The organism is Cupriavidus sp. AU9028, assembly GCF_019795295.1.
Taxonomy (GTDB): Bacteria; Pseudomonadota; Gammaproteobacteria; order Burkholderiales; family Burkholderiaceae; genus Cupriavidus.
Genome location: NZ_JAIMCG010000014.1, coordinates 1 through 113,642, shown reverse-complemented (window position 1 = coordinate 113,642; position 113,642 = coordinate 1). Strand labels below are relative to the sequence as shown.

Annotated in this window: 106 protein-coding genes and 1 rRNA gene (1 of these 107 running past the window's edge); 34 read left to right on the top strand and 73 right to left on the bottom strand. The window is 67.2% G+C overall.

Going from position 1 to position 113,642, the window contains the following annotated elements:
* Positions 1–24, top strand: partial view of a flagellar hook-length control protein FliK gene (locus K6V06_RS15890; RefSeq protein ID WP_222244944.1) — the final stretch only. The gene continues 1,494 nt to the left of window position 1, outside the view; 24 of the gene's 1,518 nt are visible here — the last part of the coding sequence; the start codon falls outside the window, past its left edge; it ends in the stop codon at positions 22–24.
* Positions 25–282: 258 nt separating this feature from the next.
* Positions 283–2,139 (top strand): PhoX family phosphatase, encoded by a 1,857-nt coding sequence (locus K6V06_RS15885; RefSeq protein WP_222244942.1) that lies wholly within the window; start codon positions 283–285, stop codon positions 2,137–2,139.
* Positions 2,140–2,265: 126 nt separating this feature from the next.
* Here K6V06_RS15885 and K6V06_RS15880 read toward each other — a convergent pair whose 3' ends face one another.
* The 3 genes from K6V06_RS15880 to K6V06_RS15870 form a co-directional block, all read right to left on the bottom strand.
* Positions 2,266–3,075, bottom strand: coding sequence for an exodeoxyribonuclease III (locus K6V06_RS15880; RefSeq protein ID WP_222244940.1), 810 nt, complete (start codon positions 3,073–3,075; stop codon positions 2,266–2,268).
* 84 nt (positions 3,076–3,159) lie between these two features.
* Positions 3,160–3,993 (bottom strand): class I SAM-dependent methyltransferase, encoded by an 834-nt coding sequence (locus tag K6V06_RS15875; protein WP_222244938.1) that lies wholly within the window; start codon positions 3,991–3,993, stop codon positions 3,160–3,162.
* Positions 3,994–4,022: 29 nt separating this feature from the next.
* Positions 4,023–5,423 carry an APC family permease gene (locus tag K6V06_RS15870; RefSeq protein ID WP_222244936.1) on the bottom strand — a complete coding sequence of 467 codons (1,401 nt, stop codon included), beginning with the start codon at positions 5,421–5,423 and terminating at the stop codon, positions 4,023–4,025.
* Between the two features lie 294 nt (positions 5,424–5,717).
* On the opposite strand from K6V06_RS15870, the gene K6V06_RS15865 reads away from it, so the two are divergent.
* Positions 5,718–6,503, top strand: coding sequence for a hypothetical protein (locus K6V06_RS15865; RefSeq protein WP_222244934.1), 786 nt, complete (start codon positions 5,718–5,720; stop codon positions 6,501–6,503).
* A gap of 8 nt (positions 6,504–6,511) precedes the next feature.
* On the opposite strand, the gene K6V06_RS15860 is transcribed toward K6V06_RS15865, so the two are convergent.
* The 6 genes from K6V06_RS15860 to K6V06_RS15835 all read right to left on the bottom strand — a co-directional run bounded on the left by K6V06_RS15860 (position 6,512) and on the right by K6V06_RS15835 (position 14,068).
* Positions 6,512–7,477: a nitronate monooxygenase family protein gene (locus tag K6V06_RS15860; RefSeq protein ID WP_222244933.1), complete on the bottom strand. Its 966-nt coding sequence runs from the start codon at positions 7,475–7,477 to the stop codon at positions 6,512–6,514.
* Positions 7,474–8,517, bottom strand: a complete 1,044-nt coding sequence (locus K6V06_RS15855; protein ID WP_222244932.1) for a nitronate monooxygenase family protein — start codon at positions 8,515–8,517, stop codon at positions 7,474–7,476. Before K6V06_RS15855 ends, K6V06_RS15860 begins: the two co-directional genes overlap by 4 nt.
* Positions 8,514–9,674, bottom strand: a complete 1,161-nt coding sequence (locus K6V06_RS15850; RefSeq protein WP_222244931.1) for a CaiB/BaiF CoA-transferase family protein — start codon at positions 9,672–9,674, stop codon at positions 8,514–8,516. The genes K6V06_RS15855 and K6V06_RS15850 overlap by 4 nt, the downstream gene beginning before the upstream one ends.
* Entirely contained in the window at positions 9,671–11,866 is a 2,196-nt protein-coding gene (locus tag K6V06_RS15845) for an acetate--CoA ligase family protein (RefSeq protein ID WP_222244930.1), read from the bottom strand. Before K6V06_RS15845 ends, K6V06_RS15850 begins: the two co-directional genes overlap by 4 nt.
* Positions 11,867–11,966: 100 nt before the next feature.
* Positions 11,967–13,115, bottom strand: coding sequence for an acyl-CoA dehydrogenase family protein (locus K6V06_RS15840; protein ID WP_222244929.1), 1,149 nt, complete (start codon positions 13,113–13,115; stop codon positions 11,967–11,969).
* Between the two features lie 119 nt (positions 13,116–13,234).
* Positions 13,235–14,068 (bottom strand): IclR family transcriptional regulator, encoded by an 834-nt coding sequence (locus K6V06_RS15835; protein ID WP_222244928.1) that lies wholly within the window; start codon positions 14,066–14,068, stop codon positions 13,235–13,237.
* A 283-nt stretch (positions 14,069–14,351) separates the two neighbouring features.
* Here K6V06_RS15835 and K6V06_RS15830 point away from each other — a divergent pair, with 283 nt between their 5' ends.
* The 5 genes from K6V06_RS15830 to K6V06_RS15810 all read left to right on the top strand — a co-directional run bounded on the left by K6V06_RS15830 (position 14,352) and on the right by K6V06_RS15810 (position 18,656).
* Positions 14,352–15,344, top strand: a complete 993-nt coding sequence (locus K6V06_RS15830; protein ID WP_222244927.1) for a tripartite tricarboxylate transporter substrate binding protein — start codon at positions 14,352–14,354, stop codon at positions 15,342–15,344.
* A gap of 4 nt (positions 15,345–15,348) precedes the next feature.
* The gene (locus tag K6V06_RS15825; protein ID WP_222244925.1) at positions 15,349–15,777 is read left to right on the top strand and encodes a Zn-ribbon domain-containing OB-fold protein; all 429 of its coding nucleotides are present in this window, start codon (positions 15,349–15,351) and stop codon (positions 15,775–15,777) included.
* Positions 15,774–16,928: a thiolase family protein gene (locus K6V06_RS15820; RefSeq protein ID WP_222244923.1), complete on the top strand. Its 1,155-nt coding sequence runs from the start codon at positions 15,774–15,776 to the stop codon at positions 16,926–16,928. The genes K6V06_RS15825 and K6V06_RS15820 overlap by 4 nt, the downstream gene beginning before the upstream one ends.
* Before the next feature lie 30 nt (positions 16,929–16,958).
* A complete protein-coding gene (locus tag K6V06_RS15815) occupies positions 16,959–17,765 on the top strand; it encodes an enoyl-CoA hydratase/isomerase family protein (protein WP_222244921.1) in 807 nt (268 codons plus the stop codon).
* 75 nt (positions 17,766–17,840) lie between these two features.
* Positions 17,841–18,656, top strand: a complete 816-nt coding sequence (locus K6V06_RS15810; protein ID WP_222244920.1) for an SDR family NAD(P)-dependent oxidoreductase — start codon at positions 17,841–17,843, stop codon at positions 18,654–18,656.
* 45 nt (positions 18,657–18,701) lie between these two features.
* On the opposite strand, the gene K6V06_RS15805 is transcribed toward K6V06_RS15810, so the two are convergent.
* A complete protein-coding gene (locus K6V06_RS15805; protein ID WP_222244919.1) occupies positions 18,702–19,463 on the bottom strand; it encodes an IclR family transcriptional regulator C-terminal domain-containing protein in 762 nt (253 codons plus the stop codon).
* Positions 19,464–19,600: 137 nt separating this feature from the next.
* Here K6V06_RS15805 and K6V06_RS15800 point away from each other — a divergent pair, with 137 nt between their 5' ends.
* The 6 genes from K6V06_RS15800 to K6V06_RS15775 all read left to right on the top strand — a co-directional run bounded on the left by K6V06_RS15800 (position 19,601) and on the right by K6V06_RS15775 (position 24,017).
* Positions 19,601–20,074, top strand: coding sequence for a MaoC family dehydratase (locus K6V06_RS15800; RefSeq protein ID WP_222244918.1), 474 nt, complete (start codon positions 19,601–19,603; stop codon positions 20,072–20,074).
* Between the two features lie 11 nt (positions 20,075–20,085).
* Positions 20,086–20,538, top strand: a complete 453-nt coding sequence (locus K6V06_RS15795; protein WP_222244917.1) for a MaoC family dehydratase — start codon at positions 20,086–20,088, stop codon at positions 20,536–20,538.
* A gap of 64 nt (positions 20,539–20,602) precedes the next feature.
* The gene (locus tag K6V06_RS15790) at positions 20,603–21,577 is read left to right on the top strand and encodes a tripartite tricarboxylate transporter substrate binding protein (RefSeq protein WP_222244916.1); all 975 of its coding nucleotides are present in this window, start codon (positions 20,603–20,605) and stop codon (positions 21,575–21,577) included.
* Between the two features lie 3 nt (positions 21,578–21,580).
* Entirely contained in the window at positions 21,581–22,843 is a 1,263-nt protein-coding gene (locus K6V06_RS15785; protein WP_222244915.1) for a CaiB/BaiF CoA-transferase family protein, read from the top strand.
* A 205-nt stretch (positions 22,844–23,048) separates the two neighbouring features.
* Positions 23,049–23,747, top strand: a complete 699-nt coding sequence (locus K6V06_RS15780) for a hydrolase (protein ID WP_222244914.1) — start codon at positions 23,049–23,051, stop codon at positions 23,745–23,747.
* Entirely contained in the window at positions 23,748–24,017 is a 270-nt protein-coding gene (locus K6V06_RS15775; protein ID WP_222244913.1) for a hypothetical protein, read from the top strand.
* 44 nt (positions 24,018–24,061) lie between these two features.
* Here the strand turns inward: K6V06_RS15775 and K6V06_RS15770 are convergent, their stop codons facing one another.
* The 12 genes from K6V06_RS15770 to flgB all read right to left on the bottom strand — a co-directional run bounded on the left by K6V06_RS15770 (position 24,062) and on the right by flgB (position 35,495).
* Positions 24,062–24,487: an NUDIX domain-containing protein gene (locus K6V06_RS15770; protein ID WP_255581880.1), complete on the bottom strand. Its 426-nt coding sequence runs from the start codon at positions 24,485–24,487 to the stop codon at positions 24,062–24,064.
* A 238-nt stretch (positions 24,488–24,725) separates the two neighbouring features.
* The gene (gene flgL / locus K6V06_RS15765) at positions 24,726–25,955 is read right to left on the bottom strand and encodes a flagellar hook-associated protein FlgL (protein ID WP_222244912.1); all 1,230 of its coding nucleotides are present in this window, start codon (positions 25,953–25,955) and stop codon (positions 24,726–24,728) included.
* 33 nt (positions 25,956–25,988) lie between these two features.
* Positions 25,989–27,881, bottom strand: coding sequence for a flagellar hook-associated protein FlgK (flgK, locus tag K6V06_RS15760; protein WP_222244910.1), 1,893 nt, complete (start codon positions 27,879–27,881; stop codon positions 25,989–25,991).
* Positions 27,882–28,009: 128 nt separating this feature from the next.
* Positions 28,010–29,056, bottom strand: coding sequence for a flagellar assembly peptidoglycan hydrolase FlgJ (gene flgJ / locus K6V06_RS15755; RefSeq protein WP_222244908.1), 1,047 nt, complete (start codon positions 29,054–29,056; stop codon positions 28,010–28,012).
* A gap of 19 nt (positions 29,057–29,075) precedes the next feature.
* Complete coding sequence (locus K6V06_RS15750; protein WP_255581879.1) at positions 29,076–30,251, bottom strand: flagellar basal body P-ring protein FlgI; 1,176 nt, start codon at positions 30,249–30,251, stop codon at positions 29,076–29,078.
* Between the two features lie 6 nt (positions 30,252–30,257).
* The gene (flgH, locus tag K6V06_RS15745; RefSeq protein WP_222244906.1) at positions 30,258–30,956 is read right to left on the bottom strand and encodes a flagellar basal body L-ring protein FlgH; all 699 of its coding nucleotides are present in this window, start codon (positions 30,954–30,956) and stop codon (positions 30,258–30,260) included.
* A 2-nt stretch (positions 30,957–30,958) separates the two neighbouring features.
* The gene (flgG, locus tag K6V06_RS15740; protein ID WP_222244904.1) at positions 30,959–31,744 is read right to left on the bottom strand and encodes a flagellar basal-body rod protein FlgG; all 786 of its coding nucleotides are present in this window, start codon (positions 31,742–31,744) and stop codon (positions 30,959–30,961) included.
* 96 nt (positions 31,745–31,840) lie between these two features.
* Positions 31,841–32,581 carry a flagellar basal-body rod protein FlgF gene (gene flgF / locus K6V06_RS15735; RefSeq protein ID WP_222244902.1) on the bottom strand — a complete coding sequence of 247 codons (741 nt, stop codon included), beginning with the start codon at positions 32,579–32,581 and terminating at the stop codon, positions 31,841–31,843.
* Between the two features lie 56 nt (positions 32,582–32,637).
* Complete coding sequence (gene flgE, locus K6V06_RS15730) at positions 32,638–33,882, bottom strand: flagellar hook protein FlgE (RefSeq protein WP_222244900.1); 1,245 nt, start codon at positions 33,880–33,882, stop codon at positions 32,638–32,640.
* Between the two features lie 84 nt (positions 33,883–33,966).
* Positions 33,967–34,632, bottom strand: a complete 666-nt coding sequence (locus tag K6V06_RS15725; RefSeq protein ID WP_222244898.1) for a flagellar hook assembly protein FlgD — start codon at positions 34,630–34,632, stop codon at positions 33,967–33,969.
* A gap of 40 nt (positions 34,633–34,672) precedes the next feature.
* Positions 34,673–35,080, bottom strand: coding sequence for a flagellar basal body rod protein FlgC (gene flgC / locus K6V06_RS15720; protein WP_222244896.1), 408 nt, complete (start codon positions 35,078–35,080; stop codon positions 34,673–34,675).
* Between the two features lie 7 nt (positions 35,081–35,087).
* Complete coding sequence (flgB, locus tag K6V06_RS15715; RefSeq protein ID WP_222244895.1) at positions 35,088–35,495, bottom strand: flagellar basal body rod protein FlgB; 408 nt, start codon at positions 35,493–35,495, stop codon at positions 35,088–35,090.
* A gap of 305 nt (positions 35,496–35,800) precedes the next feature.
* Between flgB and flgA the strand changes: the two genes are divergently transcribed.
* From flgA to K6V06_RS15700, 3 genes are all read left to right on the top strand, one after another.
* Positions 35,801–36,589, top strand: a complete 789-nt coding sequence (gene flgA / locus K6V06_RS15710) for a flagellar basal body P-ring formation chaperone FlgA (RefSeq protein ID WP_222244894.1) — start codon at positions 35,801–35,803, stop codon at positions 36,587–36,589.
* Between the two features lie 100 nt (positions 36,590–36,689).
* Complete coding sequence (gene flgM, locus K6V06_RS15705) at positions 36,690–37,007, top strand: flagellar biosynthesis anti-sigma factor FlgM (RefSeq protein WP_222244893.1); 318 nt, start codon at positions 36,690–36,692, stop codon at positions 37,005–37,007.
* A gap of 65 nt (positions 37,008–37,072) precedes the next feature.
* Positions 37,073–37,528, top strand: coding sequence for a flagella synthesis protein FlgN (locus tag K6V06_RS15700; RefSeq protein ID WP_222244892.1), 456 nt, complete (start codon positions 37,073–37,075; stop codon positions 37,526–37,528).
* Here the strand turns inward: K6V06_RS15700 and K6V06_RS15695 are convergent, their stop codons facing one another.
* The 8 genes from K6V06_RS15695 to flhB all read right to left on the bottom strand — a co-directional run bounded on the left by K6V06_RS15695 (position 37,529) and on the right by flhB (position 48,147).
* On the bottom strand, positions 37,529–38,569 hold the full coding sequence (locus K6V06_RS15695) for a lysylphosphatidylglycerol synthase domain-containing protein (protein WP_222244891.1): 1,041 nt from the start codon (positions 38,567–38,569) through the stop codon (positions 37,529–37,531).
* 1 nt (position 38,570) lies between these two features.
* Positions 38,571–39,824: a cardiolipin synthase ClsB gene (gene clsB / locus K6V06_RS15690; RefSeq protein ID WP_222244890.1), complete on the bottom strand. Its 1,254-nt coding sequence runs from the start codon at positions 39,822–39,824 to the stop codon at positions 38,571–38,573.
* A gap of 292 nt (positions 39,825–40,116) precedes the next feature.
* On the bottom strand, positions 40,117–40,599 hold the full coding sequence (locus tag K6V06_RS15685) for a flagellar protein FlhE (protein ID WP_370637481.1): 483 nt from the start codon (positions 40,597–40,599) through the stop codon (positions 40,117–40,119).
* On the bottom strand, positions 40,599–41,315 hold the full coding sequence (locus K6V06_RS15680) for an RNA polymerase sigma factor FliA (RefSeq protein WP_222244889.1): 717 nt from the start codon (positions 41,313–41,315) through the stop codon (positions 40,599–40,601). The genes K6V06_RS15685 and K6V06_RS15680 overlap by 1 nt, the downstream gene beginning before the upstream one ends.
* Positions 41,316–41,328: 13 nt before the next feature.
* Positions 41,329–42,144 (bottom strand): AAA family ATPase, encoded by an 816-nt coding sequence (locus tag K6V06_RS15675; protein ID WP_222244888.1) that lies wholly within the window; start codon positions 42,142–42,144, stop codon positions 41,329–41,331.
* A 9-nt stretch (positions 42,145–42,153) separates the two neighbouring features.
* Positions 42,154–44,895, bottom strand: a complete 2,742-nt coding sequence (flhF, locus tag K6V06_RS15670) for a flagellar biosynthesis protein FlhF (protein WP_222244886.1) — start codon at positions 44,893–44,895, stop codon at positions 42,154–42,156.
* Between the two features lie 22 nt (positions 44,896–44,917).
* Positions 44,918–47,008, bottom strand: coding sequence for a flagellar biosynthesis protein FlhA (gene flhA / locus K6V06_RS15665; protein ID WP_222244883.1), 2,091 nt, complete (start codon positions 47,006–47,008; stop codon positions 44,918–44,920).
* Positions 47,005–48,147 (bottom strand): flagellar biosynthesis protein FlhB, encoded by a 1,143-nt coding sequence (gene flhB, locus K6V06_RS15660; RefSeq protein WP_222244881.1) that lies wholly within the window; start codon positions 48,145–48,147, stop codon positions 47,005–47,007. The genes flhA and flhB overlap by 4 nt, the downstream gene beginning before the upstream one ends.
* A gap of 438 nt (positions 48,148–48,585) precedes the next feature.
* Between flhB and K6V06_RS15655 the strand changes: the two genes are divergently transcribed.
* Both K6V06_RS15655 and K6V06_RS15650 read left to right on the top strand, forming a co-directional pair.
* Positions 48,586–50,667 (top strand): F-box protein, encoded by a 2,082-nt coding sequence (locus K6V06_RS15655; protein ID WP_222244880.1) that lies wholly within the window; start codon positions 48,586–48,588, stop codon positions 50,665–50,667.
* Positions 50,668–50,842: 175 nt separating this feature from the next.
* Positions 50,843–52,117, top strand: coding sequence for a ferritin-like protein (locus K6V06_RS15650; protein ID WP_222244879.1), 1,275 nt, complete (start codon positions 50,843–50,845; stop codon positions 52,115–52,117).
* Positions 52,118–52,127: 10 nt separating this feature from the next.
* Here K6V06_RS15650 and K6V06_RS15645 read toward each other — a convergent pair whose 3' ends face one another.
* Complete coding sequence (locus K6V06_RS15645) at positions 52,128–54,143, bottom strand: S9 family peptidase (protein ID WP_222244878.1); 2,016 nt, start codon at positions 54,141–54,143, stop codon at positions 52,128–52,130.
* A gap of 349 nt (positions 54,144–54,492) precedes the next feature.
* On the opposite strand from K6V06_RS15645, the gene K6V06_RS15640 reads away from it, so the two are divergent.
* Together K6V06_RS15640 and K6V06_RS15635 are read left to right on the top strand one after the other, a co-directional pair.
* Positions 54,493–54,681, top strand: a complete 189-nt coding sequence (locus K6V06_RS15640; protein ID WP_222244877.1) for a hypothetical protein — start codon at positions 54,493–54,495, stop codon at positions 54,679–54,681.
* 335 nt (positions 54,682–55,016) lie between these two features.
* On the top strand, positions 55,017–57,053 hold the full coding sequence (locus K6V06_RS15635) for a hypothetical protein (protein ID WP_222244876.1): 2,037 nt from the start codon (positions 55,017–55,019) through the stop codon (positions 57,051–57,053).
* Between the two features lie 71 nt (positions 57,054–57,124).
* Here the strand turns inward: K6V06_RS15635 and cheZ are convergent, their stop codons facing one another.
* From cheZ to K6V06_RS15550, 17 genes are all read right to left on the bottom strand, one after another.
* On the bottom strand, positions 57,125–57,763 hold the full coding sequence (gene cheZ, locus K6V06_RS15630) for a protein phosphatase CheZ (protein WP_222244875.1): 639 nt from the start codon (positions 57,761–57,763) through the stop codon (positions 57,125–57,127).
* Positions 57,764–57,774: 11 nt separating this feature from the next.
* Complete coding sequence (cheY, locus tag K6V06_RS15625) at positions 57,775–58,170, bottom strand: chemotaxis response regulator CheY (protein WP_222244874.1); 396 nt, start codon at positions 58,168–58,170, stop codon at positions 57,775–57,777.
* A gap of 94 nt (positions 58,171–58,264) precedes the next feature.
* Positions 58,265–59,341 carry a chemotaxis response regulator protein-glutamate methylesterase gene (locus tag K6V06_RS15620; RefSeq protein WP_222244873.1) on the bottom strand — a complete coding sequence of 359 codons (1,077 nt, stop codon included), beginning with the start codon at positions 59,339–59,341 and terminating at the stop codon, positions 58,265–58,267.
* Between the two features lie 25 nt (positions 59,342–59,366).
* A complete protein-coding gene (gene cheD, locus K6V06_RS15615; protein WP_222244871.1) occupies positions 59,367–60,017 on the bottom strand; it encodes a chemoreceptor glutamine deamidase CheD in 651 nt (216 codons plus the stop codon).
* A complete protein-coding gene (locus tag K6V06_RS15610) occupies positions 60,017–60,895 on the bottom strand; it encodes a CheR family methyltransferase (RefSeq protein ID WP_222244869.1) in 879 nt (292 codons plus the stop codon). Before K6V06_RS15610 ends, cheD begins: the two co-directional genes overlap by 1 nt.
* A 58-nt stretch (positions 60,896–60,953) precedes the next feature.
* On the bottom strand, positions 60,954–61,448 hold the full coding sequence (locus tag K6V06_RS15605; RefSeq protein ID WP_222244867.1) for a chemotaxis protein CheW: 495 nt from the start codon (positions 61,446–61,448) through the stop codon (positions 60,954–60,956).
* A gap of 51 nt (positions 61,449–61,499) precedes the next feature.
* Complete coding sequence (gene cheA / locus K6V06_RS15600; RefSeq protein WP_222244865.1) at positions 61,500–63,545, bottom strand: chemotaxis protein CheA; 2,046 nt, start codon at positions 63,543–63,545, stop codon at positions 61,500–61,502.
* Between the two features lie 122 nt (positions 63,546–63,667).
* Complete coding sequence (motB, locus tag K6V06_RS15595; RefSeq protein WP_255581878.1) at positions 63,668–64,675, bottom strand: flagellar motor protein MotB; 1,008 nt, start codon at positions 64,673–64,675, stop codon at positions 63,668–63,670.
* A 43-nt stretch (positions 64,676–64,718) separates the two neighbouring features.
* Positions 64,719–65,582 carry a flagellar motor stator protein MotA gene (gene motA / locus K6V06_RS15590; RefSeq protein WP_222244861.1) on the bottom strand — a complete coding sequence of 288 codons (864 nt, stop codon included), beginning with the start codon at positions 65,580–65,582 and terminating at the stop codon, positions 64,719–64,721.
* A gap of 112 nt (positions 65,583–65,694) precedes the next feature.
* Positions 65,695–66,297, bottom strand: coding sequence for a flagellar transcriptional regulator FlhC (flhC, locus tag K6V06_RS15585; protein ID WP_222244859.1), 603 nt, complete (start codon positions 66,295–66,297; stop codon positions 65,695–65,697).
* Entirely contained in the window at positions 66,294–66,611 is a 318-nt protein-coding gene (flhD, locus tag K6V06_RS15580) for a flagellar transcriptional regulator FlhD (protein ID WP_222244857.1), read from the bottom strand. Before flhD ends, flhC begins: the two co-directional genes overlap by 4 nt.
* Before the next feature lie 377 nt (positions 66,612–66,988).
* On the bottom strand, positions 66,989–67,765 hold the full coding sequence (locus K6V06_RS15575) for a DUF4088 family protein (RefSeq protein WP_222244972.1): 777 nt from the start codon (positions 67,763–67,765) through the stop codon (positions 66,989–66,991).
* Between the two features lie 79 nt (positions 67,766–67,844).
* Positions 67,845–69,698, bottom strand: coding sequence for a methyl-accepting chemotaxis protein (locus K6V06_RS15570; RefSeq protein WP_222244856.1), 1,854 nt, complete (start codon positions 69,696–69,698; stop codon positions 67,845–67,847).
* A 197-nt stretch (positions 69,699–69,895) separates the two neighbouring features.
* Entirely contained in the window at positions 69,896–71,551 is a 1,656-nt protein-coding gene (locus K6V06_RS15565) for a PAS domain-containing methyl-accepting chemotaxis protein (RefSeq protein ID WP_222244855.1), read from the bottom strand.
* Positions 71,552–71,597: 46 nt separating this feature from the next.
* On the bottom strand, positions 71,598–72,080 hold the full coding sequence (locus K6V06_RS15560) for a chemotaxis protein CheW (protein ID WP_222244854.1): 483 nt from the start codon (positions 72,078–72,080) through the stop codon (positions 71,598–71,600).
* 169 nt (positions 72,081–72,249) lie between these two features.
* Positions 72,250–72,645 carry a response regulator gene (locus K6V06_RS15555; protein ID WP_222244853.1) on the bottom strand — a complete coding sequence of 132 codons (396 nt, stop codon included), beginning with the start codon at positions 72,643–72,645 and terminating at the stop codon, positions 72,250–72,252.
* Positions 72,646–72,807: 162 nt separating this feature from the next.
* A complete protein-coding gene (locus K6V06_RS15550) occupies positions 72,808–74,796 on the bottom strand; it encodes a bifunctional diguanylate cyclase/phosphodiesterase (RefSeq protein WP_222244852.1) in 1,989 nt (662 codons plus the stop codon).
* A 796-nt stretch (positions 74,797–75,592) separates the two neighbouring features.
* On the opposite strand from K6V06_RS15550, the gene K6V06_RS15545 reads away from it, so the two are divergent.
* Positions 75,593–75,898: an H-NS family nucleoid-associated regulatory protein gene (locus K6V06_RS15545; protein WP_222244851.1), complete on the top strand. Its 306-nt coding sequence runs from the start codon at positions 75,593–75,595 to the stop codon at positions 75,896–75,898.
* 46 nt (positions 75,899–75,944) lie between these two features.
* Here K6V06_RS15545 and galE read toward each other — a convergent pair whose 3' ends face one another.
* Positions 75,945–76,964 carry a UDP-glucose 4-epimerase GalE gene (gene galE, locus K6V06_RS15540; RefSeq protein WP_222244971.1) on the bottom strand — a complete coding sequence of 340 codons (1,020 nt, stop codon included), beginning with the start codon at positions 76,962–76,964 and terminating at the stop codon, positions 75,945–75,947.
* 54 nt (positions 76,965–77,018) lie between these two features.
* Positions 77,019–78,071, bottom strand: coding sequence for a tyrosine-type recombinase/integrase (locus K6V06_RS15535; RefSeq protein ID WP_222244850.1), 1,053 nt, complete (start codon positions 78,069–78,071; stop codon positions 77,019–77,021).
* A 281-nt stretch (positions 78,072–78,352) separates the two neighbouring features.
* Between K6V06_RS15535 and K6V06_RS15530 the strand changes: the two genes are divergently transcribed.
* Positions 78,353–79,342 carry a nitronate monooxygenase family protein gene (locus K6V06_RS15530; RefSeq protein WP_222244848.1) on the top strand — a complete coding sequence of 330 codons (990 nt, stop codon included), beginning with the start codon at positions 78,353–78,355 and terminating at the stop codon, positions 79,340–79,342.
* A 143-nt stretch (positions 79,343–79,485) separates the two neighbouring features.
* Here the strand turns inward: K6V06_RS15530 and K6V06_RS15525 are convergent, their stop codons facing one another.
* The 7 genes from K6V06_RS15525 to K6V06_RS15495 form a co-directional block, all read right to left on the bottom strand.
* Positions 79,486–80,010, bottom strand: coding sequence for a PadR family transcriptional regulator (locus K6V06_RS15525; RefSeq protein WP_222244846.1), 525 nt, complete (start codon positions 80,008–80,010; stop codon positions 79,486–79,488).
* Between the two features lie 115 nt (positions 80,011–80,125).
* Entirely contained in the window at positions 80,126–81,130 is a 1,005-nt protein-coding gene (locus K6V06_RS15520) for a tripartite tricarboxylate transporter substrate binding protein (protein ID WP_222244844.1), read from the bottom strand.
* Between the two features lie 75 nt (positions 81,131–81,205).
* Positions 81,206–81,937, bottom strand: a complete 732-nt coding sequence (locus K6V06_RS15515; protein ID WP_222244842.1) for an SDR family NAD(P)-dependent oxidoreductase — start codon at positions 81,935–81,937, stop codon at positions 81,206–81,208.
* 242 nt (positions 81,938–82,179) lie between these two features.
* Complete coding sequence (gene pcaF / locus K6V06_RS15510; protein ID WP_222244841.1) at positions 82,180–83,382, bottom strand: 3-oxoadipyl-CoA thiolase; 1,203 nt, start codon at positions 83,380–83,382, stop codon at positions 82,180–82,182.
* A 43-nt stretch (positions 83,383–83,425) separates the two neighbouring features.
* Positions 83,426–84,073, bottom strand: a complete 648-nt coding sequence (locus tag K6V06_RS15505) for a 3-oxoacid CoA-transferase subunit B (protein WP_222244840.1) — start codon at positions 84,071–84,073, stop codon at positions 83,426–83,428.
* Between the two features lie 19 nt (positions 84,074–84,092).
* Entirely contained in the window at positions 84,093–84,782 is a 690-nt protein-coding gene (locus tag K6V06_RS15500; protein ID WP_222244839.1) for a 3-oxoacid CoA-transferase subunit A, read from the bottom strand.
* 437 nt (positions 84,783–85,219) lie between these two features.
* Positions 85,220–85,426 (bottom strand): dodecin, encoded by a 207-nt coding sequence (locus K6V06_RS15495; protein WP_222244838.1) that lies wholly within the window; start codon positions 85,424–85,426, stop codon positions 85,220–85,222.
* A gap of 279 nt (positions 85,427–85,705) precedes the next feature.
* On the opposite strand from K6V06_RS15495, the gene K6V06_RS15490 reads away from it, so the two are divergent.
* The gene (locus K6V06_RS15490) at positions 85,706–86,251 is read left to right on the top strand and encodes a phospholipase D family protein (protein WP_255581877.1); all 546 of its coding nucleotides are present in this window, start codon (positions 85,706–85,708) and stop codon (positions 86,249–86,251) included.
* A 45-nt stretch (positions 86,252–86,296) separates the two neighbouring features.
* Here K6V06_RS15490 and K6V06_RS15485 read toward each other — a convergent pair whose 3' ends face one another.
* Positions 86,297–86,689: a hypothetical protein gene (locus K6V06_RS15485; protein WP_222244836.1), complete on the bottom strand. Its 393-nt coding sequence runs from the start codon at positions 86,687–86,689 to the stop codon at positions 86,297–86,299.
* 367 nt (positions 86,690–87,056) lie between these two features.
* The gene (locus K6V06_RS15480; RefSeq protein ID WP_222244835.1) at positions 87,057–87,350 is read right to left on the bottom strand and encodes a hypothetical protein; all 294 of its coding nucleotides are present in this window, start codon (positions 87,348–87,350) and stop codon (positions 87,057–87,059) included.
* Between the two features lie 350 nt (positions 87,351–87,700).
* On the opposite strand from K6V06_RS15480, the gene K6V06_RS15475 reads away from it, so the two are divergent.
* Complete coding sequence (locus K6V06_RS15475) at positions 87,701–87,916, top strand: hypothetical protein (protein WP_222244833.1); 216 nt, start codon at positions 87,701–87,703, stop codon at positions 87,914–87,916.
* A 102-nt stretch (positions 87,917–88,018) separates the two neighbouring features.
* Here K6V06_RS15475 and K6V06_RS15470 read toward each other — a convergent pair whose 3' ends face one another.
* On the bottom strand, positions 88,019–88,393 hold the full coding sequence (locus K6V06_RS15470; RefSeq protein ID WP_222244831.1) for a hypothetical protein: 375 nt from the start codon (positions 88,391–88,393) through the stop codon (positions 88,019–88,021).
* Between the two features lie 599 nt (positions 88,394–88,992).
* Between K6V06_RS15470 and ligD the strand changes: the two genes are divergently transcribed.
* The 4 genes from ligD (at position 88,993) to K6V06_RS15450 (ending at position 95,906) form a co-directional block, all read left to right on the top strand.
* Positions 88,993–91,854 carry a DNA ligase D gene (ligD, locus tag K6V06_RS15465; RefSeq protein WP_222244829.1) on the top strand — a complete coding sequence of 954 codons (2,862 nt, stop codon included), beginning with the start codon at positions 88,993–88,995 and terminating at the stop codon, positions 91,852–91,854.
* Between the two features lie 42 nt (positions 91,855–91,896).
* Positions 91,897–92,316 (top strand): hypothetical protein, encoded by a 420-nt coding sequence (locus K6V06_RS15460; RefSeq protein WP_222244827.1) that lies wholly within the window; start codon positions 91,897–91,899, stop codon positions 92,314–92,316.
* A gap of 166 nt (positions 92,317–92,482) precedes the next feature.
* Positions 92,483–94,660 carry a response regulator gene (locus K6V06_RS15455; RefSeq protein WP_222244825.1) on the top strand — a complete coding sequence of 726 codons (2,178 nt, stop codon included), beginning with the start codon at positions 92,483–92,485 and terminating at the stop codon, positions 94,658–94,660.
* Between the two features lie 121 nt (positions 94,661–94,781).
* Complete coding sequence (locus K6V06_RS15450; protein WP_222244823.1) at positions 94,782–95,906, top strand: Ku protein; 1,125 nt, start codon at positions 94,782–94,784, stop codon at positions 95,904–95,906.
* Between the two features lie 52 nt (positions 95,907–95,958).
* Here the strand turns inward: K6V06_RS15450 and K6V06_RS15445 are convergent, their stop codons facing one another.
* From K6V06_RS15445 to K6V06_RS15425, 5 genes are all read right to left on the bottom strand, one after another.
* A complete protein-coding gene (locus K6V06_RS15445) occupies positions 95,959–96,414 on the bottom strand; it encodes a PRC-barrel domain-containing protein (protein WP_222244821.1) in 456 nt (151 codons plus the stop codon).
* A gap of 76 nt (positions 96,415–96,490) precedes the next feature.
* A complete protein-coding gene (locus K6V06_RS15440; RefSeq protein ID WP_222244819.1) occupies positions 96,491–97,066 on the bottom strand; it encodes a hypothetical protein in 576 nt (191 codons plus the stop codon).
* A gap of 92 nt (positions 97,067–97,158) precedes the next feature.
* Positions 97,159–97,566: a hypothetical protein gene (locus K6V06_RS15435; RefSeq protein ID WP_222244978.1), complete on the bottom strand. Its 408-nt coding sequence runs from the start codon at positions 97,564–97,566 to the stop codon at positions 97,159–97,161.
* 230 nt (positions 97,567–97,796) lie between these two features.
* Positions 97,797–98,645 carry a sensor histidine kinase KdpD gene (locus K6V06_RS15430; RefSeq protein ID WP_255581876.1) on the bottom strand — a complete coding sequence of 283 codons (849 nt, stop codon included), beginning with the start codon at positions 98,643–98,645 and terminating at the stop codon, positions 97,797–97,799.
* A 281-nt stretch (positions 98,646–98,926) separates the two neighbouring features.
* Positions 98,927–100,336, bottom strand: coding sequence for a sigma-54 dependent transcriptional regulator (locus tag K6V06_RS15425; protein WP_222244817.1), 1,410 nt, complete (start codon positions 100,334–100,336; stop codon positions 98,927–98,929).
* A 476-nt stretch (positions 100,337–100,812) separates the two neighbouring features.
* Between K6V06_RS15425 and K6V06_RS15420 the strand changes: the two genes are divergently transcribed.
* Entirely contained in the window at positions 100,813–101,820 is a 1,008-nt protein-coding gene (locus K6V06_RS15420; protein ID WP_222244815.1) for a sigma-54-dependent Fis family transcriptional regulator, read from the top strand.
* Positions 101,821–101,869: 49 nt separating this feature from the next.
* Here the strand turns inward: K6V06_RS15420 and K6V06_RS15415 are convergent, their stop codons facing one another.
* The 3 genes from K6V06_RS15415 to K6V06_RS15405 all read right to left on the bottom strand — a co-directional run bounded on the left by K6V06_RS15415 (position 101,870) and on the right by K6V06_RS15405 (position 105,769).
* Entirely contained in the window at positions 101,870–102,760 is an 891-nt protein-coding gene (locus K6V06_RS15415) for an endonuclease/exonuclease/phosphatase family protein (RefSeq protein WP_222244813.1), read from the bottom strand.
* Entirely contained in the window at positions 102,757–105,117 is a 2,361-nt protein-coding gene (locus K6V06_RS15410) for a VTT domain-containing protein (RefSeq protein WP_222244810.1), read from the bottom strand. Before K6V06_RS15410 ends, K6V06_RS15415 begins: the two co-directional genes overlap by 4 nt.
* Before the next feature lie 199 nt (positions 105,118–105,316).
* On the bottom strand, positions 105,317–105,769 hold the full coding sequence (locus K6V06_RS15405) for a MarR family winged helix-turn-helix transcriptional regulator (RefSeq protein ID WP_222244808.1): 453 nt from the start codon (positions 105,767–105,769) through the stop codon (positions 105,317–105,319).
* A 212-nt stretch (positions 105,770–105,981) separates the two neighbouring features.
* On the opposite strand from K6V06_RS15405, the gene K6V06_RS15400 reads away from it, so the two are divergent.
* The 4 genes from K6V06_RS15400 to K6V06_RS15385 all read left to right on the top strand — a co-directional run bounded on the left by K6V06_RS15400 (position 105,982) and on the right by K6V06_RS15385 (position 109,644).
* Entirely contained in the window at positions 105,982–106,551 is a 570-nt protein-coding gene (locus K6V06_RS15400; RefSeq protein ID WP_222244806.1) for a YggT family protein, read from the top strand.
* 142 nt (positions 106,552–106,693) lie between these two features.
* Positions 106,694–106,954: a hypothetical protein gene (locus K6V06_RS15395; protein WP_222244804.1), complete on the top strand. Its 261-nt coding sequence runs from the start codon at positions 106,694–106,696 to the stop codon at positions 106,952–106,954.
* Positions 106,955–107,207: 253 nt separating this feature from the next.
* Positions 107,208–108,689: an MFS transporter gene (locus tag K6V06_RS15390; protein WP_222244968.1), complete on the top strand. Its 1,482-nt coding sequence runs from the start codon at positions 107,208–107,210 to the stop codon at positions 108,687–108,689.
* 127 nt (positions 108,690–108,816) lie between these two features.
* Entirely contained in the window at positions 108,817–109,644 is an 828-nt protein-coding gene (locus K6V06_RS15385; RefSeq protein WP_222244802.1) for an IclR family transcriptional regulator, read from the top strand.
* Here K6V06_RS15385 and K6V06_RS15380 read toward each other — a convergent pair.
* From K6V06_RS15380 to rrf, 5 genes are all read right to left on the bottom strand, one after another.
* Positions 109,616–110,494 (bottom strand): phytanoyl-CoA dioxygenase family protein, encoded by an 879-nt coding sequence (locus tag K6V06_RS15380; RefSeq protein ID WP_222244800.1) that lies wholly within the window; start codon positions 110,492–110,494, stop codon positions 109,616–109,618. The genes K6V06_RS15385 and K6V06_RS15380 overlap by 29 nt on opposite strands.
* A gap of 220 nt (positions 110,495–110,714) precedes the next feature.
* Positions 110,715–111,032: a hypothetical protein gene (locus K6V06_RS15375; RefSeq protein WP_222244798.1), complete on the bottom strand. Its 318-nt coding sequence runs from the start codon at positions 111,030–111,032 to the stop codon at positions 110,715–110,717.
* 307 nt (positions 111,033–111,339) lie between these two features.
* A complete protein-coding gene (locus K6V06_RS15370) occupies positions 111,340–112,806 on the bottom strand; it encodes a DegQ family serine endoprotease (RefSeq protein WP_222244796.1) in 1,467 nt (488 codons plus the stop codon).
* 75 nt (positions 112,807–112,881) lie between these two features.
* Positions 112,882–113,244, bottom strand: coding sequence for a GIY-YIG nuclease family protein (locus K6V06_RS15365; RefSeq protein WP_222244794.1), 363 nt, complete (start codon positions 113,242–113,244; stop codon positions 112,882–112,884).
* A 130-nt stretch (positions 113,245–113,374) separates the two neighbouring features.
* Positions 113,375–113,488: ribosomal RNA gene (gene rrf / locus K6V06_RS15360) — 5S ribosomal RNA — on the bottom strand.
* Positions 113,489–113,642 lie beyond the last annotated feature (154 nt).

Below are 113,642 nucleotides of genomic sequence, written 5' to 3'. Positions count from 1 at the left end.
GGTGAAGTGGATACGTTTGCTTGATTGAAGGGGTTGGGAGCGGGTCGATGCGCCCGCTTGCCCTCTCCCCCGGCCCCTCTCCCGCCTTGCGGGAGAGGGGAGCAAACCGTCAGCACCCGATACTCTTCCGGTGTTCTCCCTCTCCCGGACATGAACAAGTCATTGTTTCATCATCCGGTCATGAAGCACCCCTAGCATTCGCTTCGCCGTCAATCTGCATTGCCGCCTTGGTCGATGCGAACCGATGCGGCAACCAAGAAGCCAACTAGGGAGTCCCCACTCATGTCTTATCTCACCGATAAGGCGCGCGCAAAGCGCCGCGCCGCCGAAGGCTATGTCACCGTTCCGGGCAAGATGCTCGAGGATATCGTCGCTGCCAATCCGGAGCGCCGCAAGGTGCTCCGCGGCGGTCTGAGCCTGTCGCTGCTTTCGGTTTTCGGTTCCACCAGCCTGCTGGCAGCGTGCGGCGGCGATGACGACAACACGCCGGCACCGGCGCCCGCACCGGCTCCGGGCCCGGTCGAGCCGGCTCCGCTGGACTACAGCATCCGCTTCACCCCGGTTGGCGACAAGATCACCGCCGACACCGTGACCGTGCCGGAGAACTACACCGTTCAGGTGCTGTTCTCCGCCGGCGACCCCGTCGAGATCGGTTCCGTCGGCTACACCGGCACCCCGCTGAGCTCGGCGGAAACCGAGCGTCTGGCTGGCGGCCAGCACGACGGCATGCATTTCTTCGAGATCCCCGGCGTCGATCCCCTCAAGGGCGGCCTGCTGGCGATCAACCACGAGAACCTGGACAGCGACATCCTGTTCGGGCGCGGCGTGGACTACGACGAAGCCACTGCCACCGCCGAGCAGAAGCGCCTGGCGCTGTCGCACGTCGGCGTGTCGATCATCGAAGTGCAGTTCGTTGACGGCAAGTGGGAAGTCAAGCGCGATTCGCGCTACAACAAGCGCTACACCGGCAACTCGCTGTATCGCGTCAGCGGCCCGGCCGCCAGTGTGGTCGGCACCTCGGTGGTCGGCACGCTGAACAACTGCTCGAGCGGCCATACGCCGTGGGGCACGTACCTGACCTGCGAAGAAACCACCGACAACTATCTGGACACCACCAAGCCCGACGAGGGCTATGGCTGGGTGGTCGAGATCGATCCGCTGAACGAACTGGGCGCGCCGACCAAGCGCACCGCGATGGGCCGCTTCTCGCACGAGAACACCGCCTTCATGACCGACGCCAACAACCGCGTGGCGTTCTACATGGGCGATGACGGCACCCCGGGCTGCATCTACAAGTTCGTGCCGAACAAGGCGTTCGATCCGGCCAATCGCGCCGCCAACCTCGGCCTGCTGGACGACGGCGTGCTGTACGTGGCCAAGTTCAACGGCGACGGCACCGGCCAGTGGATCGAACTGACGCAGGGCAAGAACAACCTGACGGTCGGCGCCAGCGACCCGGGCAACTGGACGCAGTCGGCCGTGAGCCCGGCCCCGACGACCTTCGACTTCAACTCGCAGGCCGACGTTCTGCTGAACACGCACCGCGCGGCTCGCGTCGCTGGCGGCACGCTGATGGACCGTCCGGAGTGGATCACCGTGGGCCTGGACAAGGCGGTGTTCTGCACGCTGACCAACAACGGCGGCCGTCGTCAGACCGATGCGGCCAACCCGCGCGCCACCAACCCGCACGGCCACATCATTCGCTGGACGGAAGACGGCAATTCGCCGCTGGCCACGTCGTTCAAGTGGGAGATCTTCCTGCTGGCCGGCGACCCGTCGCTGGCTGCCGACAACCTGAAGGGCAACATCGTCGGCGACACCTTCTCCAGCCCGGACGGCATCCGTGTCGATCCGAAGGGCCGTCTGTGGGTGCAGACCGATGCCGGCACGGGCGCCAGCACGACCGACATCTTCGGTGCCAACTCGATGCACTACGTCGATCAGGAAACCCGCGAATGCAAGCGCTTCCTGGTGGGTCCGCAGGGTTGCGAGATCACCGGCATTGCCTACACGCCGGACCTGACCACCTTCTTCATCAACATCCAGCACCCGACCAACCAGTGGCCGAGCGCTGACCTGCCGGCTCGCTCGTCGACCATCGTGGTTCGCCACAAGGACGGTCTGCCGATCGGCGCCTGATCGATCGCGCGTGATCGATCCGGGCAGGGACCGCGGCAAACGGTCCCTGCCGACCACGGGCAAGAGAAACGGCCCGCCAGTCGAAAGACCGGCGGGCCGTTTTTCATTGGACGACGCTTGCGGCAATCAGCTCTTGCGCTTGCGCCCGCCCGGCTTCGTCTCCAGCTCGATCCAGGTCGGCGCATGGTCGCTCGCATGCGGCTCGCCGCGGACCCATTTGTCCACGCCCGCATCGCGCAAACCCGGCGCCAGCGACGGGCTGAGCAGCAGATGGTCGATCCGCAGCCCGGAGTCGGTCTGCCAGTGCTGGCGGAAGTAGTCCCAGAAGGTATAGATGCGCTCGTCCGGATAGCGCGTGCGCAGCGCATCGGTCCAGCCCTGCGCCAGCAGCCTTGCATAGCATTCGCGGCTTTCCGGCTGCAGCAGCGCATCCTTGCGCCACGAGCGCGGGTTGTAGATGTCCTCGTCGGTCGGCACCACGTTGTAGTCGCCGGCCAGCACCACGGGATGGCCGCTGTCGAGCAAGCCCTGAGCATGGCGCAGCAAGCGCTCGAACCATGCCAGCTTGTAGTCGAACTTCGGCCCGGGCTGCGGATTGCCGTTGGGCAGGTAGAAGCAGCCGATCAGCACCCCTTCCACCGCCGCCTCGATATAGCGGCTCTGGCGATCGTTCGGGTCACCGGGCAGGCCGCGCCGGCTTTCCACCGGCTGCGCTCCCCGGGCCAGGATCGCGACCCCGTTCCATGACTTCTCGCCCTGCCAGATCGCGTCGTACCCGGCCGCGCGGATCGCCTCGATCGGGAAGGCGTCGTCGGTCGTCTTCAGTTCCTGCAGGCACGCGACATCCGGCGCCTCGCGCTCCAGCCATTGCAGCAGCGCCGGCAGGCGCGCACGGATCCCGTTGATATTGAAGGTCGCGATTCTGAGCTTCGGCATGCCGTCTCCCTTCACCCGGTTTTGCTCAGTATCGGTGCAGGGGCGTCCCTTGCGCCATCGGTCGTGCGCCGACAGCGCCCACCGTCATTGACCGACCAGCGTTCCGCTCCAGTACGAACCGTCCGTCAGCTTGCCCTGCATGGCCTTGCCGTTGACCTCGCCGGTAAAGCGCTTGTCACCCACCTGGAAGGCGATTCGAGTGCCTTCCAGCCGCCCTTCGCGGATCGGCACCGCGCCGTTGCCGTCGCGCAGCGTGCCCTCGACCTTCTGGAAGGTCTGCGTCAACACCAGCTCCTTGCCATCGACGCGCCAGGTGCCGCCCACCTTGGCGGGGACGATCCACTTGTAGGCGACGCAATGGCCGGAGCATCCCTGCGAGACCTGGGCGGTCTCGTCCGGCTCCCATTCCCCCATGTCGAAGCTGTTCGACACCACGCGGGTGCCCGGCTTCATCTCCAGGATCGTCGGGCGCAGGCGGACATTCAGGCTGGGCAGCAGGAACAGCGTGACCACGGTCGCGTCCGAGAAGTCCGACTGGAAGATGTCGGCCTGCTCGAAGGTGGCGCGCTTCGAGACGCCCTCCGCCTTGGCGGCCTGGCGGGAAATTGCCACCATGTCCGGGTTGTACTCGATGCCCCGGGCAGTCGCGCCGCGCTTGGCCGCCGTGATGACGGTGCGGCCATCGCCCGAACCGAGGTCCACCAGCCGGTCCTGCGGCGTGAGCTTGGCCATGTCGAGCATGCGGTCGACCAGCGCCTGCGAAGTGGGCACCCAGACCACATCCTTGCCTGCCTGCCCCACCGAGGGCTTGTAGGTGGAGGTCGGGGCGGTGCCGGTCTGGGCGGTGGCGACCGGGTTCCATGCGACCGTGCAAGCCAGCATCAGCGTAACGGCAACGGCCCTGTGCTTGGTTGACATCGATACTCTCCTGTCGATTGGTGGGGACATCAGATCGGGTCGGCATCAGCGGCGCGGCGAGCGGGCTGGCGCTCCAGCGCGCGCTCCGGTTCCTGTCCGGGCTGCTCGCCCTTGCGGCGGAACAGCAGGATCGGCGCGCCCGCCACCAGCACCGCGATGCCGATCAGCGCGGCGGTGCCGGTGTACATCACGCTGGCATACAGCATGTACAGGCAGGTCAGGCAGAAGACGATCGGCGTGATGGGGTAAAGCGGCACCCGATACGGCAGCACGCGATGCGGCTCGCGCCAGCGCAGCACGAACAGCGACAGGCCGACCAGCAGCAGGAAGCCCCAGAACACGGGCGCGGTGTAGTCGACCATCGCCTTGAAGCCGTCCCGTGTCACCGCACCCAGCGCGATCAGCGCCAGCGCGATCAGCCCCTGCGCGATCTGGCCGTTGGCGGGCGTCTTGCCGCGGCCATTCCAGATGCCCACCCAGCGCATCACCGTCATGTCGCGTGCCATCGCGTAGAAGACGCGCGAGCCGGTGAAGATGGTCGCATTCAGCGTGGAGATGGCCGCCACCACGATGGCGATCGTCACCACCTTCTCGCCCGTCGGTCCGGCCACCGCGCGCATCATGTCGGCCGCCACCGCGCTCGACCCGCGCAGCCCGTCCAGACCGAGGATCGACAGCAGCGCCAGATTGGCGAGCGTGTACAGCGCCACCAGGATCAGCGTGCCCAGTGCCAGCACACGGGCGATGTTGCGCGGCGCGTCCTTCAGCTCGCCGGTCAGATAGGCCGCCTCGTTCCAGCCGCCATAGGTCAGCAGCACGAAGATCATCGCCATGCCCAGTGCCGCCCCTTGCGACGCGCCCGCCCCGGCGGCGGCCGGCGCCTGCGCGGCGCCGGGCGTGCCGAACAGCCCGAACAGGATGATGGCCGCGATCGCCGCGACTTCGATGAACGTCACCACCACCTGCAGGTTCTTGCCCTCCACCGTACCGACCACATTGACGGCGGTCAGCGCGGCCACCGACAGGGCCGCGTAGATGGCGGCGCCATAGGGTCCCAGCGGAAAGAGCTGGGCAAGGTAGTCGCCCAGCATGAAGGCAACGGCGGCGATGGCGCCGGTCTGGATCACGGTGCAGCGCGCCCAGCCGAACAGCATCGCTACCGGCTTGCCATAGGCACGCGAAAGGAAGTGATATTCGCCGCCCGTATCGGGATGGGCAGAGGAGAGCTCGGCATAGCAGAGCGCACCGACCAGCGTCACCAGCCCACCGGCCAGCCAGACCAGGATGAACATCGCCTCCGAGGAGACATTGGCGGCGACGATGGAGGGCGTGCGAAAAATCCCGACGCCGATGACGAGGCCGACCATGATGACCACCGCGTCGAATACCGACAGGATGCCCTGCGGCCTGCTTTCTTTGTGTTGGTCCATCCACCCTCCGCTGAGGTCTCGCTACAGGCCGAGATCGACACTCGAAAAGTGCGACGGCCTGAGCTGTCTACAATAGGAAACAACCGAAAGCATCGCCAGAGCAACATGCGCCGGATTCGTCCCCGGGGCGACGGATAGCATGTGGAGCGCGGCGTTACTGCGGAGTTCCTGCTGCTTTCCCGGCCGCGGCCTGGCGGGAAGGCCGGAAGTATCTTTTGCACCTCTGCGGTGCGCGACGACAAGGGTGACTGCCGCCGCCCGCGAGGACTCTCCCACTTTCAAGGACATGCACGAATGCAACAACCGATCGCCCCTTCCTGGAATCCGACCCCCGCCGGCGAGCGCCTCGCCACCGCCTGGAACACCGGCGAGCGGCTGACGGCGTTGCCTGAGCAGGAGCGTCCAGCGTCACTGGAGCAGGGCTACGCCGCGCAAGCGGTGATGGTCGAGCGAATCGGGGAAGGCCATTGCGGCTGGAAGATCGCCGGGGCCTCGCCGCGCGGGCTGCGCGGCGAACTGCCGGCGGCACCCGTGACGGGATGCCTGATTCCGTCCCGGGTCATTCCGTCGGGCAGCAGCCTGCAATTGCCGGTCGGCACCGCCATGACGCTGGAGGCGGAAATCGCCTTCCGTTTCGTGCGCGAGATTTCGCCGGCCGACGAAGCGCTGGACATCGGGACGATGATCGCCGGGGCGCATGTGGCCATGGAGGTGGTGTACAGCCGCTTCCATGACCGCAAGGCGGTCGGACAAGCCAGCTTCGTCGCCGACAACGTCGGCTTCCATGCGCTGGTGCTCGGCGACATCGTGCCGTTTGCGCAAGGGATGCTGTACGACGAGGACGCGGGTATCTGGCGCGACGGCGAGCGCGTCGCGCAGTCGCTGTCCGGCGACGACCGCACGCAACCGTTCCTGTCGCTATCGTTCCTGTGGAAGCAACTGGCCTTGCAGCGGCAGACGATTCCGGAGGGCGCGGTGGTGACCACCGGAACCTTGTGCGTGCCGGTGGATACCGCGCGCACGGGCGTCTATGAGGCCAGAGTGGGGACGGCCGCGGTCTCGCTGACGCTGGCGGGCTAAGGCCGGCATCAATGCCGGCTCGCCCTCGCCTGCCGATACTGCGCGGTCAAGCGCTCGACAATGAGCGCTGCGGGTTCGATCTGCGTGACGCCCGATACGGAATGCCCGGCGCTCCACAGGTCCTGCCAGCGCCGGATCACCACGCCGTCGGCACCGCCGCCAAACCGCTCGCGCGCCTGCTGCACGGTGACCGACTCGTCGAGCGCGTCCGGGTCGAGCCCGGTCTGCCGGATCGACGGGACGAGGAAGTTGGCCGGCAGGCCGGTAAAGGCGCGCGTGGTGCGAATGTCGTCCAGCGTGCTCGCGCGCAGCATGGCCTTGTAGCCGTCGCTTGCCAGGCTCTCGCGCGCGCCAATGAAGCGCGTCCCCATGCCGACGAGGTCGCAGCCGAGCACCCGCGCCGCCGCGACGCCAGCCCCGTCGCTGATGCCACCGGACAGCATGATGGGACCGTCGAAGAACGCCCGGACTGCCCGCACGAAGGCGAAGGGATTGGCCCAGCCGGTGTGGCCGCCGGCGCCAGCGGTCAGCAGCACCAGACCGTCGGCCCCCGCATCGAGGGCTCGGCGCGCATGGTGAAGGGTGGCGACATCGGCGAGGACGCGGCACCCTGCCGCGTGCAGCACGGGAATGGCAGCGGCGGGCGAGCCGACGCTGGTGATCGCCACCTGCGGCTGGTAGCTGGCGATCAGCGCAAACTCGTCGCGCAGCTTCGCCGGGTCCCGCCGCATGATCAGGTTGGGGCAGAACGGCCCATGTACGGGCTCCCCCCGCTCGGCGGCCTCCCGCGCCTCGCGGCGCAGGCGATCGAGCCAGCCGTCCAGCTCCCCCAGCGAGGCGCAGTTCGCCGTGGGAAAGGCCCCGACGATGCCGGCCCGGCAAGCGGCGGACACCAGCTCGATGCCGGACACTCGCAACATCGGCGCGGCGACCACGGGCAAGGCCAGCCGATCGAGAAAGGGCAGTGCGGTCATGGTCGGCCTCCCAACGGTGTGCGACGGACATGGTCGAGCCCATCGAGCGCGGCGCTCGCCTGCGCCAGCAGCGTGGCGACGATATCGGCCAGCGGTTCGATCCGGTCGGCGAAGGCGATGGCCGGACCGAGCGACGCCATGCCGCGCTGCCAGTCCCCTTCGCCATAGCAGCGATCCCGCGTGATGCGACTGTCCAGCAGATCGCCGAAGGCGGCGTAGTCGCGCGCGCCTGCCCGTTCACGGGCAGCTACCAGCTCGGCGGTCGCGTTGCGCAGCACGCACAGGGTATTGCCCAGCGTGCGCAGCACCGCGACCGTCGCGTGCTCGTCGCAACCGACCAGGTGCCGCTTGTAGGCGTCGTGCGCTTCGATCTCCTCGCACACCAGCAAGCGGCTGCCGCAGACGGCGCCGTCCACCCCCATCGCCAGCAGCGCGGCAAGCTGGCGCCCATGCCCGATGCCGCCGCCAACGGCGACCGGCACGCGCAGCCGGTCCAGCGCCAGCGCGCCCAGCAGCATGGTGGGCAGTTCGTTGGCGCCGGGATGGCCCCCTTCCTCCATGCCGACCAGCGCCACCGCGTCGGCGCCGTCGCGTTCGGCCGCCAGCGCATGACGCAGGCTCGATGCCTTGTGGATGACGACACCGCCCGCCTCGTGGATACGCGCGATCAGTTCGCCGGGGCCTTGCCCTGCCGTTTCGAAGTGCCGCACGCCATGGGCCAGTGCCTGTTCCAGCGCGGTGACCACCCCGTCGTTTCCGCCGGGACGGGAGGCCAGCGTCAGATTGACGCCGAACGGGCGACCTCCGGTCAGCACCCTGCATTGGACCAGCGCCTCGCCGAACGCGTCCGGACTGTCGAACGAGCGCGGCGTCAGGAACCCCATGCAGCCCGCGTTGACCAGCGCCGCAACGTAACGCGGCCTGGACAGCCACATCAGGCCGCCGCCCAGCAGCGGATGCGCGATGCCGAACAGGCGCGTGAGCCGGGTGGCGAACGGCGCAGGCGGCTGCGCGGCAGCCGAGCCAGTGCTGGCCGTCATCGCTGCCGCGCGCTATCCAGGACCGGCGGCAGGCCGAGGCTGTCGGGCGCGACCCCGTGCATCGGCACCGGAAAGCGCGCCAGTGGCAGCGTGGCATCCGGGCTGGCACCGTCGAACTTGTTCCTGTCGCGGAACTGCGGCAGCGCAGCCACCTCGTTCGGTGCGACCACGGGAGCGGCGGGAACGTCCGCGTCGGCCAGCCGCGCGAACGCGGCGTCGCAGTCCAGTGTCGATAGCGCCTGCCCAAGGGCCGCATTGATGGCCCCCGCATCGCGCTTGCGCAATGCCAGTGCGCGCCATGGCTCGCCGTCGTACGGCGCCATCGGCAGCACCTCGCACAGCCGCACCCAGAAGTGGTCCTCCAGCGCGGCCACCGACAGATAGCGGCCGTCGCGGCAGCGGAAGGCGCCATAGGCCGGCTTGACCTGCGCCATCGCCCGCTGCGACGCCAGCGTATCGGCCCCCGCGCCCTTCCATGCGCCGAAGCGCGCATTCATCCAGTGCAGCGTGCAGTCGGCCAGCGCCACATCGAGATACTGGCCGCGGCCGGTGTGCGCGCGCTGGACCAGCGCCGCCAGCGTGGCAGACAGCGCATACATCGCGCCGCACAGATCCGCGACGGGAAGACCGAAGGTCTGCGCCGGCTCGTCGTCCGCCCCCGCGGCACCGGATACCGCCAGCGTGCCGCATGCGGCCAGGTAGTTGATGTCATGACCGGGCAACTGCGCCCACGGGCCGTGCTGGCCGTAGCCGCTCAGCGACACGTAGATCAGCCGTGGAAACCGGCCGCAGAGCGTGGCCGCGTCCATGCCCAGGCGCGCCATGACGCCCGGCCGATACGACTCGACCAGGATATCGGCCTGCGCCACCCGCGCGAGAATCTGTTCGCGTTGCCCGTCGTCCTTCAGGTCGGCGAGCAGGCTGTGCTTGCCACGGTTGACCGCGGCGAACACGCCGGGACCCATGCGCCGAACATTGTCCCCATGCGGGGGCCGTTCTATCTTGAGCACGTGCGCACCCAGCTCGGCCAGGTTCTGCGTGAAGAACGGTCCCGGCAGCAGCTCGCTGAAGTCGAGCACGCTGACGCCATGCAGCGGGGCATGCGCGGCATGGGGGGCGTTGTGGGCGGCGACCGTTGCGGTGGTGTCGTCGCTCATGCGCCGGCTCCCGTCGCCGTGCCATCCGGCCGCCGCTCGACGATCACCGCGTCCAGCGGCATCGCGCCACGGCTCTGGCCGCCGGCCACCGTATCGACCCAGACCGGGTTCAGATCCATCTCCTCGATCCAGCCGGCATTGTCGGCAACGAAGCGCGACACCTGCATCAGCAGCGCCTCCAGCCCGGACAGGTCCGCCGGCGGGCGGCCGCGGGCACCGGCGAGCAAGGGAAACGCGCGGATCTCGCGGACCAGCGCCGCGGCCTCCCCTGCCTGCAATGGCAGCATCCGCCGCGACACGTCGCGCAGGATCTCGACATGGATGCCGCCAAGCCCGAAGGTCATGACGTGGCCGAAGACCGGGTCGCGCGTCACGCCCACCATCAGCTCGATGCCGCCGGCTGGCGCCATCTTCTCGATCAGCACGCCGTCGATGCGGGCATCCGGACAATGCGCTCTCGCCGCGGCGCCGATGCTCTCGAACGCCTCGTGCACCGCGGCCGCATCGGCAAGGCCAATGCGCACGCCACCGATGTCGGACTTGTGCAGGATGTCCGCGCTGGCGATCTTGGCGACCACCGGATAGCCGAACCCGGTGGCAATGCGGACCGCCTCCTCCGCGGAGCGCGCCACCTCGAACGGCAGCAGTGCGATGCCATGCTGCCGCAGCCGGTGCTTGGCCTCGGCCTCGGTCAGGGCCCGCCGCGTCACGGCCGCCGTATCGCCGCTGCCAGCGATCTGGCGCGGTTCGGACGGCACCGTCGGCAGGCGCGGCGCCGGCGCCCCGGACGGGGCCCGCCCTTGCCGTGCGCGCCATCGGCCGTACTCCACCCAGCGCCTCACCGCGGTAATCGCCTTGTTCACCGTGCGCGGCGGCGCAAAGCCATGCTCGACCAGTACCCGATAGCCATCGCCGAGCCGGTCGCTCATCCAGATCGGCAGGATCGGCGTGGCGGTACGCGCCTGTGCATTGACGATGTTCTGCGCCATCCGCGTGGTGGTCTCGCCGTAGTCAAGCGTAATGGGCAGCACCACCAGGCCGACATTGGGATCGGCCGCGACGGCGCCGAGCGTCTTTTCCACTACCGTCGCGTCGCTCAGCACCACCGCTGTCGTATCGACCGGGTTGCCGATGGCGGCGTAGTCCGGCAGGCTTGCACGCAGCGTCTCCGTGGTCGCCGTGGCGAAACTCGCCAGCGTCAGCCCCTCCGCGCCGACTGCATCGGCGGTCAGTGCCGAGGTGCCGCCCGACGAGCAATAGACCGCCAGCGCGTCGCGGCCCTGCGGCAACGCCCGCGCCAGCAGCCAGGCCGTATCGACCAGTTCGTCGATGTCGTGGACTTCGATGACGCCAAGCTGGCGAAATACCGCGCTGTTGACTTCGGCCGAACCGGTCAGCGACGCGGTGTGCGATTGCGCCGCCCGCCGTCCATACTCCGAGCGGCCCACCTTCAGTGCCACCACCGGCTTGCCGTTCGCCGCCGCGCGCTGCACGGCCGCGACGAAGCGCGCGCCGTCCTTGATTCCTTCAAGCAGCGTGGCGATGACCTTGATATCCGGCGCATCGGCCATGTAGCCAATGAAGTCGGCCACCTGCAGGTCCACCTCGTTGCCGGTGGACGCCCACAGCCCGATGCCGATGCCGCGCTCCATCGCCTGCATCACGTTGCGCCCCAGCCCGCCGCCCTGCGTCGCCAGGCCGATCGGCCCCTGGACCAGGTCATGCGGGAACGACGGCGAGAAGGTCAGGCCAAGCTGCGCATTGACGTTGGTCAGGCCCGGGCAGTTGGGGCCGTACAGCCGCATGCCGGTACGCGCCGCGATGGCCTGCATCTGCTGCTGGGCCCGCTCGCCGTCAGGACCGGTCTCGCCAAAGCCGGAGCTGAGCACGATGGCAAAGCGCACGCCGCGCGCGCCGCATTGTTCCAGGACCTCGAGCACACCCGCGGCGGGCACCACCACCACGGCGACATCGGGCGTCGCGGGCAACGCCGCCACGCTGGGCCAGCAGCGGCGCCCCGCGAGCTCGGTCTTGCCGGGGTTGACGAGCCAGATGTCGCCGTCAAAGCGCGAATGCGCCAGCAGATTGGTCATGGTCCGCTCGCCGATGCTGGTCGCGCGGTCGGATGCGCCCACCAGGGCGATGGAGCGGGGGTGGATGAGACGGGAAAGGTCGGTCGTGCCGGCGGTCATGGCATGCGCTCCGGAAGACGGCCCGGATATCGGTACCGGGCAAGGGTTGGGCGGCGCGCGCAAGAAGGCGCGTACAGGGGATGCGCGGCTGCGGTGGCGCTCAGGCGATGGCAGAGATGCCGAGGATTTCCCGGCCGACGATCAGCGTCTGCACTTCGGTGGTGCCCTCGGGGATGGTGCCGCCGCGCGTGTCGCGGAAGATCCGCTCGATCGGATAGTCGGTCGCGTAGCCCAGCCCGCCATGCACCTGCAATGCCATGTCGGCGACTTCATGCGCGGCTTCGGTCGCGTAGAGCTTGGCAATCGACGCGGCGGTGCGCGCGTCGTGATCGGCATCCAGCGCCGCGGCCGCACGCATGCCGAGCGCACGTGCGGCCTCCACGCGGATCGTCATGTCGACGATGTGCTTCTGCACCAGCTGGAAGCTGCCGATGGGCCGGCCGAACTGGGTGCGGGTGCGCGCATAGTCGATCGACAGGTCCAGCGCGGCCTGCGCCGCGCCGACGGCGCCCATGGCGATATTGACGCGGGCGGCGTCCAGTCCCTTGAGCATTCGCTTGAGGGCGCTGCCTTCCGGGCCCAGCAGGTTTTCGCGCGGAATGCGCACGTTGTCGAAGCCCAGCTCCGCCGTGCCGGTACTGCGCAGCACCATGGTCTCCACGCGCCGTACCTCGTAGGGGGACACCTCGCGCTCGACGATGAAGGTCGACAGTTGCCCGTCGCAATCGGGGCTGAAGGTGCGCGCGACCACGATGGCGAAGTCGGCAAAGGCGCCGTTGGTGATCCACAGCTTGCGGCCATTGAGCACATAGCTGTCGCCGTCGCGATCGGCGCGGGTCTGGATCTGCGCGATGTTCGAGCCCGTGCCGGGCTCCGAGATCGCCGTGCAGCAGCGGCGCTCCGAGCGCAGCAGCGGCGCCAGGTACCTCTCCTTCTGTTCGGGCGTGCCCTCGCTGGCCAGTTTGAGGATGCTGCCGTTGGTGATGTTCAGCATGGTGCGAAGCGACAGCCAGGTATAGCCGGCCTCCTCCATCAGCATCGCCCACGTCATGTGGTCCAGCCCCATGCCGCCGTCCTCTTCCGGCAGGCGGCCGCCGATATAGCCGAACTGCGCCAGCGCGGGCAGGATCTCGAAAGGGAAGGTATGCGCGCGGTCATGTTGGGCGACCAGCGGTGCGACCTCGCCTTTCATGAAGCGGCGGACGCTGTCGCGCAGCATGGCCTGCTCGTCGTTCAGCACGAAATGCATGGGTGTCTCCTGTCGGCGTGATGCCGTTCTTGTGGTTGGCCACGTGCCGGCGCACGCCGCCCCTTGCCCTGGTATTCGTTCGACTTCCTGTCCGACGCTGGCCCGGCCCGGCGGGGCAACTACACCGTCGATACCCGCCGCGCCCTCGTCGCTGTCCCCCGACGCGGTGCGCGCCCGCCCGTGGACGGCGATGCCGGCTCCAGCGCTTCGCCCACCTCGTTGCGAAACACGATCGCCCGTACTTCCTGCAACGCCTGCAGTACCGACTGGCGATTCGCACGCAGCCGGTCCACCGGCCCGGCCACCGACAGTGCCAGCGGCTCCCCGCCGATGTAACCGGCCACCGCGAATGCGCCCAGCCCGTCGCCGCCTTCGTTCTCCACCCAGATCCAGCCGTCGCGTCTCGCGCGCTCGACCTGCGCCTCGAGCTTGCCCAGATCGGTGATCGTCCCCGGCGCGATGGCCTTCAGCGGCTTGAGCCGCAGCTGCCGCGCCGCTTCCTCGGGCGAGCCCAGCGCCAGGATCGCCTTGCCCAGCGCGGACACGTGCAACGCCAGCTTGTCGCCAACGTTCTGCATGTAGCGCAGCGGATGACGGCCCTCGGTGAAAGCCAGCACCCGTACCACGCCCCCCTCAACGCGGCCAAACAGCCCGGTCTCGCCAGTCTTGTCGCGCAGCAGCTCGCACGCCTCGCTGCCGATCGCGAACAGCGGGTCGCTGGACGAGATATCCCTTGCAATTGCCAGCAGCCGCGCGGTCGGATAGAAGCGCCGGCTGCGCGCCGTTCGCACCAGGTAGCCCAGTTCGTGCAGGGTATGCAGCAAGTCGGAGCAGCTGGTTTCCGGCAGGTCCATCAGTCTGGCCAGGTCCGAGTTCGACAGCTCGCGGCGCTCGCGGGCGAACACTTCGAGCAGCCCCATGGTGCGTGCGGCGGCGGGTACGAGCGAAGGCATACGTTCTCCGAAATTTCGTAAATGTCCACGGATTATAGCGATCGCCTGCGTCGCACCCTTGCGTCCGATCTCGCCTCCAGAGCCACCATAGTGCATTCCTTTGCGCATTTCCTCCTCGGGTAAACGCTCGCCCCCCAAAAGGATCGTTTCTGTGGCTATCTCCGAAATATCGTCCTATATTGCGACCTGTCGTAGCTTGAAGAAGACGTGGGACCGCGCCGATGCCCGGCATGCGCGTGCATCGGATCCGCACCGGAAGGCAAAAAACAACGAGGAGACACGCATGGACATCCTGAGACGGGCGCTGTTGCGCGGCCTGGCGGCGGCCGGCGCGCTGGGCATGGCGTCGTTGGCGCCAGCGGCCATCGCATCCACGTGGCCGAGCAAGCCGATCACGTTCGTCGTCCCGTTCACGCCGGGCGGCATCACCGACAACGTCTCGCGCATGCTCGCGAAGAAGCTGAGCGAGCAACTCGGACAGAGCGTGGTGGTCGAGAATCGGCCCGGCGCGGGCGGCTCCATCGGGGTCGAATCGGCTTCGCGCCAGCCGCCGGACGGCTACACCATGATCTACGGCACGCAGGGTACGCACGCGGCCAACCTGGCGCTGTACAAGAACCTGCGCTACGACCCCGTGACGGACTTCGTGCCCGTCCACGCGCTCTCGGCCACGCCGCTGATCCTGGTCGTCAACCCCGCGCGTCCGTTCCAGTCGGTGGCGGAGTTGGTGGCGTATGCCAAGGCCAATCCGGGCAAGGTCAATTTCGGCTCGGCCGGTCCGGGCACGGGCACCCATCTGACCGCCGAGCTGTTCCAGAAGGCAGCCGGCATCAAGATGACCCACGTGCCCTACAAGGGCAGCAACCCGGCCCTCAACGACCTGGTCGCGGGCAATGTGGACGTGATGTTCGACTACCCGATGGTGGTGATGCCGATGATCGAGAGCGGCAAGCTGCGGCCGCTCGCGGTCACGGCGAAAGCGCGGCTGTCGATTGCCCCGCAGGTCGCCACCGTCGCGGAGCTCGGCTATCCGGGCGCCGAGTCGACGGCATGGAGCGCCGTGTTCCTGCCCGCGAAGACCCCGCCGGAGATCGCGCGCAAGCTCGGCGACGAGATCGCACGGGCGATTGCCTCGCCGGAGATGCGCGCGATCACCGAGAAATTCGGCAGCACGCCACTGAAGGACGTGCGTGACGAACGGCTCGGTTCGATGGTGAAGTCGGAAATGATCCGCTGGCGCGAGGTCGTGCGCCAGTCCGGTGCGACCCTGGAGTAGCGCCATGTCGATACCAGCCTCGCTCCAACCCCTGCGACCTACGCTGTACCGGCTCGCCGCCGATGGTCGCTCGCTCGACTTCTTCTATGCGCGCTGCCCGGACTGCAGCCGCCTGACCTTTCCCGCCAACGCCCCCGGCTGCCGCCACTGCGGCACGCCGTTGTCGGAGGCCGTTCGCATCGGCATGCGCGGCGGCGGCACGCTGCTCGAATTCGTGACGCTGCACGTGCCGCTGGCACCCGGCATGGCGGCACCGGCCATCGTCGGGGACATCCGCATCGCCGGCGACCTGGTCGAGGAAGGCGTGCTCGGCGTCGATGCGGAAGCCGGATTGCAGCCGGGCATGACGCTGCGGGCGATCGCCCGTCCTTGCCCCGATGGCGCGCACTTCGACTGCGTGTTCGTGCCCGAGAACCAGGAGACGCCGCAATGACAGCATGGATCGACGGCAACGGCGGCGTATATGTCGCCGGCATCGGGCTGCACCCCTATCAATTCCCCAGCGACACCCCTTACACCCATCTCGGCCTCACGGCGGTGCGCGCCGCGCTGGCCGATGCCGGGCTGCGCTTTGCCGACCTGGACAGCGCCTACGTTGGCACTACCTCCATCGGCATGGCGGCCGGACGCGTGATGCTGCGCCACCTCGGCTCCACCGGGCTGGCGGTAACCCAGGTGGAAAACGCCTCCGCATCCGGCTCGTTCGCCTTCCGGCAGGCCTGCCAGGAGATCGCCGTAGGCCAGAGCGACATCGTGCTCGCCGTGGGCGTCGACAAGCACGGCGACGGCCGTCGCGCGGCGAACAAGGACGGGCTCGAGCGCCTGTCCGACACCGCCACCATTCCGGCGGTCAAGTTCGCCATGATGGCGCGCCGCTATCTGCGCGAGCGTGGCGCCGGCATCGACGCGATGGCCGGCGTCGCCGTCAAGAACCACGGCAACGCCGCACGCAACCCGTTCGCGCAGTTCCGCAAGCCTCGCACGCTGCAGCAGGTGCTTGCCTCGCCGAAAGTCGTGGGCGACCTGACGGTGCAGCAATGCTGCCCGCGCGGCGACGGTGCCGCCGCGGTGGTGCTGGTTTCGGGACGGGCAATGGCCCGACTTGGCCTCACCGCGGACCGCTGCATCCGCGTGCTGTCCTCGGTCGCCGGCAGCGAGCGCGAGGAAACGGAATACGGCAGCGGCGCGATCGAGCTGGTACGCCGCAGTGCCACCGCTGCCTGCGAAGCGGCGGGCGTCGGACCGCGCGACCTGGACCTGCTGGAGCTGCACGACGCGTTCTCGGTGGAAGAACTGCTGTACAGCGAGGCCATTGGCGTCTGCGAGCCTGGCGACGGTGCCGGATACCTGCTGCGCGGCGAATCGGCCATCGGCGGGCGCTGCGCCATCAATGCATCGGGCGGACTGATCGGCATGGGTCACCCGCTCGGCCCGACCGGCATCGGACAGATCGCCGAACTGACGCGCCAGCTGCGCGGCGAGGCCGGCGACCGCCAGCATTCGCGCGCGCGACTCGGCATGGCGCACATGATAGGCCTCGGCTCCGTCGCCATCGCCCACGTGCTCGCCGCGCCCCCGCGCTGAGACGCCCCCGTCCAACGACAAGGACTATTCATGACCGAACACCATCCGCCGCTGGAAACCTTGCGCTACGAAGTGCAGCAGAACGTCGCGGTCATCACGCTGAACCGGCCCGACCGCATGAACACGCTGGGCGGCAGCATGAAGCCGGACCTGGCGCGCGCCTTCCTCGACTATGCGCGGGCAGACGCGCGCGTGGGCGCGGTACTGCTGACCGGCGCCGGCGACCGCGCCTTCTGTGCCGGGGCCGATATCAAGGAACGCGCCGGCAACACGGTGGCCGGCACAGAGTACTTCTTCGCCCAGCGCGCCACGCACGACCTGTTCCGCGATATCGAGGAATTCGAGAAGCCGGTGCTCGCCGCGATCAACGGCGTGGCGCTTGGCGGCGGCCTGGAGCTGGCGCTGTGCTGCGACATCCGGATCGCGGCGAGCACCGCCCGCTTTGGCCTGCCGGAGGTCAAGCTCGGCGTCATCCCCGCGGCGGGCGGCACGCAGCGGCTGCCGCGGCTGATCGGCGCGGCACGGGCGAAGGAACTCGTGCTGACCTCCGACCTGGTCGATGCGCAGACGGCATTGCAATACGGCATCGTCACGCGCGTGCTGGCTCCGGACGCGCTGATGCCCGCCGCGCTGGCGATGGCGCAACGCATTGCCGAACAGCCGCCGCTGGCGGTGCGCTTTGCCAAGCGCGCGATCAATCGCGGCCTCGAAGGCGACATCGACTCCGGGCTCGAGTTCGAGCGCTACGCCGCCGCCATGATCATCGACAGCGAGGACCGCAAGGAGGGCATGCGGGCCTTCGTCGAAAAGCGCAAGCCGGTCTTCACCGGGCGCTGAGGCCGGTCGCCTCCGACGACCGTCGCCTCGCCAGCGCGGGGCACTCCTGCCATCACACAACACACAAGGGACACCATGAATCTGGGACTCGAAGGCAAGGTGGCGCTCGTCACCGGCGGCGGCCAGGGCGTAGGCCGGCAGATCTGCATCGAACTGGCGGCCGAAGGCGCGCTGGTGGTGGTCAACGACCTGTTTGCGGAACGCGCCCAGGCGGTTGCCGCGGACATCGAGCAGGCCGGCGGGCGGGCGCTGCCCGTGCCGGCTGACATCACGCGCCCCGAGCAGATCGACGCCATGGTTGCGCAGGCGCGCGAGCAGTTCGGCAAGCCGGTCACGGTGCTGGTCAACAACGCCGGCATCGTGCCGGAGCGCCGCGAGAAGGGCGGCCGCACCCCGCTGTTCCTCGACATGCCGGTCGCGGACTGGGCCAAGGTGGTGGACCTGAATGTCTACGGCACCATGCACTGCTGCCGCGCGGTGCTGCCCGGCATGATCGACGCCGGCGGCGGCCGCATCGTCAATATCATCTCGGAAGCCGGACGGGTGGGCGAGGCCCATCTCGCCGTCTACTCCGGCGCGAAGGCGGCGATCGCCGCGTTCGGCAAAGCCATCGCGCGCGAGCACGGGCGGCACCGGATTACCGTCAACTCGGTCGCCCTGGGCGCCGTATCGCACGCGGGCATCAAGGACGGGCCGCTGCGCGTGGACGCGACCATCGAGAACGACGAGCGCTTGCCGAAGATGCTGCCGCTCTACCCGATCGCCAAGGGCGCCGGACGGCTGTCGCGGCCAGAGGACATTTCCGGGGTGGTCGCGTTCCTGGCTTCCGAGCGGGCGCTGTTTGTCACCGGGCAAACGCTGGGCGCGTCAGGCGGCTTCGTGATGTTGTAGAAGCGCGGCTTGCCGCAGGGATCCGGAGCGGCAATGCTGCCGCTCCTATGACTGCGCTCGCAAATGGGAGGCGGTCTGCCGCAGCTCCGGCAGAAACTCGCGTACCGCCGCCGCCTCGTCGAACAAGCCGGCCGGCAAGCTCACGTTGATTGCCGCCACGACGTCCCCGTCCTGATTGCGCACGGCAACCGCCAGCCCTGCGATCGATTCATCGTACTCGCCGTCGACCCACGAATAGCCCTGCTTGCGCACCAGGTGGATCGCGTCGCGCAGCTGTCCCGGATCCACGATGGTGGCGGGCGTGCGCTGCTTCAACATCGCGCTCGACAGATATCGTTCCAGCGCCTCGTCCTCCTGTCCCGCCAGCAACACCCTCCCCATCGATACCGCGTGCGCCGGCAGCCGGCTGCCCAGCGTCGGGCTCATCGCCAGGATGCGCCTGGTGTGCTGGCGCTGCACGTAAACGATGTCCTCTTCGTCCAGCACCGAGATCGCGCACGACTGGCCAATGCGGGCGCCGAGATCCTCCAGCGCGAACTGTGCGTGCCGCCAGTAAGGCAGCGCGTACAGATAGGCGAGGCCCAGGCGCAGCACCTTCGGGGTCAGCCAGTAGTACTTGCCGTCGGTGCCGACGAAGGATAGCTCGATCAACGTCAGCAGAAACCGCCGCACCACCGAGCGGGGCAGTTCCGACGCGTCGGCGATGTCGCCAATGGTCTGGCGGGCGGCGCCCTGCCCCATCGCCTCGATGATCTTCAGCCCGCGCGCGAAGGTGCGCACGAACGACTCGCTTTCGGGTGTCGCCATGGCATGCGTTGGCCCCCGCCTGTCCTTGACAGGGGACCAGATCTTTTCCAGAATGATTCACACAGCGGTTACTCGTAGCCGCCTAGCGGACATTCTAGACCGAATGTCCAGTCCTTGCAACAGCAATCGACACCACCATGGCCCAAAGCACATTCGAAACGGACTTCTGGAAGGACGCGGCATCGCGCAAGATCTGGGACGACATCGTCCCCGGCGAGGCCCGCAAGACAATCTCCTATACGCTGACGCTGGAAGACATCCACAAGCTGTGCCGGGTCCTCGGCGATGAGCACCCGCTCTACTTCGACGAGGACTACGCCCGCCAGTCGCCCTACAAGGGCCTGATCGCGCCGCCCGCCATTCATATCCTGCTGATGTTCGCCTGCACGCCGACGGATGACTGGATGCGCAGCCCCGGCACCGTCAACGCCGGACAGTCGTGGAGCTACAACATTCCCGCACGCCCCGGCGACGTGATCCGGCTCGATGCACGCGCACTGGACAAGTTCATCCGCAAGGACCGCCTGTTCGTCGTGCACGACAACGTTTTCTACAACCAGAACAATGAAGTGATCTGCTCCGGCCGCGGCTGGACGATCCGGCCGATGTGAGGAGACCCGCCATGACGCAAGCATTCGACACCCTGTCGGTCGGCCAGGCCATCGACGGCACACCGTTCTCCCCCACCCGCGAGAGCATCCGCGCGTTCTGCGAAGCCTCGCTGGATTTCAACCCGTTGCACCTCGATGACGAGTACATGCAGGGCAGCTTCGGCAAGACGTCCTTCGGCGGGATCATCATGCACGGCATGAACAACTTCGGCGTCATCACGAAGATGATGACCGACTGGCTCTATCCCATCGGCGGCGTACAGCGGCGACTGGAAACCCGCTGGAAGGCCCCCGTCAAACCCGGCGACACCATCTATCCGCGCGCCGTCATCACCGCGCTGCGGGTCACCGAGAAGAGCCGCTGGATCACCCTCGACGTCGAAGTGCGCAACCAGCGCGACGAGACGGTCGCGGTCGGCGAAGCAATGGCCGAGTTTCCGGATTTCATTGCGGGGCTGAGATAACGCAGTCTTCAGTCTTCGCAGCAAACGAACGGCAGATTCGCAGAACACCGACAGGAGACACAACATGACTGCATGGTTGCGCGCGGCAGGCGTCGCGCTCGGAATCCTCGCGGCACTGGCTTCCCCCACGGCCGCTGCCCAATCGTATCCGGATCATCCGGTGCGGATGGTGGTGCCATTCCCGGCCGGCGGCACCACGGACATCCTGGCCCGGCTGCTCGCCACCGAGCTGTCGAAGACCTGGGGACAACCGGTCGTCGTCGAGAACAGGCCCGGGGCGAGCGGCACCGTCTTCTCCGAGCAGCTCGCCCGCAGTCCCGCGGACGGCTATACCCTGATGCTGACCGCGACGCACCATGTCATCAATCCCGCGCTGTACAAGACCCTGCGCTACGACACCCGCAAGGACTTCACGCCCATCGCCGAGGTGGCCTCGGTGCCCAATGTACTGGTCGTCAACCCTGCCTTTCCCGCCACCAACGTCGCGCAGTTGATCGACCATGCCAGATCCAACCCGGGCAAGGTCAGCTTCGGTTCGTCGGGGACGGGCGGCGCCAACCATCTGTCCGGCGAACTGTTCAAGTCCATGGCCGGCGTCGACATGCTGCACGTTCCCTACAAAGGCGCCGCGCCCGCGCTCAATGACCTGCTGGGCGGGCAGATCCCCGTCATGTTCGACTCCGTGCCCGGTGTGCTGCAACATATCAAGGCCGGCAAGTTGCGCGCCCTGGCGGTGACGTCATCGGTGCGCTCGCCCGCCCTGCCCAACGTGCCCACCATGGACGAAGCGGGCGTCAAGGGTTTCGAGGCGACCTCCTGGTTTGGCCTGTACGCGCCGGGCAACATGGCACCGGCCTTGACCGCCCGGATTTCGACCGATGTACTGGCCGCGCTGCGTTCCCCGACCATCAAGGAACAGTTCGCCCTGCAGGGAGCCGAGCCGGGCAGCAAGACCCAACCCGAGTTCGCCCGCTTCGTCGACAGCGAGCTGGACAAATGGGCGAAGGTCATTCGGGCCGCGCAGGTCACCATCAACTGAACCATGGCGAACGACCAACTTGCCGCCGCCCCGTCGGGCGGCGAAGGCGGGGCGCTTTCCCACCTGCGCGTGCTCGACCTCTCCCGCGTGCTGGCGGGACCGTGGTGCACGCAGAATCTGGCCGACCTGGGCGCCGAGGTCATCAAGGTGGAACGGCCGCGCGTGGGCGATGACACGCGCGGTTGGGGTCCGCCCTGGATAGATCCATCCGCCCAGGCTCCCGGCCCCGACTCCACCTACTATGCCGCCGCCAATCGGGGCAAGAAATCGATCACCGTCGACATCGCCTGTGCCAGGGGGCAGCAGCTGGTGCGCGAGCTCGCCGCCGTCAGCGACGTCGTCATCGAGAATTACAAGGTGGGAGACCTCAAGCGGTATGGGCTCGACTACGAAAGCCTGCGCGCGGTGAATCCGGGGCTGGTCTATTGCTCCATCACCGGCTACGGCCAGGACGGCCCCGACGCGCACAAGCCCGGGTACGACTTCGTCTTCCAGGCGATCGGGGGCTTGATGAGCATCACCGGCGAGCGCGACGACCTGCCGGGCGGTGGCCCGCAGAAGAGCGGCATCGCCATTGCCGACGTCATCACCGGCATGTATGCCACCGTCGCCATTCTCGCCGCGCTCAATCATCGGCAGGTGTCGGGCGCCGGTCAGTACATCGACATGGCACTGCTGGACTGCCTTGTCGCGCTCGGCGGCAATCAGGTCACCGGCTTCTTCGCCAGCGGCAAGATCCCCCACCGCTATGGGAACGCACATGCCAGTCTGGTGCCGTACCAGGTCTTTGCGGTCGCCGATGGCGAGATCGTCGTGGCGGTGGGCAACGACACCCAGTGGCTGCGCTATTGCGAGGCGATCGATCGCCCCGATCTCGCCGCCGACGAGCGCTGGCGCAAGGTCAAGGATCGCATCACCGGCCGCGATCAACTTGTTCCCATGCTCGCCGGGACGATGCTGCAGCGCCCCGCCGCAGAGTGGATCCGCCGGCTGGAGCAGTACGGCGTGCCCTGCGGGCGCATCAACAACTATGCCCAGGTCTTCGAGGAACCGCAGGTCAAGCACCGGCAACTCCGGGTCGACATGCCGCTGCCCGGCGGCGGCTCGGTGGGCACCATCGCCAGCCCCCTGCGATTGCAGGGGACGCCGGTTCAGTACCGGCTGCCGCCACCGGTACTCGGCAGCCATACCGAGGAGGTGCTTGCGCGCGTCCTCGGGTACAAGGCTCAGGACGTGGCGGCATTGCGCGCACAGGGAGTGATCTGATCCGGCGTGGGTCCAGCACAGGACCCGACACCGGCGTGCTCTCCATCGATTCAATTATTTTGAATGACTATGACAGCGATAGCGTCACTTTCGCTCGCCACAGGTCGCTATAGTTCTGTCCATGGCAGCGCTGCACCACAAACGAAACGGTGCAGCGCGGCCGAAGAACCTCAAATCAATTGAATCAACAAACCGGAGAAACACCATGTCGAACGCCAAACTCGAAGTCCTGACCCCGCGCAACAGCCAGCTGATCATCATCGACCATCAACCCCAGATGGCCTTCGGCGTCCAGTCGATGGACCGCCAGACCATGAAGAACAACGTGGTGGCGCTGGCCAAGGCAGCCAGGGTCTTCGACGTGCCGACCACCATCACCACCGTGGAAAGCGACTCGTTCTCCGGCTACACCTATCCCGAACTGCTCGACGTCTTCCCCGGCAAGGAAACGCTGGAGCGCACCTCGATGAATTCGTGGGACGACCAGAAGGTGCGCGACGCACTGGCCGCCAACGGCCGCAAGAAGATCGTCGTCGCCGGTCTGTGGACCGAGGTCTGCAACACGACCTTCGCGCTGAGCGCGATGCTGGAAGGCGACTACGAGATCTACATGGTGGCGGACGCGTCCGGCGGCACCACCCGGGAAGCGCACGACTATGCGATGCAGCGCATGATCCAGGCCGGCGTCGTGCCGGTGACCTGGCAGCAGGTGATGCTGGAATGGCAGCGCGACTGGAAGAACCGCGAGACCTATGACGCGGTCACTGGTCTGGCAAAGGAGCACTCGGGCGCCTATGGCATTGGCATCGACTACGCCTACACGATGGTGCACAAGGCCGCGCAGCGCACGCAGACCGCGCATCCGTCGATCGCCCCGGTCCACGCACCGGTGGTGGAACGCTGATTGGCGCCGATGCCGATCGCCCGGAAGAGCGATCGGCATCCCCGCGATTCGATCGCCATGCTGACCAGAACCAACGCGATGACAACGAACCGGACAGGCGCACGCAAGTGGGAAATGGCGGCGTTTGCTTTCATGACGGGCTTTACGGCCCACGCCCACACCTCCTTGTCGCTCGGCGTGCTGGCCGGCACGCTGCGCGCCTGCGCGCTGCTGACGGAGACGACCCTGGGTGGGCGAGAGCTGTTGCAGGCTCGGCCGGTCACACACTGACCGGTGCGCGCAGCAGGAGGCCGCCTGCCGCTGCCCACCCCGATCTAGATCTCGCCCTCGCCAGCCACACCCTCTGCCCAGTCGAGCATCGGCCAGAACCGCTGCAGCAACAGCTGGCGCGCCTGCGAGAGCGCCACCCACCGAAACTCGTGATGCTCCGGTCTTCCCAGCTGTGCATTGACGGGCAGCACGACCTCGCCAATGCGTGACAAGGCGAGATAGACGCGAACCACCTTCCCCTTGCCATACGGCTCGGTTTCGCGGAACTCCTCGCCCCAAGGCAGTTCCAGGTCCATCAACCCGGTCTCCTCGGTAGTCTCCCGCAACGCCGTCTGCAACAGGTTTTCGTCCTGCTCGGGCATGCCCTTGGGCAAGTCCCAATTCCTGTAAGCCCGCAGGATGAGGCAGCGCCAGCCATCATCGAAGGGGCGCATGACAAGGAAACCGCCGGAACGCCGCGTGGCCGTCATGCCGGTAGCCTCACGAACCGGCGTCGGAGCCAGTCAATCGCTTGCTCGTCAATTCGCTGCGGCGTTCGACGAGATCCACAGAGGTTTCGACGGTAGAGAGCATGGAGATTTCCTTTTCGGGAAATTATCCGCCCCCTGGCCCGTTTTTCAAGGAAAGTTCCCCGTTCGGGCAATTTCATGCAAGGCAAGGCAAGTGATGTACCCGCTGAAATTGCCCCGATAAGAAAATTCCCTGCGCTTACCTCAGGAACTTGAACAGGTTCATCCCCTGGATCTGGATGAACGACTGCTGCGCGGCCTGCAGCGCGGTCGAGCGCTGGTAATACTCGGTGATCGCCGCGGCGTAGTCCAGGCTCTGCAGGTTGGTCAGCGTGCCTTCGTAATTCAGGTCGCGGTTCTCGCCGATGGTGTCGAGCGCGTCCAGCTCGTTCATGCGCGCGCCAACCGAGGCGCGTACGGTCAGCACGTTGTCAAGCGAATTGGACATCTGGCGCGTTGCCGTCGCCAGCGCGTTGTCCAGCGCGGCCTGGTCGGCGTCGTTCAGCACGGGCGAACGCAGCGCATCGATGGCGCTCTGGATATTGGCGAAGACGTCGGTCCCCATTTCGCGGGCCGGAGCGATACGCATGGTGTCGCCGTCGGCCGGCGTTCCCGTCAGCGTCACGGAAATGCCGCCCACCGTGATCGATTCGCCGCTGACGTAGGGGGTTGGCGTGCCGACGGCCGCAGGCGGCACGACGGTGTTGTCCATCACGCTGTAGGTGGTCTCGCCGGTCACGCCGTCGATGGCGAAGGTGACATCGAAGTTGTGGCCGTACAGCGGATCGCTCGGGTTGGTGACCGACAGCGCGCTATAACGGACGTTGCCCTCGTTGGCGGCGCCGGCCTTCAACACGTAGTTGGCCGAGCCGGTGACGCTGAGGAACACGTCGCGGCCGTGGTCGCCGATGGCCATCTGCCGTGCAACGTCGACCTGCAGCAGCTGCGAATTGGTGTCGCCAACGTACTCGACGCCACCATTCGAGCTGATGAACGGGGGCGTGCCCGACTTGGTACCGGCGAACAGGTATTCGCCATTGCCATCGTCGGCATTGGCCAGGCCCAGCAACTGCTTGTAGTTGCTTTCCAGCTCGGTGGCGACCGCGGCCCGATCCTCGGGGCTCATGGTGCCGTTGCCGCCGTTGACCAGCTTGGTCTGGATGTTCTGGATGGTGGTGATGATGCTTTGCAGCGTCTTTTCTTCCAGCGCCAGGTTGTTGTTGGCCTGGGTTCGCGACGCGGCATATTGGCCGTTGACACCGCGAGCCTGGGAGACACTCAGCGCGCGAGTGGCCGCGACCGGGTCGTCAGAAGGCGTCAGCACGCGGCGGCCGGTGCCGAGCTGCTGCTGGGTATGCAGCAGCGAGGATTGCTGGCCATTCATTGCGGCCAGGCCGAGCTGGTAGAACGTCGAAGTTGCGACACGCATGATGTTTTCCTGATGTCCCTAGCCAGCCGGCCGTCAGCGGATGTTGATGATGGAATCGAACAGCGAATTGGCGACGGAGATCACCTGGGCGCTGGCCTGGTACATCTGCTGGTAGCGCAGCAGATTGACCGTCTCTTCGTCCATGTTGACGCCGGACACGGACTGCTGTGCCGTACGGGCCTGCGTGGTGATGCTGTTCTGCGAAGTCGAGGCGATGTCGATCGACTTGGTCTTGCTGCCGATGTCGTTGACCAGCAGGGCAAAGGCATCGTTGAAGCTGGAGACGCCATTGATGGTCTTTGCCGTCTGCAGCTTCGCCAGGGCGAGGGCGTTGCCGTTGTCGGTGGTGCCGCCGGCGTTCGACTCGATGGTAAAGCTGTCGCCCGCGCGCGGCGTGCCGCCGAAGGTCACGGTGACGCCGTTGAATTCGAACGAGGTGCCGTCCGTCCCGACCACCGGGCCGGCATCGGGCATCACCGGATTGCCGGCGGCGTCGATGAAGGTGTAGCTGGTGCCATCGTAGGTGGCGGTAATGCTCGACGCCGGCAGCGAGAACCCGTGCTCGACACTGGCCTTGACGGTACCGGTGCCCAGGTTCCCGGCGCCGGTCTCCACACGGATCGGTGCCGCAGCCGCGACCTTGGCAGGATCGGAAATCAGCAGCTGCATCCCGGCCGCGGCATTGCGCGTCGGCTGGATCTGGAAGGAGTCGCCAGCGGCCATGCCCGCGCCCGCAGTCACGCTGATGCCATCGGCCTCGAAAGTGGGACCGGTGCCGCTGGCTACCACCTCGTTGTCCGACATCCGCACCAGGCTGTAGTTGGTGCCGTCGTAGCGCAGCGTGTAGTCGCTGGTGGTCAGTGCACGCGCGTCGCTGATGCTGGCGGTCACCGTGCCGGTGCCGCTGTTGTCGTCGTTGCCGAATACCACCGGGCTGCCAATGCCGAACATGTCGCCGCCAATGGCGCCCTTCAGGTCCATGCCGAGGCGGTGCTGCTCGTTGAAGCTCTGGCCAATGGCCAGCGAGATGCGGCCGATCGAGCTTTGCGCGGCATCCAGCGTCTCGCTGCGGAACTTCAGAATGCCGCCCACCGTGCCCCCGTTGAAGAGCTTGTCTTCCATCTCGATCTCGGTGCCGTTGGGCAGCGTGTACGCGATGACGGTCCGGCTCGGATCGGCCGAGGCATTGACGGCCTTCAGTTCATAGGCGCTGCTGCCGACCACGAGGGGCTGTCCATTGCCAACAAAGACGTTGTACGACCCGCCATTCTGCTGCACCACCTTCACACCGGCGATCTTGTTCAGTTCGGCGACGACCTGGTCACGCTGGTCCATCAGGTCGTTGGGCGGCTGGCCGCCAGCAGTGGCGCTGGCGCGCTGGATCTGCGCATTTAGCGAAGCGATTTCAGCGGAGTAGGCGTTGATCTGGCTCACCGAGCTCTTCAGTTCCGCGTTGATGCCTTCCTGCTGCTGCTGGAAATAGGTAGCGGAGGAGCGCAGCTGTCCTGCCAGCGACTCGGCCGCGTTCAGCATGTTCTGGCGCACGGCGGTGTCGCCCGGCTTGTCGGCCACGCCCTGCACAGCCGCGAAGAACTTCTGCATCAGGGGTGCGAGCCCGCCTTTCTGGTCCGCCAGCAGGCTGTCGATCTGGCTGATCTGGTCGTAGTAGGCCTCCAGCTCCGCGCTGGACGTCTCGGCCTCGCGCAGCCGGCCCGTCAGGAACTCGTCGTAGACACGGCGCACCGTAGTGGTCACCGAGCCCTGGCCGAAGAAGCCCTGGCTGGTGTGCTGGCCGCCCGCCGACGAGATGATGGTGTTCTGGCGGGTGTAGCCGGCCGTAGCCGAGTTGCTCATGTTGTGGCCGACCGTGGTCAGCGCGTTCTGCGCCGTGTTCAGACCAGAAAGACCGATATTGAAGAGAGACATACGCTAGCCCCGGAATCTGTGGTTCGCCACGGCGTTGCGGATGCAACCGTGGCGGTGGATGTGGGTGGTAACGGCACTTCTGCGCCCGGACTTTAGCCCCGCCGGCAGGCAGGCTTCGCCTGGACTGCTCAGCCCTGCACCTGCTTCATGATGCGAACCAGCTTGGACCCGTACTCGGGATCGGTGGCGTAGCCCGCGCGTTGCAGGTGATGGGCGGCGGCTTCCGCCGAGCCGGCCGACACCACGCCGGCATAGCGCGGGTTGTTCGACAGCAGGCGCGCGTAATCCGCGAACGCTTCCTCGTACGAGCCATAGGCGCGGAAGCGCGCCTTCACCTTCTGCGGCTGCCCGTCGATGTATTCGGTGGTGGTGATTTCGGCGACCGGCCCCTTCCAGTTGGCACCTGCCTTGATGCCGAACAGGTTGTGGGTGGTGCTGCCGTTGGCATGCGTGATCTCGCGGCGGCCCCAGCCCGATTCGAGCGCGGCCTGGCCAAGAATCAGCTTGGCCGGCACGCCGCTGGCGCGCGAGGCCGCCACGGCCGGGCCGGCCATCCGGCTGACGAAAGCGCTGATATGAGCCGGGGCATCCTCGCCGGCCATGCCGGCCGCGCCCTGACCGCCCTGGCCGTTCTGCCATGCGCCGGGATCGTTGGCCTGGTATTGCCGCAGCCCGGCGGTGGGGTTCCAGGCGGAGCCCGGGATGGTGGTGCCGGCGCGCGGCGTTTCGCTGCCGTCGCTGAACTGGGCTTCGGCTCCCGGGGCGGCGGCGGTGGTACGGCCGTCCAGCAGCGGTCCGAGGGCGCCCGCCGCGTCGTCCATGTTGGCCGCGGCCGCCACTTCCGGCGGCAGCGCCTGGCCGCTGGCGCGCGCCAGCTGGCGCACCATCACGTCGGCCAGGCCAATGCCCTTGCTGGACAGGTGCTGGGCCATCTGCTGGTCCAGCATCGACATGTACATCCGGGTCTGCTCGTTGTCGAACAGCCCGTCCTGCGGTGTCGCTTCCCGCATGCTCTTGAGCATCATCTGCGTGAAGACGGCCTCGAACTGGCGGGCAGCGGCCTTCAACGCGCCATCGCCGCCCGAACGAGCCTGGCTCTTGAGCGATTCGAAGCCCTGGACATCGAGCGCGAAGCGTTGCGACAGATCGGCCTGGGCCTGCAGCGGATTGGTCATGCGGTCGGCACTCCGGGCGTCAGATGATTTCCAGTTCCGCGCGCAGCGCGCCGGCGCTGCGCATCGCTTCCAGGATGGTCTGCAGGTCGGCCGGGGTTGCGCCCAGCGAATTCAGCCCGCGCACCACCGCGGTCAGCGAGGCCCCGCCCTTGATCATCTGCAGCGAACCCGAATCCCGCTTCAGGCTGATCTCCGATACCGGCGCGACCACCGTCTCGCCGCCGCTGAACGGCGCCGGCTGGCTGATCACCGGCTGGGTATTGATGACCACCGACAGGTTGCCGTGCGCAATCGCGCAGTCCTGCACCGTGACCTCCTGGTTCATCACGATCGAGCCGGTTCGTGCGTTGAGGATGACCTTGGCGGCGGCCTTGGCCGGCGTGACGTCGATGTTCTCGATGCGCGCCAGCGTGGCCACGCGTTGCGACGGCTCGGTCGGCACGCGCACCTGCACCACGCGCCCGTCCAGCGCACTGGCGGCGCCGCCGCCGATATTGCGGTTGATCGCGTCCACCACCCGCTCGGCGGTGCCGTAGTCGGTGGTCTTCAGTTCAAGCGTCAGCAGGCCGTTCTCCGGCTGGAAGGACGGCACCGCGCGTTCGACGATGGCGCCATTGGAAATGCGGCCCACCGCCAGCTGATTGATCTGTACCTTGCTGCCGTTGGCCGAGGCACCGGCGCCACCCACCAGCAGGTTGCCCTGCGCGATCGCATAGACCTGACCGTCGGCGCCCTTGAGGGGCGTCATCAGCAGCGTGCCGCCGCGCAGGCTCTTGGCGTTGCCCATCGAGGACACCACCACATCCAGCTGGCTGCCGGGCTGGGCAAACGGCGGCAGCGTCGCGGTGACCATCACCGCTGCCACGTTCTTCAGCTGCATGTTGCGGCCTTCCGGCAGGGTGATGCCCAGCTGCGACAGCATGTTGCTCAGGCTCTGCGTGGTGAACGGCGTCTGCATCGTCTGGTCGCCGGTATTGTCCAGACCGACCACCAGGCCATAGCCCACCAGCGGGTTGTCGCGCACGCCCTGGAACGACGCGAGATTCTTCAGCCGTTCGGCATGCGCGGCCTGGGGCAACGCGAGCGCCAGCAGCGCCACCGCGCCGAGCAGGATCTGCGCGGCGCGCCGGCATGCAATCAGGACCGGATGGCGGACGGAGCGAAACGGGAGGCAGTCAGCCAGGCGCAAGGTCATGGTGAATCAGAACGGTGAAACGTTGAGGAAGAAGCGCTGGAGCCAGCCCATTTGCTGCGCTTCGTCGATATAGCCCTTGGCCGTGTATTCGATACGGGCGTCGGCCACCTGGGTCGACGGCACCGCGTTGTCGCCGGTAATGGTCCGCGGATTGACGACGCCCGAGAAGCGGATGAACTCCGCGCCCTGGTTGATCGCCATCTGCTTCTCGCCGGACACCACCAGGTTGCCGTTGGGCAGCACTTCGATCACGGTGACGGTAATGGTGCCGTTGAACGTGTTGGCCGCGCGGGAACCGCCGCTGGCGTTGATGCCGTTCTCGCCGCTCATCTCCGCGTTCTGGCTCGCGCCGAACAGCCCGCCCAGCGCGCGGGGCACCGCATCGAAAGTCAGCGCGGCATTGCCGGTGCGGGTCGCATTGGTGCCCGAGTTCTTCGAGGCGTTGACGTTTTCCCGAATGACGATGGTCAGGATGTCGCCGACGTTGCGCGGCCGGCGATCCTCGAACAGCGGGTTGCCCGCATACGAACCCTGGTAGATCGAGCCCGTCGGCGGCGCCATGGGACGCTGCTGTGCCCGGGCCGTGGTCGGCATCTGCACCAGCGGCTCGCGCGGTACCAGCGCACACCCGGTGGCCACCAGCGGTACGATCAGGCAGCAGAGCCGGCGGACAGCCCGGCCCAGGCAGGACAGCTTGTCGGTCATGGTCAGCCCAGTTGAGTCAGGCGTTGCAGCATCTGGTCCGAGGTGGAGACGGCCTTGCTGTTGATTTCATACGCGCGCTGCGTCTGGATCATGCTGACCAGTTCCTCGACCACGTTGACGTTGGACGATTCGACATAGCGCTGCTGCAGGATGCCGGCGCCGTTCAGGCCGGGCACGGTCTGGTTGGGCGCGCCCGAGGCGTCGGTCTGCACGTAGAGGTTCTCGCCGATGCTCTCCAGACCGGTCGGGTTCATGAAGGTGACCAGCTGCAGCTGGCCGACCTGCACGTTCAGCGCATTGCCCGGCTGCGTGACCGACACGGTGCCGTCGCGGGCGACGGTCAGCGAGGTGGCGTTGGCCGGAATGGCGATGGCCGGCTCGATCAGGAAGCCGCTGGAGGTCACCAGCTGGCCGTTCTGGTCGACGTGGAAGGAGCCGTCACGGGTGTAGGCGGCGGTGCCGTCCGGCAGGGTGATCTGGAAGAAGCCCTGGCCGATGATGGCCACATCCTTGTCGTTGCCGGTCTGCTGCGGATTGCCCTGGGTATGGATGCGTTCGGTGGCGACGGGGCGCACGCCGGTGCCCAGCTGCAGGCCCGAAGGCAGCGTGGTCTGGTCCGACGACAGCGCGCCGGGCTGGCGAATGGTCTGGTACATCAGTTCCTCGAACACCGCGCGGCTGCGCTTGAAGCCCGTCGTGGAGACGTTGGCCAGGTTGTTCGAGATCACGTCCATCTGCGTCTGCTGCGCATCGAGGCCGGTCTTGGCGATCCAGAGGGAGCGGTTCATGTTGGTCCTTGCTTGGCATGCCGCCCGGGCATGCCTGAAATCGTTCGGTTGGGTTCAGTCGCGGCCGACGTTGGGGTCAGCCATGCCGTGCGGCGATCAGTTCGATCCCAGCAGCGAATTGGCGCGCTGCTCGTTCATGTCGGCGCCCTGGATCATCTTGATCTGCATCTCGAAGCGCCGCGCGTTGGCGATCATGTCGACCATCGCCTCGACGGGATTCACGTTGCTGCCTTCCAGCGCGCCAGTGACGAGGCGCACGTTGGGATCGGCCTCGACCGGATCCGCCCCCTGCCGCATGCGGAACAGCCCGTCATCGCCACGTGCCAGCGCGTTCTGCGGCGGGTTGACCAGCCGAAGCTGGCCAATCTGCGCGAGGCCGTTGGCCGCTTCGCCGGGACCGCGCGCGGTGATCACGCCATTGCTGGCGATGGTGATCGCCGAGCCGGGCGGCACCGCGATCGGGCCGCCGTCGCCCATCACCGGGCGACCGCTGGAAGTCACCAGCTGGCCCTCGGGGCTGATCTGCAGCGATCCGGCACGGGTGTAGGCTTCGCCGTCGGGCGTCTGCACCGCGAGCCAGCCGTTGCCCTTGATGGCGATATCGAGCGGGCGCTCGGTATAGGTCAGCGGGCCGGCCTTGAAGTCGGCGCCCGGCGTGGTGGCCAGCGTGAAAGCGCGCGTCTGCGTTTCCTGCCCGACCACTGGCACGGCGCGGAACATGTTGACCTGCGCCCGGTAGCCCGTCGTCGACACGTTGGCCAGGTTGTTGGCCACCGCGGCCTGCTGGTCCATCGTCTGCTTCGCGCCCGACAGGGCGGTGTAGATCATGCGATCCATCGGCGATTCCTGATTCCTGTCGGCCCGCTACCCGAGGCAGCGGGCCGTTGCTACCGTCAGATATTGACCAGCGTCTGCAGCACCTGGTCCTGCGCCTGGATGGTCTGGGCGTTGGCCTGATAGGTGCGCTGGGCGATGATCAGGTTGACCAGCTGGCCCGACAGGTCGACGTTCGACGCTTCCACTGCGTTCGACTGCAGCTGGCCATAGGAGCCGCCAGGCGCGCCCAGCAGCGGCTGCCCCGAGGCGCCGGTCGCGGTCCACACGTTGTCGCCCTCCGGCTGCAGGCCTTCGACGTTGCCGAAGGTCGCCAGCACGATCTGGCCGAGGTTCATGGTCTGCTCGTTCGAGAAGCTGCCGAGGATCGAGCCGTCCGGTTGCACGGTATAGCCGAGCAGCGCGCCGCTGGCATAGCCGTTCTGCACCAGAGTCTTCGGGTCGTTTTCGCTGCCGAACTGCGTGGTGCCAGCCAGGTTCATCTGCACCGTCATGTCCGCGGCGCCATTCGCGCCCGCCACGGGAACGCCGACGGTGGCGCCCGCGGCCGGCAGGACCATATTGCCGTTCAGATCGAAGCGCATCGCTTCGGTGGTCAGCAGCCCACCGTTCTCGTCGGTGACGTACATGTTCCAGTTGGTACCAACCACGGGCGTGGTCGGGTCCAGCGGATCCTGATGTTCGGGACCCATCTTGCGGAAGTACGCGGTGACCTGGCGCGGGTTACCGAGCGAATCGAAGATCTCGATGGTGCTGCTGTAGTTGAACATCGCGGAATCGGGCGGATCGCCAGCAGCGGTCGCAAACGGCGTGGTCGGCGCCGTGACGCGCGAATCCAGGTTGAACTGGGCCGTGATGCTGTCCGTCGCCTTCGGCGGCATCTGCGTGTTGGCGATGACCAGCGGCTGCGGCTGCACGCCGCCACCCGGCTGCACACCGGCCGGATAGCCGGTCACCTGCAGACCCGACGCATTGACCAGGCGGCCATCGTCCAGCCGCTTGAGCTGGCCGTTGCGCGAGAAGTAGACCTGGCCGGCGTCATCCACCAGGCGGAAGAAGCCATTGCCGCCGGTGATCGCCACGTCCAGCGCGCGGCCGCTCGCTTCGATATTGCCCTGGTTGAAGGACTGCACCACCGAGTTCACTCGCACACCCAGGCCGACGCGCGAGCCGGCATAGACGTCGGCGAACGTCGCCGTCGATTGCTTGAAGCCAACCGTCCCCGAGTTGGAGATGTTGTTGCCGATCACATCCAGATTCTGTGCCGCGGCGTTGATGCCGCTGACCCCTTGACCGAAACCCATGATTTCCCCTTGTTACATGTCGTCAGTTCGCTGGCCCGCGCTGACCAGGTGCATTCGCAACCGGCCGCGCGGCGGGCGCGGTAATTAAAGAATGCGGCGGACGTCGTCCACCAGCGCGGTGCGGCCTTCGCCCAGGTCGACCAGCACGCCGTTGGCGTCGCCGCTGATCGCCTGCACCTTGCCGTAGATCAGCGACGCGCCATTGATGGCCTTGCCGTCGGCCGTCGCCACCACGCGGAAGGTGTACTCGCCGTCGGGCACCGCGCCGCCGGCATCGTTCTTGCCATCCCATGCCACGTCATGCACGCCCGCGGTCCGGCCCTTCATGTCGATCGAGCGCACCACGTTGCCCTTCTCGTCCAGCACCTCGACGGTGACCGCATCGGCGGTGGACGGCAGGTCGATGCCGAACTGGCTCGCCTTGCCCTCGACCACTTCGACGCCGTTGCCGGGCACCATCACCGTGCGGCCGATCAGCGCGGCCGAATCCATCGCACGGCTTGCGCTGACCTGCGCCAGCAGCTGCGTCATGGTCGCGTTCATGATTTCCATGCTGCTGACCGTGCTGATCTGCGCCAGCTGCGACGTCAGCTGTGCGTTGTCCATCGGCTTGAGCGGATCCTGGTTCTTCATCTGCGTCACCAGCATCTTCAGGAAATTGTTCTGAATGTCGCTGGAGCTCGACGCGCTGGACAGCAGCGATGCGCCTGCCGCGTTCGAATTGCTGTTGACGCCGGAAGTGGTAGTCATGTCGTGGTTTCCCCGGTTACGGATCGAATTGCTGACCGAATCACTGACCGATCGTCAGCGTCTTCAACATCATGTTCTTGGCCGAGTTCAACACCTCGACATTGGCCTGGTAGGAGCGCGAGGCCGAGATCATGTTGACCATCTCTTCCACCGGGTTGACGTTGGGCATGGTGACGTAGCCGTCTGCGTTGGCCAGCGGGTGCGTGGGGTTGTGGACCATGCGCGCGGGCGACGGGTCCTCCATCACGCCGCGCACCTGCACGCCGCCGATCTCGCCATTGGCGGCGTTGGGCGCGAGGCCGAACACCACCTGCTTGGCGCGATATGGCTGGCCATTCGGCGCCACCGCGCTGTCCGCGTTGGCCATGTTGGACGCGGTCACGTTCATGCGCTGGGACTGCGCCGCCATGGCGGAGCCCGACACCTCGAAGATGTTCATTGCCGGCATGATTACCTCACTGCGAAATGGCGGTCAGCATGCCCTTGATCTTGGCGCTCATTACCGTGAGGCCAGTCTCGTAGCGGACCGTGTTGTCGGCGAAGGCCACCCGCTCGGTGTCCATCTCGACCGTGTTGCCGTCGATGCTCGACTGCATCGGGATGCGATAGGCCAGCTCGAAGTCGCTGCCCACGCCTGCTTGTCCGGGCAGATGCCGTGCCGAGGTGGTCGACAGCGACACGCCTTCGGCGCGCTTGCCGCGTTCCACCGATTCCGACAGCTGGCTGGCGAAATCGAAGTCGCGGGCCTTGAAGCCCGGGGTGTCGGCGTTGGCGATGTTCGCGGCGATCACCGACTGTCGCTGGTTGCGCAGGTTCAGCGCTTCCTGCTGGAAACGGAACGCCGCGTCGAGTCTGTCCATCATTGTTGTATCCCGCTATATCAATGGAGAAAGGAGGCCCATGGCGAGGCGGTCTCTGGCAACCGGCCGCACCGCGATGCGCGGCGGCGCGGCAAAGGGAGCCCGCCCACCTTCTTCACGGCTGCCATCTTAGGTGGGGGCTGGCCAGCGCAATCGGATGAATAAGGCGAGGAAATCCGCGCATTTCACCCGGAGCCCGACGCGCTCGCTGCCTACAATGGACTCCCGTTGCGGCCCCTCGCCGCGCCGACCCGCACCATCGGGGACGGCGCCGCGGCGGGTTCCACCGTCCTTGCTGGGATGACTGAATGTTTCGAATCGAATTGCGTCCGCGCGGCGCGCGCAGCCTGTTCCGGCGCGCGGCGCGGCTATTGTTGATCGCGTCGGCGCCGCTGACGGTCGCCGCCCTGGCGGCGCCGGCCCAGGCCGCCGGGCAACTCTCCTCGCCGGGCAATGTCGCGCCGCAGGGCGGCGCGCCGGTGTTCGCCGAGGATCCGGTACGGGTGGCCGTCGAGCAGTTCCTGCAACGCGAGACCGCCGGGCTGCCGGGCAAGACCAGCATCCAGGTCATTCCGCCCTCGGGCGGCCGCGCCAGGGAATGCGTCTCGCCCGAACCCTTCCTGCCGCCGAGCGCGCAGCTGCAGGGCCGCGTCTCGGTGGGCGTGCGCTGCGGCGGCGACCGGCCCTGGACGCGCTATGTGCAGGCGCGCATTTCAGTGCTTGGGGACTACTACGTCGCCTCGCGCACGCTGGCGCCTGGCGAGCCGATCACGGCGGCGGACATCGAGGTGCGGCAAGGGGATCTGGCGAGCCTGCCACGCGCCGTGGTCACCGATCCCGGCCAGGTCGAGGGCGCGGTGGCGGGCAACCGGATCGGCGCCGGCTCGCCGCTGCGCAGCGACCTGCTGCGCAAGGCCATCGCGGTGCGACGCAACCAGACCGTGGCGGTCACCGTCGAGGGGCAGGCTTTCCAGATCCGCAGTGAAGGCAAGGCCCTGACCGACGGTGCCCCTGGCAGCAGCGTGCAGGTAAGACTGGAGAACGGGCAGGTCGTCAACGGAGTGGTCAAGGACGCGGATACCGTGGTGCTGCGGTAGCAGGCGGCGTCGGCAGCCGGATGGGCGACATGCGACAATGTCGCTCTAAAGTTCCGGCCGCCAGCGCCGTTAAGCTGTCAAACCCAGCAAGGATAGTCCCGTGAAGATCCACCAATCCACCACGCCCCGCACCGGCGAAGGTGCGGCAGGAAGCACTGCACGCAATACGTCCGCCGCGACCCCGGCGCCCGCTTCGGCGGCAGCCCCGGCTGGCGGCCTGACCATGAGCCCGCTGTCGGCGCAGGTGCGCGACATCGGCTCCAGCCTGGTCGGCGAAGCGGACAACGATATCGATAGCGCGAAGGTCGAGGAGATTCGCCAGGCCATCGCGGAAGGACGGCTCAAGATGGATTCGAGCCGTATCGCAGACGGCCTGCTGGCCACGCTGCGCGAACTGGCCCAGGGCGCCTCGCGCTGACGGGATCGCGCGGGCCGGCTCGTCGTCTTCTGGACAACCCAACCCATTGAAAAGCCGGACCGCCCATGAGCCAAGCCCTGATCGACTGCCTGCTGCATGAAGCGCAGGCAGTGCTCGCCTTCGACGATGCCCTCAAGCAGGAACGCGCCGCCATTCGCGCCGCGGACTTCGCCGGGCTCAATGCCGTCATCGAAGCCAAGACCCAGCTGACGCACGAGCTTGCGCAGCTCGGTGCCGCCCGCCAGGCGCAGATGGCCGCGCTCGGCATCCGCGTCGGTCCGCACAACGAGCTGGTCGGGCTGAATCTCGATCCCGGCGTCTCCGCCGCCTGGCACGCGCTGGTGATTGCCGCGCGCAACGCCGCCGAAGCCAACGAGCTGAACGGCGCCGTGGTGGCCGCCCACCTGCAGTTCACCGAAGGCGCGCTGAAGGCGCTGCGCGAGCGCAACAGCGCCACCGTCTACGGCCGCAACGGCCTGGCCCAGAACGCCGCCCGCGGCGTCACGCTGGCCAGCGGCTGATCAGGCCGTCGGACCCACCGCGGCCGCACGCCGGCCGCGTGCCTCCATCCAGAAGTAGCCGATTACCGCCGGCACCATCGGCGCGAGGTAGTACATCGCGCGGTAGGCCAGCAGCGCCGCGACCAGCGCGTGGTGCGGCACCCGGTCGCCCAGCAGCACGACGAACACCGTCTCCAGTACGCCCAGCCCCGCCGGGATGTGCGTGACCGCGCCGGCGATGCTGCCGATCAGCACCACGCCGAGCACGACCAGCAGCGGGACCGAACCCGGCAGCAGCGTCTGGATGATCGCCGAGATGGTCAGCCAGTTGGTGATCGACAGCGCGCACTGCAGCAGCGCGAACTTCAGCGACGGCAGATGGAAGGTGTGGCCGCGCAAGGTCCAGCGACGGCGCCGGGCACGCGCACAGGCGAACAGGTAGGCCGCCACCACCGCCAGCAGCGCGAAGCCGGCGACCTGCAGCAGCAGCGGGCTGAAGCCCCACGATTCCGGCAGGATCACCGTGCGGGCGGCCAGCACCGCGCCGAGCAGTGCCAGATAGCCGATCCAGTTGCTGACCACGCCGATGCTGTAGACCGCGGCGATCTGCGCGCCGGACAAGCCTGCGTTCGAATAGAGCCGGAAGCGGATGCCCAGTCCGCCAATCAGTGCCCCGAGGTTCAGGTTGAAGGCGTAGCTGACGAAGGCGATCGCCAGCACCCTCGGCGCGGGCAGGTGGTGTCTCGCATACCATCTGCCCAGCAGATCGAAGGCGGCATGCCAGAAGTAGCTCAGCGCCACCAACGCCGCGGCCGGCGCCAACGTACGCAGCTCGTAGGCGCGCAGCGTGACGAACGCCTCGGCCCAGTCGATCGCGCCGAGCTTGCGCACGATCATCACGAGTACCAGGGCGACGAAGGCAATGCCGAGGATCTTGCGCGCCAGCGCCCACCGGCTGCGCGCCGTCCTGCCCGGCTCCGCCGTGGCGGACTTCTCTCGCGCCGCTGCGCGCGGCGGCTCGTGCTGGGCGGCGGCCTGTGTTTTTGTGATTTTTGCCGTCATGCTAGTCCGCGCTCCGCTTTCGTAGTGCGAACCAGCCAGGGCGGCGTTCCGGCTGGGCCAGCACCAGCTTGGGGGTGTGGGCCGGCAGCCAGCCGGACCATGCCGGGAAGCGGCGCAGGAAGTGGAACATCAGCGCATTGGTGGCCAGTTGCAGCGGCGCGCGCCGGGTCTCCCGGTCGGGCGCGATCTCCTTGCACGAGCTCACCATCAGGTTCTCCAGATTCGAGCGCAAGGTGTCGGTGAAGTCCTTGTCCCGGATGATCAGGTTTGCCTCGAGATTCAGGGACAGGCTCAGCGGGTCCAGATTGCTGGAGCCAACGGTGGACCAGTCCTCATCGACCAGTGCCACCTTGCCATGCAGCGGCCGGCGGCAATACTCGAAGATACGCACGCCCGAATCGTGCAGATGCGCGTACAACATATCGGCCATCCGCTTGACCCACAGCATGTCGGGATTGCCCTGCAGGATCAGCCGGACATCCACGCCGCGCCGCGAAGCGTCGCACAGCGCATGTAACAGTCGGTAACCGGGCAGAAAATACGCGTTCGCAATGATGACCTGGCGGCGCGCCTGGCGTATCGCTTGTAAATATTCCCATTCGATGTCGGTTCGGTGCGAGTCGTTGTCGCGCGTGACGAACCAGGCTGTCGCGCCCGCTGCTTCCGGTGTGCCGGGGCGCAGTACCGGCGCGGGGAGCCGCGCCAGCCATGCGTCGCGGTCGGCATCGGCCGGCTCTTCGGTCATCGCGGCGGCCATCGTGGCGACGAGGAAGCGGTGCACCTGAACCGCGATCGGGCCTTCGACCTCGACGGCGTAGTCCTGCTTGGCCTGCGGCCCGAAGTCGCCCAGATGCTCTGCGGAGAAATTGATACCCCCGACGAAAGCGAGCTTGCCGTCGACAGCCACCAGCTTGCGGTGCATCCGCCGGAACAGGTTGGTCCGCATGCCGAGCAGCTTGCGGCGGGGCGCGAAGATATGCAGGCGCACGCCCGCGTCGACCATGCCGGCAACGAAGTCGTGGGACAGATCCGGCGACCCATAGCCGTCCACGGTCACGGCAACGTGCACGCCACGCCGCGCCGCGGCAATCAGCTCCTGGCGCAGCGCTAGGCCGACCCGGTCCTCGAACAGGATGAAGGTTTCCAGCAACACGCTGGAGCGCGCCTGTGCAATCGCGGCGAATACACGCGGGAAATATTCCTCGCCGTTTTCCAGCAGGTGTATCCGGTTTCCATGGGTCCTGATGGGTTGCATCGCAATGTCTCGCTGCCAATGTTTCGGACATTGGCTTCAAGCACATTCGATGCCACGGGGTGTCGGTTCAGGACCGACAGGAAGAGGAGGCGGAGGCCGACTTGCCTCAGCATGAGTGGTGGGGCAATCTGTCTCGTTCTGGCTAGCCCGGGCTGCCCTCTCCCCGGGCCCCTCTCCCGCAAGCGGGCGAGGGGAGAACGCCGACCGCGGGGGAGCATCCCGCTGGTTTGCTCCCCTCTCCCGCTCGGCGGGAGAGGGGCCGGGGGAGAGGGCCAGCGAGCGCCCGCAAGCCCTACCTGTAGCTGACGATCACCTGGCCGGACTGCCCCTGCAACACGGGCGTCAACGGCCCCCGTCCCGGCACCTGGAAGGCAAAGACGAAGCCCTTGCTGGCATCGTCGCCGCGGAAGGCGTCGGTGCGCCCTTGCGCGCCGTCGAGCAGCACGCAGCGGGTCGGGCTGCACAGGTAGGCCTGCAGATCGATCGGTGCCACGCCGGCGAAGCGGTAGCGCCAGCGCACGGTGGTGATCGACCCTTCCGATTGCGCCAGATAGCCGGTCGGCAGCACGGGCGCCGAGAGCGCGCGCACACCGCGTCCATGCAGCGCCGGCGGGACGACCGTAGCCGTCCACGAATGCTTCGACGCGCCCAGGTTCGCACGCACCACGCCGCCGTCCGCGAAGGCCGGCGCGCACGCCATGCCGGCGCCCAGCGCCAGCGCCAGCGCGAGCCGCAGGCGCCCGTGCCGATGCGCCCACCGCGCGGTGGGCAGCATCAAAGCAGCCCTCGCAGCTGGCTGCGCAGGCGGTTGATCGCCTGGCTGCGGATCTGGCAGACGCGCGACTCGGTGACTTCGAGCACCGCGCCGATCTCGCGCAGGTTCAATTCCTGGTCGTAGCACAGCGACAGCACCAGTTTCTCGCGCTCGGGCAGCTTCTCGATGGCGCGGATCAACGCGCCGCGCATGCCGCTTTCCATCAGGATGGTCAGCGGATTGCCGTCTTCGCTGGCGATCAGGTGGCGGTCGAGGAAATCCTCTTCCCCGGAGCGCTCGAAGTCCTCGTAGTGCAGCAACTGGCAGCCGTAGACCTCGTTGAGCACGCTCTGGTATTCGTCCAGCGGCATCTCCAGTTCTTCCGCCACTTCGCTGTCCAGCGGCGTGCGGCCGAGCTTCTGTTCCAGCGAGCGGATGGTCCGCTCGATGCGCCGGGTCGACTGCCGCAGGCTGCGCGACTGCCAGTCGTTGGCACGCACCTCGTCGAGCATCGCCCCGCGAATGCGCTGGCTGGCGTAGGTCTCGAAACGCGCGCCATGCGTGTCCTCGTAGCGCTTGGCCGCGTCGAGCAGACCGATCATGCCCGCCTGGATCAGATCGTCAAGCTGCACGCTGGCAGGCAGCTTGGCCGCCAGTTGCAGGGCGATCTTGCGCACCAGCGGTGCGTGGGTCTGGACCGTATCGGTCTGTTCGAGCTTTCCCTGGATCGTGTACATGATGGAATTCTCGTTAGAACTGGCAGGCCATCGCCGATGCCCCGGGCGCACTGGCGGCACGGGCATCGATGGCGGCGGGAATGGGCCACGCGGCAATGCCGGCGGCGATACGGCGCAAGACTGCGGTGGCCGGCGCACCGGGAAACGCTTCGACGACGCAGCGGCCCAGCGACATGCTGCGGGCCACCAGCGGATCGGCGGGCATGGCGCCGGCAAGGCGTACCTGCACCCCCAGATACTGGCCGGCGGTGCGAGCGAGATTGCCGACCACGGCTTCCACGCCCGCCTCTCCCGCGGCGCCGTTGACCACCAGCTGGAACTCGCGCCAGGCGTACTGGTGATGCAGCCGCTTGATGCAGGCATAGGCGGCCGTCAGCGAAGCGCGCTCGGGCTGCAGCACGACGATCGCGTTGTGCGCGTCGCCGGCGAAGGGCGACAGCGAGCCATCCGCGCCGGGGCGGGCGTCGCACAGCACCGTGCGGTAGCCCTGCAGCCCGGCAGCCGAGCCGGCCGCGCGCGGGTCGCCGGGCAATACCTCCGGCGCGCCAGCGCCACGCTGCCCCGCTGCTTCCTGTGCGCTCATGGTGCCGGCCAGCACCTGCGCAAGCGTGCCGCGCGGTGCGGCATTGGCGAGCCGGGTGGCGCGGGCCCCGGCGATATCCTCGTCAACCAGCAGCACGCGCTCGCCCTGCAGGGCGAGCGCGCTGGCAAGACCGAGTGCGACCGTCGTCGCGCCAGCCCCCGGCTCGCAACCGAGCACGGCAATCCGTCGCGTGGTCCGCGGCGCCAGCATTCGGCGCAGGCTCTCGGCCTGATCTGCGGCAAGCATGTTTGAACCTCAGTCTCCAAGTGCGGCCAGTTGAGCCCTGGCCTGGCGATGTGCGATGGTGGCCGCCGCCAGCGCGCTCTGCGCGTCGGCGTCGGTGTCGGTGTCAATGGCGTCGTTGGCGGTGGCGTTCATCCGTTCGGCGAGCTGGCGTGCCGCCAGCGGCATGGCTTCGGCCCGTGCGGTCCGTGCCGGCGCGACCGACGCCATCGGCGCTGCGCCGATGGCGACGACGGCAGCCTCGTCATCCAGTTCCTCGGTGAACGGGTCCTCGAAGCGGGCGAGGACGCTGTCCTCGGCCTGCATGTCGGCCTCGATGGCAACCGGCGCGGCGCGGCTCGCGGCCGGCAGTGCCGGCGTGACGGCGTCGATCGTCTCCGGGGTTGCGGCGGCCGGTCCTTCCCCGGCAGCAGCGGCAGGCGCAGCCACGCCTGCCTGACGGCCGGGGAAGTTCTCCAGCACGTCGAGCAGGGCCAACAGGCGCGCGATGCCTTCGAGCAGCGCCGCACCGCCTGGCGCGGCGTCCTTGCCAGCCGCGCGGCCGGCGAGTCCCGCAAGGCAGTCGACGGCAGCGGCCACCGGCGCATGGGCAAGACGCAGCGCGGTCAGGCCGGCCTGCATCGAGACGATCGCGGTCGGACCGCATGCCGCGCCGTCCGGTGCGGACTGGCCGAGCTGGTCCAGCGCATGGCGCAGGGTGCGGCAGTGCTGCGTGGCCTGCTCGGCCAGGCGCGCCCAGCGGACGATCTGCGGACCGGCCGAAGCCAGCGCCGGGTCGGCCAGCAGATAGTCGACGGCCAGCGTCTGGCCGGTTTCGCGGTCGATCGCGCGCCCCACCAGCAGGCCGGCGTCGAGTCCGCCCTCGGCAGCCGCGCCGCGCGTTCCGCGCAGCTGGCTCTCGATGGTGCGAACCTGGGTCTGGGCCACCCACAGCATCGCCTCGCGATCGCGCACCTGCGTTTCGCCCAGCGCGTGGAAGGTCAGCGTATCGGCCAGCGCCTCGATCTTCCAGGCCGTGCCGTCGCAGATCACGCGCGTGGTCTTGCGCGCGCTGGCGAGCCACCGCTCGCCGGCGGCCTGCCACGGCTGCACGGCGCTCGCAGCCGGCACGGCGTCGAGCAGATGCACGACCGTGCGGCGCGCCGACAGGGCGACGCGCCAGTCCTGCATTTCCGCCGTCCATTCGTCGCCGCGAGCGGCCCGGCCGGTCGGTTCCACCACAGCGGCGACGGGCATGCCGTCGCGGTCGGCCATCCATACCGTGTGCTGCCACGGTTGCGGGTTGCGCCGGCCCGGCACGTTGCACGGCAGCGTGACGCTGGCGGCCAGCAGATAACGCTCGCTGTGGCGGATGGCGTCCTGGCACAGCGCGTCACGCATCTGCCGCGACAACGGACGCAGCGCCAGATCCGGCGCGGCCCGGCGCGCCCACAACTCCCGCAGCAGCGCAAACCCGTACGGACCATCCTGCAGCGCGGCGACGCAGCTGCCCACCGCATGGCTGCTGTCGGCGATGGTGCGCAGCACGTCGTGCATGCCGCCTGCCTGCGGCGCTTCGCCCGCGGCCATCGCCGGGCTGCCGCCGGAGGCCAGCGAGCGGCGCGCCGCTTCGGCATCGGAGAACACCGAGCCGCGCCGCGGCATCATGAAGGCGCGTTCCACCAGCGCCTCGCCACGCGCCAGTTCCAGATGCTCCGGAACGCGCTGGCCGGTCGAGGCATAGTAGACGGGCAGACGGTGACGGATCACCACATCCAGCACCGATCCGAGGTGCGTGGCTTCGTCCAGCTTGCTGATGATGCAGCCGTCCACGCCGCCACCGGGGGAGGCGTCATGGCGATAGGCATGCACGACCTCGTTCAGGGTGTCGCCGTGGCTCGCGCCGTTGAGCAGCAGCACGCGCTGCACTGGCGCCGGGGCGCCCGCCAGCATCGCGATCTGCTCCGACAGGTTGCGGTCGCGCTGGCTCATGCCGACCGTGTCGATGATCACCAGATGCTTCTGTGACAGCGCGCCCAGCGCGAAGCGCAGGTCGGCGGCGTCCTTCACCGCATGCACCGGCACGCCGAGGATGTCGCCGTAGATGCGCAGCTGCTCATGCGCGCCAATCCGGAACGTGTCGGTGGTCAGCAGCGCCAGCTTGTCGGCGCCGTGCTTGAGCACGAAGCGCGCGGCCAGCTTCGCGGTGGTGGTGGTCTTGCCCACGCCGGTCGGGCCCACCAGCGCCAGCACGCCGCCCTGGCCAAACAGTGCATCCTCGTCCTCCAGCACCGGGACCTTGCTGGCGATCTCGCGCCGCATCCAGGTAACGGCGGCCGGGCGGTCGTAGCCCGACGGCAGCCGGGCCAGCAGCGTGCGCGCCAGCTGCGCCGAAAAGCCCGCGCCGACCAGCCACTCGAACAGCGACTCGCGCAGCGGATCGGCCTGCGCCTGCCCGGAGGCAGGCATGCCTGACAGCTGGCGCTCGATCATCGCGCGCATCGATTGCAGTTCGCCACGCAGGTCGCCCAGCGCATCGGGACCCTGCCCGGGCGCCGTCATCGCCATGGACGGCTGCTGCGCAACCACCACGGGCGGCTGGTACGCCGGCGCGCTGGACGACAGCGTGCCCAGCTCGGTATCGGTCATCGCGACGATTTCCACGCCGCCCTCCACCACGCGATTGGACAGTACCACCGCGTCCGGGCCCAGCGCCTCGCGCACGCGCCGCAGCGCTTCGCGGCCGTTGGCCGCCACGAATTTGGCTACGCTCATTTCGCCACTCTCATCTCAACGATCAACCCGCCCCGCCGATCATGGCGGTGATGCGGATACTGCGGTTGTCGGGAACCTCGGCGTGCGACAGCACCTTCAGCTGCGGCATCGTCCGGCGCAGGAAGCGGGACATCAGCGGACGCAGCGCGTGCGGCACCAGCAGCACGGGATCCAGGCCCAGCTGTTCCTGGCGTGCCGCGGCGGCCTGCGCCTGCTGCTGCAGCGCCTCGGCCAGCCCCGGCTCGATGCCGCCGCCGGCGTTCAGCGCCTGGGTCAGGACCCGCTCCAGGCCGGCATCGAGGCCGATCACCTGCAGGTCCGCGTTGTTGGGGAACCACTGCTGCACGATCGCGCGGCCCAGCGCCACGCGGACCAGCGCGGTCAGCTCGTTCGGGTCGCTGATCTTCGGCGCGTGTTCGGCGATCACGTCCAGGATGGTGCGCATGTCGCGGATCGGCACGCTTTCGTCCAGCAGGTTCTGCAACACCTTCTGCAGGCCGGTCAGCGTGATGGTCTTGGGCACCAGGTCCTCCGTCAGCTTCGGCGACTCCTTGGCGATGCGGTCCAGCAGCTGCTGCACTTCCTGGCGTCCCAGCAGCTCCGACGCATGCAGATGGATCAGGTGGTTCAGGTGCGTGGCGACCACCGTGCTGGCATCCACCACCGTATAGCCCAGCGCCTGCGCCTGTTCCTTCGCGCCGCTGTCGATCCACACGGCGGGCAAGCCGAAGGCCGGGTCACGGGTGGGCGCGCCTGGCAGCGTGCCGTGCACCTGCCCCGGATTGATCGCCATCCACTGCCCCGGCACTGCCTCGCCCTGGCCAATCTCCACACCCTTCATGGTGATGCGGTACGAGTTGGGCTTGAGCTCCAGGTTGTCGCGGATATGCACCACCGGCACCAGGAAGCCGATTTCCTGGGCCACCTTCTTGCGAATGCTCTTGATGCGGCCCAGCAGCTCGCCGTCCTGGGCACGGTCGACCAGCGGAATCAACCGGTAGCCCACTTCCATGCCCAGCGGGTCGACCAGCGTCACGTCGTCCCAGGTCGCTTCGGTGTTTTCGTTGGCGATCGCCGGCACCTGCGCGTCGCCACGCTTCGTCTCCTGCTTCTGCTCCTGCTTGCGCTTGGCCAGCTGCATGCCGAACCAGATCAGCGCGCCGGCCAGCAACAGGAAGGCGAAGTGCGGCATGCCCGGAATGATGCCCAGCAGGCCGACGATACCGCCGGTCAGATACAGCACGCGCGGGTCGGAAAAGAGCTGGCCCGTCAGCTGCTGGCCCACGTCCTGATCGTTCGACACGCGCGAGACGATCACACCGGCAGCGGTGGAGATCACCAGCGCGGGAATCTGTGCCACCAGGCCGTCGCCGATGGTGAGCAGCGTGTAGTTGCGTGCGGCGGTACCGAAGTCCAGGTCGTGCTGCAGCATGCCGACCACCATGCCGGCGCCGACGTTGATGAACATGATCAGCAGGCCGGCGATCGCGTCGCCGCGCACGAACTTGCTGGCACCGTCCATCGCGCCATAGAAGTCCGACTCCTGCGACACCTCGGCGCGGCGCTTGCGCGCGCCGTCTTCATCGATCAGGCCCGCGTTCAGGTCCGCGTCGATCGCCATCTGCTTGCCGGGCATCGCGTCCAGCATGAAGCGCGCGCCCACTTCGGCGATACGGCCCGCGCCCTTGGTGATCACCATGAAGTTGATCACCACCAGGATCGCGAACACCACCAGGCCGACGGCGAAATTGCCGCCCACCAGGAAGTGGCCGAACGCCTCGATCACCTTGCCGGCCGCGTCCGGGCCGGAATGGCCCTCGAGCAGTACCACGCGGGTCGATGCGACGTTCAGCGACAGGCGCAGCAGCGTGGAGAACAGCAGCACCGCCGGGAACGCGGCGAAGTCGAGCGGCTTCTGGGTGTACATCGCCACCAGCAGCACCATGATCGACAGCGCGATGTTGAAGGTGAACAGCAGATCCAGCAGGAAGGGCGGCAGCGGCAGCACCATCATGCCGAGGATCATGACGATCAGCAGCGGGCCGGCGAGCGCCTTCATCTGGGAGCCGGACTGCCCAGCGGGCAGTCGGAGCAGGGACATCAATGCGTTCATGCGGAACGTTCCGGTACGGCAAGTTCATCGGGCACCGGCAGCTCGGTGGGAGCGTCCGGCAGCGGCCCATTGGAGTAGTGCCAGTGCTTGAGCTGGTAGACCCAGGCCAGCACTTCGGCGACCGCCGTGTAGAGGCCCGCGGGAATCTCCCGCTCCAGCTCGACATGGCGGTACAGCGCCCGCGCCAGCGGCGGCGCGGACAGAATCGGTACGCGATGCTCGGCGGCGAGTTCGCGGATGCGGGCGGCAATGGCTTCCGTACCCTTGGCCACGACCCGCGGCGCGCCCATCTTTCCTTCCTCGTAGCGCAGCGCCACGGCGAAGTGGGTCGGGTTGGTGACCACCACGTCCGCGGTCGGCACCGCGGCCATCATCCGGCGCCGCGCGGCCTGGCGTTGCAGCTGACGGATGCGGCCCTTGACGTGCGGATTGCCCTCGGATTCCTTGTGCTCCTGCTTGACCTCTTCCTTGGTCATGCGCAGCTTGCGGAAGAACTCGTAGAACTGCCAGGGCACGTCGATGCCGGCAACCAGCAGCAGCGACGCCGCGGCGATCGCGCAGCACAGCATCACCAGCTCCAGCATCCGCAGCAGGGCTTCCTGTACCGGCGCATTCATCAACGCGACCGCATCGGGAATGTGCCGCCATACGATCCAGAAGCCGACCCCCCCCACCAGCAGGGACTTGGCGATTGCCTTGATCAGCTCCACCAGCGACTGCGCCGAAAACAGCCGGCCCAGACCCTTCATCAACGACAGCCGGCTGAAATCCGGCGTCAGCGACTTGGTCGAGAACAGCCAGCCGCCCAGCACCATCGGGCCGATCAGCGCGGCCACGGCAAACAGCAGCAGCAGCGGCATCACGCCGAACAGGGCCTCGACCATCAGGTCGGTAAAGCCGGTCAGCATGCGGGCCGGGTCATGCGCCTTGTCCGGGTCGAACGCCAGCGCCGAGCGCATCACGGTGTCCAGCCGGCGCCCCAGCACGCTGCCGAGCGTCCACAGGCCGATCACCCCCGCCATCAACATGATGAAGGTGCCCAGCTCCCGCGAGCGGACCACCTGCCCCTCCTCGCGCGCCTTTTCCAGGCGCCGGGGTGAGGCAGGTTCGGTTTTTTCGAGATCGCTTTCTTCCGACATTGCCGCTCCGTGGCGAAGCGGCAAGCCGCCCTTCGACCCTGTGGATTATCGAAGCGGGCGGACCGGCGTATTAAGGGGAATAGGCGGGGGATTGCGGCCCTATTTGGGCGATGGGCGGGGGCCGGCGGGGGCGCCTGGCCGGAGAAACGTCCACTGTCTGGGGTTAACGGCAGGTCGGGCGGATTCTTTCGGGCCGCTGGCACCGCCCATGCCGGCCTGGTTGCCGATTCCCATCGGGACCGGGCAATTTCGCAAGCGCACGGCCGCCAGCTACGACACGCTGGCGGGCTTACCCCCAGCCGCCTTTCCCTGCGATATCGCGAATCACTGCTGCGCTCATTTTTTGCAAAGCGACCGGCTTGCCCGCAATCCACGCTGGTCGTTTTGTGGATCATGGATTCAGGCTATCCGATCCACGCCACTGCCGGGAACGCCATCTTGCCCCTCGACGCGCGACTGCCCCACACCGCCCCTTTCCTGCACGCCGCCGGCGATTCGCGGACCGATTCATGGACCGATACACCGGCCGCAGCGGGGATGGCCACGCTTTCCGGGTCGGCCATTGCGCTGGAGGCAGTACCGGACGAACCGCTGCACCGCGTGCTTGCATTTCTCGACGACAACGCGGTGCTCGCCTTTCGCCATACATGCCGGCGATGGGCGAGCGCATCCGCGCCCTTCGCGCAAGCACTTCTTGTCAAGGCGAGCATCCGCTGGATCGTCACCGCCAGCGACGCCGAACAGGCGGCCGCACGCATCAATGCCTGCCGCAAGCCGCTGCGGACCGACCCGGTGCAGGTTCTGCTGAGGCAGATGTCGACCCTGCATCCGGACCTGGAACCGCAGGCACGTCGGGCGATACAACCGCTGCTGCCAACGCCGTGCGCGAAGACGCTGCTGCGCGACCGGCTGGACCGCCTCCCCCTTTCCGACTGCCGCCAACACATCGCCCCCTTGCCGGAACCGGACCGTTCCCGATTGCTGGCTGCCCAGGCCGCGCGTGCCCGCGACGACGACGACGGCTGGGCCGGTTTCCTGCGCGCCGCCTGCGACGACGCGCAGGCGGCGCTCGCTGGCGAGCACGGGCAATCGACCGCGGCCCTGCTGTTGCCGGCGATCGCGCAGGCGCTGCACCAACCGTCCACCCGGGATGAGGATCTGGCCCCGGCGCGCGTCCAGCTCTGGGACCGCCTGCTCGATCTGTCGCAGCACCTGACGGTGGAACGGCGTTGCCCGGTATTGCGGCAGCTTGCCCCCTGGCTGAGCCTGGCCGCCTATGCCGGCGCGGAGGCCGCGGAACTCGAGGCACGCTGCGCGCGGTTGGTCGAGGCGGCCTTCCTCCTTCCCCTGCCGGCCGACACGGCAGCGGTGCTGTCCGCCATCGTGGCCGACCCTTACCGGGACGAACAGGATCACCGGATCGAACGCCTTCCGCTCGTCGTTCGCGCGATGCAGGCGGCGGCGCGGCTGCCCGAGGCGCTGTACGCCGGCGTGCTGAGCGAGGTGCTGTCCGCTACGCCGTCGTACTGGGATGCGGATTGCTATGCGCTGATCTGGAACGGCGTCGCCGTCGCCGCGGACAGGCTGACCACCGACGCCACGCGCTCGCCGCTACTTGCCGCCCTCGCGCTGCATGTGCCGTGGACCACCCCGGCCGACGGGGACGACGATGCCGACGCAGAAGAGCGGTGGCTCGCGATCCTGCACCGGGTGCAAGACCTGGCACCGTGCTGGCGAGGCCTGCCGCTGGTCGCGCTCTCGTGCAGCATGGCATGTGCGCCGCCGGGGCTGCGGCCCGGGGAACGGCTGCTGCAGCTGGCCATCCCCGTTCCCGGCAACGAACGGGCGGAACTGCTCGACCGGCTGATACACCATCCCAACTACTGCAGGAACCGGGACTTGTGGCGCGACATGATGATCCTCTACGCGGCGCTTTCCGATGGCGACAAGACCATCGTCGCCCGGGCGCTGATCCGGGCGCTGGCCTATTTCGTGCAGCGCCACGGCACGCCGCGCGACGCGTCTGCGACGCTGCCGCCTTCTGCGCATGGACCGTCCTGGGCACAGTGGCCGGCCGATCGCCAGGATGCGCATCGCAAGCTGTCGGCGCTCTTGCGCCAGCTTCCTGAGATGACGCGCCTGCGGCTGCTGGTCCAGTTCGCCGATACGCTGGACGAGCAAAAATGGTTCGCCCCGGCGCTGCAATGGCTGCTGGAAGAAGCGCGGTCGCTGCCACCATCAGGCCGTCACGAGGCGCTGATCGTGACCCGGGCGTGCGCCTTCGCGGCCCAGGAGTGCCCGCCAGAGGACGCGGACAGCGCGCTGGCCATGCTCGCCGGCGAGATCGCCTCGCTGCCGCCTGCCCGGCGCGGCGGCGCGCTGCTGTATTGGTCCGACCTGGCGGCGCGCACGAACCGCCGGTCCGCCCACGATGCGACCTATCGCTGCCTGCTGGAACCCGTGCCGCGCGCGGATCGGGGCGGGCCGCCGCCCGCCGCCAACAGGCCCCACCAGCCCTGAACGAAGAAAAGTGCCGCCACAAGTGCCGCCATAGTAGCCTGGCCACGCGCCGCAGACTGGCACGGCAATCAGGCGCCGTCCGACAGATGGCCGTGTCCAACGTCATTACCATGGAACGGCACGCCGCCGGTGCGGCGGCGCACGGCCGGCGATGCCGGTCCTCACCGGGACTCCCATGAAAGACACCATTGCCGCTCCCCACGGCGAAGCCGATGTCGTGATCGGCGGGCGCGAGCAGCTGTTCCACCTGCTGGCCGAAGCGGCCGAGGTCGAGCATGCGCTGATGTGCTGCTACCTCTATGCCGCGTTCAGCCTCAAGCGCGGCGAAGCCGACGGACTGACGGGCGAGGAAGCCGATGCGGTCAAGCGTTGGCGGCAGTCGATCCTGTCTGTTGCGATCGACGAGATGGTCCACCTGCTGCTGGTGGCGAACCTGTCCATCGCGATCGGCGGCCGACCCCATTTCAATCGCCCCAACTTCCCCGTGTCGCCCGGCTACTTCCCCGCCGACATGGTGCTCAAGCTCACCCCCTTCGATGCGGCGACGCTGGACCATTTCGTGTACCTGGAGCGGCCGGTGGGCGTGGAATTGCAGGACGGCGCCGGCTTCGAGCCGCTCGTCCCCTATCATCGTGAAGAGGCGTATCACGGCCTGATGCCCAGCATCCAGGACTACGAGACGGTCGGCTCGCTGTACGAGGCGCTGCGCCTCAATCTGAAGGCGGCATCGGAGCGGATGGGCGACGCAAGGCTGTTCATCGGTCCCGTCACTTGCCAGGTGGGGAAGGAGGCGGTCGATCTCGACGGCGTGGCGACCATCGAGGACCTGCCTTCGGCGCTGGCCGCCATCGACACCATCATCGAGCAGGGCGAGGGCTCGCCCGCCGATCGCGAGGACTCGCACTATCAGCGCTTTTGCGCAATGCGCGACGAATATCATCGGCTGCGTGCGCTCAACCCGTCCTTCGAGCCGGCGTGGCCGGCTGCCGAGAACCCGGTGATGCGCAACCCGCCAGAGCCTGAGGGCAAGGTGTACGTTGACGACCCACGCGCCGCACGCATGCTCGACTTCGGCAACGCCTGCTACGGTGCGCTGCTGCAATGCCTGGTACAGGCGTTCGGCCGCACCGGCCTGAAGCCATCGGAGCAGACCGACGCCCAGGCGCGCACACTGTCGGCCGCCATCGGGTTGATGCACGTGCTGGGCAAGGTTGCGTCCGCGCTGGCGCGCATACCGGCCAGTCCGGATCGACCGGGTGTACACGCGGGGCTCAGTTTCACCATGCTGCGCGGCGTGGAACCGTTCTTCCGCGGCTTGCCGGAAGCCGTGCTGATGGCCGAGCGGCTGCACGAGCTGGCGGACGGCGCGCCAGCGCTGGAGCGAATGGCACCGGACCTGTCTGGCATCGCAACGGCGATCCGCCAGATGGCGCAGTCCTTCGAGCACTAGCGCGCACGCATCAGCAGGTGGCCGACTCCTGCTGCTCCTGCTTATCCTCGCGCTCCTCCACGGGCAGCGGCTCGGTGATCCAGCGCTCCACCCAATTGATCAGGCGCTGCGCCACGTCGACGCGGTAAGCCGGCGGGCCGGACTCGTAGAAGTGATGTGAGCCTCCCGGATACAGCAGCATCTCGGCGGGTGCATTACCGTGCCGCATCACCCGCACGAAGAAGTCCTCGGCCTGCCCGATCGGACAGCGCTGGTCTTCCTTGCCCTGTACCACCAGCACCGGCGTATGGACATTCGAGGCGTACTTCGCCGGCGACGGCAACCGATAGTTGTGCTCGCCGTCGAACGGCGTACTGGTCAGGTCGTACGGGTCCGAGTAGTAGCCGCTGTCCGACGTGCCGTAGTGCGTCTCCAGATTGGTGATCGGCGCGGAGATCACCGCCGCCCGGAAGCGGCTGGTGGTGGCAACGGCCCAGGCCGCCGCGTAACCGCCGTAGGACTTGCCTGCGATGGCCAGCCGCCCGTCGCACAAGCCCTCGCGCTGCAGCTGGTCGGCGGCCGCCAGGTTCTGCTGCAGATCGAGATCGCCCCAGCGTCCGCGCAGCCGCGAGGCGAACTCGCGCCCATAGCTGGTCGAGCCCGCCCAGTTCAGCGCCAGCACAGTCCAGCCGCGCGCGACCAGTGGATTCCAGTAAGGACGCGACGAGTAGGCGAGCAGCACATAGCTGGCCGGCCCGCCATGCACGTCAATCAGCAGTGGCCCGGGTCGAACCGGACCAGGCGGACGCAGCAGCCAGCCCTCGACCGTTTCCCAACCGCCGTCGCCGTCCGGCACCTCGAACTCGCGCTTTTCGAGATGAGGCTGCCGGCGCTCGTACCACCATCCGTTCAGCTGCGACAGCTGCCGTTCGCTGGCGCCATCGGCGTCGCAGATCGAAAGCTGGTTCGCCTCGCACGGCGACTCGGCGACAAAGGCGAGCCGACCGCCGCTGGTGCGGGCAAGCGCCTGCATGTGACGCGGGCCGCTGGCGATGGTCTGGTATTCGCCGCCAGGCACGGCGACGCGGCCGATTTCCTGCAGCCCGTGCCGGGCCGCGATCAGGTAGATCCCGTCACCGGACTCGGACGCGTGCCAGATCAGCGACTGTCCGTCGACGACTTCCAGATTGTCGTCCCCGAGGCGGCTGACATGGCCGGAGGGCCAGTCGATGGCCCACAGCCGGACCTGGGAGTCACCCTCGTTGATCCCCCCGGTGAAGAGAATCCTGCTTCCGTCCGGCGTCCACATGGGAAACTGCGCGGTCGCCACGTCGGTGCTCAGGCGGCGAGGATTGCCGCCGTTCGCATCCATGCACCAGATATCGGCCGCGTTGGCACATCGCCCCTCGCGGCTGCGCGAGTAGACGATGGCTTCGCCGTCCGGCGACCACGCCGCGCTCGTCACGTCGAAAGGCCCCTGCGTCAGCTGCACGGTATCGCCGGTGTCGATCTCGACGACGAACAGGTGCGTCTGCTGATTGAGCAGATAGCCCATGCCGTCAGCCTTGTATGGAAGACGCCAGACGATCTCCGGCCCGCCCTCCTCGACACGCATGCCGGGACCGCTGGCCGATACGGGGTCCATTGCCAGCGTGGCCACCACCAGCAGCCGGCTGCCGTCCGGCGACCACGACATGTCCACGACGTTCTTCTCGAAGAAGGTGGTCTGCTTGCGCTCGCCGCCCTGCATATGGATCAGGAAAACCTGCATGGATCCATTCGGTGCGCTGGACAGGAAGGCGATGCATTGTCCGTTGGGGGACCAGCGCGGCATGCAGTCCTGGGCGGTGCCCGCCGTCATCTTGATGGCGGAGCCGCCGTCTGCCGGGTACAGCCATATCGCGCTGTGATAGGAATTTGCTTCCCGGTTCACCTCCATGACTGTGCAGGCAATCATGTCGGTCGCTGCAGACCCGGAAATTTCCGGGATGGATTGATACAGATAAATGTCGTCGGCTTCAAAGCGCTCCTGCATGGCGTCCCTCATGTCCTTTCCGCGTCTCCCGGGATATCCGGTCCAGCAACGGCAGCAAGGAGCATGCCGATACGGCGTTCTGGAAATGGGTGCGATGACGGGTGCGATAGAGCGGTCGCGTCGATTTCGCTGGGAAGGCCGCCGCCTCGCGACGCCGAGCAGCACAACTCCGAGTGAACCAGGTTTGAAACAATGAGCGGTAAGCCTTCCAACTCTTGCGGCCCCGGCCATCGCCGCAAGCGGGCAAATGTGGCGAGGTCCACTACTTTCGGTGCGAATTCAAGGCTGCGCAACGCTGGCACGGTCTCTGCGACAGATGATACGGACACCCGTCCGACCCCGTTGTCCCTGGAGACAAGTCATGACCCAGCAGAACCAGCAGAACCAGCAAAACCAACAAAACAATCAGCAGAACCAGCAGAACAACCAGCAAAACCAGCAGAACAACCAGCAAAACCAGCAGAACAACCAGCAAAACCAGCAGAACCAGCAGGACAAGCAGCAGAATCAGCAAAAGCAGCAGAACCAGCAGAACCAGCAGAACCGCTAATCGGGTTCGCTGATCGTTAGAAGGGCGGCGCTTGCGTCGCCCTTGTTGTCTCGCAGCTCCCTGCAGAATTTCACAGGATTCGATTCAATCCGATAGCTGGTAAATGCGGGCGGACCTAGGCTTGAGTCTTTTTTTCTTCTCGCGTTGTCCGCGTCATGCCAGTCGATTCCCTGTCTCTTCTTCCCCCCAGCTGGTACTCTCAGACTCCCTCTCCTTCCTCTTCCGAGCCGCCCACCGGAACCGCACAGACGCTTCCCCCTCTGCGTCTCGATACACTCCCTGACTGCGTGCTTGCACAGGTCCTGCCATGGCTGGACCGGAACGCATTGATTGCGATGAGCCAGGCCTCGACAAGCGTGCACCGCGTGCTGGCCGACGGTGCGCTGCGCGGCGTGCGTCTTGCGGCCAGGATCCATTGGATGGTCACGCCAGGCGGCTTCATCGGCCTCGCCGGGGAAGTCGAACGCCTCCCGCAGGACCAGCGCGATGCGCTGATGAGGTTGATGATCGAGCATCAACGGACCATGCATCCCTCGATGCAGATGGGGGTAGAGAAGTTCCTGAGCGAGCGTCCGGAGTTCGGCGGCAATCCCGGCTGGGAATTCGAGCTCGAACGGTGGCGACGCGGGGCGCCGGCGCCATGGTCTGTTGTGCCGCGCGCGCGCATTCCTCCGCTGGCCGCCGTGCTGGCGCTCGGCGCCTCCGAGCGTGGGCCGCTGCTGGCGCGGTGGCTGGATGCGACTGGAGACACTGGCGCGAACGAACGGTCGGTCCACGAGTGGCAGGCGATATGTGCAGCGTTGCCCGAGCAGGACGCGGCCTTGCTGTGGGCCGCCCTGTTGAATCAGACCTCCGATGCAGTGCCCGAGCGCTGGACAGCGATCGTGCAGGAGGGGCTGGATCTGGCGTCGCGGATGTTGGCAGACAAGAAAACGCGCCACGCTCCGAATTGCCACGGACTGCTGGAAGCACTGGCCCATGCTGTCGGCGACGAGAACGCCTACAGCGCATGCGGCCCTGCGCAGCGGCGCCCGGTCTGGCAAGCCCTGCTGCTCCAATGCAGGAACCTGCCGGAAGTCCGGCGCCGCGCCCTGTTCCCCGCGCTGGCGGCATACCCGCTATTTGAATTGCGCCACGGCGGCCCGGAATCGGCGCCGCAGGAGGAAGCCGCATGGCTGCAGATGTGTGCCGTCATGCTGCCCCAGGCGTCGGCCGAGGAGGCCGCCGATCTGCTGTCGGCGCTGCTGGAACAGGCGCCCGATGCCGACAGCGAGCCGCCTGCGGGATTTGTACGGGAGATCCTCGCAACCGGCGCCGATCTGCCCCCACCCGGCCGCGCCCGCCTGCTTCGCGCCGCCGTGGTACACAGCGACGGGCTGCGTGCAGAAGAGGTTGCGGCGCTTTGGAGCGCCGCCTTTCAAGCTTGCGAGCAGATGCCCTCGGACGTGCAGCCGCCCTTGCTGGAGGCACTGGCTTCCACCTTCACCGACTCGCTGCTGCGACGCGATCCCGCGGTTCCCAGGGAGCTGGTCTGGCCGTCCCGCTGGCTGGCCGTGCTCGGACAGACGGCGCGGCTTGCGCCCGATCAGCGGTTTGCACCGGCTCTGGCACTGGCCAACAGCCTGATCGAAGCCGATCACGTGGAGGAGTGCGCCACCAGGCTGCTGGCGCTGGCCGCGTCCCTGAACGACGCCGAGCGCGCCCAGGTGCTTGCCGCCATGGCGAGCCATGACTACGCCTTCACCAGCCCGCGCCTTTGGGCGGATCTGGTCAATCAGGTCGTGGCCCTGCCCGGGCCGGTGCGCAAGCTGCCCCTGATGGCCGTGGCAAGCGCGCTGGTGACAAAGTGCGATGTCATCTGCAACATGCTGCCCATCGATACCGACGCATCGCCACGGCCGCAGGACTGCGTGCTGGCGCGCTGGCCGCAGACCATGGAGGAGGCGCTCTCCCTGGCCTCGGCGGCAATCGGCATGCTGTCGATACGCAGCACTGGCGCCCTGCTGTGCTCGGTCTCGCAGCAAAACCCGCCACCGCCTTCCCCGGTCATCTGCTGGATCTTGCGGGAGATCCGCGCCTGGCAGCCGGGCAACGACGCGCCCAAGGCAGCCGTCGTGACCACCGCGTGCGCCGCGCTCGCTCGCCTGGGCCGCGCGTCTGACCTTCCCGCGATCATGCCGGAAGCGTGGAAGACCGTGATGTCGGTCCCCGCGGAGTACCGTGGCGCCGCGCTGCAGTCTCTGCACGATCTGCTGCGGCGCTGCAATGCCGTCGAGCCATGGCGCAACGCCCTGGCGAAAGCGGTGCAGGAGCTGCCCGCAAGCGACCGTCCGCTTGCGGGCGGCACCAAGCGCAAGGAGCCACCGGCCTGAGTCGGTGGCCCCTTGCAATACGACGAGATACAACGAGAAACGAGACAGAGGGGGCCGTCCTCGGCCCGCCCTCAGAACCCGAGGCTGGCCAGCAGATCGTCGACCTGGGATTGATCCGCGACCACGTCGGTCTTTCCTTCCGGATTGACCTGCGGCCCGTTGAGCAGCGTGGCAGGCGCGGCCTCGTGGCGGCGTTCGGCCGGCACATTGTCCAGCAGCATCTGCAGCAGTTCCTGCTCCAGCGTCTGGATCATGTCCATCATCTTCTTGATCACCTGGCCGGTCAGGTCCTGGAAGTCCTGGGCCATCATGATGTCGAGCAGATGGGTGCCGGTGGCACGTGCCTGCACCGGAACGTCGGTCAGGAAGGCGCGCGTGTCCAACACCAGTTCGCGGGCATCGCCCAGTTCGACCGGTTGGGCAAACCAGGCCTCCCAACGCTTGTCCAGCGCGTCGGCCTGCTTCTCCAGGCCGGCCTGGATCGGCTGTGCGAGCTCGACCGCGGTCAGCGTGCGCTCGGCCGCCTTCTCGGTCATGTTGGCGATATAGCTGAGTCGGTCCCGCGCGTCCGGAATGGCCTGGGCAGCCCGCTCGATTTCCTTGTCGAGCCCCAGTTCGCGCATGCTGTCGCGCAGCATGCGCGTCAGGCTGCCGATACGCTGGATGATCTGCTCGGCCGATTCAATATTGTTGTTGGGAGTCGTGGACATGGCCGCTACCTTTATGCACCTTCCTTGGCGATCTTCTCGAAGATCTTGGTGATCTTCTCATCCAGCGTCGCGGCGGTGAACGGCTTGACCACATAGCCGTTGGCACCGGCCTGCGCGGCCGCGATGATGTTCTCCTTCTTCGCCTCGGCGGTCACCATCAGCACCGGCGTCTTGGCGATATTGGGATCGGCACGAATGCCTTGCAGCATCGTCAGCCCGTCCATGTTCGGCATGTTCCAGTCGGAAACGACGAACTGAAAGCTGCCGTCCTTGACCTTCTCCAGGCCGGCGGCGCCGTCTTCGGCTTCCTCGACGTTGTTGAAACCGAGTTCCTTCAACAGGTTGCGGATGATCCGACGCATGGTCGGGAAGTCATCGACCACCAGGATCTTGATGTTCTTGTCCACTGTTAAGACTCCAATACGATACGGTTGTGGATGATTTCAGTATTCCGGAGCACAGCGCGCCGTCCCTGCCCCGGCACGCCCTGCTCCCGATCCGTCAAACGCGCTGGGCGCGTTGCCCGAAGGTGGCCAGTCGCGCCATCACACGCTGGCTCATCGCCTGCAGGGGTACTACCTCATGCACGCCGCCGGCGGCGATCGCCTCCTTCGGCATGCCGAACACGATGCAGCTCTGCTCGTCCTGGGCCAGGTTGTAGGCGCCGGCCTCGCGCATGCGCATCATGCCGCGCGCGCCGTCGCGGCCCATGCCGGTCAGGATCACGCCGATGGCATTCTTGCCCGCGTGCAGCGCGGCGGAGTCGAACAGCACGTCCACCGAAGGGCGGTGCCGGTTGACCGGTCCGTCCTGCGACAGATGCGCGACGTAGTTCGCGCCGCTGCGCGCGAGCAGCAGATGCTGGTCGCCGGGCGCGATGTAGGCATGCCCGGGCAACACCCGCTCGCCGTGCTCGGCTTCCTTGACCTTGATCCGGCACAGGCCGTCGAGCCGGTGCGCGAAGGACTTGGTGAATCCGGCCGGCATATGCTGCACGATCATGACGGCGGGCGAGTCCGGCGGCAGCGGCATCAGGAATTCCTTGATCGCCTCGGTGCCACCCGTCGAGGCGCCGACAATAATCAGCTTCTCGGTGGACAGCAAGGGGCTGCGCAACATCGGCGCCGCCGGGGGCGGTTCCGCACCGGGCGCCGCCGCCGCTCGTACCCGGGCACGCGATGCCGCGCGCAGCTTGTCGGCGATCGTGTCGCTGTATTCGATCAGGCCGTCACGGATGCCCAGCTTGGGCTTGGTGACAAAATCGACCGCGCCCAGTTCGAGCGCCCGCATGGTGATTTCCGACCCGCGCTCGGTCAGCGACGACACCATCAGCACCGGCATCGGGCGCAGGCGCATCAGCCGCTCGAGGAAGTCGAGCCCGTCCATGCGCGGCATTTCGACATCCAGCGTCAGCACGTCGGGGTTGTGTCGCTTGATCAGATCGCGCGCCACCAGCGGGTCCGGCGCCGTGGCGACGACCTCCATGTCGGGGTGGCTGTTGATGATCTCCGTCATCAGGCTGCGGATCAGCGCGGAATCGTCCACGCAGAGCACCTTGATCTTGGCGGCGGCGGTCATGAGAAAAGGCTGAGTCCTTGTCGGTTCAGGAGGTGGACGACGGCGCCGGGGCGCGCTGTCCGAACAGTTCGACACCACTGCGCAGCGGCTGCGACGAGATCGCGCGGGCCAGTGCGCGCTCGCTGCGCTCGACCACGACCTGATCGTCCTGCCTGGTCAGCCGGCGCACCAGCGCGAGTCCGGTCTGCGGGAAGTAGCTGACGCGGCGGGCATGCGGCCCGCGCAAGTCCTGCGCGGCGACGCGGATGCCTTCCGTCTTCAGATATCGCAGCACGAACTCGGCGTTGCGGTCGCCGATGTTCAGCGTGGTCATGTTGGCCAGAACAGCGCCGCCCCCGAAGACCTTGGCTTCCAGCCGCTCGCGGCGCGCGCCCATCTTCAACAGCTCGTTGATCAGCACCTCGAGCGCATAGCATCCATAGCGCATCGATGCGGACAGCACGCGGTCGGGGCCGGCATTCTCGTCGTCCGGCAGCATGAAGTGGTTCATGCCGCCAACCCCGGCCTTCTCGTCGCGGATGCACGCGGCCACGCAAGAGCCCAGCACCGTCGTCAGCACCACGTCGTCGGCGGTGACGTAATACTCGTTGGGCAGCAGCTTGATCGCCTGCTTGCCGAACTCGCGGTCGAAATAGGTCCGCGTCGCGATGGCTTCCGGTTGTTGCGGGGTCCGCATCACGGCGCTCCAGTCCTCGCGCCAGGCGGCGAGAGTTCGTACACCGTCTGGCCGCGCAGCTGGAAGGCCCGCGTCACGTAGGAGAAGTTCTCCGAATGGCCGGCGAACAGCAGGCCATGCGGCTTGAGCAGCGGAACGAAGCGCTCCAGGATGCGGCCCTGCGTCGGCTTGTCGAAGTAGATCATGACGTTGCGGCAGAAGATCGCATCGAAACGCTCGCGGATGCCCCAGTCGGGCGCCAGCAGGTTCAGCGGCTCGAACGAAATGGTCGATGCCAGCTCCGGCTTGACCTTGACCAGGCCGGCGCGCTGTCCGGTGCCCTTCAGGAAGAAGCGCTTGAGCCGGTCCTGCGACAGCCGCGACACCTGCTCGGCGGTATAGACGCCTGCCCTTGCCTTGGCCAGCACCTGTGTGTCGATGTCCGTTGCAAGCACCGTCGAGGCCCGGTCGCCCAGCGCCTCCGCCAGCGTGATGGCGATCGAGTACGGCTCCTCGCCGGTCGAGGCGGCGGCGCACCAGACCGAATAGGGCCGGCCGATCTTTTTGGCGTGCTCGGCCAGCAACGGGAAGTGATGCGCCTCGCGGAAGAACGAGGTCAGGTTGGTGGTCAGCGCGTTGGTGAAGTACTCCCACTCGTCGCAGCTCTCGTCGGCTTCGAGCACGGCCAGGTAGGTGGCGAAGTCGTTCAGGCGCAACGCGCGCAACCGCCGCGCGAGGCGGCTGTAGACCATCTCCCGCTTGTGGCTGCCCAGCGAAATGCCGGCGCGCCGGTGGATCAGCGCGCGGATCCGGTCGAAATCCCGCTCGGTCAGCAGGAAGTCGCGCGCGTCGTCCCGGGGGGCGATGATATTGGGAGCGGAGGGGCGAAGCGGCGTCATGTGAGGTCCAGCGGCGTTACCCGGCGCCACGCAGGGAAGTGCGCGGCGCCGTCATGCTTCAGGCGGTTTCCACCTCGACCAGCTCCATCTCGGGGCTGGTCATCAGGCGCTCGATGTCGAGCAGGATCAGCATGCGTCCTTCGACGGTGCCAAGGCCGGTGACGAAGTCGGTCGAAACCGACACGCCAAATTCCGGCGCCGGCTTGATGGCTTCGCCACCGAGCGTCAGCACGTCCGACACGCCGTCCACCACGATGCCGACCACGCGGCCGGCAATGTTCAGGATGATGACGACGGTCTGGTGGTCGTAGCGGACATTGCCCAGACGGAATTTGATGCGCAGATCGACGATCGGCACGATCACGCCGCGCAGGTTGGTCACGCCCTTGATGAAGTCAGGCGCGTTGGCGATGCGCGTGACGCCGTCGTAGCCGCGGATCTCCTGCACCTTCAGGATGTCGATCCCGTATTCTTCCGAGCCGAGCGTGAAGACCAGGAACTCCTGGCCTTCGCCTTCCTTGCCTTCGGCTTCGATATGTCCAATGCCGGCCATGGTTTGCTTCTCTCCCTTCCCTAGATTGCTTGGTTCCTTGCCAGGACGCGATTACTGCGCCAATGCCGGCTCCTGGCGGCGCACGCCGGTGCGCTGCAGCGCCGCGACGTCGACGATCAGCGCCACGCTGCCATCGCCGAGGATGGTCGCGGCGGAGATGCCCGGAACCTTGCGGTAGTTCGTTTCCAGATTCTTCAGCACGACCTGGTGCTGGCCGATCAGCTGGTCCACCAGCAGGGCGAAGCGCTTGCCTTCGGCCTGCAGGATGATGGCGATGCCCTGCGTCGGTTCCTGGACCGCGTTCTCCACGTTGAAGACGCGATGCAGTTCCAGTAGCGGCAGGTATTCGCCGCGCACATGCATCACGCGCTCGCTGTTGGCGGCGGTGCGCACGTCGTCAGCCTTCGGTTGCAGCGACTCCATCACGCAGTTCAGCGGCAGGATGAAGGTTTCCTCGCCCACGCGCACCGACATGCCGTCGAGAATCGCCAGCGTCAGCGGCAGCACGATGCGGGTGGTGGTGCCCTGGCCCGGACGGGAGCTGATCTCGACGTGGCCGCCCATCTCCTGGATGTTCCGCTTGACCACGTCCATGCCCACGCCGCGGCCCGACAGGTCGGTGACCGCTTCCGCAGTGGAGAAGCCCGGCGCGAAGATCAGTTGCCAGACTTCCTCGTCGCTGATGTTCTCGGAGACCGGCAGGCCGTTCTGGATGGCCTTGGCCAGGATCTTGTCGCGGCGCAGGCCGCCGCCGTCGTCGCTCACTTCGATGACGATATTGCCGCCATGGTGCTGGGCGGACAGGATCAGCTGGCCGGTCGGCTCCTTGCCCGCGGCCACGCGCTTGTCCGGCGTCTCGATGCCGTGATCCAGGCTGTTGCGCACCAGGTGGGTCAACGGATCGATGATCCGCTCGATCAGGCTCTTGTCCAGCTCGGTGGCCTTGCCGAACGTCACCAGATCGATCTGCTTGCCGAGCTTGCTCGCCAGGTCGCGCACCAGACGGGGGAAGCGCGAGAAGACGTAGTCCATCGGCATCATCCGGATCGACATCACCGCTTCCTGCAGGTCGCGCGCATTGCGCTCGAGCTGACCCATGCCGGAGAACAGGCGGTCGAACAGCACCGGATCGAGCGACGAGGCCGTCTGTGCCAGCATCGACTGCGTGATCACCAGTTCGCCGACCAGGTTGATGATCTGGTCGACCTTTTCGGTCGGCACGCGGATCGAGCCGGATTCGGCGTGCGCGGCGGCGGCCGCGGCGGGCTTGGCCTTTTCCTTGTCCTTGGCGCCCGCTGCGGGGGCCGCGGCAACCGGGGCAGCAACCACAGGGGCCGCAGCGGCTTGCGCAGGTGCGGGCGCCGCCGCTTCGGCAGCCGGTGCCGCCACTGCCGGCGCGTCGCCACCGGCTTCGATCACGATCTGCTTGTCGTCAATGATGAAGCAGCAGACCGCGATGATGTCGTCGGCGCTGCATTGCGTCGACAGCCAGATCGTCAGTTCGCCGTTGCTTTCGCTCTGGCCGGTGATCTCGCCGAGGTTGCCCAGTTCTTCGCGCAGCAGCGCCTGATCGTCCGCCGACACGCCCAGCAGCCGCACCTTCAGGCCGCCGCCCGCGCCAGCGGGACTGGCCGCGGCGGCCGGCGCGGGCGCCGCAACCGGAGTCGGAGCCGGAGCCGGCGCGGCGGGGGCTTCGCCACCGGCTTCCAGAGCCAGCTGCTGCAGCACCGCGCAGATGCGGGCCATCGTCTCGGGGTCGGGTTCGGTGCCGTTGCGATAGGCGTTCAGCTGGTCTTGCAACACGTCCTTGGTTTCCAGAAAGGTGTCGATGATGGTCCTGGACAACGCCATTTCCCGGCGCCGCGCGCGATCGAGCAGGTTCTCCAGCAAGTGGGTGGTCTCGGTCAGCGCGGTGAAGCCGAACGTGGCGGCGCCGCCCTTGATCGAATGGGCCGCGCGGAAGATCGCGTTCAGATCCTCCGAATCCGGCTCTTCCAGATCCAGCCCGAGCAGCAGCTGCTCCATTTCAACGAGCAGCTCTTCCGCTTCCTCGAAGAAGGTCTGGTAGAACTGCGTGATATCGATATCGACAGACATGACCGTCCTGACTCACTGATTACTGATGCGAAACGCCGTTGCCTGGTCTTGTTATCGACCTGGGTGACGATCTTATTAAGCGTGCTTACAATCTGGCTGGCGCTGCGCGGTGCCGCGTGCCCTCAGCGGGCCGGCGCGGCAGGCGCGGCCGGCGGTGCAGGCGGGCGCGGCGCTGGCTGGGCCGCCGCGCCATTGCCGCCCACCGCGGGCTGCGGCTCCAGGCTTTGCTGCAACTCGCCCGCGACCTCGCCGGCCCTGGCCTTGACCGCGACGTCGGCGGCGCTGGCGTTCTCGGCCTCGAAGCGCGATTGCGCGCGGTGATTCAATACGACGATGCTGATCCGGCGGTTGATCGGCGCCATCAGGTCGTTCTTGTCCAGCGGCATGGTCTGCGCCAGGCCCAGTACGCGCAGCACCTTGCCCTCCTGCATGCCGCCCCCGATCAGCTCGCGGCGCGACGCATTGGCGCGGTCGGCCGACAGCTCCCAGTTGCTGTAATTGCGTTCGCCGTTGATGTAGGTGGCCGCGTCGGTATGGCCCGACAGGCTGACCTTGTTCGGCATCTCGTTGAGGACCGGACCGATCTCGCGCAGGATGGTGCGCATATACGGTTCGACATTGGCGCTGCCGGTGCGGAACATCGGCCGATTCTGCGTATCCAGGATCTGGATGCGCAGCCCCTCGCTGGTGATATCCAGCAGCAACTGCGGACGGAACTGCCGCAGCACCGGGTTGTTCTCGATGATCTGCTCCAGCCGGCGCTTCAGATGGCGCAGGCGCTCGCTGTCGATCTGGTCGCGCCGCCGCTGCGCCGCCGACTGATCGTCCTCGTTGGCACGCCGCACTTCCGCATCCTCGCGCGTCGGGTCCTGCCCGCCGCCCGGAATCACGCTCTGCGACAGGCTGCTCTTGTTGCCGCCGGCGATGGCGACCTTCAGCGGCGTCCGGAAGTACTCCGCCACCTGCACCAGGCCCTTGGGCGTCGAGGAGCTGAGCAGCCACAGGACCAGGAAGAAGGCCATCATCGCCGTCATGAAGTCGGCATAGGCGATCTTCCAGCTATGGTTGCCGTGCGGCTTGTCGTGCTTCTTGGCGCGCCGGACGATGATAGGGCGAGCGTTGTCGTGCATGCTGCCGCTGCTCATGACTTGGTGCCTCGATGAGTTTGGGGGATCAGGTCAGGCTCTTGACTTCGCGCACGTGGTCGTCCAGTTCGAGGAACGACGGGCGAACGCTGGAGTACAGGACCTTGCGACCGAATTCCACCGCGACCAGCGGCGCATAGCCGTTGAGCGAGGCGAGCAGCGTAACCTTGATGCACTCGTACATCTTCACGGTCTCGGAGACCTGGTGCTCGATGCGCGAGGCCAGCGGCGAGATGAAGCCGTAGGCCAGCAGAATGCCGAGGAAGGTACCGACCATCGCGTGGGCAATCAGCGCGCCCAGCTCGGCCGGCGGCAGGTCCGCGGAAGCCAGCGCGTGCACCACGCCCATCACCGCGGCAACGATGCCGAAGGCGGGCAGGCCGTCGCCGACGCGGGACAGCGCGTGGGCGGGAACCTCGGCTTCATGACGGAACGTCTCGATCTCGTGGTCCATCAGGGCCTCGATCTCGAAAGCGTTCATATTGCCGTTGACCATCATGCGCAGGTAGTCGGTCAGGAACTCCATCATCTGCGGATCGGCGAGGATGCGCGGATACTGGCTGAACACGCTGCTGGCGGCGGGGTCGGCGATTTCCTTTTCGAGAAACAGAATGCCCTCGCGGCGCGCCTTGGACAACAGCACGTACAGCAGTGCCATCACTTCCATGTAGAGCGCCTTGTTGTACTTGCTGCCCCGGAACAGCTTGGGCATGGCGCGCATGGTGGCCTTGATGGCCTTGCCGCTGTTGGCGCTGATGAAAGCCCCGACCGCTGCGCCGCCGATGATCACCAGTTCTGCCGGTTGATACAGCGCGCCCATGTGGCCGCCGGTCATGGCGTATCCGCCAAGCACCGCCGCAAGCACGACGATATAGCCGAGAACTACTAGCACGATCGATTCCCCGTCAGAAAAACACGCGTCGGACACGCCCTCGAACCGCCGCTTGCCTGGCGGCGCTTGCGCACCGCCCTGCCGCCGGAGATTCGCCGCGCTCCCGCGTGTCTCAGTGGGGTTGCGCTGGCGTGGCGTCCTTCGGGAGCTTTTTCGCCTTGCCTGCCCGCGAAGGCGGGCGGCACAAGCTGCAGACGAAGTTCGCGTTCGGCTCGTAGGCGTGCGTCACGAACTCCCCTCCGCAGCATGTGCAGCTGGAAAGCTGCAGCATATTGCTCTCGAAGAACCTTACTAACGTCCAGGCACGGGTAAAACTTAAGACAATTTCACCGCCCAGCAGCCGCACATGTTCCAGGTACAGCCGGTATGCGGCGACGACCGCGCGGATGCCGCTGGCCTCGCCCTGCTCGACCATGAAGTGGTAGGCGGAATAGAACAGCGAGGAGTGAATATTCGGCAGCCAGGTGATGAACCAGTCCGTCGAGAAGGGCAGCATGCCCTTGGGAGGCGAGACGCCGCGCAGCTCCTTGTACAGCCGGATCAGCCGGTCGCGCGACAGCGTCGTCTCGGCTTCGAGCACTTGCAGGCGTGCACCCAGGCCAATCAGCTCGATGGCGAGCTGGGTCTGGTTGGCATCCTGCAGGACACTCTTGCGCTGGGGAACCGGGGGAGCTGCAAAGCTCCGTTCGGGTTGGGCTTGCAGCAGGGCGTTCAATTCAGCGACTCCACGGGCTGACGGGCGAGCAGGATAGCCGCGTGAATCTGCTGCATATCGTGGCTCTTGGCCGTGTGAGTCAGCGTCGACAGCAACGCGTGATCGTCGAAGCGAAAGCGGCACAGCACCATGTTGGACGCCGCCAGCTTGACCAGCTGTGCTGGCGTCAGCTTCGCCAGGATGTCGGCAATCTCCTTGCTGACACCGAGGCGGAACATTGCCTCGAGGTGGTTTTCTCGCACCAGGCGCTGCGCGAGCAGCAGATAGGCGAGATTCACCTCCCGGATCTCATGGAGAACTTCGCTATTTTCCAATTTATCCCCGCTACCAAGGGCCCTTCCACGCTTGTCCAGTGCTTACCGGGAGATGCCCGGCGACCGGATCGTTATGTTGCGCGGCGAGGGATACAACGATCAATTACTGCACCTTTTTCATCACATTCAGCAGACTCGTAACGATTACCCGTAACAAGTGTTACCGAATGTAAATGAAACTGACCGTTTTATATCGGGAATCGACCGGTGCTGCCAATCCCTACTTTCGTTGGGAGTCGCCGGTTGTCGCATGAAAGATACATTGCGGGTGCGCTTTGTGATTTTGTAACCGCACTGAAACACCAAAAGGCGCCTGCGGCGCCGTGTGCGAGGTCCAGTGTCATGGCGCGGCGACGCGTGCGCGCAACACGCTCCCGTCAGCGCCGCTTCTTCGGTCCTGCCGTCGGCGCCGACGCCGGCACCGGCTTGAAGACGCGTCTGAGCCACGCAGCAAACCGCGTAAAGACGTCGTCCGGCTCCTCCTCGAACAGCTGGGGCCGAGTATGTTCGACTTGCTGCATGACCCGGTCCGCCTCCTCGGCGTCCATGGAGCCATAGTCGAGCGCCAGTCCAAGCATTGCCCGCAGCTCTCCCAGACGCGACAAGGCCGCTGCCGTGCTGCGTTCGGTCTGGACCAGGTAGAGCAGGTCGTAGACCCTGCGGCGCAGGCTGTCCGCCAGCCGCCACGCCGGCGTCTGCATCTGTTCCTCGATCGTGCGCACGTCCACGGCCGCTGCGGTGATCTGCTGGGCGAGGTTGTCGGCCAGCGCGGGGTCTGCCCCCGCCTGCTCCAGGATTTCCACCGCCCACTCGCGCGCATGGGTCAGGCGCTCCGGCGCCTCCCAGTCCGAACGCACGGCCAGACCGAAGCCGAAGCGCTGGGCATCGCGCATCAGGTTGGCGATCGCATGGGGCAGCTGCTTGTCGAACACCTTCCTGGCCCACGCGTACTCGCCGCCGGTCAGCAGGCGCGTGACCGCCCGCTCCGTCAGCGGTCCCTCCTGGTGCATCACCCTCGCTCGCAGGAAGTCCTCGAAGGACGGCGGCACGAACTGGCGATCCAGCCCGGTGGAGACGCGGACGAAGTGGTCGAACTCGCCGCGCAGCTTGTCCGCCGCGTCGCGCGGCATGGACAGGGTGATTTCGCTCGTCATCGTCTTCATTCGCCCATCGTCAGCCATGTCATTGCATGACGGCGGTGGGGCCACGGCATGCGTGGCCCACCGCCGCCGATCAGAACGCGCTCCAGTCGCCGTTGTCCGACGCGGCCGAGGCCGGCGCGGCGGGGGCCGTGCTGGCTGCCGGACGGGCCGCCTTGCGCACCGTCAGCCGAGGCGCCTTGGCCGCAGGCGTGGCGGCTGCGGCCGGCTCCTGCGCCGGCTCTTCGCCAGCGCCCGCGTCCTTCGCCGTGCTCGCGGGACGTGCCTGCGCGGCGACGGCAGCGGCGGGAGCGGCGGAGGTGAAGGCAGGGGCCAGGCGGGCAGGCTCGGCAGCAGCGCCGCCCAGCAGTTCGGCCTGTGCCAGCCGGAAGCGCGCCAGCGACGCCATCAGGCGCGCGGCCTGGTCTTCCAGCGAGCCGGCAGCGGCGGCAGCTTCTTCCACCAGCGCGGCGTTCTGCTGCGTGACCTCGTCCATCTGCGCCACAGCCTTGTTGACCTGCTCGATGCCCGAGCTTTGCTCTGCCGACGCCGCGCTGATCTCGCCCATGATGTCGGTCACGCGCTTGACTGCCTGCACGATCTCGTCCATGGTCTGGCCGGCCTGGCCCACCAGCGCCGAACCGTTGTCCACGCGAGCCACGGTATCGCCGATCAGGCCCTTGATTTCCTTGGCGGCGTTGGCGCTGCGCTGCGCCAGGCTGCGCACCTCGCCGGCCACCACCGCGAAGCCGCGGCCCTGTTCGCCCGCCCGCGCCGCTTCCACCGCGGCGTTCAGCGCCAGGATGTTGGTCTGGAAGGCGATGCCCTCGATCACGCCGATGATGTCGACGATCTTCTTGGAGGCGCCGTTGATCTCGTCCATGGTCTGCACCACGCGGCCGACCACTTCGCCGCCGCGCACGGCGGTTTCCGACGCATTGGCTGCCAGGCCGCTGGCCTGGCGGGCGTTGTCGGCGTTCTGTCGAACGGTACCGGTCAGCTCTTCCATGCTCGACGCGGTTTCCTCCAGCGACGCCGCCTGCTGCTCGGTACGCTGGGACAGATCGCTGTTGCCCACGGCGATCTGGCGCGAGGCAGAGGCCATCGATTCGGTGGCCATCTTGAAGTCCTGCACCATCGACGACAGCTGCAGCTGCATCTGCCTCATGGCAAACAGCAGGCTGCCGCGGTCGCCCTTGCGCAGCTGGATCTCGGTCGCGAAGTCGCCATCGGCGATACGAGCGGCAATGCCCGCGGCGTAGGCCGGTTCCCCACCGAGCTGGCGCGACAGCGCGCGGGCCAGGAACACGCCAAGCAGGATCGACAGCGCGACGCCGCCGAGCACCAGGCCGAGCATCAGCAGGCGCGACTCTTCATAGACGGAGCGGGCCTCGTCCATATTGGCGCGGGCACCATTGTCGCGGCGCTTGACCATCGCGGCCATCGCTTCCTCGATGGCATGGCTGTCCTTGAGCAGGGCACTGCTTTCCTCGAACACGGTGCTTTCGAACTGCGAGGTGTCCAGCGGCTGGCGCGACACCAGCTCGATGAACTTGTTCATGCGATCGCGGTAGGCCGGCAACAGCGTATCGAACTGCTTGATCAGCGCCAGCCCTTCGTCCGTGCGGAACGACTCGCGCGCCACCTTCATGCGCTCCTCGACATTGGCGAACGAGGTATCGATCAGCTTCTTCTCGCGATTGCGCTCGCCCATCGTCGATGCCGACAGCAGCGCGATCTGCGCACGGCTTGCGTACAGCAGGTTGATGTTGCTGTCCTGCACTGCCTTGAGCGCCTGCAGGTCGTTGTTGTAGATCCGGCTGGTCCAGTCGGTCATCCGACCCATATTGATGACGCCGAGCAGCCCCATCACCAGGGCGATGACGGAGACGATCAGAAAGCCGGCGATCAGCTTGGTCGCCACCCGCATTTGATTGAACCATTGCATAAGGACTACCTCTTCTTCTCCGATGACCTTGGCCGATGGCGTCACCGCGGCCCCTGTGGACGCAGATGAAGCCGTTGCGAAACGCGATCGGTTTCCCGTCGATTTTCGATTTCCCCGCTCACAATCCGCTCATGGCGAACGGCCACTGGACCATTCGCCATGGGTGGAGCCGGCGTCTGTCGCGCCGATCTCCGGTTTCAGCCGCGCGCCAGGCGTGCCGGCTGGTTCTTGCTGCCAAGCACGGCCCTGCCACGCTCGGGCCGCACTTCCGCGGTCAGCGTCAGCCGGAATACCGAGATGGCGTCGCGCAGCCGGGTCGCCTGATCTTCCAGCGAGCCGGCGGCAGCAGCGGCCTGCTCGACCAGCGCGGCGTTCTGCTGCGTGACCTCGTCCATCTGCACCACCGCCTGGTTGACCTGCTCGATGCCCGTGCTCTGTTCCACCGACGCGGCGCTGATCTCGCCCATGATGTCGGTCACGCGCTTGACCGCCTGCACGATCTCGTCCATGGTCTGGCCGGCCTGGCCCACCAGCGCCGAACCGTTGTCCACGCGGGCCACGGTATCGCCGATCAGGCCCTTGATTTCCTTGGCGGCGTTGGCGCTGCGCTGCGCCAGGCTGCGCACCTCGCCGGCCACCACTGCGAAGCCGCGGCCCTGTTCGCCCGCCCGCGCCGCTTCCACCGCGGCGTTCAGCGCCAGGATGTTGGTCTGGAAGGCGATGCCCTCGATCACGCCGATGATGTCGACGATCTTCTTGGAGGCGCCGTTGATCTCGTCCATGGTCTGCACCACCCGGCCCACCACCTCGCCACCCTTGACCGCGGTGTCCGAGGCATTGACCGCGAGGCCGCTGGCCTGGCGGGCGTTGTCGGCGTTCTGATGCACCGTGCCGGTCAGCTCTTCCATGCTCGACGCGGTCTGCTCCAGCGACGCGGCCTGCTGCTCGGTGCGGCGCGACAGATCGATATTGCCCGCCGCCACCTGGCGCGCGGCGGCGCTGATCGCGGTCATGCCCTCCTGGATCTCGTGCACGACGGAGATCAGGCTGTGCTGCATGGTCTTCATCGCCTGGCCAAGCCTGCCGATCTCGTCGCCGGTGCGCGGCTCGTAACGGGTGGTCAGGTCGCCGGCGCCCAGGCGTAGTGCGAAGTCCAGCATCTCCTGCAGCGGACGATTGACGGTGGCCAGCAGCGCGGCACCGGTGCCGAAGGCCGTCAGTACGGCGAGGCCGAAGCCGCCCCACAGCCAGGGACGCAGGGCCGCCTTGGCTGCCGGCTCCGCCAGCATCTCGAACATGCCCAGCGCAATCAGGAACCACAGCAGCCCGGCACCCTGCGACAGCATGATGCGGCCGCGGACACCGGCGCGCAGCAGCCTGGCCGGCCAGCCCAGCGGGCCCTTGCGCACCACCGTGCCATTGCGGATCGCCAGGCCTGCGGCGCGCCCTTCGCGGAAGCGGGCGTAAGCGGCCTCGGCCTGGGCGGTCTGCTCCGCCGATGCCATCGAGCGCACCGAGGTATAGCCGACCACCTGGCCGTCGATACGGGTCGGGGTGACCGTTGCCATCACCCAGTAATAGTCGCCGTTCTTGCGGCGGTTCTTCACCAGACCCGACCATGAGCGGCCGCTCTTGAGCGTGTGCCACAGGTCCTCGAACGCCTCGGGCGGCATGTCGGGATGGCGCACGATATTGTGCGCGGCGCCCATCAGCTCGTCGGCGCTGAACCCGCTGGCCTGCACGAAGGCATGGTTGGCGAAGGTGATGCGCCCCTTCAGGTCGGTACGCGAAATCAGGTAATCGGTCGGTGCGAGCTTGTACTCGCGCGCGGTGACTGGCTGGTTATTTCTCATGACAGAACGATTGACTGCTTGGAATCCCGCGGGAGGCGGCGGGGGGTCAGCCCATGGCCGCGGCTTCGATGGCCGCGAGCTCTTCGGTGGCGAGCAGTTTCTCGATGTCCACGAGGATCAGCATCCGTTCCTCGACCGATCCCAGGCCACGGATGTACTCGGTATTCAGGTTGCCGTTGAAATGCGGGGTCGGCTTGATCTGTGCCGGCAGCAGGGTCAGCACGTCCGACACGCCGTCGACCACGATGCCGGTGGTGCGGTCGTTCAGGTCGACGATGATGACGACCGTGTACTGGTCGTAGCTGATCTTCTCCTGCTCGAACTTGATGCGCAGGTCCACGATCGGCACGATGATGCCGCGCAGGTTGATGACACCCTTCAGATAGGCGGGCGCGTTGGCGATCTGCGTCACGGCCTCGTAGCCGCGAATCTCCTGCACCTTGAGGATGTCGATACCGTATTCTTCGCGGCCCAGCGTGAAGGCGAGGAATTCCTCGCCGGCGCCGTCCGGCTTGTTGCTGACTTTCATGGTGCGCTCCCGCTCCCCTCGGTGGCTCTGGATACAAATCCGGCGGTTGCCCGGCCACCTGCGTTTCGACCGCCGTTTTCGGCTGGCACGCGCCAGACCTGGCACACACCGCCTCTGACCTGATATCGGCTGCGCAAGATAAAAACTGAAGGCCCGATCGCCTCGGGAATCACCCCTCGCTGGAGGGGGACATCAGCGCGTCGACCGACTGCATCAGCTGCTCCGGATCGAACGGCTTGGGCAGGAAGCCGCTGGCGCCCGCGGCGCGCGCCTTCTCGCGGATCTGCCCTTCACTCTCGGTGGTGAGCATCAGCATCGGAATGGTGGCGTAGCGAGGCTCGGCACGCAGCCTGCTGATCAGCGTCAGGCCGTCCATTCCCGGCATCACCTGGTCCGTCACCAGCATGGCGAACGGCGCGCCCTCTTGCGCCCGGCAAGCCAGCTGGTGGGCCTCGTCGCCGGCCGACGCCTCCGTGACCTCGTACCCGCCAACGCGCAGGCAGGCAGCGATCATGCTGCGGATGGAGGGCGAATCATCGACGACGAGGATGGGTTTTGCCGGCATGGCGACTCCTTCAGGCAGGCCAGGCCCTGCATGGAAGCAAGGCGCGGGCGGTCTCCTGCACAGCCAGCCGAGGTGGGATCAGACAAGACCCCGGCAACGCTGTGCGCTACCCGTCTTATCGGCGGCCCGGATCGCTTCTTTAGCGTCCGGGCCGGAAGGGAATCAAAGACGTACCGGCCGGGGATCGGCCAGCAGCGCGGCAAAGGCGGTCGCTTCCACGGGGCGGGCCAGCAGGTAGCCCTGCACCTCGTCGCAACCCATGCGAGCCAGGATGTCGAGCTGGGCGGCCGATTCGACGCCCTCGGCAACCACGCGCATCCGCAGCTCGTGGGCCAGCGCGATCATCGAGCTGACGATGGCGCGGCCCTGCGCATCCGACTCCAGCCCGCCGATCAGCGTGCGGTCGATCTTCAGCGTGCCCACGCGCAGGCGCTTCAGATAGCCCAGGCTCGAATAACCGCTGCCGAAGTCGTCCAGCGCCACATGAATGCCACGCGCCTGCAGTTCCACCAGGGTCTCCAGCGATTGCGCGATGTCCTTCATCGCCGCCGTCTCGGTGATCTCCAGGGTGATGGCCGACGGCGGGATGTCGTGCTGGTGGATCTGGTCCAGCAGATAATTGGGGAAGTCCCGGCTGGCGAAACGCAGGCCCGACACATTGATGGCCACCGGCACGACCGGCAGCCCGGCATCCTGCCACTGCCGCACCTGGCGGCAGACGCTGGCGATCACCCAGTCGTCCAGCTTGTCGATCTGGCCGGACTGCTCCGCCACCATGATGAATTCGGCCGGGTTCACCGCGCCCAGCGTCGGATGACGCCAGCGGCACAGCGCCTCGGCGCCGATCAGCGTGCGCCGGTCCACCGCGAACTTGCCCTGGTACTCCAGCGACAGTCCGTCATCCTGGATCGCAAGCCAAAGGTCGCGGCGAATCACGCGCAGGCGTCGCGCCCGCTCGCCGGCGGCGGTATTGAAGGTGCGCACCTGGTTGGAGCCGCTTTCGCGCGCCTCCGCCAGGCTCACGCGGGCGGCCTGCAGCAGCGCTTCGGAGCTTTGCGCGTCGCGCGGGTGGATGGCGATACCAATATTGATGCCGATCTGCATCTGCAGCCCCCGCGCCGCGACGAACTCGCCCAGCGACAGCAGCAGCCTGGCGCTGACTTCCTGCGCCCGGTTGGACCCCAGCGGCGCCGGCACCCCGACGGCGAACTCGTCGCGGGCAAGACGCGCGAGGAAATCGTGCGGCTCGAGCACGGCCTGCGCCAGTGCGCCGACGTCCTGCGCCAGGATGTCGTCGGCCCGCACCTCGAACACTTCGTCGACCTCGCGGAAGTCGGCGATATGCACCAGCAGCACGGCGCAACTCGTTTCCGACAGGCGGGCCTGCGCCATCGACTTGTCCAGCCAGCGCGCGAAGGCAGTGCGGTCGGGCAACTCGGTCGCCACGCGGTATTCGCCCACCGGCGCGTGGCCACGGCCGGTCGCGCGCACCGTCAGCTGCCCTGGCGCGCGCCCGGGCCGCCGCGTCATGCGCAGCGGCAGCAGGCTCTGCATGGCGCCGGCCGCCATCAGTGGAGCGCCGCCGGCCGGTGCGAGCGCCCCGCGCTCGCTTCCCTCCAGATGCAATTCGTCTCCTTCGGGGTCGCCCCTTGCGACGGTCTGGCGGCGTTGCAGCAGCATCAGCAGCACGAAGGCCGTGGTGGCGAGCAAAGCCAGGCCCAGCGCGAACCAGCCGGGGTGCACCATATTCGAATTCAGGCAGCTGACCGCGGAACCGGACGAGCCACCGCACTGCCGGCCCAGGGTGACACCGACGCCGGCAATCAGGGTAGCGCCGGCCATGGTCGCCACCATCGCGGCACCACGCCAGTAGAGGACGCCGCGCTGGAACCAGTCCAGCAGGTACGCGGCGATGAGGCCGGCAATCAGGCTCACGAACGCCTCGCCCAGCTTGCGGGTACCGGGCACCACGCCAGAGGCCAGTGCTGCCCAGAACGGCAAGCCGACCAGCGCTTGCGCGACCAGCCCAGTGGCAACGGCGAACAGCCGCACCAGACGGCCATGGCCATCGCGCCCGCCCAGCAGGCCCAGGCCGGCGGCGAGTCCCATCAGGGCAGCGAGCAGCAGAACGCTAATACTCATATCGGACATGCGCAGCGCGGATGATCTTCAGGGCCGGCTCGCAAGAGCCGGCCCTGTCCGCATGCGGCGGATAACGACAAAAAAACGTGGCTGGCGCCCTCGCGCGTGCCACGTGACAACAGACTGCCCGGAAACCGGGGCGATGCGGGTGTGTTCGGTGCCCCGCGGCGCCAAATACCACCAAAACGCCACTTGCCCGCGGGAAGGTAGCACAGGAGGGGGCCACCGTGCGAGGTCGGCCGCTTCCACCACGGCCCGCCGTGCATCACCCCGCCTGCAGTGGCCGCCATGGCGCCAGCACGGCACGCATCGCCGCAGGAAGGGGCATGGCTCGGCAAAGGGGCAAGGGTTGACATGACGATGCAATCGAGTGTTCGAAACCGCCGCCGCTCCCGCATGCGGGGCGACAACGGCTGTCGGCGTTCTGGTGATAACGGCGCCGCTCCCTGTTCCTTGAGGCGTAACGTCCCTTTGGGGAGCAGACAGCGGCCATGCTACAGACCTTGCCGACGGGGTGCGGGAGCACGCCCTTAGATTAATTGCCTTTTATTTCGCAAATAAAAAATGCGCGTCGCATCCCGGCCAGGACCGGCTTCCGGTCAGTATTCAAAAGAGTCGGGCTTATTTGCGCACGTTTCGCGGCTTGCGGCCGGACACGACCGCGATCATCGGGTAAAGTTCAGTGGAAATCGATTCGCTCGATTTTGTTAGAGAAATGTACCGACTTGTGTCCGGTATTTGCAGTGCTTACCCGGACGGATATAATTCATCCCGTTCCACATACTCACTCACTTCGAGGTCTCGGATGCCCACCTACCAGGAAATCGTTCAGAAAATCAGCGAACTACAGAAGCAGGCCGAAGAGATCAAGGCCCGCGAGCAGGCCGCAGTAATCGACGATATCCGGAAGAAAATCGAGGAATATGGTCTTACCGCGGACGATCTGGGTTTTGGCGGCAAGCCCGCGCCGGGCAAGAAAGCCAGCCGCAAGGTGCCGGTGCGTTATCGCGACAACGCGGGCAATACGTGGACCGGCCGCGGCAAGCGGCCGGGCTGGCTGACGCAGGCCCTCGCCGCCGGCAAGTCGATCGAAGACTTCCTGGTTCGCTGATCGGCAGGACGGGCAACGGCCGGTGCGATGCGCCGGCCGTTGCCATTCAACCCTCGAACCCGAGCGGGTTCATCGACTGCCAGCGCCAGGAGTCGACGCACATCCGGTCCAGGTCGTACTGGGCACGCCAGCCGAGAAGCTGTTCGGCCAGGGCGGGATCGGCATAGCAGCTCGCAATATCTCCCGGACGGCGCGCGACGATGTCGTAGGGAATCTCCTTGCCGCTCGCCTGCGAATAGGCGCGGACCACTTCCAGCACGCTATAGCCGCGGCCGGTGCCCAGGTTTACCGTCAGCCCCTTCGCCTGTCCGCTCAAATAGCGCAGTGCCGCCAGATGGCCATCTGCGAGGTCGCAGACATGGATGTAGTCGCGCACGCCGGTTCCGTCCGGAGTCGGATAATCGCCACCAAATACCATCAGCCTTTCCCGCCGTCCGGCCGCTACCTGCGCCACATAGGGCATCAGATTGTTCGGCACGCCGCGCGGGTCCTCGCCGATCAGGCCGCTGGCATGCGCGCCGACCGGATTGAAATAGCGCAGATAGGCAATACGCCAGGACGGGTCCGATCGCTCCAGGTCGCGCAACACCTGCTCGCCCATCAGCTTGGTCTGGCCATAGGGATTGGTGGCGGAAAGCGGAAAATCCTCCTGGATGGGGACGGTATGCGGATTTCCGTAAACAGTTGCCGAAGAACTGAACACCAGCTGCCGCAACCCGGCTTCCTGCATCGCCGCGCAGAGTGTCAGCAGGCTGTTCATATTGTTGTCGTAGTAGGCGAGCGGCATCGATACCGACTCCCCGACCGACTTCAGCGCCGCGAAATGGATCACGCCAGCGACATCGTGCTCACGAAAGAGCCGGTCCAGCAGCGCGCGGTCCCGCACATCGCCCTGCACAAAATCCGGAGTGCGCCCGCTGATGGTGGCGATCCGCTCCACCACCGTGCGGCTGCTGTTGCAAAGATTGTCCAGTCCGATCACGTGGTAGCCGGCTTCGAGCAGCGCGACCCAGGTGTGGGAAGCGATATAGCCGGTGGCTCCGGTCAACAGCAAGGTGTCTGGCATTGTCGTTGGGTTCTCGATTGAATGTTCGTGCACGGGCGCCATGGTAACGCGCGGTCAGCGTCGCCCGGCCCCTGGAGAGGCGAGGTCCGGCGGCAGCTGGCCGGCCGCGAGCAGGCCGCTGCGCGCCAGCCAGGCGGCATGGGCGGCATGCAGGCGCCATCCCGATTCCACGTCCCGCAGGCCGAGGTAGGCAGCGACCTCGGCGGGCGGTTCGCCGTTCTCGAAATGCAGCGCAGCGTAGCTATTGCGCAAGGTCTGCGGCGACGCCCGCTCCGTACGCGACTGCAGCACACCCGCTTCCTCCAGCAGGCGCTCGACACGCCGGTACAGCGACACGGCGTGCAGGGGGCGCCCGCCGGGTTGCGCCGGAAAGACCAGTTGCCCGAGCGTACCGCCAGCCTGGCGCACCGCCAGCCAGGCGAGCAGCGGGGCGCGCGCAAAGGAGAAGACCGGCACGCGGTAAGTCCGGCCGTTCTCGGGGCGCGTCATGGCGATTTCGCCACCGTCCGCGGCAAGCTGGTCCAGCCGTAGCGTGCGGACCTCGCCCACTTTCAGGCCTGCACCGAGCAGGACCGCCAGCAAGGCGACATCCCGCGCGCGTTTCCAGGCGGTGGGCGACAGCTTGCGGGGCGGCTCGTCGCCGTCGGGCCCGGTCGGCGCCGCCGCCGGCGCCAACAGCTTGCCGATCAGTGCGTCGCGCTCGGCCGGCAGCAGGAAGGCGGTCGGGTCATTCTCCCCTTCGGCAAGATGGCTGCGTACCGCCTGGCTGCCGGGGTTATGCAGCCCCGATTGCAACAGCGCCAGATGGTGAAAGACCCGCTCGATCAGCCTGGCGTAGCGATAGCGATGACGCTTGTGCAGGTCCTGCGCGTCAAGAAAGGCGGCGATCTCGGCCGACGACCAGGCCAGCGGCGCCAGTCCGCGTCCGGCCGCCCAGCGCAACCACTTGCCCCACATCGCCCGGTAAACCACGGCGGTGCGCTGGCCGAAGCCGCGCGACGCCATCCAGTGGTCGAAGGCCTGGGCCGGATCCGCGCGCCAGCTCGCCAGATCGCCGGCAAACAAGTCGCGCTCGTCCGGCGCCGGCGAGGGGGAAAGGGAAATCATGGGGTCGGCAGAGTGCGCAGATTCGCTACCCGGGCATTGTAGCAACCCGGCCGCCGCGCAATGTGCGCCGAACCGCTCTGGCGCCCCGAAGCCGACCGGCTTCGCCGATTGTCGATGCCAGCCTCTATTGAAACGTGGCGGGGCACGTGCTACCTTGCGAAGCCAGTATGCAACTGGTTGCATAGCGAATGGCGATGCCCGGCATCGTGCCCGCTCGATCGCTTGCAAGGCCCTTCCGCGTGGCAGCGGAAGCTCCGTCAATCCGTCTTCGGTATCCCGTCATGTCCCTGCCTCCCGTGCTGCAAAACCGGCTGCGCCTGCCCATGGTCTGCTCGCCGCTGTTCATCATTTCGAACCCGGATCTGGTCATCGCACAGTGCAAGGCCGGCGTGGTCGGCGCGTTCCCTGCGCTGAACGCGCGGCCGGCGAGCCAGCTGGAGGAGTGGCTGGACCGGATCACGACCGAACTGGCCGAGCACGATGCGCGCCACCCTGACCGCCCGGCGGCGCCGTTCGCGGTCAACCAGATCGTGCACAAGTCCAACGACCGGCTCGAGCACGACCTGGAACTGTGCGTCCGCTACAAGGTGCCCATCGTCATTACCTCGCTGGGCGCCCGCGTCGAGGTCAACGATGCGGTGCATTCGTATGGCGGCATCGTGCTGCATGACATCATCAACAACACCTTTGCACGCAAGGCGATCGACAAGGGCGCAGACGGCCTGATCGCGGTGGCGGCGGGTGCGGGCGGTCATGCGGGCGTGCAGTCGCCCTTCGCGCTGCTGCACGAGATCCGCGAGTGGTTCGATGGTCCGCTGCTGCTGTCGGGCGCGATCGCCAGCGGCGACGCCATCCTGGCGGCGCAGGCTGCCGGCGCGGACCTGGCCTATGTCGGTTCGGCCTTCATCGCGACCGAGGAGGCCAACGCGCAGCCGGCGTACAAGCAGATGATCGTCGACAGCAACGCCTCTGACATCGTCTACTCCAACCTCTTTACCGGTGTGCACGGCAACTACCTGCGGCAGAGCATCGTCAACGCCGGCCTCGATCCGGAGGCGCTTCCCGCCTCGGACCCGACGGCAATGAACTTCGGTTCGAACCGGGTCAAGCCGTGGAAGGACATCTGGGGCGCCGGCCAGGGCGTCGGTTCGATCAAGCGGATCGTGCCGGCGGCCGAACTGGTGGAGCGCTTCGCCCAGGAATATGCGCAGGCGCGGCAGCGGCTGCAGCTGGCCACGGCGAGCTACGAAGGGGCGGCTTCGGCCGCCTGAGCGCTGCTGTCCCTCTCCCCCGGCCCCCCTCCCGCGAGCGGGAGAGGGGAGCAAGCTAGCGGGGGACTCCGTATCCTGTGGGTGTTCCCCCTCTCCCCTTCAAGGGGAGAGGGTCGGGGAGAGGGGTTGGTCCCGACCGCAGCTCACAGCAGCGGCAACAACTCCCGACCCCACTGCACCCAGTCCTCCTCGTACCGGATCCCCCGGCGCAACAGCGCAAGCTGGAGCTGCTGCGCGCGGTCCAGTTCGCGTCCGGTGAAGTCGCGCTGCTCGATGGCGCGATAGGTGTCCAGCCTTTCCTGATGCAGGGCGATCATCCTGTGCATTTCGTCGCGCAGTCCGAGCGGACCCGCCACCGCATCGGCCCGCAGCTTGACCAGGATTTCGTCGCGCTGGTCCAGTCCCGCGGTGGGCGATTGCACCCACCGCACCAGTTCCTCGCGGCCGGCGGGCATCACGCTATAGGTCTTCTTGCGCATGCGCGCATCGCCGTCGTCGTCCTGCGCGGCGATCCAGCCGCGTTCGGCCATCCTGCCCAGCTCGCGATAGATCTGCTGATGCGTGGCGTGCCAGAAATAGCCGATGGACTTGTCGAAGCGACGCGCGAGTTCGTAGCCGGAGGACGGCTTTTCCAACAGGGAGGTCAACAGGGCGTGCTGGATCGACATGCGGCCGGAAGAGATCGCGCCGGGCTGGCGCGCAAGCGCCAATGGTAGCGCATGCGGGCAAAGAAAAAGCCGGCCCGCGGGCCGGCTTTCTCGCTCGGAGGCGTCGCTTGCGCGATCAGTCCACCGTCGCGCCCGAATCCTTCACGACCTTGGCCCATTTGGTGGCCTCGGCCTTCATGAAGGCAGCCAGTTGCTCCGGCTTTTCCGGGTGCGGCTCGGCGCCCTGGCCGGCCATCTGCTTCTGCACTTCCGGCATGGCGAGGATCTTCACCACTTCGGCGTTCAGACGGTCGACGATGGCCTTGGGCGTGCCGCCGGTGGCGTACAGCGCGAACCACGAGGTCGCCTCGTAGCCCGGCACGCCGGCTTCGGCGACGGTCGGCACATCCGGCAGCGCCGGCGAGCGCTTGGCCGAGGTCACGGCCAGCGGACGCAGCTTGCCAGCCTTGACGTGCTGGTGCGACGACGGCAGGTTGTCGAACATCAGGCCGATCTGGTTGCCCAGCAGGTCGTTGACCGCGGGAGCGCTGCCCTTGTAGGGGATGTGCTGGATCTTCAGGCCGGTCATCGAGTTGAACAGCTCACCCGACAGGTGCATCGACGAGCCGCTGCCCGACGAACCGTAGCTCAGCTTGTCCGGATTGGCCTTCACGTAGGCGATCAGTTCCTTGACGGTCTTGACCGGCACCTGCGGATTGACGACGACCAGGTTCGGCACCATCGCGATACGGGTGATCGGCGCGAAGTCCTTCACCGGGTCGTACGGCAGCTTGGAATACAGCGACTGGTTGATGGCGTGCGTGCCGATGGTGCCCATGAACAGCGTGTAGCCATCGCCGCCGGCCTTGGCCGCCAGCGAGGCGCCGATGTTGCCGCCCGCTCCCGGACGGTTGTCCACCACGACCGGTTGGCCCAGCGCCTTGCCCAGTTGCAGGCTGACGATGCGCGCCAGGATATCGGTGGTACCGCCAGCGGAGAACGGCACGATCATCGTGATCGGCTTGGTCGGATAGGTGCCCTGCGCCATGGCGCTGCCGGAAATCCCGGCGAAAGTGGCTGCCAGCGCGACGCCGGCGGCCAGCAGGCGGCGACGCGCCTGAGTCGAATTGGTGTACTTCATTGTTGCTCCAGTTTTACCTCGGTGCCCCTCGGGCCTTGTGGTCCCTTGGGCCTCTACTGCCAAACGGCGACGCGCTCAGACCGGCGCGACACCCAACGTGGTACCGCCGCAGACATATAGCACTTGTCCTGTGACGAAACCGTTTTCCGGCGACAGAAAGAACAGCGCCGCCCGTGCGACATCCTCCGGCGTGCCCATGCGCTTGACGGCAATGCTGGCAAGGATGCGCCTGGTCTGCTCGCTGCCGTCGGGATTGCTCTTGCGGAACAGCTCGGTGGCGATCGGACCGGGGCCGATGGCGTTGACGGTGATGCCGTCACTACCCAGCTCCATCGCCAGCGTGCGGGTCATGCCGATCATGCCGGCCTTGGTGGCGGAATAGACCACGCGCTCGGGCTTGCCCAGCGCCGCGCGCGAGGACATGTTGACGATGCGGCCAAAACCGGCCGCGCGCATCGCGGGCAGGCAGGCCTGGGTCAGCAGCAGGCTCGCCTGCAGATGCAGGCCAACCACGTAATCGAGATCGTCGACGGTCGCGCTGTCGGCCGTGCCGGGGCGCGTGGCGCCAGCATTGTTGACCAGCCGCGTGACGGCGAAGCGGGACGTCACTTCCGCGGCTACCGCGCGCGTCGCTTCCGCGCTGGTCAGGTCCGCCTGGAAGAACGTCATGTTCGGATGCGACCACGCCGGAGCGGCATAGTCGATATTGACCACCTGGGTCGTGCCATCGGCCAGCAGCATTTCGCTGATGGCGCGACCGATGCCGGAACTTGCACCGGTGACAACGGTGGCAACGGGTAGAGACATCACATACTCCATGCCGGACATTCTGGTCCGGAACGCCGGGAGAAAGGATGCGGCGGGACCGGCGAGCCAGTCGGCCCCGGCCGCAAAGCTTGCTGCGTTGGGAAATCTGCGAAGCTGCGGTACTGACCGTTTTTATTGCGCCGGCAGCGCGTGCTGCACTGTCCGGCACAGAGGGAATAACGGCGCACTGCAGCAAAACTTGAGGGCCGCGCCGTCATCCGCGGCGCCGCCCCTGCTGCGGATCAGACGCGCTCGATCACCATGGCGATGCCCTGGCCCACGCCGATGCACATCGTGCACAGCGCGAAGCGGCCGCCGGTGCGGTGCAGCTGGTACATCGCGGTGGTGACCAGGCGCGCGCCGCTCATGCCCAGCGGGTGACCCAGCGCGATCGCGCCGCCGTTGGGATTGACGCGCGCGTCGTCGTCGGCCACGCCCAGCTGGCGCAGCACGGCAAGGCCTTGCGCGGCGAACGCTTCGTTCAGCTCGATCACGTCGATCTGGTCCATCGTCATGCCCAGTTGCTTGAGCAGCTTCTGGGTTGCCGGTGCCGGGCCGATGCCCATCACGCGCGGCGCCACGCCGGCCGTCGCCATGCCGACGATGCGGGCACGCGGGGTCAGGCCGTGCTGCTTGATGCCCGCTTCGCTGGCCAGCAGCAGCGCGCACGCGCCGTCGTTGACGCCCGACGCATTGCCGGCCGTCACGGTGCCGTCCGGACGCACCACGCCGCGCAGCTTGGCCAGCGCTTCCATGCTGGTCGCACGCGGGTGCTCGTCACGCTCGACCACGATCGCCTCGCCCTTCTTCTGCGGGATCGTCACCGCGGTGATTTCCTGCGCCAGCGTGCCGTCGGCCTGCGCACGCGAGGCCTTCTCCTGGCTGCGCAGGGCCATCAGATCCTGGTCTTCGCGGCTGATCTTGTAGTCGGTGGCGACGTTCTCGGCCGTCTCCGGCATCGAATCGACGCCGTAGGCCGCGCGCATCGCCGGGTTGATGAAACGCCAGCCAATGGTGGTATCGAAGATTTCCGCATTGCGCGAGAAGGCGGTGGTGGCCTTGCCCATCACGAACGGCGCGCGGCTCATGCTTTCCACGCCGCCAGCAATCATCAGGTTCGCTTCGCCGGACTTGATCGCACGGGCAGCGGTGCCGGTGGCGTCCATGCCCGAGCCGCACAGGCGGTTGATGGTCGCGCCTGGCACGTCCTGCGGCAGGCCGGCCAGCAGCAGCGACATGCGGGCGACGTTGCGGTTGTCTTCGCCGGCCTGGTTGGCGTTGCCGTAGATCACGTCATCGATGGCGGACCAGTCCAGATCCGGGTTGCGGGCCATCAGGGCCTTGAGCGGGACCGCGCCCAGATCGTCCGCGCGCACCGCGGACAGGCTGCCGCCGTAGCGGCCGATGGGGGTGCGGATGGCGTCGCAGATAAAGGCTTCGGTCATGGTTGTCTCTTCCTTGGTCGTCAATGGTGGGTACGCGCCGTTCTCAGGCGGGCACGCCTTGCTTCAGGGGCACGCCGGTCAGGCGTTGCAGCTCGTCGAACGACAGGCCCTCGACGAGGTCGCGTGCCACCAGTCCGTCCGGCGTCACGTCGATGGTAGCCAGATCGGTATAGATACGGGTCACGCAGCCGATGCCGGTCAGCGGATAGGAGCACTGCGGCACGATCTTGCTCTCGCCCTGCTTGGTCTGGTGTTCCATCATCACGAACACCTGCTTGGCGCCGATCGCCAGGTCCATCGCGCCGCCGACAGCCGGAATCGCGCCCGGCGCGCCGGTATGCCAGTTCGCCAGGTCGCCGGTTGCCGACACCTGGAAGGCCCCGAGCACGCAATAGTCCAGGTGGCCACCGCGCATCATCGCGAACGAGTCGGCATGGTGGAAGTAGGCGCCGCCGGCCTTGATGGTCACCGGCTGCTTGCCGGCGTTGATCAGGTCGCCGTCCTCCTCGCCGGGCGCCGGCGCCGGGCCCATGCCGAGCAGGCCGTTCTCGCTGTGCAGCAGGATTTCGCGGTCGGCGGGCAGATGGTTGCCAACCAGCGTGGGAAGGCCGATGCCGAGGTTGACCACCGCGCCATCGGGAATATCGCGCGCCACGCGCGCAGCCATCTGATCACGAGTCAGGCGTTGCATATCGGTTCTCCTTTCCGGATCAGGCCGCGGCGCTGGCGCCGGCGGTGTCGTTGACCTGCACCACGCGCTTGACGAACAGGCTCGGCGTCACGATGTGCTCCGGATCCAGTTCGCCCAGTTCGACCACGCGGCTGACCTGCACGATGGCGCATTTGGCGGCCATCGCCATGATCGGGCCGAAATTCCGGGCGGTCTTGCGGTAGGTCAGGTTGCCCCAGCGGTCCGCGCTGTCGGCCTTGATCAGCGCGAAGTCGGCATGGATCGGCGTTTCGAACACATAGCCCTTGCCGTCGATGATGCGCGTTTCCTTGCCTTCGGCCAAAGGAGTGCCGTACGCGGTGCGGGTGAAGAAACCGCCGATGCCGGCGCCCGCCGCGCGGATCCGCTCGGCGAGGTTGCCCTGCGGCACCAGTTCGAGTTCGATCTCGCCAGCGTGATACAGCGAGTCGAACACGTAGGAATCGACCTGGCGCGGGAACGAGCAGATGATCTTGCGCACGCGCTTGGCCTTGAGCAGCGCCGCAAGACCGGTCTCGCCGTTGCCGGCGTTGTTGTTGACGATGGTCAGGTCGCGGGCGCCCTGCTCGATCAGCGCGTCGATCAGTTGTGCCGGCATGCCGGCGAGCCCGAAGCCGCCGATCATCACGGTGGCACCGTCATGGACGTCGGCTACCGCCGCTTCCACCGAGTCATATAGCTTGTTGATCAATGTCGTTCCAGTACGAAAGGCCGGCGACTACCGGGGCCGGCCATGGCGGCGCTTGCGGCCGCACGGAACGCTGTCTCCGGTGGTTGCCTGGCGAGTGATCGAACGCGCCGCGACAGACGGCACGCACAAAATCCTGCGCCAATCGGCTCCGCTCGCAAGCAAAGGGCTGGTTGCCCATCGAGGAGGAAGGTCATTGGCGTTGCCAGCGGCCCGTTCGAGCAGGCTCTTGTTGTGGTGGCGAAGCGAAATGTTCGGTATGCGAACTTCAATTCGCAGAATGAACAGAACAATCGGAAGGGTACACCTCGGCCGGAACCGGGTCAAGGCAAGCGCCGGCAGCCGCGCAGGGGCGGCGCGGCAGAGGGCAAGAACGGGAGGTGAGGCGGCAGGCCAGGCGGCCCGCCGCTGGGCGCGCAGGCGCCCAGGGACGCGGTGGGCTATTCCACGCGGAAGCCGACTTTCAGCGTCACCTGATAGTGGCCGACCTGGCCGTCAACGATATGGCCGCGGATCTCGCTGACCTCGAACCAGTCCATGTTCTTGATCGATTCGGATGCCTTGGCCAGCGCGCTGCGAATGGCGGCATCGCAGCCGTCCGGCGACGAGCCGACGATCTCGGTGAGCTTGTAGGTGTGATTGGTCATCGCTTTCTCCATTTTTGAGGCCTTCCGGTGTGCAGTACACGGCTTGCGCCGATGCGTGTGCGCTGCTAGCCTTGCCGGCCGTTGTTGTTACCCATGTGTTTCGTCGCAACGCCGGCCGCTCCTCTCGAGGACCGGCTCGCCGCGACGGCCGTTGCTGTAGAACCGTTCATGCCTTTCCTGTCCGTTGCGGCTGCCTCCGAGGTGCGCCGCTCCATGCCGTGTCCGCCTGAATCGCGGCGTGCATTGCGGCGCCTGCTTGCATCGTCCCTTTGCGTCGCCATGCTGCTTGCGGCCGCCTCCCTGCAGGCGCGCACCGTGTCCCAGAATGCGCCGCTACCGGAAGCCACGCCCGCCGGTACCCGCGGCTTCGCCCAAGGGGCCACCTACGCGCTGTGTTTCACTCCCGACGGGGAGAGCTGCCAGTCGATGCTGATCGACGCGATCGGCGCCACCCGCCGCACGCTGCTGATCCAGGCCTATTCGTTTACCAGCAAGCCAATCGCCGAAGCGTTGCTGCGTGCAAGAAAACGCGGCGTCAAGGTGCGCGTCATCGTCGACAAGAGCCAGGCCTCGGCTCGCTACACCAGCGCGACCTTCCTGAAGAACCAGGGGATCGAGGTGGTGATCGACCGCCGGCCCGCGATCGCCCACAACAAGGTGATGATCTTTGACGGCGAGGCCGTCTTTACCGGCTCGTTCAACTTCACCAAGGCCGCGGAAGAGCGCAACACCGAGAACGGCATCCTGATCCGCGGCGATCAGCGCCTGGTTGCCCGTTACCTGCACAACTGGGAAACGCGGCACCGGTTGTCCGAGCCGTACTGACCGCCTGCCCAAGACAGCTGCTGAGCGTTCCGGCACCAGTCCGCATCAATCGTTGGCATCGCCGCCCGCAGGGCCGCGCGGTTGACGCTGGCCTCGCGAGCCATAGAGATCGGTTTCCTCCAGCCCGCGTTCGAGATCGCTGGCCGCCTGCCGCCCCACCGGGCGGGCGCCGGTATGCTGGCTCTGATGCGATTCGTCGCGCTCGTGCGGCATGCGCGGCAGCGGCTCGCCGCCGGCCTTCTGCGCCATGGTGCCCGGGTCCTGCCCCGAACGTTCGGGTTCGGCGCCGGTGGGCGAGCGTCCCTCGGGGCCACCGTCGCGGCCGCTGGTGCTGCCGCTATTGGCGGCGCCGGTGTCGCCCTTTGCCGCGGTGGGCCCGGTGGTCTGCGCAGACTTCGTGGCCTGAGCCTCCGGGGACTGGTTCTGTGTCGTGTTCATCGTTCCTCCGCTTGCTGGCCGTGGCGGGCAATCCCGCGCGCGGCGAATGTCAGACGTTGAGGAAACCACGCAAACGCCATACCCGTGCCGGAAGGCGCGGAAAAAGCGCGATTTTCGTTGCGGACTGAAAGACACCGACCTGCATCGCCGGCCCCCCTTGGGCTGCGCTTGCAAAAAGTACCGGTACGGCGGGAGTGGCGCCCCTGCCGGCGCCAATCCCGATCGTGAAGGTCCACGCCGGCCGAACGGGGGCGCAATCCGATGCCGTGCCTCTTCCTCCATCCCCTGCCAACAGCGACGAGGAGTTCGGCGGGGTGAGGCGCCGACTACTTACCTTTTGCAGGCACAAGGGTCGGTTCGGCGCAGGTTATTGCCGGCGGGCGTTTGACTTGGCATGTCCGTTGCACCGATAAGGCATGCGGCATCCAGCCGCTGATGGAGGCAGGTAATGAAACAGCAACAACAGGGCGGCCAGTCGTCGCAGGGCCAGAACCAGCAGAACCAGCAGAATCAGCAAAACCAGCAAAACCAGCAGAATCAACAAAACCAGCAGAATCAGCAGAATCAGCAGGACCAGCAGAAGCAGCAGAATCAACAGCAGAATCAGCAAAACCAGCAGCAGAACAGACAGCAGGGCCAGCAGGACCAGCAGCGCAAGCAATAACGCCGGCGCCTGCTGCTGGGAGCACCCCCCGCAAGCCAGCCCTGGCTTGAACCCACCTGAGTGTGGACGGACGCTTCGATGAAGCGGGCCGACGGACGGGACCGATACCTTCGGGTACGGTCCCGTTTTCCTTTGCAGAGCGCCCGCGTCAGCGGCCTCGCCACCCGCCTTTGATTCCCCACTGTCATCCTCGTGCCGACAGGTCGATTCGCAAACCTCCTAGTCGTTTGCGCGCAACACACCGACGCAGCCCCTGCGTGCGGATGTCTATGCTGCATGACATAGGCCGCCGGTGTCATGCAGCGCGGCACCTGCCGGTCAATCCCTCCAGGAGGATGGCGAGCGCAATGAAGACTTCCAACCGGCCTCTTTCCCTGCACGCGGTCGCCCGCAAATGGCTGCCGCTCTCCGATGCCAACCCACCGCGCGTCACGCGCTTCGGCCACACGGCATTGCGGGTGCCCTATGCCTGCGTCGCCGCCGAGCACGCCGGCCGCCTGTTCTCCATCGTCTTCTTCCGTCACCGGGACGGGGGCTGGTATGTCTTCCCGCCGATGCGGTAGACGGACGCAGCCTTGCGGGCCGCCCCGGTCCGCACCGCTTGCAGGACGAAAAAACGCCCGCGTCAGCGGGCGTTCGTCATTCCGTGGACCGGCCCTTAACGATCAGGCCCCGTCCAGGAAATGGCTGCGCATGCCGGTGCGCGAGCCCAGCGAGTCCAGGTCGCGATAATGGGTATCCCGGTTCTCCATGCGCGGGTCGTAGCGGCCCGACATCATCTGGTCGCTGCTGCCCATCGGCTGCAGATTCTGTTGCGTCGACTGGTTGGCGCCCTGCGTGTACGGGTCGAACCTGTCGGTGGAGCGCGCACCGCTGCTGTACGGATCGCGCGTGCCGCCGACGGCGGAGCTGCCTTGGTGCCCCGCGGTGCCGCCCTGATAGCCTTGCTCGCCCATCGACGACGACTGCGCCAGCGCGGCGCCGGTTGCAGTCATTGCGAGGGCGGCAAGGGTCGTGCCGAGAACGGTTCGGATGGTCATAGATATCGCTCCTGTGATGCTTGCCATGAATGCCCCGGTGCCGTAAAAAACGACGCGCGATGATGCGCCCCGTCAGCGACAGCCGGTCCCACGGCATCGTTGGATGAACAGACCTTCTGGCAGGCTTTGCGGCGGTTCGCGAAGCGCCACCGGCAGGTCCGGCTTGCCAGGCAGTCAACGCGAAACGCATGCCAGTTTTTTTCGCTCCAGCGCCATCGGCACCGCTGTGCGAACGACTGCGAGAGCACGGGAAGCCAGTAGACACAAGGGAATATGGCATTTGCGTGACGCCTCCGGAACGGCATCGCAAGCCCTCGATCCGTGCCGCACTCCTGCGCAGCGGCGCGGGCAAACCCGCCGCGCCGCTCGTAGTTTTTACGTAGCGGTGCAGATGTTCCCCGCCCCGATGCGCGCACCTGGACGACAAGCCGGCGGCTTCGCCGACACGCCTGTAGGACCGCTGCGGATGTTCCGGCGGTGTCGCATTTTCTATAAGCAAGGGAGAAACTTGAAAAGGCACAACGCGGCGCGACCGCAACCGCCCGCCCCGTGACCGGCGCGGCGGACGAGTTACGACGCCGCTCGCAAGGAGCCGACCGATGGCAACCTCACGCACCGGCAAATCCGCCGCAAAGACGGGCACAGGCGCCGCCCCACCGGCAACGGCGGCCGGCTCTGCCACCCGCAAGCGCCGCACGACCGCGGCAGCCGGCAGTGCAAAGGCCAGGCAGCCGCGCGCGGCGGCCCGCGCCGCGCAAGCACCGGCGCAGGAGGATGCGCTGCAGCGCTATCGCAAGATGCGCGACTTCGGCACGACGGCCGAGCCGTCCGGGGCGCCGGTGCAAGCTGGCGTGCGCAAGTCCGCCCGCAATGCGCCGCAGGCGCTGTCCTTCGTCGTGCAGAAGCACGCGGCTCGGCGCCTGCACTACGACTTCCGGCTGGAGCTGGACGGCACGCTCAAGAGCTGGGCGATCCCGAAAGGGCCAAGCCTGGACCCGGCGGACAAACGGATGAGCGTGCATGTCGAGGACCACCCGCTCGAGTACGCGACCTTCGAGGGCGTCATTCCCGAGAAGCAGTATGGCGCCGGCACGGTCATCGTCTGGGACCGTGGGGTGTGGATACCGGAAGGCGATCCGCATCAGGGCTATCGCGATGGCAAGCTCAAGTTCCGCCTGGAAGGCGAGAAGCTGCAGGGCGGCTTCACGCTGGTGCGGATGAAAGGCCGCGGCGATGAGCGGCAGGAGCCGTGGCTGCTGATCAAGGAGCGCGACGAAGCGGCCCGTCCCGCGTCCGAATTCGACATCACGGCCGCGCTGCCGGACAGCGTGCTGGCCACGTCGTCCGATCCCGCGGCGAGCGAGGGCGGGAAGACGAAGACGAAGACGAAGGCGCGCGGCGCCGGCAAGGACGAGCAGAAGCCGGCGGACGCCACCGCGGGCAAGACGCGCGCTCGCAATCGCAAGGCAGACGATACGCCCGTGCCGGAGGGCGCGCGCCCGGCGGCGCTGCCGCTGACGCTGGCGCCGCAGCTGGCGACCCTGGTCCAGGGTCCGCCAGCGCGCCCGGAAGACTGGCTCTATGAGGTGAAGTTCGACGGCTACCGCCTGCTCGCACGCATCGAGGGCGACGATGTCCGCCTCTTCACGCGCAACGGGCACGACTGGACGGCCAAGCTGAAGACGCTGGCGCGCGCGATCGCGGCGATGAAACTGCCCTCGGCATGGCTCGATGGCGAAATCGTCGTGATCGGCAAGGACGGCACCACCGACTTCCAGGCGCTGCAGAACGCCTTCGACAACTCACGCACCGAGTCCATCGACTTCTTCGTCTTCGACCTGCCCTTTCACGATGGCTACGACCTGCGCAAGGTCGCCCTCGCCGAGCGGCGTGCGGTGCTGCGCCGTCTCTTCGAAACCCACAACGTGTCCGCGCACGTGCGTTTCAGCGAGAGCTTCGAGGCCGGTCCCGAGGAAATCCTGACCGCCGCCTGCCGGATGCGGCTCGAAGGATTGATCGGCAAGCGGGTTGACGCGCCGTATGTCAGCGGCCGCTCGAACAGCTGGATCAAGCTCAAATGCAGCGAGCGGCAGGAGTTCGTCATCGGCGGCTTCACCGAGCCGGCCGGTACCCGCACCGGCCTGGGCGCGCTGCTGCTCGGCATTCACGACGAAGCGGGTCGGCTGGTATACGCGGGCAAGGTCGGCACCGGTTTCGACACGGACATGCTGCAGGCCCTGCGCGAGCGACTGGAGGCGCTGCGCACCGACCAGTCTCCTTTCGAACGCATGCCTGCGGGAACGCGGGTAAAGGGAATCTGGGTCCGTCCCAGGACCATCGCGGAAGTCTCGTTCGGCTCCTGGACGCGGGAAGGGTTGATCCGCCATGCCGTCTTCCACGGTCTGCGCGCCGACAAGAGCCCGACCTCGATCGGCCGCGAGAAGGCGGTGCCGCCGCCGCAAACGCTGGACGAGGACAACCGCGAGGACAACCACGAGGACAACGACCAGCGCAAGCGTGCTGCAAAGCCGGCTGCCAGGAGCAAGGGCAAGGCGGGCGGCACCGCCTCGCGTACCGCCTCCGGGGTGCGGATCAGCCACGCCGACCGCGTGATCGATCCCTCCACGGGCGCCACCAAGGGCGACCTGGTGCACTACTACGAGGCCGTTGCCGAGCGCATGTTCGTCGAGCTGCAGGGCCGGCCGCTGGCGGTCGTGCGCGGCCCCTCCGGCGTCGGCGGCGAGCTTTTTTTCCAGAAGCACGCCGAAACCATGAACATCGCGGGGATTCGCCGGCTCGATCCGTCGCTATGGCCCGGCCACCCGCCGATGATCGAAGTGGCTACCCCGCAAGGGATCGTCGCCGCGGCCCAGCTGAACGTGATCGAGTTCCATACCTGGAATGCGGACAAACGGACCATCGAAAAACCGGACCGCATCGTCTTCGATCTGGATCCGGGCGAAGGCGTGCCCTGGCAGCATGTGGTCGAGGCGGCGGCGCTGGTGCGCGGGTTCCTGGAGGAGCTTGGCCTCGTCGGCTTCCTCAAGACCAGCGGCGGCAAGGGGCTGCATGTCGTGGTGCCGATCGCCAAGCGTCTCGAATGGGATCCGGTCAAGTCCTTCGCCCAGGCGGTCGTCGAGCAGATCGCCCGCACCATCCCGCAACGCTTCGTCGCCAAGAGTGGCCCGCGCAACCGGGTCGGCCGGATCTTCATCGACTATCTGCGCAACGGGCGCGGGGCAACCACGGCGGCGGCCTTCTCCGCCCGCGCCCGGCCGGGCCTCGGCGTGTCCATCCCGGTGCGCTGGGAAGAATTGCCGACCCTGACCTCCGGGGCGCACTGGACGATCGCCAACGGCGCCGAGCGTGTCGCCGAAATGGCCGGCAACGATCCCTGGGCTGACTACGCGGCAACCCGCCAGCCCCTGGGCAAGGCAATCCGGCTGCTGCAGGGAGACTGACCCCTCCTTCCGCCCCCCTCTTCCTCCGGGGACGGAGGGGGCATGGTTCTTGCCACTTCGCCAGGTATGCAACTGCATGCTTCGGATTTTTGCATTCTGCGCGAGACCATCATGAACCGTGACCACGCCCTTGGCCGCCATGCCGGCCGTATCGCTGCCGTACTGGCATTGACCCTCGCTTCCGGTGTCCTCCATGCCCGCCTCCCGGCGCCGACCGAGGAGCAGCAGCGCGCCGCCGACGCGCGCAAGGCCAAGGAGGCGGAAGCCGCCAAACAACAGGCCGACGCGCTCGCCCGCGTGCAGGATGACCTTGCCGCGCGGTTCGGCGAGGGCAGCCAGACAACGGCGCGCACGCCACCCTCCGAGGTATCGCAAAAAGCGGCGGAAGTGAGCCCGAGCGGCCCGCATGGCGGCACCGCGCCGAGCGCGGAAGCCCATTCCGGCGAAGCAAAACGCCGCTAGAAAGCGGAGAGATGAGCGCTTTCCATTAAATAAAGTGGCCTGGAATCAACTACAAGAGTTGGAGAGCTGAAGTGGTAAATCTTACAAAGCGCGGCAGCGCGGGGGTCCGGGGCCTGATGCTGTCTTGCAAACGTTGCCCGGGTGACAGTCCTCAGGCGAGATAAAAATGAGTCTTATCGATCATCGACCGTACGCGGGGAACCGTGGCGACCACCGTCCTCTCGTGCTGGTTGTAGACGACAACGAGGGCGCCCGCTATATCAAGGGACGGATTCTGCGGCAAGCCGACTATGCGGTGCTGGAAGCCGCCACCGGCGAATCCGCGCTGTCCCTGGTGCGCCGCTATGCGCCTGACCTGGTGCTGCTGGACCTGAAGCTGCCGGATATCGACGGCCTCGAGGTGTGCCGCATCATCAAGGACGATGCGCAGAGCTGCCGCACGCTGATCCTGCATACCTCCGGGACCGGCACCGACCCCCGGCATCGCGTGCAGGCACTGGACCACGGCGCCGACAGCTACCTGGTCGAGCCGGTCGAGCCGGAGGAGCTGGTCTCCAGCGTCAAGGCGCTGCTGCGGCTGCGGCAGGCCGAGGAGGCCTTCCATCGCACCTCCCAGGCGCTGCGCGACAACGAGTTCCTGTTCCAGCAACTGGCGGACAACCTGTCCGACGTGCTGTGGATCTTCGATCCGAGCGAGCGCAAGTTCCTGTTCGTCGGCCCGTCCTTCGACGCGCTGACCGGCCACGCCGTGCAGGAGCTGCACCAGCGCGGCCGCGGCTGCTTCCAGTGGATCGCCGAGCCCGACCGGGAGCGCTTCGAGCAGGCCTGCCAGGGCGTGCTGCGCGACGGCCGCATGGACATCGAATTCACGCTGATCCGGGGCGACGGCGAACTGCGCGATGTGCGCGCCCGCGCCTTTCCGGTGACCAACGCGGCCGGCGAGTTCTACCGCGTGGTCGGCGTCTGCGAGGACATCACGCAGCAAAAGCGCGCCGAAAAGATGCTGCGCGACGAGGAGCGCCGCAAGGACGACTTCCTTGCCATGCTGGTGCACGAACTGCGCAACCCGCTCGCGCCGATGCGTTCGGCCGCGGACCTGCTGATGCACTGCGCGCCCTCCCGCGAGGACAGTTTCAAGGCCCGCGACATTATCGCCCGCCAGCTTTACCACCTGACCCGGCTGGTCGACGACCTGCTGGACATCTCGCGCTTCACGCGGGGCACCATCACGCTGCGCGACGACCTGGTCGAGCTGCGTTCCGCGCTCAGTACCGCGGTCGAGACGGTCCGCCCGCTGATCGAGTCGCGCGGCCACACGCTGCGGCTGTCGGTGCCGGAGGGGCCGATGCCGGTGCGCGGCGACCTGGTGCGCCTGACGCAGATCTTCGGCAACCTGCTGAACAACGCCGCCAAGTACACGCCGCCGGACGGCGTGCTGACGATCGAGGCGCAATCGGATCAGGGCTTCGTCACGATCAAGGTCACCGATAACGGCACCGGCCTGTCGCCCGAACGCCTGCAGGGGCTGCGCGAAGCCTTCGACAGCCAGGCGGACGACGGCACCATCGCCATCAGCGGCGGCGGCAATGGTCCGGGCATTGGCCTGTCGCTGGTACACCGGCTGGTCAGCATGCACGGCGGCCGCCTCTCGGTGGAAAGCCTCGGGCCCGGGCATGGCAGCAGCTTCATCGTGCAGCTGCCCGTGCAGCCGTGGCGCAGCTGGCAGCCGGCCCTTGGCAGCCGGCGCGCGTCCGCGGGGCATCCGCGCACGGTGATGGTGGTGGATGACAACGTCGATGCGCTCGAAGCCATGGCAATGACGCTGGAGGCACAGGGTCACACCGTCATCACGGCGCTGGACGGCGCCGCGGCAATCGTCCGGGCGGTCAAGTACAAGCCCGAACTGGTGCTGCTCGACCTGGGCATGCCCGGCATGGATGGCTTCGAGATCGCCCAGCGGTTGCGGGCGATCCCCGAGCTGCGCGGCATGAAACTCGTCGCCCTGACCGGTTATGGCCAGCCGGGCGACAAGCTGCGAACCAAGGCCGCCGGCTTCGACGGCCATCTGACCAAGCCCGTCGATCTTGAAGTTCTGGCGCGCCTGCTGGAGCAGGCCGGACCCCAGGACGGCGTTACCGGCGGCGACGGAACCGACCATGGCGACAACCCGGCGATGCGCGCCGGACAGGAGAACATGCGGATGCATACGACACCGGAACCCGATCAAACCCCGGATACCCCTCCCGTCACCCCGGAACCGGAGGTGCCCGATATCGAGCCGCACGAGCCGGTCATGGACCCGCCGCCGGGCGACGTTCCCCCACCGCCGCCGCAGCGCGCCTGACGGCCCTCCCCGGGCGCAACGACGCTTCGTTCCCGCTCGGTGCCGCCCCGGCGCCGCCCCGGTGCCGCCTTTGCGGCGCCGGTGGCGGGCCGGTTCATCCCTTCCACAACGGACCTGCAACGTGCCCCGCACCATCTGGAAAGGCGCCATCTCCTTCGGCCTCGTCAATATCCCGGTCGTGCTCAAGGCCGCCGCACGCGACAACGCGCTGGACTTCGACTGGCTGGACGAACGCGACATGGCGCCGGTTGGCTACCAGCGGATCAACAAGCGCACCGGCAAGGTCATCGACAAGGACAACATCGTCAAGGGCTATCAGTACGAGAAAGGCGAGTACGTGCTGATGTCCGACGAGGACTTCCGCCAGGCCAATGTCGAAGCGACACAGACGGTGGACATCGTCAGCTTCGTCGAGGCCGAGCGCATTCCGCCCTATTACTTCGAGACGCCCTATTACCTGGAGCCGGACCGGCGCGGGGAGAAGGGCTATGCGTTGCTGCGCGAGACGCTGCGCCGCACCGGACGCGCCGCGCTGTCACTGGTCGTCATCCACAATCGGCAGCATCTGGCAGCGGTACTGGTAACGGGCGATGCCCTGGTGCTGAACACCATGCGCTGGGCGGAGGAAGTGCTGCCGATGGACGAGCTGAACCTGCCGGACAGCACCAGCAAGCGCAATGCCGTCAGCCCGCGCGAGGTCGACATGGCGATGAAGCTGGTCGAGGACATGCAGGAAGACTGGTCTCCCGAGGCGTATCACGACACCTATCGGGAAGACCTGATGAAGCGCATCGAGCAGAAGATCGCCGCCGGCCAGACCCATCTGCTGACGCCCGCCGATCCGGACGCCGCCGAACCGCGCCGCACTGCCGAGGTGATCGACATGATGTCGCTGCTGCGCGAGAGCATCAAGCGCAGGGGCGGCAAGAGCCCGGCGAGCGAGCGGGACGACCAGGACGAGCGGGAGGACGCCGCGGACAGCGGCAGCGAGGCAGCCGACGACGAAACGCCGGCCCGCAAGAGCACGGGCAGGAAGACAGCCAGCCGCTCTTCGTCGCCGGGCAAGGCCGGCTCCGCGAAGAAGCCGGCGGCAAAGAGCGCGCGCAAGACGGCGGCGAAAGCCGCTGGCGGATCGGCTACGAAGTCGGCAAGCGCCAAACGCGCCTCATCCGGGTCGAAGCGCTCGACCGCGGCAAAGTCTCCTGCCCGCAAGACCGCTTCGCGGCCGGCCCGCAAGGCTGCCTGACGTCAGCCACGGCGGGTGCGGGGGAAAGAGGCCTTGAGCGCGGCCAAGACCATCAAGCCCACGGATCGTAAGACTCTTCCTTCCAGTACGGCGAGGCCCCGTAATACTGATGAATGCTGGTCGCCCATTGCGGGTCGGCCATCGCGGGCCAGTGATCCTTGTCGAAGCCCGGCGCTGCCTTCAGCTTCTCCTTGTCCACGCCGAGCACGAAACACTTGCGCCGCGTGTCCAGCGTCAGCGCCGACCACGGGACAGCGAACAGCTTCTCGCCGATCCCAAGGAAGCCGCCGAACGACAGCACGGCGTAAGCCACCCGGCCTCCCTGCACGTCCAGCATGATGTGGTCGATGGTGCCGAGATCCTCGCCGCCCGGGCCGATGACGGGATTGCCCTCCAGCGTGTCGGCAGCCATCACGAAGGGGCCCGGCCCCTCCGAATGACCGTCGAGATCGCCGACGATGGCAGCGCCGCTCGGCGCACGGCCCTGGGGATTGTCGATTGGGTTCATCTGGACTTCCTCCTTCCGAAAGCGGGGACTGCATGATCGCGGGGCGAAGCCACCGCGCAACGTGTTGCAACGCAATTCAGGGGCGGCTTGCCGGGACCGGGGGCGTCAGCGGGTCGAAATCGACCCAGCGGCCCTCGCTCCATCGCCCGTGCGCCCGTTCGACATCCTTGGCCCCGGCCGCCCGCAGCACTTCCGCGGCGACCTCGCGCGTCTGCGCGTCGACGTGGACGGCAAGCAGCACACCGGCGTCACGCTCGGCCTTGACCTGCTCGCGGTTCGCCGGGGCCGACGGGACCCGCTCGGGATCGCGGGTCATGGCAAGCGCGCCTACCAGCGAGCCCAGATAGGCGCCCAGGCCGGTGGCCAGCGCCAGTACCAACACCGAGGCCTGCATCATCGCGACCGCGACGGCACCGACCACCGCGCCGCCGATCGCGCCGATCACGATGCCTCGCCCCGCTCCGCCGCCGGACTTGTGGGCGCCATGATCGGCCGCCACATCGCCACCGATGGGAAAGCTCCCATGCTGGCCCGGAGGATTGACGAAGAACAACGTGACATCGTCCTCGGCGAACCCGCGCGAGAACAGCTGGCTGGCGGCGGCTTCGGCCTGGGGAAAGGTATCAAAGCGTCCGGCGATGATCAGTGACATGCTGACTCCTTCGATCGGTTTGACGTGTTGGCGTCCCGCGAAGCAGGGAGCGATGGGAAGCGTGGGCAGTGGCGCAGCCCCGGCTGTGCGAGCTACTTCTTGCCGGATTTGGCCCCCTTGGCACCGGCGCCACCCTTCTTGTCCTGCTTGGCGTCCGCGGGTCCGGTGGGCGAATGCGCACTGCCCGGCTCCAGCTCCCAGTCGGTGTCGTCCACCGCGGTGCTGGTTTCCTTCTCGGCATGCATGGCCGCGCTCGGGGAAATCGGGTCGCTGGCGGGAAACGTCATGTCGACGGACTCGTCCACCGCCTGCTGATACGTGGTCGCGCGCTGGTCGTCGCCACCAATGCCGGCCTCGTTGTCGGTCTTGCTGGCTTTCTTGCTGGCTTCCTTGCTGGGCGTCTGGCTGCCCTTCTGGCCGCCGGTCTGGCTCGCCTTGGTCGCCTTGTCGTCCGCCGCTGCCGCGCCTGCGGACGAACCGCCTGATTTACCCTTCTGCATCGTGGGCTCCCGGTTGAACAGGATGCCTGCGGTGATGCAAGCCACGGGCCAGCCACAGGGAAGAGGAATCGCAGGGCGCTTGCCTGCGCGAATCACCGGCCGGCGGCCAAATGGACGGCGGCTTGGCGGGGAAGTGGGGGACGCGAGAGGACAGGGGGAGAATGGCGCGCGCGGGCAGCCGCCGGCCCACTGGTAAAAATTACCTCGCGCGCGTCAAGTTCGCGATGCAGTCAGGCGTCGTCGGCCGGATTGCGGGGAAACACGATACTGATGCACGCGCTTGCCTGCTCTGCGCCAGCCAGGTCCGGGCAGTCGTCTTCTGCAACGAGGGCCGCGCCGTGCAACTCGCTCAGGCGCCGGGTAAGCAGCAATGCCGAACTCTGACGCGGCTGCGAGCCACCGCTTGCCGGCTCCCGACGGAAAAAACCGGTCAGCGCGTGCAAGCGCTCGCGCACCCGCTCGGTGCTGGCCCGGCTTTCGGTGATACGCAACTTGACCTCTTCGGCCGAGGCGAGCAAGTGCGCGACGATGGTATCGCCGGTGCGTACCTGCTTGAGGCAATGCAGCAGCAGATGCCGCAGCATCGGCTCCAGCCGGCGCGGATCGGCCTGGATCACCAGGTTCGAGGAGCCGCCAGGGTCGCGATCGATGACCTCGGCGAGTTCGACCCGGCGCGCCTGGGCGAGCGGACGAACCGACTCGATTGCCTCGGCCAGCGTGGCGGCCAGGTTGACCGGCTGCCATTGCGGCTTGCTGTCATCGGCCAGCAGCCGCACCGATTCTTCCAGATGCTGGATCAGCACGACCTGCTGCTGCATCGCGGTACGCAGGCCCGACAGCGCGCGCTGCGCCGGCGCCGGAGGCGTATCCAGCGATTGATCGAGGACGTATGCCCAGCTTTGCACGCCATTGAGCGCCGAGCGCAGGTCGTGCGAGATCTGATCGATCAGCGCGACCACTTCCGTCGCCGTGTCGACGTCGGCTTCAGATTCCTCAATGGCGGCGGCAAGGGCACCGCCCGAATGCTCGGCGCCCTGGGTGCTGTCTGCACGGGCGTAGGGAAAGGGTTGCTTGAACATAACGGAACTACCGGTCGAAGAGCGTCTTTGGGCCGGCGATCATGGCCAGATGCCGAGGCCAAGCATACCTTGGGCCAGCCGCTTCCCGACGCCGGAGCGGGCGGAAAGCGGCGTGCCCCGGGCTGCCATGCCCTGCAGCGCAGTCGGCTGGATCGGGGACGAACGGGGGGCGCGCTTCACGTGCCGGTCTATTGTTTTGTGTTGTTATCGAGACGGCCACGGGCACGGCGGTGAAGCCTTGCACGGTGGCCGGAGGCGCTTCCAATGATGCGATCGGCGGCTCAGTTCGCCGCGGGCGGCCGCTCATGGGCGGCATTGCCATTACCGCCCTTGAACCAGTCCGGCAGCTTGCCACCCGCTGCGTACTCTTCGAGCCGGTTGTAAAGGGTTTTCAAACTGATACCAAGAATTTCCGCCGCATGTTTCTTCACCCCGGCGCATTGCTCGAGCGTGGCGAAGATCAACTCGCGGTCCGCGTCGGCCAGGGACATGCCAACCGGCACCGTCACGATGGCCGTCGCGGGGACCTGGGAAGCCGCGGCCTGCAGCGGTACCGGCGATTCGGCTATCAGGTCGCCTTCGGCCATGATGAAGGCGCGCTGGACGAAATTGCGCAACTCCCGCACGTTGCCTGGCCAGGAATGCAGCCGCAGGTTGGCCTGCACCTCAGGGCCGAAGTGACGCTGCGTGCCGTGCTCCGCATTGAGCTGGTCCAGGAACGCGTTGGCCAGCTGCACCACATCCTCGCCGCGGCCGCGCAGGGGAGGCAGCTCGATCGGAAAGACATTGAGCCGGTGATACAGGTCGGCGCGCAGCTTGCCCTCGGCCACCGCCTCCTCGGGATTGCGGTTGGTCGCCGCCACCACGCGCACGTCGGCCCGCAGCTCCCGGTTGGTGCCCACCCGCATGAAGGTGCCGGCTTCGAGCACCCGCAGCAGCTTGACCTGCAGCTCGATCGGCATCTCGGTGATTTCATCGAGAAAGAGCGTACCGCCGGCCGCGCGTTCGAAATAGCCCTTGTGCTGCCGTTCGGCCCCGGTGAAACTGCCGCGCTCGTGACCGAACATTTCCGATTCGATCAGGTTGGGGGAAATCGCACCGCAGTTGACGGCGAGGAAGGGCTGCCGCCGGCGCGGCGACAACTCGTGCACCGTTTGCGCCGCCAGTTCCTTGCCGGTACCGCTTTCGCCGACCAGCAGCACCGTCGCCTCGGTCGGCGCGACCTTGCCGATCTGGTCATAGACCGCCTGCATGGCTTCCGAGCTGCCCAGCAGCCGGCCGAAACGCCCGTAGCGACGCAGTTCGCCGCGCAGCGACCGGACCTCGGCCTTGAGGTCCCCCGTCGTGGCAATGCGCTTGAGCACGGTCTGCAGGCGCGCGACATTGATGGGCTTGACCAGATAATCGGTGGCGCCCAGGCGCAGCGCGTCGACGGCGCTCTCCACGCTGGCATAGCCGGTCATCAGGATGATGTCGACGCCGGCCGAGCCGACCTCCTTGAACAGGTCCTTGCCGTCGCCGTCGGGCAGCTTGAGGTCAGCCAGTACCGCATCCGGCATCTGCCAGCCGATCTGGAGGCAGGCTTCGCGCAGATCTCCAGCAGTGGCGGCCGTGAAGCCCTCCGCCGCGGCAATCTCGGCCAGTGCTGCACAGGTATTCTCGTCGTCATCGACGATCAGGATGTGAGGCATAGGCTTGAAGTGACGCCGGCCGGGGAGCGGCCGGGATGGTGGAATAAGGCAGGGCCGCAAGGGAAGGTGCAAGGCCCGGAGGCACCGCGTCGGTGCCTGAACACACCACATTCTATGCAACGGCGTACCCACACCATACCAGTGTCCGTCTGACATCGCCGACTTCGTTGTCGGACAAAAAGCAGTGGTGGACGCCGCAGGCAGGCGCTAGCATTGCGGTGCGGGGCGTTTTCCTGCAAGCCTTCCGCTGCCGTGGGGACGCCATGGCCGGCCCAGGAAGACCGCCGCCCCCGCCCCATCGGCGGGTACGTCGGCGGGTACCGTCCCAACTCCCCGGCGCAGTCCGGCAGCGAGTCCCGATGGCCCGCCCCGCCTGTCGGACTATCGATCGCCGGCCTCCAGACGGAGCGGCGGAATCCCCGAACCGGTCCTGACGGATTTTCAATCAACTGCGCCTGCCGCCCTGCCAACGCTTCATGTCGACCAGCACAACACAAGAATTGCCCGACACGCTGCGCCCCCGCCATCGTGAGCCCGCGCGGGACGATTTTGCCTTGCTATGGCAAAGTACTTCGCCTGCCATGCGGCGGCTGCTCGAGCAGATTCCACGGGTTGCCGCCACCGACGTTGCCATGCTGGCCGTCGGCGAGAGCGGCACCGGCAAGGAACTGGTGGCGCGCGCCATCCACGAGCGCAGCAACCGTCGCGACAAGCCCTTCATCGCCGTCAATTGCGGCGCCATCACGCCCACGCTGATCGAATCCGAACTGTTCGGCCACGAGAAGGGCGGCTTCACGGGCGCCGTCCAGCAGAAGGCCGGCTACTTCGAGCAGGCCCATGGCGGGACCCTGTTTCTCGACGAAGTCACCGAGATGGCAGCGGACATGCAGATCAAGCTGCTGCGGGTGCTTGAGACCCGGACCTTCCACCGGGTGGGCGGGGACCAGCAGGTGGTATGCGACGTGCGCATCGTTTCCGCGACCAACCGCGATCCGCTGGAAGCGGTGCGCAGCGGCGTGCTGCGCGAGGATCTGCTGTACCGGCTGGCGGTGGTGCCCCTGCATATCCCGCCGCTGCGCGAGCGCAAGGAGGACATCGTGCCCCTCGCGCGGCATTTCCTTTCCGAGCTGAACGCGGCCGAAGGCACCGACAAGGTGTTCTCGGCCAGTGCGCTGGACCGGCTGTGCCAGTACGGCTGGCCCGGCAATGTGCGGGAGCTGCGCAATACCGTCTATCGCGCCTTCATCCTCGCCGACCGCGTCATCGAGCTACCCAATCCCAATATCGCCTCGCAGCCGCCGCTGCCGACCGCTGCCGACGGCGTTCTGAACGTGCGCATCGGCACCACGCTGGCCGATGCGCAGCGCGGCCTGATCCTCGCCACGCTGGCGCGCTTCGACGGCGACAAGCGTCGGGCCGCCCACGCGCTGGGCATCAGCCTCAAGACGCTGTACAACCGCCTGGACGCCTACCGGGACGGCTGAACCGGGACCCGGACCCGACGCAGGGGCTCGGGGCCGGCTCAGCGCCGGCTCAGGGCCAGTTCTGCGCCGGCGGAAGATGGGTCTCGTCCAGCGAGAGCGCGGCGACCAGCGGCAGATGGTCGGAAGCAAGACGCGCCAGCGGACTCTCGTGCCGGCGAATCGAGGCCAGCAATGCCCGCGGCGAACTCCAGATCCGGTCCAGCGCGAATAGCGGCAGGCGGGAAGGGAATGTCGCCACGTGCGGCGCACCCTCGAAATAGGCGTGCAGCCAGCGCAGCGGCCTTCCCCACAGGAACCATTCGTTGACGTCGCCCAGCAGTACGGTGCCCAGGCCCCGCTGCTCGGCCAGCGACGTCAGCAGGCGCCGCACCTGAATGCGCCGCTCCCCGGGCCACAGTCCCAGGTGCGTGGCAATCACGCGCAGTGGCACGGGTTCCCGGCCCAGCCGGCAGCTGAGCGTCGCGTCGATGGCACCCCGGGGCTCATGACTGTCCACGCTCAGGTCGATCTGGCGCACCCGGGACGGCGGGAAGCGGGTCAGCAGCGCATTGCCGTATTCCCCGTCCGGACGAATCAGCGTCGGGCCAGGGATGGCGTGATACCCGGTCGCATCGCGCAGATAGCCGAGCATGTCGAAGCCGGTCGTACGCGACTCGACCTCCTGCAGCGCGACGATATCGGCATCCAGCTCGGCCAGCACACGCGCGATACGCTTGGGCAGGAAGCGGCCATCGACGCCGATGCCGCCGTGGATGTTGTAGCTGGCCACCACGATGCCCGCATGGGCAGCGGGCGGCGGAGCGGTGCGTGGCGGCTCCGGGAGTTCGCCGATGGGCAGGGTCGCCGGCTGGAGCGTGTCGTTCGCCTCGATCTCGGGCGCGTCGGCGGTCGCCAGCGTGGAAGGGGGGCCGTTTCGGGAAGGAGGCAACGTCGTCGTCATGCGCGTCCACCGGTGCTGGCGCGGCCTGGTTCGCCGTCCGGCACCGGAGCTTGTTTGTTTTCGCCGGGCGCCGCCCCGGACTTCGCAGCGGTGGCACGCCGCCGCCGGCGCAGCAGCCACAGCACCGCGGCAGGCACGAGCAGCACCAGCACCAGCAGGGCGATGGTGACGGGATTGGGATTGCGGGCCACCGCGGCGATCCGGTCCACCAGCGACGCGCCGATGACGATACCGGGTGTCATGCCGATCAGCGTGCCGAGCATGCAGTCCCGGAAGCTGATGCGCGATGCGCCGACCACCAGGTTGACCAGCGTGAAAGGCGCCACGGGCACCAGGCGCAGCACGATCATCGCCAGCAGACCGTGCTGTCCGACCTGCTGGCTCAGGGCATTGAGCCGCTTGCCGCCATAGCGCCGCACCGCGTCCCGTCCGGCGAACCGCCCGATGCCGTAGCCGACCGCGGCGCTCAGCGCCACCCCGCACAGCGCGAACAGCGCCCCGCGCACCGGCCCGAACACCACCACGGTAACGACGATCAGCAGCGTGACCGGCACCATCAGCAACCCCGCGCCGACAAAGCCGGCGATCACCGCCAGCGGCGCCAGCGGCATCTGCTCGATCCGCTCGACCAGCCCGAGCACGCGCCGGAAGTCGGCCCATTCGGCCAGTGGCGTATAGCGCCACGCCGCCGCCAGCGCGGCAAACGTGGCCAGCAGGGCGATCAGCAGCGTCATGCGGCTGACCACCCGCGGGCGGTCCTCGTGCGTCAGGAAATCATCGACCAGCCCGTCCGGGTCGATCGGCTCGATCGGGTCGATGAGACGCGCGTCCGGCAGTGCGGCATCCAGGTCCTTCGGCAGCGGGGGGTCGAACGCTTCCAGCGTCCGGCCGCCGGAGGTATGCAGACGGGCGATGGTCGTGTGCAGCGGCTCGCCGGCGGCGTGGGCCTGCTCCAGCTCAGCCGGCTCCACCCCCAGATGCTCGCCGACCAGGCGCGCCCGCATCCGCCGAATCGCCTGGGCAATGCGCGGATCGCCGCCGGACTCGATCACCACATTGCATTCGGTGTCCAGGCCCATCGAGCGATTGTTCAGATTCGCCGAACCGATGGTGATGAGGCTGTCGTCGACGATCATCACCTTGCTATGGACATTGATGCCCTGCCGTGCCACGGCGTCGGCCTGCTCCTGCGTGGCGCCGTCGACCGGGACGGCGGGAACATGCGGATAGTAGAGACGGTAGCGGTGGTGCTCGTCTACCGCGCGCAGCTTGCGATGCGCTCGCGCCCGCAGGATGCCCATGCTGTGCTCTTCCAGCCAGCCGCTTTCGCTGCGGCGCGAAACGAGCACGACTTCAGGTCCGTCCTCTTCGGGCAACCGCTGCGCCAGCGCTTCGGCGATCAGCCCTGAACTGAAGTACTGGTTCTCCAGATACAGCGTGTGGCGAGCCGAGGCGATCGCGTCCAGATGCAGCGCGCGGATTTCGCCCACGCCGGGCTCGCCGTCGTAGGCAGGCGCGGTCCGGGCGATGCCCACGTCGATATCGGTCAGTTCGGGCTCGACGCCTTCCGGCCACAGGCGCGGGGAGACGGCATACGGCTGGCGCGGTGTGCGCGGCGGCCGGCCCGTGGCGCGCCGCCAGCGCTGCGCCGCGAGTTCGCCCAGCGCACGCGCGGCGTCGCCCTCGATCACCGCCTGCACGTCGTGGAACGCGCCGTACGGCTTGCCGTCCGGATCCACGCGCAGCGGCTCGTCATGGGCATGACTGCAGGTGTCCCAGCGACAGCGGGTCAGGTCCAGCCCGCCGGTATAGGCGACCGCGTGATCGATCACCACCAGCTTCTGATGATGCGACGCGCTGACCGGATGCTTGCCGTCGAGCCGGAACGACAGGCGGCGATGCGTGCGCCAGTCGAGCTTGACCGCGGGCAACCATTCCCGCTCCATGGCATACACCATGGCGAAATCCCAGCTCAGCACGTAGATGCGCAACCGGCGCCTGCGGCGCACCAGCGCATCGAGAAAATCGCGCAGGCCGGCGGGAAAGCCGTCGTTGGCTCCGCCGGGCACCAGCCGGCAGCGGCTGTCGATATCCCAGCCGAGGATGAACACGGTGTGCTGCGCCTCGATCAGCGACTTCCTCAGCGCGCGAAAATAGTTGTCGCCATCGACCAGCATGCCGAAGCGCGACGCTCGCTCGACGCGCCAGCAGTTTCGTCCCGGCTGCAGCAGGCGTTGCCCACCGGGCAATGCCGCCTCGCCGGCAGGCCGCGCAGCCGCGCCGCCGGGCACTGCCGCGGCGGCCGGCTCGGGCGAAGACGGGAGGTGTGCGTCTCGAGGGACGGTTTCGGCGTTCATGTTGGCGATCGTGGATCCTGGGACGCCCGCCGGCGGGGCAGCGCAGGGCGCGTGCCGAACGCCGGTCAAGGGAACGCGCTGCAGAGCACGCGCGTTGGGGCGCATCCTCAGAAGTATCGCAAGCGCGCGGCGCGGCTGCCGTCCGCAGGCCTTCGCCGGCCTGCGTCGGAATTCGCCTACACGGTCCGTCGTCAGCCGCTCACTGGCGGCCCAGGCCCTCGTCGTTGAAGGCCGTCAGCCGCGCGATGCGGAAGGTGTCGCGCAGGGACTCCAGCTCGGTACGATGCAGCATCGCCAAACGGTTCAGGCACCGCTCGCCCTTGGCCAGCAGGTGCACCTGCACCACGCGTCGGTCATCCGGATTGACGCGGCGGCGCACCAGGCCAGCTGCCTCGCAGCGGTTCACCAGCGCCACCACGCCGTGCTGCCGCGCCTGCAGCCGCTCGGCCAGCTCTCCGATCGAAGCCCAGTCACGGCCAGGGAAGCCGCGAATATGCAGCAGCAGCAGGTATTGCTGCGCCGTGATGCCCTCCTGGCGGGCGGCATCCTCCGAGAACCGCAGGAAACGGCGCAGCTGGTAACGGAAATCGGACAGCGCCTCGAAGTCCTGCTTTTCCAGCTGGGCGCGGGTAGTAGAAGAGGAACGGGCCATGGCAGGATCGCAAGGGCGGATGACGGTCGGGCCGAGACCGGGAGAACTGGCTGTTGCCGCACATTATATGAGCCCGCCATGTCGGGCCGTGACACTATCACGCAGCAAAGATGGGCAGACAACAGAGTCTCGCTTATGTCGGGCCTTGCCGGTGTGGCAGAATCTGTGCGTCCGCAGACACCTGCGCTCACCGACCACGGATACTGGAACCGATGCTTACGGAAATCGCGATCTTTCTGCTCGACACCGTCTTTACCCTCTTCGGCATGGCGCTGCTGCTGCGCCTGTGGATGCAACAGGTCCGGCTGCCCGCCCGCAACCCGGTATCGCATGCGGTGTTTCAGGTCACCGACTGGCTGGTTCGCCCGCTGCGGCGGATCATTCCGGGCGTCGGCGGCATCGACTGGGCCACGGTAGTGGCCGCATGGCTGACGGCCGTGGTGTTTCTCGCCGCGGTACTGGCGGTGACCGGCGGCATGCCGCTCGAACTGCTGCCGGCCATTCTCGCGATCGCCGTGCTCAACGTCGTCAAATGGGGAATCAGCCTGATCATGTGGGTCACGCTGCTGATGGCCATCCTGTCGTGGGTCAATCCGCATTCGCCGGTCACGCCGGTGATCCAGCAACTGACCGACCCGCTGCTCGACCCCATCCGCCGCATCATGCCCCGGCTCGGCGGCTTCGACCTGTCGCCGCTGGTGCTCTTCATCATTGCCCAGATCCTGCTGATGGTCCTGGCCGGCATCAGTGCCAACGTATTCGGCTTCCGCCATCTGCTGTAACCCTGCTGCGCGAAGGGGCAGCGTGATTGTGCGAGGCCGTGAACACTGTGTTGATCGCAGGCCTCTTTTTTCCTTCGCCGCGGAGGCATAGAGTCGTTCCGTGTGCTGACAAGCACGCGGCATTCATCAAAGGAAAAAAACCATGAAGACTCTTGCACAATCCCGCCGCCTCGTTTTCGCCCTGCTTTGCGCCAGCGGACTGGCCGTGTCGGCGCTGCCCGCCCACGCCCTGACGCTGGATGCGGACGGCAGCGTGGCACATGTCGGCAAGGCCGATCCCTATACCGACGGCGCCGTGAAGTCGGCCGACCCGTACACCGATGGTGCCTTCGGCAAGCGCGATACCTTCACCGAGGGTGCGCACGTGGCCGACCGCCGCGACGCATTCGGCCAGGGCGCCTGAGCGGCTCGATCCCTCGCAGCACAAGAAGGCCGGCGTTCATCGCCGGCTTTTTTGTTGCCGGAACGCCGGGCCGGGACGCCGGGGCCGCCATTGTTCGGGCCGATGCACGGTGTATCCACTGCAGGCGGTTTTTCCGTTGCAGGAGGGCCGGTATGCTGCGCCCATGTCGCAAAGTCCCTCCGCTTCCCAGCCCGGCTCCACTGCCAACCCGTCCGCCGCGGCACGGCCGCCGGGACTCGCTTCGCATCCCGAGATGGGACCGCTGCGGCTGTCTGCGTTTGGCCTGACGCTGGGGCTGGTGACCGGGCTGGACTTCTCCGCCTCGCTGATGATGGCGGTCGCCAGCCAGCATATCCAGGGCGGGGTCAGCGCCACGCCGACCGACTATCTGTATGCGGTCAGCGCCTATGCCGCCGCGGCAGTGCTGATGAACATGCTGCTGGACCAGATCGCACGGCGGATCACCTACAAGCGCTTCACGTTGCTGTCGCTCGCGGTCTTCGCCCTCGGCGCCCTGCTGTGCGCGGAAGCGGGCAGCCCGGCTGGCCTGATCGTCGGCAAGACCGTGGAAGGCCTGGGCGCGGGCGGACTGTTCGCGGCCTCGCGAATCCTCGTCCAGCTGCTTGCCGCGCCACCCGAACGTGGCCCGCTGCTGCTGCGCTTCGGACTGGGTTCGTTCGGCATGCTGGCCGTCACGCCATGGCTGACCGGGATCTTCCTGGACGACATCGGCTGGCGCGCGGTCTTCCTGTTCCAGGCGGCGGTTGCCCTGCCAGTAATTGCCGCGGTTGCGCTGACCTACCCCAGGCGCGGTCCACGCGATCCCCTGCCGCCCGTCACCACGCTGGACTGGCCGGCCGCGACCGCCGGCGCCGGCGGTGCCCTGGTGCTGCTGCATACGCTGCAGGAGCTGCGTTACACGCGCTTCTTCAGCACGCCCGAGATGCCGCTGATGGCGGCGCTGGGCGTCGCGCTGCTGGCCTTCTGCGCCTGGCGGCTGCACCGCCATGACGATCCGTGGATCGACTTCTCGCGCCTGGTCGGCCGCCGCTACCTGTATGGCCTGGGCTTCTACACGCTGTACTACCTGCTGTCCGCGATCTGGGCCTACCTGATGCCGACGCTGACGCAGAGCGGCCTCGGGTTGACCTTCCGCACCACCAGCATGCTGCTGTCCGTCAGCGGCACCGTGGCCGCCATTGGCGCGGTGGTACTGACGCTGTCGATACGCCATGTGTTCCGCAAGCGCCGCGTCATCGTCGCCGGCCTGTTGTGCTACGCCTGCGCCGCGATGCTGCTGTCGCAGCGCCTGGTTCCCGGCGCACCCGACTACGCCCTGATTCCAGTCGTGCTGCTGGAAGGACTGACGCCCGTGCTGCTGATGATCCAGGTCGCCTCGATGACCTACCTCGATCTGCCGGTCCAGGACTTCCCGCACGCCTACCAGTTCAAGAACGTCTGCAAGCAGATCGCCACCGCGCTCGGCACCGGCCTGGCCAGCATCTGGATGCAGCAAGGGCAGGCGACGCATCGCACCCATCTGGTGGAACACATCACCCGTTTCGAGCCGATGCTGCAGCAGCCCGGCGGCTCCACCGCCAGCACGCTGGCGCAGCTGTCGCAGGAGGTGGACCGCCAGGCCACGCTGCTCGCCGGCATGGACCTGCTGCACGGCTTTGCGCTTGTCTGCGTGCTGGTAGCGGTGTTCGTCGCCGTGCAGAAGAGCTTCCGGTAGACGGGACTTCGGGTACCGGGCGCCGGCGGCCCTCTCCACCTGAAGGCCCGCCATACTGGCGAATCCGCGCCAATTCCACTACCCTTTCGGCCTTTCCGTGTGCATGCGGCGTCCCGCCGCCATTACGATGGCCAGCCCTGCTTCCAACGATCCCAGCGCTTCCGGCGACGACCGCGCGCCCGCTGCGGAAAAGCCCAGCGACAGCTATGTGCAATCGTTCGCCCGTGGGCTCTCCGTCATCCGCGCCTTCAATGCGAGCCGCCCGGCGCAGACCCTGACCGAGATCGCGCAAGCCAGCGGCCTTACCCGTGCCGGCGCGCGGCGCATCCTGCTGACACTCGTCAGCCTGGGCTATGTCCAGGCCGAGGGCAGGCTGTTCCGGCTTACACCGAAGATCCTGGACCTCGGCTTCGCCTACCTGACCTCGATGCCCTTCTGGAACGTGGCCGAGCCGATCATGGAGGCGCTGTCGCAGGAGGTGCACGAGAGCTGCTCGGTGTCGGTACTGGACGGGACCGAGATCGTCTATGTGCTGCGGGTACCCGCCCGCAAGATCATGACGATCAACCTCTCCATCGGCAGCCGGCTGCCGGCCTACTGCTCCTCGATGGGCAGGGTGTTGCTGGCAGGCTTGACCGACGAAGAACTGGACCGGACACTGCGGGCCAGCGACCTTCGCCAGCGCACCGGACGCACGGTGACCGATATCGACCGACTGAAGGCCATCGTTGCGCAGGTGCGCCAGCAGGGCTGGGCCCAGATCGACCAGGAACTGGAAGAGGGCCTGGTGTCGCTGTCCGCGCCGATTCGCAATCGCTCGGGACAGGTCATTGCCGCGATGAACATCAGCGGCCAGGCCAACCGCACCAGCGCGGAAGAGATGGTCCAGCGCTTCCTGCCGCCGCTGCTGGCGGCATCGGAGAAAATCAGCTCGCTGGTCGGTCTGCGCAGTTGAGCGGCAGGTCGATCACCGGCGAGGCGGCCGAGCGCGAGCCGGGCACCGGCCGATTGCTTGCGCCGAGGTAAGCAAAGGCAACCGACAGTTTGACAGCCGTGCCGCGATTCTGCCCGGCGCTGTGGAACAGCCGGCTGTCGAAGAACAGCACGTCTGCCCGCTGCAGCGACAGCGACTGGCTCGCCTCGAGCAGGGGGCGGCTGGCCGGGTGGTCTTCCACCAGGAACTCCGCCGCATCCAGCTGACCCGGCTGCAGCTCGACTGCGTGCGAACCGGGAATGACGCGCAGGCCGCCGTTGCGCTCGTCTTCGTTGCCGAGTGCCAGCCACACCGTCACCAGTTCCGGACGCTCGAAGGACCAGTAGCGCGTATCGCGATGCCAGCCGGTCTGGCTGCCATAGGCCGGATGCTTGGTCATGACGCAGTTATGGTGCGCGAGGGTCAGCCGGGGCCGCTCGCCCAGCAGCGCACCGACGACAGCGGCCAGCGCCGGCGCCTGCGCCCATTGGCGAAAGGCCTCGCCCCGGTCGAAGGCTTGCCGCAGGCGCCGGATGGTAGCGCCTCCGGCGGCGTCGCGACTGCTCGGCGCGCCCGGATATCCGAGTTCCGCCTCGTACTCGACCGGCGCGACCGCTGCGGCGAGCTGCTCGCGCGTAGCCTGCTCCAGCGCTGCACAGACGCTCTCGGGGGCAAAGCCTCGCAAGACGACGTAGCCGTCGCGGCGGAACGTCTCGGCCAGCGCCTGCAGCGTTTCCGCGGCGGCCGTCGTCGTCAGGTCGTCAGCGCTCGACCGCGGGTGCGGCGCGTTGACGAGAGGCTGGGAGGGAACAGGGTCGGATGAGGTCGGCATGGCGACTGGAAGCGCGGCGAGGCAGACGTGAAGACACAGGGTGTGGAGTCGTGCCACGCCGGCATCGCGGCCGGGTCGCGGCAACCGCCGTGGTGACCGACAGCGGCCTGCCTATGATGCCAGAAGGTGCGCCGGCGCGCAGAACAGGCCCGGACGCGATGCGCCGGTCGGCCGGCGCAAGGAAGAGGAAGGGATGGCGGGGTAGCGGTAGAAGCGAGGCTCAGAACAGCGGCAACTGCCGCATGCCGAAGCCGACCGTCTCCTCGACGCGCATGCGTGCATGCGCGAGCGAACCCTCCGCGCCCGAATAGTTGCCGGCGGACCAGCGATAGACCACCGGCACTTCGCCGCGCTCGGACAGGCGGACTTCGCCCAGCTTCTCGCCGCGCTCGTTGCGATAGTAGTGCGAGCGATAGCCGCGCTCCCAGTACGTAACCGGAACCTTCTTGCGTCGCCGCGTTGTCGTCGACGCGCCAGTGGAACGTCGCATCCTGTCGGTTGCGATCCCCGTCGCTGCACGCGTGAAATCCAACTGCATAGACTTCCCTTTGATCAGAGTCTGCTGGACGAAGACACCAGTGTTTCGTCTTGCATTGCAGTCGTGATGATACTCGCTGAAACGCGTTCCGTGTATCGGTTGTCGCCCGGAAAGCCGCTTGCAGCAAGGGTTTCCGGGCGATCGGGTATACGTATACATGCTCAGGTATACGTAACGTATACGCGCCGAACGGACGTATACGCGGCCTTCATTCAAACGGATGATGGAGTCATGTTTACCGCCTCTCGCATGAGCGGAAATATCACGACGTGATACTTCCGGCGTGGTTGAAGCAGCCCGCGGCCGCTCAACCGAGTTCGATCGGCACGAACAGTCGCGCATCGCCGCGCTGCACGAGCAGCGCGACGTCCTTGCTGGCCTTTGCGGTCAGGGAACGCAGCTGTTCCACGCTCGTCACAGGGGTGCCGTTGATCGCCAGGATAACGTCCCCGGGTTCGATACCCACCCGCGCCGCAGGGCCGCCCACGTCCTCGACCACCAGCCCACCTTGCAGGCCGCCTTCGCGCTGCTCCGCCGGGCTCAACGGGCGCACGGCCAGACCGAGCTTGCCGCCAGACTGCGCGCCGTCCTCGCTCCTGGCCACCGCCTGCTCCTGCATCGAGCCGATCGTCACGGCCAGCGTCTTGGCGTCCCCCTTGCGGATGACCTTCAGCGCCGTCTTCTCGCCCGGCTTCAGGTCGGCCACCCGTTCCGGGAGCTCTCCCGAGCGATCGACCTTGTGATCACCGATCTGCACGATGACATCCCCGACTTGCAGACCGGCCTTTTCCGCGGGACCGCCCGGCTCCACCGTGGTCACCAGCGCCCCCTCCGGCCGCGGCAGGCCGAACGACTGCGCCAGGGCCTGGTTCACTTCCTGCACGCCGACGCCGAGGCGCCCGCGCGTGACCTTGCCGTGCGCGACCAGCTGCTGTTGCACCTTCGTCGCGACGTCGATCGGGATGGCAAACGACAGCCCCTGGTAACCACCGGTCTGGCTGTAGATCTGCGAGTTGATGCCGATCACCTCCCCGCGCTGATTGAACAGCGGGCCGCCGGAATTGCCGGGGTTGACTGCCACATCGGTCTGGATGAACGGCACATAGGTATCGTCGGGAAGCGAGCGGGACTTGGCGCTGACGATGCCGGCGGTGACCGTGTTTTCGAAACCGTAGGGCGAACCAATGGCAACCACCGGTTCCCCCACGCGAATACGCGAGGGGTCACCCAGCTGGACGGTCGGCAGGTCCTTCGCCTCGATCTTGATCACGGCGACATCGGTCTGCTTGTCGGTGCCCAGCACCTTCGCCTTGAACTCGCGGCGGTCGGTCAGCTTGACGACGACTTCCTGCGCGCCGTCGACGACGTGCGCGTTGGTCAGGATCAGCCCATCCGAACTGACGATGAAGCCGGAACCAAGACCGCGCAGCAATTGCGGACGGTCGGGTTGCGGAACCTGGAACTGCGGCCCGAAGCGCTTGAAGAACTCGAACATCGGGTTGTCCGGATCGATGCCGGGAGGCAGCTGCGCGGCCGTGCGCTGCTGACGCGCCGTCACGCTGATGTTCACCACGGCCGAACCGTAGCGGTCGACAATCCCGGAAAAATCGATGGGCGCGGCATAGGCGCCGGCTGGCTGCGCCGTCGCGCTGATCGGTGCGGGCGCGGCATGGCTGGAGGTTACCGCTTCCTTCTGCAGGTACTGGTAGCCACCAGCCATCGCGCCCACTGCGGCGATGGCGATGGCGGTACGGGCAACGGACTGGCGAATCATATGCATCTCCTGATTGGACTGCCGCCCACGGCAGGGGCGATGAGGAGATGCTACGGAGCCAGACTTAACGCAGACTTAAGGATCGAGTGGCGAGTCAGGTGGACCGCCGAGGCCCTTGCCGCGGGGCGCGGCAAGCCATGCAAGGACGGCGGCAGGCTCGCTGCTCCGGATGCGCTGCACGAGTTCGTGCTTCTTCTCGGCGCGCAAGCGCTTGACCGCCGCCTCCAGACGCGATGCCTCCGAGCGGTCGGCACAAGGCAGACTGCCCATTACCGCAACGGGAGTGCGCGAACGCGTGTACCGGGCGCCAATCCCGTTCCGATGCTGCTCGAAGCGCCGTTCGACATCGGTCGTGATACCCGTATAGACGCTGCCATCCGCGCATTCGAGCAGATAGAGAAACCATTGGCTGGCAGGCGCGGCACGGGTGTCGGGCATTCAAGGGGCACTACGGACGACGTTTGGCGCATTATGGCGCACGTTGCGCTACACGAGTCAGTGCGTTTTTGCTGGCGCCACAAAGCAAAACGCCCCAGACCGGATGGATCTGGGGCGTTTCTCAATAAGAGCCTGGCGATGACCTACTTTCACACGGGTAGTCCGCACTATCATCGGCGCGAAGTCGTTTCACGGTCCTGTTCGGGATGGGAAGGGGTGGTTCCGACTTGCTATGGTCACCAGGCATAAGGGGTTGCGCGGGCCGTGCGAGGCACGTCCTGCGCGAATCTGGAATGTAGCAAGGTGGGTTGTGCTGTACCGGTTGGCACATTTGCAGCTCAACCAGGCAAACACACTGGTTATAGGATCAAGCCTTACGGGCAATTAGTACTGGTTAG

Bases quoted from the DNA above. Each gene is read 5' to 3' on its own strand.
- K6V06_RS15545 (WP_222244851.1), top strand. From the start codon at position 75,593: ATGCCCACCTACCAGGAAATCGTTCAGAAAATCAGCGAACTACAGAAG.
- flgA (WP_222244894.1), top strand. From the start codon at position 35,801: ATGTTTCGAATCGAATTGCGTCCGCGCGGCGCGCGCAGCCTGTTCCGG.
- flgC (WP_222244896.1), bottom strand. From the start codon at position 35,080: ATGCCGGCAATGAACATCTTCGAGGTGTCGGGCTCCGCCATGGCGGCG.
- flhF (WP_222244886.1), bottom strand. From the start codon at position 44,895: ATGAGCGTAGCCAAATTCGTGGCGGCCAACGGCCGCGAAGCGCTGCGG.
- K6V06_RS15405 (WP_222244808.1), bottom strand. From the start codon at position 105,769: ATGGCCCGTTCCTCTTCTACTACCCGCGCCCAGCTGGAAAAGCAGGAC.
- K6V06_RS15810 (WP_222244920.1), top strand. From the start codon at position 17,841: ATGAATCTGGGACTCGAAGGCAAGGTGGCGCTCGTCACCGGCGGCGGC.
- K6V06_RS15420 (WP_222244815.1), top strand. From the start codon at position 100,813: ATGTCGACCAGCACAACACAAGAATTGCCCGACACGCTGCGCCCCCGC.
- K6V06_RS15875 (WP_222244938.1), bottom strand. From the start codon at position 3,993: ATGTCAACCAAGCACAGGGCCGTTGCCGTTACGCTGATGCTGGCTTGC.
- K6V06_RS15850 (WP_222244931.1), bottom strand. From the start codon at position 9,674: ATGAGCGACGACACCACCGCAACGGTCGCCGCCCACAACGCCCCCCAT.
- K6V06_RS15410 (WP_222244810.1), bottom strand. From the start codon at position 105,117: ATGAACGCCGAAACCGTCCCTCGAGACGCACACCTCCCGTCTTCGCCC.
- K6V06_RS15855 (WP_222244932.1), bottom strand. From the start codon at position 8,517: ATGACGGCCAGCACTGGCTCGGCTGCCGCGCAGCCGCCTGCGCCGTTC.
- K6V06_RS15490 (WP_255581877.1), top strand. From the start codon at position 85,706: ATGCTGCTTGCGGCCGCCTCCCTGCAGGCGCGCACCGTGTCCCAGAAT.
- K6V06_RS15780 (WP_222244914.1), top strand. From the start codon at position 23,049: ATGTCGAACGCCAAACTCGAAGTCCTGACCCCGCGCAACAGCCAGCTG.
- K6V06_RS15885 (WP_222244942.1), top strand. From the start codon at position 283: ATGTCTTATCTCACCGATAAGGCGCGCGCAAAGCGCCGCGCCGCCGAA.
- K6V06_RS15370 (WP_222244796.1), bottom strand. From the start codon at position 112,806: ATGATTCGCCAGTCCGTTGCCCGTACCGCCATCGCCATCGCCGCAGTG.
- cheZ (WP_222244875.1), bottom strand. From the start codon at position 57,763: ATGTCCACGACTCCCAACAACAATATTGAATCGGCCGAGCAGATCATC.
- galE (WP_222244971.1), bottom strand. From the start codon at position 76,964: ATGCCAGACACCTTGCTGTTGACCGGAGCCACCGGCTATATCGCTTCC.
- clsB (WP_222244890.1), bottom strand. From the start codon at position 39,824: ATGCAACCCATCAGGACCCATGGAAACCGGATACACCTGCTGGAAAAC.
- K6V06_RS15815 (WP_222244921.1), top strand. From the start codon at position 16,959: ATGACCGAACACCATCCGCCGCTGGAAACCTTGCGCTACGAAGTGCAG.
- K6V06_RS15435 (WP_222244978.1), bottom strand. From the start codon at position 97,566: ATGCAGAAGGGTAAATCAGGCGGTTCGTCCGCAGGCGCGGCAGCGGCG.
- K6V06_RS15395 (WP_222244804.1), top strand. From the start codon at position 106,694: ATGAAGACTCTTGCACAATCCCGCCGCCTCGTTTTCGCCCTGCTTTGC.
- K6V06_RS15460 (WP_222244827.1), top strand. From the start codon at position 91,897: ATGGTTCTTGCCACTTCGCCAGGTATGCAACTGCATGCTTCGGATTTT.
- K6V06_RS15520 (WP_222244844.1), bottom strand. From the start codon at position 81,130: ATGAAGTACACCAATTCGACTCAGGCGCGTCGCCGCCTGCTGGCCGCC.
- K6V06_RS15385 (WP_222244802.1), top strand. From the start codon at position 108,817: ATGGCCAGCCCTGCTTCCAACGATCCCAGCGCTTCCGGCGACGACCGC.
- K6V06_RS15785 (WP_222244915.1), top strand. From the start codon at position 21,581: ATGGCGAACGACCAACTTGCCGCCGCCCCGTCGGGCGGCGAAGGCGGG.
- K6V06_RS15800 (WP_222244918.1), top strand. From the start codon at position 19,601: ATGGCCCAAAGCACATTCGAAACGGACTTCTGGAAGGACGCGGCATCG.
- K6V06_RS15805 (WP_222244919.1), bottom strand. From the start codon at position 19,463: ATGGCGACACCCGAAAGCGAGTCGTTCGTGCGCACCTTCGCGCGCGGG.
- flgG (WP_222244904.1), bottom strand. From the start codon at position 31,744: ATGAACCGCTCCCTCTGGATCGCCAAGACCGGCCTCGATGCGCAGCAG.
- K6V06_RS15860 (WP_222244933.1), bottom strand. From the start codon at position 7,477: ATGACCGCACTGCCCTTTCTCGATCGGCTGGCCTTGCCCGTGGTCGCC.
- K6V06_RS15505 (WP_222244840.1), bottom strand. From the start codon at position 84,073: ATGCAACGCCTGACTCGTGATCAGATGGCTGCGCGCGTGGCGCGCGAT.
- cheD (WP_222244871.1), bottom strand. From the start codon at position 60,017: ATGCGGACCCCGCAACAACCGGAAGCCATCGCGACGCGGACCTATTTC.
- K6V06_RS15795 (WP_222244917.1), top strand. From the start codon at position 20,086: ATGACGCAAGCATTCGACACCCTGTCGGTCGGCCAGGCCATCGACGGC.
- pcaF (WP_222244841.1), bottom strand. From the start codon at position 83,382: ATGACCGAAGCCTTTATCTGCGACGCCATCCGCACCCCCATCGGCCGC.
- K6V06_RS15400 (WP_222244806.1), top strand. From the start codon at position 105,982: ATGCTTACGGAAATCGCGATCTTTCTGCTCGACACCGTCTTTACCCTC.
- K6V06_RS15535 (WP_222244850.1), bottom strand. From the start codon at position 78,071: ATGATTTCCCTTTCCCCCTCGCCGGCGCCGGACGAGCGCGACTTGTTT.
- flgL (WP_222244912.1), bottom strand. From the start codon at position 25,955: ATGCGTGTCGCAACTTCGACGTTCTACCAGCTCGGCCTGGCCGCAATG.
- K6V06_RS15425 (WP_222244817.1), bottom strand. From the start codon at position 100,336: ATGCCTCACATCCTGATCGTCGATGACGACGAGAATACCTGTGCAGCA.
- K6V06_RS15550 (WP_222244852.1), bottom strand. From the start codon at position 74,796: ATGTCCGATATGAGTATTAGCGTTCTGCTGCTCGCTGCCCTGATGGGA.
- K6V06_RS15495 (WP_222244838.1), bottom strand. From the start codon at position 85,426: ATGACCAATCACACCTACAAGCTCACCGAGATCGTCGGCTCGTCGCCG.
- K6V06_RS15610 (WP_222244869.1), bottom strand. From the start codon at position 60,895: ATGACGCCGCTTCGCCCCTCCGCTCCCAATATCATCGCCCCCCGGGAC.
- K6V06_RS15445 (WP_222244821.1), bottom strand. From the start codon at position 96,414: ATGAACCCAATCGACAATCCCCAGGGCCGTGCGCCGAGCGGCGCTGCC.
- K6V06_RS15575 (WP_222244972.1), bottom strand. From the start codon at position 67,765: ATGACGAGCGAAATCACCCTGTCCATGCCGCGCGACGCGGCGGACAAG.
- K6V06_RS15700 (WP_222244892.1), top strand. From the start codon at position 37,073: ATGAGCCAAGCCCTGATCGACTGCCTGCTGCATGAAGCGCAGGCAGTG.
- K6V06_RS15750 (WP_255581879.1), bottom strand. From the start codon at position 30,251: ATGACCTTGCGCCTGGCTGACTGCCTCCCGTTTCGCTCCGTCCGCCAT.
- K6V06_RS15570 (WP_222244856.1), bottom strand. From the start codon at position 69,698: ATGCAATGGTTCAATCAAATGCGGGTGGCGACCAAGCTGATCGCCGGC.
- K6V06_RS15375 (WP_222244798.1), bottom strand. From the start codon at position 111,032: ATGCAGTTGGATTTCACGCGTGCAGCGACGGGGATCGCAACCGACAGG.
- K6V06_RS15530 (WP_222244848.1), top strand. From the start codon at position 78,353: ATGTCCCTGCCTCCCGTGCTGCAAAACCGGCTGCGCCTGCCCATGGTC.
- K6V06_RS15685 (WP_370637481.1), bottom strand. From the start codon at position 40,599: ATGCTGCCCACCGCGCGGTGGGCGCATCGGCACGGGCGCCTGCGGCTC.
- K6V06_RS15870 (WP_222244936.1), bottom strand. From the start codon at position 5,423: ATGGACCAACACAAAGAAAGCAGGCCGCAGGGCATCCTGTCGGTATTC.
- K6V06_RS15840 (WP_222244929.1), bottom strand. From the start codon at position 13,115: ATGCATTTCGTGCTGAACGACGAGCAGGCCATGCTGCGCGACAGCGTC.
- K6V06_RS15470 (WP_222244831.1), bottom strand. From the start codon at position 88,393: ATGACCATCCGAACCGTTCTCGGCACGACCCTTGCCGCCCTCGCAATG.
- flgK (WP_222244910.1), bottom strand. From the start codon at position 27,881: ATGTCTCTCTTCAATATCGGTCTTTCTGGTCTGAACACGGCGCAGAAC.
- cheA (WP_222244865.1), bottom strand. From the start codon at position 63,545: ATGTCTGTCGATATCGATATCACGCAGTTCTACCAGACCTTCTTCGAG.
- K6V06_RS15455 (WP_222244825.1), top strand. From the start codon at position 92,483: ATGAGTCTTATCGATCATCGACCGTACGCGGGGAACCGTGGCGACCAC.
- K6V06_RS15440 (WP_222244819.1), bottom strand. From the start codon at position 97,066: ATGTCACTGATCATCGCCGGACGCTTTGATACCTTTCCCCAGGCCGAA.
- K6V06_RS15475 (WP_222244833.1), top strand. From the start codon at position 87,701: ATGAAGACTTCCAACCGGCCTCTTTCCCTGCACGCGGTCGCCCGCAAA.
- flgE (WP_222244900.1), bottom strand. From the start codon at position 33,882: ATGGGTTTCGGTCAAGGGGTCAGCGGCATCAACGCCGCGGCACAGAAT.
- K6V06_RS15515 (WP_222244842.1), bottom strand. From the start codon at position 81,937: ATGTCTCTACCCGTTGCCACCGTTGTCACCGGTGCAAGTTCCGGCATC.
- K6V06_RS15640 (WP_222244877.1), top strand. From the start codon at position 54,493: ATGACCCAGCAGAACCAGCAGAACCAGCAAAACCAACAAAACAATCAG.
- K6V06_RS15820 (WP_222244923.1), top strand. From the start codon at position 15,774: ATGACAGCATGGATCGACGGCAACGGCGGCGTATATGTCGCCGGCATC.
- K6V06_RS15560 (WP_222244854.1), bottom strand. From the start codon at position 72,080: ATGAAAGTCAGCAACAAGCCGGACGGCGCCGGCGAGGAATTCCTCGCC.
- K6V06_RS15380 (WP_222244800.1), bottom strand. From the start codon at position 110,494: ATGCCGACCTCATCCGACCCTGTTCCCTCCCAGCCTCTCGTCAACGCG.
- K6V06_RS15525 (WP_222244846.1), bottom strand. From the start codon at position 80,010: ATGTCGATCCAGCACGCCCTGTTGACCTCCCTGTTGGAAAAGCCGTCC.
- K6V06_RS15790 (WP_222244916.1), top strand. From the start codon at position 20,603: ATGACTGCATGGTTGCGCGCGGCAGGCGTCGCGCTCGGAATCCTCGCG.
- K6V06_RS15485 (WP_222244836.1), bottom strand. From the start codon at position 86,689: ATGAACACGACACAGAACCAGTCCCCGGAGGCTCAGGCCACGAAGTCT.
- K6V06_RS15415 (WP_222244813.1), bottom strand. From the start codon at position 102,760: ATGACGACGACGTTGCCTCCTTCCCGAAACGGCCCCCCTTCCACGCTG.
- flgH (WP_222244906.1), bottom strand. From the start codon at position 30,956: ATGACCGACAAGCTGTCCTGCCTGGGCCGGGCTGTCCGCCGGCTCTGC.
- flgF (WP_222244902.1), bottom strand. From the start codon at position 32,581: ATGGATCGCATGATCTACACCGCCCTGTCGGGCGCGAAGCAGACGATG.
- motB (WP_255581878.1), bottom strand. From the start codon at position 64,675: ATGCACGACAACGCTCGCCCTATCATCGTCCGGCGCGCCAAGAAGCAC.
- K6V06_RS15565 (WP_222244855.1), bottom strand. From the start codon at position 71,551: ATGAGAAATAACCAGCCAGTCACCGCGCGCGAGTACAAGCTCGCACCG.
- K6V06_RS15880 (WP_222244940.1), bottom strand. From the start codon at position 3,075: ATGCCGAAGCTCAGAATCGCGACCTTCAATATCAACGGGATCCGTGCG.
- K6V06_RS15830 (WP_222244927.1), top strand. From the start codon at position 14,352: ATGGACATCCTGAGACGGGCGCTGTTGCGCGGCCTGGCGGCGGCCGGC.
- K6V06_RS15675 (WP_222244888.1), bottom strand. From the start codon at position 42,144: ATGCTTGCCGCAGATCAGGCCGAGAGCCTGCGCCGAATGCTGGCGCCG.
- flgB (WP_222244895.1), bottom strand. From the start codon at position 35,495: ATGATGGACAGACTCGACGCGGCGTTCCGTTTCCAGCAGGAAGCGCTG.
- K6V06_RS15555 (WP_222244853.1), bottom strand. From the start codon at position 72,645: ATGCCGGCAAAACCCATCCTCGTCGTCGATGATTCGCCCTCCATCCGC.
- flhA (WP_222244883.1), bottom strand. From the start codon at position 47,008: ATGAACGCATTGATGTCCCTGCTCCGACTGCCCGCTGGGCAGTCCGGC.
- K6V06_RS15825 (WP_222244925.1), top strand. From the start codon at position 15,349: ATGTCGATACCAGCCTCGCTCCAACCCCTGCGACCTACGCTGTACCGG.
- flgJ (WP_222244908.1), bottom strand. From the start codon at position 29,056: ATGACCAATCCGCTGCAGGCCCAGGCCGATCTGTCGCAACGCTTCGCG.
- K6V06_RS15645 (WP_222244878.1), bottom strand. From the start codon at position 54,143: ATGAGGGACGCCATGCAGGAGCGCTTTGAAGCCGACGACATTTATCTG.
- K6V06_RS15365 (WP_222244794.1), bottom strand. From the start codon at position 113,244: ATGCCCGACACCCGTGCCGCGCCTGCCAGCCAATGGTTTCTCTATCTG.
- K6V06_RS15695 (WP_222244891.1), bottom strand. From the start codon at position 38,569: ATGACGGCAAAAATCACAAAAACACAGGCCGCCGCCCAGCACGAGCCG.
- K6V06_RS15680 (WP_222244889.1), bottom strand. From the start codon at position 41,315: ATGTACACGATCCAGGGAAAGCTCGAACAGACCGATACGGTCCAGACC.
- flhB (WP_222244881.1), bottom strand. From the start codon at position 48,147: ATGTCGGAAGAAAGCGATCTCGAAAAAACCGAACCTGCCTCACCCCGG.
- K6V06_RS15605 (WP_222244867.1), bottom strand. From the start codon at position 61,448: ATGGCCGGCATTGGACATATCGAAGCCGAAGGCAAGGAAGGCGAAGGC.
- K6V06_RS15865 (WP_222244934.1), top strand. From the start codon at position 5,718: ATGCAACAACCGATCGCCCCTTCCTGGAATCCGACCCCCGCCGGCGAG.
- K6V06_RS15845 (WP_222244930.1), bottom strand. From the start codon at position 11,866: ATGACCGCCGGCACGACCGACCTTTCCCGTCTCATCCACCCCCGCTCC.
- K6V06_RS15635 (WP_222244876.1), top strand. From the start codon at position 55,017: ATGAGCCAGGCCTCGACAAGCGTGCACCGCGTGCTGGCCGACGGTGCG.
- K6V06_RS15430 (WP_255581876.1), bottom strand. From the start codon at position 98,645: ATGTTCAAGCAACCCTTTCCCTACGCCCGTGCAGACAGCACCCAGGGC.
- K6V06_RS15390 (WP_222244968.1), top strand. From the start codon at position 107,208: ATGGGACCGCTGCGGCTGTCTGCGTTTGGCCTGACGCTGGGGCTGGTG.
- K6V06_RS15770 (WP_255581880.1), bottom strand. From the start codon at position 24,487: ATGACGGCCACGCGGCGTTCCGGCGGTTTCCTTGTCATGCGCCCCTTC.
- K6V06_RS15650 (WP_222244879.1), top strand. From the start codon at position 50,843: ATGAAAGACACCATTGCCGCTCCCCACGGCGAAGCCGATGTCGTGATC.
- K6V06_RS15725 (WP_222244898.1), bottom strand. From the start codon at position 34,632: ATGACTACCACTTCCGGCGTCAACAGCAATTCGAACGCGGCAGGCGCA.
- ligD (WP_222244829.1), top strand. From the start codon at position 88,993: ATGGCAACCTCACGCACCGGCAAATCCGCCGCAAAGACGGGCACAGGC.
- K6V06_RS15620 (WP_222244873.1), bottom strand. From the start codon at position 59,341: ATGACCGCCGCCGCCAAGATCAAGGTGCTCTGCGTGGACGATTCCGCG.
- K6V06_RS15835 (WP_222244928.1), bottom strand. From the start codon at position 14,068: ATGCCTTCGCTCGTACCCGCCGCCGCACGCACCATGGGGCTGCTCGAA.